This is a genomic window from Streptomyces sp. NBC_00316 (assembly GCF_036158715.1).
Classification (GTDB): Bacteria; Actinomycetota; Actinomycetes; order Streptomycetales; family Streptomycetaceae; genus Streptomyces.
On sequence record NZ_CP108023.1, the window covers coordinates 1,491,822 to 1,607,164 of the forward strand.

At 69.7% G+C, this 115,343-nt stretch carries 79 protein-coding genes, 1 tRNA gene and 12 pseudogenes (2 of these 92 cut by a window edge); 50 read left to right on the forward strand and 42 right to left on the reverse strand.

Going from position 1 to position 115,343, the window contains the following annotated elements; translation table 11 throughout:
• The 5 genes in view from OG878_RS06685 to OG878_RS06705 are tightly spaced (at most 2 nt apart) and all read left to right on the forward strand, a layout consistent with a single transcriptional unit that may run on beyond the window.
• Positions 1-501, forward strand: the final stretch of a protein-coding gene (locus OG878_RS06685; RefSeq protein WP_328885917.1) for a DUF4132 domain-containing protein. The gene continues 3,153 nt to the left of window position 1, outside the view; only the last 501 of its 3,654 coding nucleotides appear in the window; its start codon lies beyond the left edge, outside the window; the stop codon is at positions 499-501.
• 2 nt (positions 502-503) lie between these two features.
• Positions 504-1,694: an ATP-binding protein gene (locus tag OG878_RS06690; protein WP_443049240.1), complete on the forward strand. Its 1,191-nt coding sequence runs from the start codon at positions 504-506 to the stop codon at positions 1,692-1,694.
• Complete coding sequence (locus OG878_RS06695) at positions 1,694-4,111, forward strand: DUF5682 family protein (protein ID WP_328885919.1); 2,418 nt, start codon at positions 1,694-1,696, stop codon at positions 4,109-4,111. The genes OG878_RS06690 and OG878_RS06695 overlap by 1 nt, the downstream gene beginning before the upstream one ends.
• On the forward strand, positions 4,108-5,268 hold the full coding sequence (locus OG878_RS06700; RefSeq protein WP_328885920.1) for a VWA domain-containing protein: 1,161 nt from the start codon (positions 4,108-4,110) through the stop codon (positions 5,266-5,268). Before OG878_RS06695 ends, OG878_RS06700 begins: the two co-directional genes overlap by 4 nt.
• Entirely contained in the window at positions 5,265-7,250 is a 1,986-nt protein-coding gene (locus OG878_RS06705) for a hypothetical protein (protein WP_328885921.1), read from the forward strand. Before OG878_RS06700 ends, OG878_RS06705 begins: the two co-directional genes overlap by 4 nt.
• A 35-nt stretch (positions 7,251-7,285) precedes the next feature.
• Here OG878_RS06705 and OG878_RS06710 read toward each other — a convergent pair.
• From OG878_RS06710 to OG878_RS06735, 6 genes and pseudogenes are all read right to left on the reverse strand, one after another.
• Positions 7,286-8,633 (reverse strand): annotated as a pseudogene (locus OG878_RS06710) (6-phospho-beta-glucosidase).
• 148 nt (positions 8,634-8,781) lie between these two features.
• The gene (locus OG878_RS06715; protein WP_328885922.1) at positions 8,782-10,356 is read right to left on the reverse strand and encodes a cytochrome P450; all 1,575 of its coding nucleotides are present in this window, start codon (positions 10,354-10,356) and stop codon (positions 8,782-8,784) included.
• Positions 10,357-10,495: 139 nt separating this feature from the next.
• Positions 10,496-11,110, reverse strand: a complete 615-nt coding sequence (locus tag OG878_RS06720) for a GTP-binding protein (RefSeq protein WP_277330059.1) — start codon at positions 11,108-11,110, stop codon at positions 10,496-10,498.
• A complete protein-coding gene (locus OG878_RS06725; protein ID WP_277330060.1) occupies positions 11,091-11,462 on the reverse strand; it encodes a DUF742 domain-containing protein in 372 nt (123 codons plus the stop codon). The genes OG878_RS06720 and OG878_RS06725 overlap by 20 nt, the downstream gene beginning before the upstream one ends.
• Entirely contained in the window at positions 11,459-11,866 is a 408-nt protein-coding gene (locus OG878_RS06730) for a roadblock/LC7 domain-containing protein (RefSeq protein WP_037698641.1), read from the reverse strand. The genes OG878_RS06725 and OG878_RS06730 overlap by 4 nt, the downstream gene beginning before the upstream one ends.
• A complete protein-coding gene (locus OG878_RS06735; protein ID WP_328885923.1) occupies positions 11,863-13,467 on the reverse strand; it encodes a sensor histidine kinase in 1,605 nt (534 codons plus the stop codon). The genes OG878_RS06730 and OG878_RS06735 overlap by 4 nt, the downstream gene beginning before the upstream one ends.
• Before the next feature lie 573 nt (positions 13,468-14,040).
• On the opposite strand from OG878_RS06735, the gene OG878_RS06740 reads away from it, so the two are divergent.
• Positions 14,041-14,823 carry an IclR family transcriptional regulator gene (locus OG878_RS06740; RefSeq protein WP_328885924.1) on the forward strand — a complete coding sequence of 261 codons (783 nt, stop codon included), beginning with the start codon at positions 14,041-14,043 and terminating at the stop codon, positions 14,821-14,823.
• A 25-nt stretch (positions 14,824-14,848) separates the two neighbouring features.
• Here OG878_RS06740 and OG878_RS06745 read toward each other — a convergent pair whose 3' ends face one another.
• Positions 14,849-15,355 (reverse strand): MarR family winged helix-turn-helix transcriptional regulator, encoded by a 507-nt coding sequence (locus tag OG878_RS06745; RefSeq protein WP_328885925.1) that lies wholly within the window; start codon positions 15,353-15,355, stop codon positions 14,849-14,851.
• The gene (locus tag OG878_RS06750; protein WP_328885926.1) at positions 15,352-17,154 is read right to left on the reverse strand and encodes an FUSC family protein; all 1,803 of its coding nucleotides are present in this window, start codon (positions 17,152-17,154) and stop codon (positions 15,352-15,354) included. Before OG878_RS06750 ends, OG878_RS06745 begins: the two co-directional genes overlap by 4 nt.
• Positions 17,155-17,300: 146 nt before the next feature.
• Here OG878_RS06750 and OG878_RS06755 point away from each other — a divergent pair, with 146 nt between their 5' ends.
• Together OG878_RS06755 and pcaB are read left to right on the forward strand one after the other, a co-directional pair.
• Complete coding sequence (locus OG878_RS06755) at positions 17,301-18,065, forward strand: VOC family protein (protein WP_328885927.1); 765 nt, start codon at positions 17,301-17,303, stop codon at positions 18,063-18,065.
• A 204-nt stretch (positions 18,066-18,269) separates the two neighbouring features.
• Complete coding sequence (gene pcaB, locus OG878_RS06760; protein WP_328885928.1) at positions 18,270-19,619, forward strand: 3-carboxy-cis,cis-muconate cycloisomerase; 1,350 nt, start codon at positions 18,270-18,272, stop codon at positions 19,617-19,619.
• Between the two features lie 127 nt (positions 19,620-19,746).
• Here pcaB and OG878_RS06765 read toward each other — a convergent pair whose 3' ends face one another.
• Entirely contained in the window at positions 19,747-20,391 is a 645-nt protein-coding gene (locus OG878_RS06765) for a GNAT family N-acetyltransferase (protein WP_328891150.1), read from the reverse strand.
• A gap of 117 nt (positions 20,392-20,508) precedes the next feature.
• Positions 20,509-21,348, reverse strand: coding sequence for a phospholipid scramblase-related protein (locus OG878_RS06770; RefSeq protein ID WP_328885929.1), 840 nt, complete (start codon positions 21,346-21,348; stop codon positions 20,509-20,511).
• A gap of 172 nt (positions 21,349-21,520) precedes the next feature.
• On the opposite strand from OG878_RS06770, the gene OG878_RS06775 reads away from it, so the two are divergent.
• A complete protein-coding gene (locus OG878_RS06775; protein ID WP_328885930.1) occupies positions 21,521-22,765 on the forward strand; it encodes an ROK family protein in 1,245 nt (414 codons plus the stop codon).
• 106 nt (positions 22,766-22,871) lie between these two features.
• Here the strand turns inward: OG878_RS06775 and xylA are convergent, their stop codons facing one another.
• Complete coding sequence (gene xylA / locus OG878_RS06780) at positions 22,872-24,041, reverse strand: xylose isomerase (protein WP_328885931.1); 1,170 nt, start codon at positions 24,039-24,041, stop codon at positions 22,872-22,874.
• A gap of 273 nt (positions 24,042-24,314) precedes the next feature.
• On the opposite strand from xylA, the gene xylB reads away from it, so the two are divergent.
• The 3 genes from xylB to OG878_RS06795 all read left to right on the forward strand — a co-directional run bounded on the left by xylB (position 24,315) and on the right by OG878_RS06795 (position 28,042).
• Complete coding sequence (gene xylB / locus OG878_RS06785; protein WP_328885932.1) at positions 24,315-25,799, forward strand: xylulokinase; 1,485 nt, start codon at positions 24,315-24,317, stop codon at positions 25,797-25,799.
• Positions 25,800-25,919: 120 nt separating this feature from the next.
• Positions 25,920-27,197 (forward strand): VWA domain-containing protein, encoded by a 1,278-nt coding sequence (locus tag OG878_RS06790; protein WP_328885933.1) that lies wholly within the window; start codon positions 25,920-25,922, stop codon positions 27,195-27,197.
• A complete protein-coding gene (locus OG878_RS06795) occupies positions 27,197-28,042 on the forward strand; it encodes a hypothetical protein (RefSeq protein WP_328885934.1) in 846 nt (281 codons plus the stop codon). The genes OG878_RS06790 and OG878_RS06795 overlap by 1 nt, the downstream gene beginning before the upstream one ends.
• A gap of 74 nt (positions 28,043-28,116) precedes the next feature.
• Here the strand turns inward: OG878_RS06795 and OG878_RS06800 are convergent.
• Together OG878_RS06800 and OG878_RS06805 are read right to left on the reverse strand one after the other, a co-directional pair.
• Positions 28,117-28,506: pseudogene (locus OG878_RS06800) on the reverse strand (ThuA domain-containing protein); the annotation flags it as partial.
• Between the two features lie 5 nt (positions 28,507-28,511).
• On the reverse strand, positions 28,512-30,140 hold the full coding sequence (locus tag OG878_RS06805; protein WP_328885935.1) for a transposase: 1,629 nt from the start codon (positions 30,138-30,140) through the stop codon (positions 28,512-28,514).
• Between the two features lie 164 nt (positions 30,141-30,304).
• On the opposite strand from OG878_RS06805, the pseudogene OG878_RS06810 reads away from it, so the two are divergent.
• The 4 genes and pseudogenes from OG878_RS06810 to OG878_RS06825 all read left to right on the forward strand — a co-directional run.
• A pseudogene (locus OG878_RS06810) lies at positions 30,305-30,562 on the forward strand (ABC transporter ATP-binding protein); the annotation flags it as partial.
• A 169-nt stretch (positions 30,563-30,731) separates the two neighbouring features.
• Positions 30,732-32,099 carry a cytochrome P450 gene (locus OG878_RS06815; RefSeq protein ID WP_328885936.1) on the forward strand — a complete coding sequence of 456 codons (1,368 nt, stop codon included), beginning with the start codon at positions 30,732-30,734 and terminating at the stop codon, positions 32,097-32,099.
• Positions 32,100-32,217: 118 nt separating this feature from the next.
• Positions 32,218-32,616, forward strand: a complete 399-nt coding sequence (locus OG878_RS06820) for a DUF6221 family protein (RefSeq protein ID WP_277330075.1) — start codon at positions 32,218-32,220, stop codon at positions 32,614-32,616.
• A 259-nt stretch (positions 32,617-32,875) separates the two neighbouring features.
• A complete protein-coding gene (locus OG878_RS06825; RefSeq protein WP_328885937.1) occupies positions 32,876-33,424 on the forward strand; it encodes a DUF4232 domain-containing protein in 549 nt (182 codons plus the stop codon).
• A gap of 71 nt (positions 33,425-33,495) precedes the next feature.
• Here OG878_RS06825 and yicI read toward each other — a convergent pair whose 3' ends face one another.
• Together yicI and OG878_RS06835 are read right to left on the reverse strand one after the other, a co-directional pair.
• On the reverse strand, positions 33,496-35,781 hold the full coding sequence (yicI, locus tag OG878_RS06830; protein ID WP_328885938.1) for an alpha-xylosidase: 2,286 nt from the start codon (positions 35,779-35,781) through the stop codon (positions 33,496-33,498).
• Positions 35,782-35,842: 61 nt separating this feature from the next.
• Positions 35,843-38,719: a glycoside hydrolase family 3 C-terminal domain-containing protein gene (locus OG878_RS06835; RefSeq protein WP_328885939.1), complete on the reverse strand. Its 2,877-nt coding sequence runs from the start codon at positions 38,717-38,719 to the stop codon at positions 35,843-35,845.
• Between the two features lie 593 nt (positions 38,720-39,312).
• Between OG878_RS06835 and OG878_RS06840 the strand changes: the two genes are divergently transcribed.
• From OG878_RS06840 to OG878_RS06870, 7 genes are all read left to right on the forward strand, one after another.
• Complete coding sequence (locus OG878_RS06840; protein WP_328891151.1) at positions 39,313-40,890, forward strand: extracellular solute-binding protein; 1,578 nt, start codon at positions 39,313-39,315, stop codon at positions 40,888-40,890.
• Positions 40,891-40,991: 101 nt separating this feature from the next.
• Entirely contained in the window at positions 40,992-42,071 is a 1,080-nt protein-coding gene (locus OG878_RS06845; protein ID WP_328885940.1) for an ABC transporter permease, read from the forward strand.
• A complete protein-coding gene (locus OG878_RS06850; RefSeq protein ID WP_328885941.1) occupies positions 42,068-43,051 on the forward strand; it encodes a carbohydrate ABC transporter permease in 984 nt (327 codons plus the stop codon). The genes OG878_RS06845 and OG878_RS06850 overlap by 4 nt, the downstream gene beginning before the upstream one ends.
• Positions 43,052-43,118: 67 nt before the next feature.
• The gene (locus OG878_RS06855; RefSeq protein ID WP_328885942.1) at positions 43,119-45,374 is read left to right on the forward strand and encodes a 1,4-beta-glucanase; all 2,256 of its coding nucleotides are present in this window, start codon (positions 43,119-43,121) and stop codon (positions 45,372-45,374) included.
• Between the two features lie 14 nt (positions 45,375-45,388).
• On the forward strand, positions 45,389-47,365 hold the full coding sequence (locus OG878_RS06860) for a beta-galactosidase (protein ID WP_328891152.1): 1,977 nt from the start codon (positions 45,389-45,391) through the stop codon (positions 47,363-47,365).
• Positions 47,362-49,656 carry a glycosyl hydrolase family 95 catalytic domain-containing protein gene (locus tag OG878_RS06865; RefSeq protein WP_328885943.1) on the forward strand — a complete coding sequence of 765 codons (2,295 nt, stop codon included), beginning with the start codon at positions 47,362-47,364 and terminating at the stop codon, positions 49,654-49,656. The genes OG878_RS06860 and OG878_RS06865 overlap by 4 nt, the downstream gene beginning before the upstream one ends.
• Positions 49,657-49,699: 43 nt before the next feature.
• Positions 49,700-50,407, forward strand: coding sequence for a GH12 family glycosyl hydrolase domain-containing protein (locus OG878_RS06870; RefSeq protein WP_328885944.1), 708 nt, complete (start codon positions 49,700-49,702; stop codon positions 50,405-50,407).
• A gap of 123 nt (positions 50,408-50,530) precedes the next feature.
• Here OG878_RS06870 and OG878_RS06875 read toward each other — a convergent pair whose 3' ends face one another.
• Together OG878_RS06875 and OG878_RS06880 are read right to left on the reverse strand one after the other, a co-directional pair.
• The gene (locus OG878_RS06875) at positions 50,531-51,541 is read right to left on the reverse strand and encodes a LacI family DNA-binding transcriptional regulator (protein WP_328891153.1); all 1,011 of its coding nucleotides are present in this window, start codon (positions 51,539-51,541) and stop codon (positions 50,531-50,533) included.
• Between the two features lie 425 nt (positions 51,542-51,966).
• Positions 51,967-54,291, reverse strand: a complete 2,325-nt coding sequence (locus OG878_RS06880) for a M4 family metallopeptidase (RefSeq protein WP_443049241.1) — start codon at positions 54,289-54,291, stop codon at positions 51,967-51,969.
• A gap of 871 nt (positions 54,292-55,162) precedes the next feature.
• Here OG878_RS06880 and OG878_RS06885 point away from each other — a divergent pair.
• Positions 55,163-56,260, forward strand: coding sequence for a helix-turn-helix transcriptional regulator (locus tag OG878_RS06885; protein ID WP_328885946.1), 1,098 nt, complete (start codon positions 55,163-55,165; stop codon positions 56,258-56,260).
• A 393-nt stretch (positions 56,261-56,653) separates the two neighbouring features.
• Here OG878_RS06885 and OG878_RS06890 read toward each other — a convergent pair whose 3' ends face one another.
• Complete coding sequence (locus OG878_RS06890) at positions 56,654-57,907, reverse strand: cytochrome P450 family protein (RefSeq protein ID WP_443049067.1); 1,254 nt, start codon at positions 57,905-57,907, stop codon at positions 56,654-56,656.
• On the reverse strand, positions 57,904-59,196 hold the full coding sequence (locus OG878_RS06895; RefSeq protein WP_328885947.1) for a cytochrome P450: 1,293 nt from the start codon (positions 59,194-59,196) through the stop codon (positions 57,904-57,906). Before OG878_RS06895 ends, OG878_RS06890 begins: the two co-directional genes overlap by 4 nt.
• Before the next feature lie 361 nt (positions 59,197-59,557).
• Here OG878_RS06895 and OG878_RS06900 point away from each other — a divergent pair, with 361 nt between their 5' ends.
• The gene (locus OG878_RS06900; protein WP_328885948.1) at positions 59,558-62,230 is read left to right on the forward strand and encodes a glycoside hydrolase family 31 protein; all 2,673 of its coding nucleotides are present in this window, start codon (positions 59,558-59,560) and stop codon (positions 62,228-62,230) included.
• Positions 62,231-62,437: 207 nt separating this feature from the next.
• Here OG878_RS06900 and OG878_RS06905 read toward each other — a convergent pair whose 3' ends face one another.
• The 3 genes from OG878_RS06905 to OG878_RS06915 all read right to left on the reverse strand — a co-directional run bounded on the left by OG878_RS06905 (position 62,438) and on the right by OG878_RS06915 (position 63,847).
• Positions 62,438-62,563, reverse strand: coding sequence for a hypothetical protein (locus OG878_RS06905; protein WP_328885949.1), 126 nt, complete (start codon positions 62,561-62,563; stop codon positions 62,438-62,440).
• A 211-nt stretch (positions 62,564-62,774) separates the two neighbouring features.
• Positions 62,775-62,987, reverse strand: coding sequence for a DUF397 domain-containing protein (locus OG878_RS06910; RefSeq protein ID WP_328885950.1), 213 nt, complete (start codon positions 62,985-62,987; stop codon positions 62,775-62,777).
• Positions 62,984-63,847, reverse strand: a complete 864-nt coding sequence (locus OG878_RS06915; RefSeq protein ID WP_328891155.1) for a helix-turn-helix domain-containing protein — start codon at positions 63,845-63,847, stop codon at positions 62,984-62,986. The genes OG878_RS06910 and OG878_RS06915 overlap by 4 nt, the downstream gene beginning before the upstream one ends.
• A gap of 166 nt (positions 63,848-64,013) precedes the next feature.
• Between OG878_RS06915 and OG878_RS06920 the strand changes: the two genes are divergently transcribed.
• The 5 genes and pseudogenes from OG878_RS06920 (at position 64,014) to OG878_RS06940 (ending at position 70,098) form a co-directional block, all read left to right on the forward strand.
• On the forward strand, positions 64,014-64,478 hold the full coding sequence (locus OG878_RS06920; protein ID WP_328885951.1) for an ATP-binding protein: 465 nt from the start codon (positions 64,014-64,016) through the stop codon (positions 64,476-64,478).
• A 564-nt stretch (positions 64,479-65,042) separates the two neighbouring features.
• Complete coding sequence (locus OG878_RS06925; RefSeq protein ID WP_328885952.1) at positions 65,043-68,348, forward strand: phosphodiester glycosidase family protein; 3,306 nt, start codon at positions 65,043-65,045, stop codon at positions 68,346-68,348.
• A 182-nt stretch (positions 68,349-68,530) separates the two neighbouring features.
• A pseudogene (locus tag OG878_RS06930) lies at positions 68,531-68,671 on the forward strand (DUF1203 domain-containing protein); the annotation flags it as partial.
• A gap of 516 nt (positions 68,672-69,187) precedes the next feature.
• Positions 69,188-69,646, forward strand: coding sequence for an RNA polymerase sigma factor (locus OG878_RS06935; RefSeq protein WP_328891156.1), 459 nt, complete (start codon positions 69,188-69,190; stop codon positions 69,644-69,646).
• Positions 69,643-70,098 (forward strand): hypothetical protein, encoded by a 456-nt coding sequence (locus OG878_RS06940; RefSeq protein ID WP_328885953.1) that lies wholly within the window; start codon positions 69,643-69,645, stop codon positions 70,096-70,098. Before OG878_RS06935 ends, OG878_RS06940 begins: the two co-directional genes overlap by 4 nt.
• Before the next feature lie 96 nt (positions 70,099-70,194).
• On the opposite strand, the gene OG878_RS06945 is transcribed toward OG878_RS06940, so the two are convergent.
• Positions 70,195-71,100 (reverse strand): alpha/beta fold hydrolase, encoded by a 906-nt coding sequence (locus OG878_RS06945; protein ID WP_328885954.1) that lies wholly within the window; start codon positions 71,098-71,100, stop codon positions 70,195-70,197.
• A 312-nt stretch (positions 71,101-71,412) separates the two neighbouring features.
• Complete coding sequence (locus tag OG878_RS06950; protein ID WP_328885955.1) at positions 71,413-72,405, reverse strand: alpha/beta fold hydrolase; 993 nt, start codon at positions 72,403-72,405, stop codon at positions 71,413-71,415.
• A 220-nt stretch (positions 72,406-72,625) separates the two neighbouring features.
• On the opposite strand from OG878_RS06950, the pseudogene OG878_RS06955 reads away from it, so the two are divergent.
• The 5 genes and pseudogenes from OG878_RS06955 to sph all read left to right on the forward strand — a co-directional run.
• Positions 72,626-73,337 (forward strand): annotated as a pseudogene (locus OG878_RS06955) (ATP-grasp domain-containing protein); the annotation flags it as partial.
• 146 nt (positions 73,338-73,483) lie between these two features.
• On the forward strand, positions 73,484-74,083 hold the full coding sequence (locus tag OG878_RS06960; protein ID WP_328885956.1) for an AAA family ATPase: 600 nt from the start codon (positions 73,484-73,486) through the stop codon (positions 74,081-74,083).
• 540 nt (positions 74,084-74,623) lie between these two features.
• On the forward strand, positions 74,624-75,097 hold the full coding sequence (locus OG878_RS06965) for a hypothetical protein (protein WP_328885957.1): 474 nt from the start codon (positions 74,624-74,626) through the stop codon (positions 75,095-75,097).
• 854 nt (positions 75,098-75,951) lie between these two features.
• Entirely contained in the window at positions 75,952-76,728 is a 777-nt protein-coding gene (locus OG878_RS06970; RefSeq protein ID WP_328885958.1) for a hypothetical protein, read from the forward strand.
• A 406-nt stretch (positions 76,729-77,134) separates the two neighbouring features.
• Positions 77,135-78,118, forward strand: coding sequence for a sphingomyelin phosphodiesterase (gene sph, locus OG878_RS06975; protein WP_328885959.1), 984 nt, complete (start codon positions 77,135-77,137; stop codon positions 78,116-78,118).
• A 131-nt stretch (positions 78,119-78,249) separates the two neighbouring features.
• On the opposite strand, the gene OG878_RS06980 is transcribed toward sph, so the two are convergent.
• Positions 78,250-80,331 carry a hypothetical protein gene (locus OG878_RS06980; protein ID WP_328885960.1) on the reverse strand — a complete coding sequence of 694 codons (2,082 nt, stop codon included), beginning with the start codon at positions 80,329-80,331 and terminating at the stop codon, positions 78,250-78,252.
• Between the two features lie 245 nt (positions 80,332-80,576).
• On the opposite strand from OG878_RS06980, the pseudogene OG878_RS06985 reads away from it, so the two are divergent.
• Positions 80,577-80,762, forward strand: a pseudogene (locus OG878_RS06985) (sphingomyelin phosphodiesterase); the annotation flags it as partial.
• Between the two features lie 286 nt (positions 80,763-81,048).
• On the opposite strand, the gene OG878_RS06990 reads toward OG878_RS06985, so the two are convergent.
• The 3 genes and pseudogenes from OG878_RS06990 to OG878_RS07000 form a co-directional block, all read right to left on the reverse strand.
• Complete coding sequence (locus OG878_RS06990; protein ID WP_443049242.1) at positions 81,049-81,501, reverse strand: transglycosylase SLT domain-containing protein; 453 nt, start codon at positions 81,499-81,501, stop codon at positions 81,049-81,051.
• A gap of 687 nt (positions 81,502-82,188) precedes the next feature.
• Positions 82,189-82,839, reverse strand: a complete 651-nt coding sequence (locus tag OG878_RS06995; protein WP_328885961.1) for an MOSC domain-containing protein — start codon at positions 82,837-82,839, stop codon at positions 82,189-82,191.
• Between the two features lie 67 nt (positions 82,840-82,906).
• Positions 82,907-83,817 (reverse strand): annotated as a pseudogene (locus OG878_RS07000) (LysR family transcriptional regulator).
• Positions 83,818-83,889: 72 nt separating this feature from the next.
• Here OG878_RS07000 and OG878_RS07005 point away from each other — a divergent pair.
• Entirely contained in the window at positions 83,890-84,279 is a 390-nt protein-coding gene (locus OG878_RS07005; RefSeq protein WP_328885962.1) for a RidA family protein, read from the forward strand.
• 160 nt (positions 84,280-84,439) lie between these two features.
• Here OG878_RS07005 and OG878_RS07010 read toward each other — a convergent pair whose 3' ends face one another.
• Positions 84,440-85,006, reverse strand: coding sequence for a histidine phosphatase family protein (locus OG878_RS07010; RefSeq protein ID WP_328885963.1), 567 nt, complete (start codon positions 85,004-85,006; stop codon positions 84,440-84,442).
• A 230-nt stretch (positions 85,007-85,236) separates the two neighbouring features.
• Between OG878_RS07010 and OG878_RS07015 the strand changes: the two genes are divergently transcribed.
• Entirely contained in the window at positions 85,237-86,136 is a 900-nt protein-coding gene (locus OG878_RS07015; protein ID WP_328885964.1) for an N-formylglutamate amidohydrolase, read from the forward strand.
• Between the two features lie 76 nt (positions 86,137-86,212).
• On the forward strand, positions 86,213-86,854 hold the full coding sequence (locus tag OG878_RS07020) for a YceI family protein (RefSeq protein WP_328885965.1): 642 nt from the start codon (positions 86,213-86,215) through the stop codon (positions 86,852-86,854).
• A gap of 37 nt (positions 86,855-86,891) precedes the next feature.
• On the opposite strand, the gene OG878_RS07025 is transcribed toward OG878_RS07020, so the two are convergent.
• From OG878_RS07025 to OG878_RS07035, 3 genes are all read right to left on the reverse strand, one after another.
• Positions 86,892-87,245 carry an ArsR/SmtB family transcription factor gene (locus OG878_RS07025; protein ID WP_328885966.1) on the reverse strand — a complete coding sequence of 118 codons (354 nt, stop codon included), beginning with the start codon at positions 87,243-87,245 and terminating at the stop codon, positions 86,892-86,894.
• Positions 87,242-87,688: an SRPBCC domain-containing protein gene (locus OG878_RS07030; RefSeq protein ID WP_328885967.1), complete on the reverse strand. Its 447-nt coding sequence runs from the start codon at positions 87,686-87,688 to the stop codon at positions 87,242-87,244. The genes OG878_RS07025 and OG878_RS07030 overlap by 4 nt, the downstream gene beginning before the upstream one ends.
• Positions 87,689-87,918: 230 nt before the next feature.
• Positions 87,919-88,617, reverse strand: a complete 699-nt coding sequence (locus tag OG878_RS07035) for a VOC family protein (RefSeq protein ID WP_328885968.1) — start codon at positions 88,615-88,617, stop codon at positions 87,919-87,921.
• A 422-nt stretch (positions 88,618-89,039) separates the two neighbouring features.
• Between OG878_RS07035 and OG878_RS07040 the strand changes: the two genes are divergently transcribed.
• Together OG878_RS07040 and OG878_RS07045 are read left to right on the forward strand one after the other, a co-directional pair.
• Positions 89,040-90,500, forward strand: a complete 1,461-nt coding sequence (locus tag OG878_RS07040) for an amino acid permease (protein WP_328885969.1) — start codon at positions 89,040-89,042, stop codon at positions 90,498-90,500.
• A gap of 495 nt (positions 90,501-90,995) precedes the next feature.
• Entirely contained in the window at positions 90,996-91,382 is a 387-nt protein-coding gene (locus OG878_RS07045) for a hypothetical protein (RefSeq protein WP_328885970.1), read from the forward strand.
• Positions 91,383-91,471: 89 nt separating this feature from the next.
• On the opposite strand, the gene OG878_RS07050 is transcribed toward OG878_RS07045, so the two are convergent.
• The 5 genes and pseudogenes from OG878_RS07050 to OG878_RS07070 form a co-directional block, all read right to left on the reverse strand.
• The gene (locus OG878_RS07050; protein ID WP_328891158.1) at positions 91,472-92,323 is read right to left on the reverse strand and encodes a 3-keto-disaccharide hydrolase; all 852 of its coding nucleotides are present in this window, start codon (positions 92,321-92,323) and stop codon (positions 91,472-91,474) included.
• A 78-nt stretch (positions 92,324-92,401) separates the two neighbouring features.
• Positions 92,402-92,605, reverse strand: a pseudogene (locus tag OG878_RS07055) (PKD domain-containing protein); the annotation flags it as partial.
• Positions 92,606-92,614: 9 nt separating this feature from the next.
• A pseudogene (locus OG878_RS07060) lies at positions 92,615-94,564 on the reverse strand (ThuA domain-containing protein); the annotation flags it as partial.
• Between the two features lie 6 nt (positions 94,565-94,570).
• Positions 94,571-95,596: pseudogene (locus OG878_RS07065) on the reverse strand (ThuA domain-containing protein); the annotation flags it as partial.
• A gap of 202 nt (positions 95,597-95,798) precedes the next feature.
• Complete coding sequence (locus OG878_RS07070; protein WP_328885971.1) at positions 95,799-96,776, reverse strand: multicopper oxidase domain-containing protein; 978 nt, start codon at positions 96,774-96,776, stop codon at positions 95,799-95,801.
• Between the two features lie 756 nt (positions 96,777-97,532).
• Here OG878_RS07070 and OG878_RS07075 point away from each other — a divergent pair.
• On the forward strand, positions 97,533-99,365 hold the full coding sequence (locus OG878_RS07075) for an OmpL47-type beta-barrel domain-containing protein (protein ID WP_443049243.1): 1,833 nt from the start codon (positions 97,533-97,535) through the stop codon (positions 99,363-99,365).
• 348 nt (positions 99,366-99,713) lie between these two features.
• Positions 99,714-100,874: an ROK family protein gene (locus OG878_RS07080; protein WP_328891159.1), complete on the forward strand. Its 1,161-nt coding sequence runs from the start codon at positions 99,714-99,716 to the stop codon at positions 100,872-100,874.
• A 217-nt stretch (positions 100,875-101,091) separates the two neighbouring features.
• Here the strand turns inward: OG878_RS07080 and OG878_RS07085 are convergent.
• Positions 101,092-101,552: pseudogene (locus tag OG878_RS07085) on the reverse strand (IS200/IS605 family accessory protein TnpB-related protein); the annotation flags it as partial.
• A 5-nt stretch (positions 101,553-101,557) separates the two neighbouring features.
• Here OG878_RS07085 and OG878_RS07090 point away from each other — a divergent pair.
• From OG878_RS07090 to OG878_RS07105, 4 genes and pseudogenes are all read left to right on the forward strand, one after another.
• Positions 101,558-101,950: pseudogene (locus OG878_RS07090) on the forward strand (DEAD/DEAH box helicase); the annotation flags it as partial.
• Between the two features lie 258 nt (positions 101,951-102,208).
• On the forward strand, positions 102,209-103,417 hold the full coding sequence (locus OG878_RS07095; RefSeq protein ID WP_328885973.1) for a L,D-transpeptidase: 1,209 nt from the start codon (positions 102,209-102,211) through the stop codon (positions 103,415-103,417).
• Positions 103,418-104,128: 711 nt separating this feature from the next.
• Complete coding sequence (locus tag OG878_RS07100; RefSeq protein WP_328885974.1) at positions 104,129-106,006, forward strand: CocE/NonD family hydrolase; 1,878 nt, start codon at positions 104,129-104,131, stop codon at positions 106,004-106,006.
• A gap of 371 nt (positions 106,007-106,377) precedes the next feature.
• Positions 106,378-106,755, forward strand: a complete 378-nt coding sequence (locus tag OG878_RS07105) for a hypothetical protein (protein WP_328885975.1) — start codon at positions 106,378-106,380, stop codon at positions 106,753-106,755.
• Here OG878_RS07105 and OG878_RS07110 read toward each other — a convergent pair.
• The 4 genes from OG878_RS07110 to sucC all read right to left on the reverse strand — a co-directional run bounded on the left by OG878_RS07110 (position 106,737) and on the right by sucC (position 110,938).
• Positions 106,737-106,821: transfer RNA gene (locus tag OG878_RS07110), tRNA-Leu, on the reverse strand. The genes OG878_RS07105 and OG878_RS07110 overlap by 19 nt on opposite strands.
• Before the next feature lie 235 nt (positions 106,822-107,056).
• On the reverse strand, positions 107,057-108,619 hold the full coding sequence (locus OG878_RS07115; protein ID WP_328885976.1) for an aldehyde dehydrogenase family protein: 1,563 nt from the start codon (positions 108,617-108,619) through the stop codon (positions 107,057-107,059).
• A 256-nt stretch (positions 108,620-108,875) separates the two neighbouring features.
• On the reverse strand, positions 108,876-109,793 hold the full coding sequence (gene sucD, locus OG878_RS07120; protein WP_328885977.1) for a succinate--CoA ligase subunit alpha: 918 nt from the start codon (positions 109,791-109,793) through the stop codon (positions 108,876-108,878).
• Between the two features lie 11 nt (positions 109,794-109,804).
• Complete coding sequence (gene sucC, locus OG878_RS07125; protein ID WP_328885978.1) at positions 109,805-110,938, reverse strand: ADP-forming succinate--CoA ligase subunit beta; 1,134 nt, start codon at positions 110,936-110,938, stop codon at positions 109,805-109,807.
• A gap of 164 nt (positions 110,939-111,102) precedes the next feature.
• On the opposite strand from sucC, the gene OG878_RS07130 reads away from it, so the two are divergent.
• The 3 genes in view from OG878_RS07130 to OG878_RS07140 are tightly spaced (at most 16 nt apart) and all read left to right on the forward strand, a layout consistent with a single transcriptional unit that may run on beyond the window.
• Positions 111,103-112,785, forward strand: a complete 1,683-nt coding sequence (locus OG878_RS07130; RefSeq protein WP_328885979.1) for a thiamine pyrophosphate-binding protein — start codon at positions 111,103-111,105, stop codon at positions 112,783-112,785.
• A gap of 16 nt (positions 112,786-112,801) precedes the next feature.
• A complete protein-coding gene (gene frc, locus OG878_RS07135; protein ID WP_328885980.1) occupies positions 112,802-114,031 on the forward strand; it encodes a formyl-CoA transferase in 1,230 nt (409 codons plus the stop codon).
• 2 nt (positions 114,032-114,033) lie between these two features.
• Positions 114,034-115,343, forward strand: the 5' portion of a protein-coding gene (locus OG878_RS07140; protein WP_328885981.1) for an acetate--CoA ligase family protein. Its footprint extends 838 nt past the window's final position; only the first 1,310 of its 2,148 coding nucleotides appear in the window; its start codon is at positions 114,034-114,036; its stop codon lies off the right edge, out of view.

Sequence of the window (115,343 nt, forward strand, 5' to 3'; positions counted from 1 at the left end):
GCCGACGCCGCAACCGTGCGGATCGCGCACCCGATGGCTCTGGGCGCGGAGCTGGACGACTGGTCGGAAGTGTTCGCCGACTACGAGATCCTGCAACCGTTCCCGCAGCTGGGCCGCGCCGTGTTCCGGCTTGTGGACGGGGAGGCCGGAGGACACCGGCTGCCGCGGTTCGAGGGGCTCAAGGTGCCGACGGGCAAGGTGCTCGGGCTGGAGCGGCGCGGCTGGGAGCGGGGGGTGCCGCAGGATGCCGGGGTCGAACGGTGGATCTCCAAGGAACTCGCCGACAACGTGTATCTGGTGATCGCCCTGGACACCGGCATCGCGGTCGGTGTGGTCGACATGTTCCCGGACCAGACTCTCGAAACGGTGTGGCTCGACGATCACCCCACCGACCACCACCCGCTGCGGACCTATCCGCTGCGGTTCGCCGATCTCGACCCGGTGACCGTGTCCGAAGCACTCGCCGACCTGGCGGAGCTGACCGAGGGCGTCGCGTCATGACCGTGCGGAAGCCGACTGTGGTGACTAAGGCTCCGACGGATGCGGGGTCGGTGCCGAAGGGCCGGTCGGGCGGGGCTTCCGGCGGGGCGGAGAGCGGGCCGTCCGTGCAACGGCCGCCGGCCGAGGTCAGGTACGCCGAGGAGCTGGCCGCGCTGCGCGCCGGCGACCGCGGTCCGCGGCCGCCGGGCTGGGAGTTGAGTCTGCGGGCGGCCCGCAGGTTCGTCATCGGCGACACGGACGCGGGCATCAGCCGGAAGTTCGTCGGCAATCCGTCGCTCGTCGACCGGGCGCTGGTGACCCTGGCGACGAGTCGCGGACTGATGCTGGTGGGCGAGCCGGGCACCGCCAAGTCGCTGCTGTCCGAGCTGATCGCGGCGGCGGTCAGCGGGGACTCGACGCTGACGGTGCAGGGTGGCGCGGCCACCACGGAGGACCAGATCAAGTACGGCTGGAACTACGCGCTGCTGGTCGCCGAGGGCCCGTCGACACGGTCGCTCGTCCCGGCGCCGATGCTGCGCGGGATGGCGGAGGGCCGGCTCGTACGGTTCGAGGAGATCACCCGCTGCCCGCTGGAGGTGCAGGACTCGCTGCTCTCGCTGCTGTCCGAGCGGGTGGTGGCGATCCCCGAGCTGACCGGTCCCGACGGCATGGTCTTCGCCCGGCAGGGCTTCAATGTGATCGCTACGGCCAACACCCGGGACCGCGGCGTCAATGAGATGAGCGCGGCGCTCAAGCGGCGGTTCAACTTCGAGACGGTGTTCCCGATCCCGGACCTGGACACGGAGCTGGCGCTCGTCGAGGCCGAGGTGAGCACCCTGTTGCGGCGCTCGGGCGTGGAGCCGCCACCGGACCGGGACGTCCTGGAGGTCCTGGTCGGTACGTTCCGCGAGCTGCGTGCGGGCGCCGGGTCGGGCGGGCCGGACGGCTCGGGCGCGGGCCCGGACCGGCCCTCGGCCGTGATGAGTACCGCGGAGGCGGTCTCGGTCGCCCATGCCGTGGGCGTACGCGGCTGGTTCCTGCGCGGCGAGCCGGGCAGCGCGGCCGATGTGGTGGCGTGTCTGGCCGGTACGGCTGCCAAGGACAGCCCGGAGGACCTGGCCCGGCTGCGCCGCTACCTGGAGCAGCAGGTGCCGCGCCGCCGCGGCCCGCAGTGGCAGGCCCTGTACGACGCACGCCATCTGCTGGCCGACTGATGCCCGCCGTCTTCCTGGGGGTGCGCCACCACTCCCCCGCCTGCGCCCGGCTCGTCGAGCGGACCATCGAGGAACTGCGCCCCGCCCACGTGCTGGTGGAGGGTCCGGCCGAGATGAACGCCCGGCTGGACGAGCTGCTGCTCGGGCACGAGTTGCCGGTCGCGGTGTTCAGCCACTACCGCGACGGGCAGCGGGCCGCGACGTCGTGGGCACCGCTGTGCGACTACTCGCCGGAGTGGGTCGCGCTGCGGGCGGGCCGGGCAGCCGGTGCGGAGGTCCGCTTCATCGACCTGCCGGCCTGGCATCCGGCGTTCGCCGAGCGCGCCAACCGGTACGCCGACGCGGAGGTCCGGTACGCGGAGGCCACCGAGCGGCTCTGCCGGCACTTCGCGGTGGACTCCTCGGACGCGCTGTGGGACCGGTTGTTCGAGGTGGAGCCGGACGACGGTCTCGCCGCGCGTCTCGACGCGTACTTCGCGCTGGTGCGCGGGGACGCGGAGGCCGATGCGGGTGACCGGGCACGCGAGGCCTATATGGCGGCGTGGGTGCGGGCGGCGTTGGTTGCGGCCGGGGAGCGGCCGGTGCTGGTGGTGACCGGTGGCTTCCACCAGCCGGCGCTGCGCGCGCTCGCCGGGATCCGTGGCTCCGACGGAATCGTCGGCCCCGCTGTCGGTGCTGTCGAGGCTTCCGGTGCTGTCAGCGAACTTCTTTTCGGTGGCGGTGGGGACGGTTGGGCCCTCGGGGCGGACGGGTGGCCGCAGGTGCCCGCTCCGCCGGAGGAGGCACGGGCGGGTAGTTTCCTCGTGCCGTACTCGTTCCGCCAGTTGGACGCGTTCGCCGGGTATCAGTCGGGCATGCCGTCGCCCGGCTACTACCAGCAGGTGTGGGACGCGGGCCCCGAGGCCGCGGCGGACGGGCTGCTGCGAACGGTCGTGGAGCGGCTGCGGGCCCGGAGGTTCCCGGTGTCCACCGCCGATCTGATCGCGGCACGCAGTCTGGCCCAGGGGCTCACCGCGCTGCGCGGCCATCCGCGTCCTGCCAGGATCGACGTGCTGGACGGTCTCGCGGGTGCCCTGATCACGGACGACCTGGACCGGCCGCTGCCGTGGACGAGCCGGGGCACGTTGTCGGCGGGCAGCCATCCTGCGGTCGTCGAGATGGTGGCGGCCTGCAGCGGCGACCGCACCGGGCGGCTGCATCCCGCCACCCCGGCGCCGCCACTTGTACACGATGTGGCGGCGCAGCTCGCCCGGCTGGGACTCGACGGCGGTCACGACCGCGCGTACCGCCTCGACCTCACCGACGCCACCGATCTGGAGCGCAGCCGGGTGCTGCACCGGCTGCGGGTGCTGGGGATCCCGGGTCACGGGCGGACAGCCGGTCCCGAGCACGGCATCGACCCGGTGTTCACCGAGCGCTGGGAGCCGCGGCCGTCGCCGGGGCGCGAGGCCGCGCTGGTCGAGGCGGGGGCGTACGGGGCGGGACTGGCGGAGGCGGCGGCAGCCGTGCTCACCGAGCGGACACATGACGCGGAGGCCGGGGCCGACGCGCTGGCCGGGGTTCTGTTCGACACCGTGCTGTGCGGTGTGGGCGATCTCTCGGAGCAGCTGCTCGCCGAACTGGCCGCACGCGTCGGCCGGCTGAAGGCGCCGGGGCCGCTCGGCGACGTGCTCGCCACGGCTCTGGGCCTGTGGCGGCACGACCGCGTGTACGGGGTGGCGCGCGGCCCCTTGCTCGGCGCCGTGATCGACGGGTCGACGGGTCGGCTGCTGTGGCTGCTGGAGGGCGCGCGCGGCGCGTCGGGGGTGGACTTCCCCCGGTTGCGGGCCGTGGTCGCCGTGCGGGATGCGGTGCTGTACGCGCCGGAGTTGCTTGCCGTGTCGCGGCGGACGGTCGCCGGGATCGCCCAGAGGATCAGCCGTGACCCGGACACCCCCATCGATCTTCGGGGAGCCGCATTCGGCCTGCACCGGGCGCTGGGATCGGCTTCGGGGACATCGACGGATCCGGCCGAGGCAGTGCGTACGGTGGCTGTGGCCGGCCCGGATGCGCTCGGCGACTGGCTGGCCGGGCTGTTCGCGCTCGCCCGTGACGAGGTGACGGGTGCGGCGGAGAGCGGTGAGGGAGTCGGCGGCGCCACGGAGTCGCTGGTCGATGTGCTGGACAGCGCGGTCTGTGCACTGCCCGACGGCGATTTCCTGTCGGGTCTGCCCGCGCTGCGTCAGGCCTTCGCCTTCTTCCCACCACGTGAACGCGAGCGGATCGCCGGACAGTTGCTGGAGCGGCGAGGGGTGCGCGGCTCGGCGCGCGGTCTGCTGCGGACGACCGCGGACCCGCTGCTGATCGCCCGTGCCGGCGCCCTGGAGGAGAACGTGTCCCGGCTGCTGTCCCGTTACGGTCTCGGAGCTGCATCATGACCACGACACCCGAACCGATGACGCCCGACGCCGGGCTGGAGCGTTGGCGGCTGATCCTCGGCGCCGCCGCCGAACGGCACACCGGACCACTGGGGCCGGGCCACGCCGCGCAGGATGCGGCGCTCGACTGGCTCTACGGCCGTGACCCCGACCTCGCCAGACGCGGGGTGCGCCGCTCGGGGACGAACACCCGTCGCACCGGTGGGGACGGGCCTTCGCCGGTGACCGCGATCGACTGGCTCGACGACATCCACCGGCTCTTCCCGACGGAGACCATCGAGCGACTGGAGCGGGACGCCGTCGAGCGGTACGGGATCCAGGAGATCGTCACCGACCCCGCCGTTCTGGAGCGGGTCGAGCCGAGCCCCACACTGCTGCGGGCCGTGCTGCGCACCAAGCACCTGATGAACCCGCAAGTGCTGCGGCTCGCCAGGCGCATCGTCGCGTCGGTGGTCAAGGAGCTCCTGGCCAAGCTGCAACCGGAGGTCCGGCGGGCGTTCCACGGCACCCGGTCCCGCAAGCCGAGCCGGGTGCCGCTGGCAAGGGACTTCGACTTCCGGCAGACCGTGCGGGCCAACCTCGCCCACTACCAGCCGGCTGAGCGGCGCCTCCTGATCGAGCGGGCGCACTTCCACTCCCGTACCCAACGCCATCTCACTCAGTGGCAGCTGATCCTGCTGGTCGACCAGTCGGGTTCGATGGCCGGTTCGGTGATCCACTCCGCGGTGACGGCCGCCTGCCTGTGGGGGCTCCCGGGCCTCAAGACGCACCTCGTCGCCTTCGACAGCAATGTGGTGGACCTGACCTCCGAGGTGTCGGACCCGGTGGAGCTGCTGATGCGGGTCCAGCTCGGCGGCGGAACGGACATCGCGCGGGCCGTACAGTACGGCGCGGATCTGGTGGAGAACCCGCGCCGCACGATCGTCGCGCTGATCACCGACTTCTACGAGGGCGGCGACTCCTACCGACTGCTGCGCACGGTGCGCGGGCTGGTGCAGCAGGGCAGCACGGTGCTCGGCCTGGCCGCGCTGGACGAGGACGCGAACCCCGACTACGACCGCGAACTGGCCGGCCGGCTCGCCGAGGCAGGGGCACACATCGGGGCGATGACACCGGGCCGGCTCGCCGAATTCGTCGCCGAGAGGCTGGGCCGATGACCGAAACGACCACCGGGCCCGCGCCCCGCGCCGATCTGCTGGCCCTGTCCCCCGACACGCTCGCCGCGCTCGCCAACCGCGGCCTGGTCAAACGGGCCACGAAGGAGCTGGACGCGGGCACCGCGCCCAGCCTCACGACCGAGCCCGACACCACGGTCCGTGCTCACTTCGACGACGGCATCACCGTGATCCTTCCGCCCGGCGCCGGTCTGGACAACGGCAGGTGCAGCTGCGCCGCACCGGGAGTGTGCCGCCACCTCGTCGCACTCGTCCTTGCCTATCAGCGTGACGCCGGGGCCGGTGCGGACGGCTCCCGGGCCCCCGCCCCCGTCACCGACTGGTCCCCAGGCTCCACCGACGACCGTGCGCTGACCGATGCTCTCGGCGCCCGCACACTCGCCGCGGCCCGTCGCACCTTCGAACGTGGCTACGGCGCCCTGGTGCACCGACCCACGGCCGAACATCCGGAGCCCTGGGTCGAACTGCCCACCTGTACGGTGCGGTTCCCGGTACCCGGCGAGATCGCGTACGCGCTGACGGACGCGGCCGCCGCGGTACGGGACGAGATGGTGGCGCTGGCGGTCTGGGCGTTCCGGGCCGCCGACGGAGCGGGGACCGAGGACCGGTCCAGCACCGTCCAGGTCGGCGGGCACCCCACCGCCCGGCCCACGGCCCGCCCCGAACTGGACGCGGCGGCGGCGCTCGCCGACGAGCTGCTGCGGGAGGGGGTGGCCCATGCCGGCCCGGTGCTCCGAGGTGCCCTGGCCCGTGCCGGTGCCGCGCTGACCGCCGGTGCGCTGCACTGGCCGGCCGGCGCACTCGCCGAACTGACCGGCCAGCTCGAGGCCTACGCCGAACGCACCGCCCACTACCGCCCCGAGCTGGTCGCCGCCCTGCTCACCGAGGTCCACGCCCGGCGGCAGGCCGCCGCGGTACCCGGTGCGCTCGGCACCCGGGAGGCCGGGGACACCCCGCTGCGCCGGGTCCGGCTCACCTCGCTGGGCTGCCGGGTCCGCGGCACGGCCGAAGCCCTGGTCGCCGAGGTGTATTTCGCGCACCCCGGCGCGGGCACCGTCCTGGTCCTGCGCAGGGAGTGGACGGCCACCGACGGACAGGAGCTCACCGGGCACCGGCTGGCCACCCGCCGTGTCCTGTCCACTTCGCTCTCCGCGCTGGCCACCGGCAGCCTGGTCAGCGAGAGCGTCCGGCGCACCGCGAGCCGCGCCCTGACGATCGCCCGGGGCCGGCTCGGAACCACGAGCATCACGCCGGTCGGCGCCGCGTGGACGGAGCTGCCCGAGCCCCTCCTCGTACGCGATCTGTCGGCTCTCACGGCCAGTTGGCGGGGGCGGCCGCCGCGGCTGATCCGCCCGAGGGTCGAGGCGGAATCGGTGCGGGTCGTCGCCCTGTCCGAGGTGGGGAGCATCGGGTACGACCCCGCCGGACAGTGCCTCGAAGCGCATGTCCTGGACGCTGCGGGAACCCCCGCCGTGCTGACGTCCGCCTATCGCCCGGAGTGCCCGGGGGCGCTGGACGCTCTGGCCGACGCGTTGGAGAGTGGCGCCACGCATATCAGCGGTTCGGTGCACCGCTCCGGCGGCGGCATTGTCATCGACCCGATCGCGGTGCTCACCCCGGCCGGGGTGACCGTGCCCGATCTGGCCGCCGGTGACGGCTCCACGCCCTTGGCGGCGGCCGGAGGCCGCTCACCGGATCCGCTGGCCGCGGCACTGGACGAGGCGATATCCGCGCTCGCCGCCACGGCCCACAGCGGGCTGTCCCGTCCGACCGCCCCGGCCCGGTCCCGTATCGACGAAGCGGCGACCGACCTGTCCCGGACCGGGCTGGCCCGTGCGGCGGCATTGCTGCGGGCATTCCTGAACACGCTGGACGGGCAGTCGGAGAACGGGCGGACCGCCGCCTGGCTGGAGGCCCAGCTCCACCTCCTGGTCAGCAGCGAGCTGCGGGCCGCCGAAAGCTGATGACGCTCGCTCCTGGGTGAGCAACCGTGCCCCGGTCAGGCCCGGTTCAGATAGGCGAGTCCGGGGTGGGCCTTCGTATACCCGTCGACGAGCCGACGGGCGACCGCGACCGAGTCGACCAGCGGGTGCAGGGCGAAGGCCTGTACGGCGGTGGCGCGTGAGCCGGTTGCCGCCGCGTCCAGGACGGCGCGTTCGACGGCCTTCACGGCGGTGACCAGGCCGACGGCGTGATACGGCAGGGGGTCGACGGCTACGGGATGGGCGCCGTTCGCGTCGACGAGGCACGGGACTTCGACGACGGCGTCCGCGTCGAGCACGGACAGCGTGGTGCGGTTGCGGACGTTGAGGATGAGGGAGGTCCGTTCGTTGCGGGCGACGGCCCGCATGAGGGCAAGGGCGACCTGTTCGTACCCGCCGGACTCCAGATCGCTCTCCTCACGTTCTCCGGCTCCGGCGACGTCCCTGTTCCTCGGACATGTAGGTGGCCTCGCGTTCGGCGCGGGTGCGGTCCCAGGCCGGCAGGGCGGGGGTGGCAGGGTCCTGCATCCGGGCGTAGAAGCCCTCCTGCTGGTCGCGGAGGAAGGCGCCGCGGGTCTGGTCGGCGTCCTGGTAGGCGCGGACGGCTTCCCGGTTGAAGTAGTAGTAGTGGAGGTACTCGTTGGGGATCGCGCCGAGTGAACGCAACAACTCTGTGCCGAAGAGCTTCCCCTCCTCGAACGAGCCCAGCAGCTCCGGGTCGGCGAGCAGGCGCGGCAGTTCGTCGCGGCCGTCGATGTACAGACCGCGCACCCAGCCCAGGTGGTTGAGACCGGCGTAGTCGATCCAGGCCCGGCCGGGGTCGGCGCCCAGGACCCGGGCGATACGGCGGCCGAGACCCACCGGTGAGTCGCAGATGCCGATGACCCGGTCGCCGAGGTGGCGTGACATGGCCTCGGTGACCAGACCTGCCGGGTTGGTGAAGTTGATGACCCAGGCGTCAGGGGCGACGGCGGCGATGCGCCGGGCGAGGACGACGGCGACGGGGACGGTGCGCAGCCCGTACGCGATGCCGCCCGCGCCGACCGTCTCCTGGCCGAGCACGCCTTCGTCGAGGGCCACCCGTTCGTCGGCGGCACGGCCTTCGAGGCCGCCGACGCGGATGGCGGAGAAGATGAAGTCGGCGCCGCGCAGTGCCTCGTCGAGCTCGGTGGTGGCGAGGACGGTGGGTGCGTCCGGCACCCCCTCGGCCTGATCGGCGAGGACGCGGGCGACGGCGGTGAGCCGGTCGGCGTCCGTGTCGTAGAGGGTGACGGCGGTGACGCGGCCCTCGGCGCGGTCGGCGAGCAGTGCCCCGTACACGAGAGGAACCCGGAATCCGCCGCCGCCCAGAATTGTCAGCTTCACGCTTCCGCATGGTACGGGGCTCCGCTGCTTCGTCCCGTGCCCGCCACCGGCACGGCGGCAACGCGCGGGCCGGTGGCGACGGACTCCGAGGTCCGGCGCCACCGGCCCGTGGCGACGGCTGTGCCGGGGTGTGGTGCGAACAGCCGGGTCAGTAGCCGTTCCACCAGCGCGTCACCGCACGCCACAGCCTCGCCGGGGCGGCAGGCCTGCGCTGCTGCGGGATCCGTCCGGCGGCCGGCTCCCCGGTGTACGTGCCGTCGGGCGCAGTCCCGGTCCGCGCCCCTGTCCCATGCACCGCACCCGCCGCGCCGGTTGCGGCCTGCGCACCGGCCGGAGCCTGCGAGGGCGCCGGCGGCGTGTGCCGGACCGGCGACTGCACCTCCCAGTCGTCGCGCGCCGCGTTGCGCCGCGCCGGCGTCGGGGGCTCGTCGTCGTCCTGCGGCTCGCGGACGGCGAACTCCGCGGGCAGCCGGACCAGATGCCGGGACATGATGTTCCCGACCCACTCCAGCTCGCTCTCCTCGACGGCCAGTTCGAGGTCGGGCAGGCGCATCAACAGGGCGTCGACACCGACATCCGCGATCGCTCGCCCGATGTCCTGGCCGGGGCATTCGTGCGGGCCGCCACTGAACGCCAGGTGGGCACGGTTGCCTTCCATGTTGGCGGTGAGGTCCGGCCGTACCACCGGGTCCGTGTTGGCGGGTGCGATACCGACGATCAGCGCGTCGCCCGCCTTGATCCGCTGGCCGCCGAGCTCCGTGTCGCCGACCGCCCAGCGGCCGAACACCGCGGTGAACGGCGGCTCGTCCCACAGCGTCTGCTCGACCGCCTCCGGCACCGTCATATGGCCGCCGCTGAGCCGGGCCCGGAACCGCGGGTCGGTGAGCACCATCCGCAGCACGTTGGCGATCAGGTTGGCGGTCGCCTCGTACGCCGCGATGAGGATCAGCCGCAGATGTTCGGCGACCTCCGTGTCGGTCAGGCCCGCGGGATGCTCGACGAGCCAGGTGGCGAAGTCGGTGTCGGGCTCCTTGCGGCGCCGGGCGACCAGCCGGTTCAGCGCGGCGAGCACATAGGCGTTGCTCGCGACGGCGGTCGCCGTGCCCCGGGTCATGTCACGGGCGGCCTGCACCATCCGGTCGTTGTACTCCTCGGGCATGCCGAGGATCGCGCACATCACCATCATCGGCAGCCGCTCGGCGAACCGGCTGACCAGGTCGACGCGGCCCTCCTGGCAGAACTCGTTGACCAGCCGGTTGCTGTAGCGGTTGATGTGGCGGCGGACGCCGCGGTGGTCGATGCGCGCCATGCTGTCGGTGACCGCACCGCGCAGCCGCTCGTGGTCGGCGCCGTCGGCGAACACGCACACCGGCTGCCAGGTGAAGATCGGCGCCAGCGGGTGGTCCGGGGCGACACTGCCGTCCTGAAGGGCCCGCCAGCGCCGGGAGTCGCGGGAGAACTGCGAGGGGGTGCGGGTCATGTGCAGGTTCTCGCTGTGCCCGAGCACCAGCCAGGCGGGTACGTCTCCGTGCAACAGGACCGGTGCCACAGTGCCGTGTTCGGCGCGCAGCTTGTCGTACAGCCCTGCGGGGTCCCGTTCGGCCTCGGGGCCGTAGTACCGGCGCAGCCCGCCGGGTCCGATACCGAGTCCATGGGCCGGGCACTCGGGGGGTGGAACCGGCCCCGTGGCCGCTCCGGGCTCGTAGTCGAAAGGGGATGTCACGATCGCTCCAGGGATAAGGCTGCCAAGGTCGGATGAGGACGGGCGAAGGACCGGGCGGGTTTTCAGCGGATCTTCAGCAGGTGCCGTGCGGGTGTCCGGTGAGGTGGAGCAGATGCGCCGGGCGGGGGCGCGGTTGCGGTCAGCCGAGCGGGACGGCCAGGCTGTGCAGGTAGCGCATCAGGGTCATCAGCACATCGCGGCTGGACGCGCGCAGTCTCGCGTCGCAGTCGATCATCGGGACCTCGTCCGGCAGGTCCAGTGCACTGCGCAGGGCCTCGACGGGGTGCTTCGGTGCGTCCGGGAAAGTGTTGACGGCGACGACGAACGGCACTCCGCGCTCCTCGAGCCGTCCGATCACGTCGAAGCTGACCTCGAGGCGCCGGGTGTCGATGAGGACGACGGCGCCGAGGGCGCCCTCGAAGAGGCCGTTCCACAGGAACCAGAAGCGTTCCTGCCCCGGGGTGCCGAACAGGTAGAGAATCAGCTCCTCGCTGATGCTGATCCGGCCGAAGTCCATGGCGACGGTGGTGGCGGTCTTGCTCTCCACTCCGACGTTGTCGTCCACGCCGACGCCGGCCTGGGTCATGGTCTCTTCGGTGGTGAGGGGCCGGATCTCGCTGACGGAACCGACCATGGTCGTCTTACCGACCCCGAATCCACCGACGATCACCACCTTCACGGCCGCCGTGGCCGTGGTCGGAAGGATGTCCTCGGTCCTGGGACCGGTGATCGTGTCAGAGTTTCTGAAGTCCATGCATCACCGCTTCGAGAAGAGACCTGTCCGGGAGAGTGGCGCGGACAATGGGTGCGCGCGATTCGATCAGTTCGGTCGTGAGGAGATCGGTGAGGAGCGAGGTCACCACGCTGAACGGCAGGCTGAGGTAGGCCGAGATCTCGGCGACGGATAAGGGCGCCTGACAGAGCCGCAGGATCACGGCCTGTTCGGGCTGGACCGTCGGGGTCGGCTGTTCCTTCGCTACGACCATCGTGACCAGGTCGAGCGGCGCCCGCTCACTTCCGTCGGGATCGCCGGTGATCACGTACAGCCGTTCCGGATCGCTCAGTGCCGGATCGGCCGATCGGCGTTCTCGTCGGGGAGAACTCATCCGGCCTGCCCGTCGTGGCGGGGCGGGCTCGTGAGATGGGCGCCGATCCGGACGACCATGTCGCGCATCCGTGCTCCGACGAGTCCCGCGTCCACCGTCTCTCCGGCGAGTACGGCGAGATAGGCACCGGTCCCGGCGGCCATCAGGTAGAAGAAGCCGCCGGTCACTTCGATGACGACGAGCCGCATCAGTCCGTCGCTGTAAGGGATTTCGGAGGCCACGGCGGCGGCCAGGCTCTGCAGTCCTGCGCAGGCGGCCGCCAGCCGGTCGGCGACGTCGGGATCGCCGCCGTGCCGGGCGATGCGCAGGCCGTCCGCGGAGAGGACCACGATCTGATGGATGTCCGGAACGTCATCGGCCAGTTCCTTGAGCATCCAGTCCATGTTGCCCCGCTGCTGGATCACTTCAGATCTCCCTTGTCCCGCGCGTCGTCAGAGTCTTCGCCGGTCTTCGGCTCCTGCGGCACGCCGTTGACGGCGTTGGTGAATGCCTCCAGCCAGAGCCCGGGCGGCGGTTCCTTGCTGTCGGCGCTGCCGTTGCTGTGACCGTTGCGCTGTGCTGCGGTGGGGGCGGAGGGCTGCGCGGGGAGGTTGTGCGATCCCAACGGGGCGCGGCCACGGCTGCGCCGCTGCGGGAGGCCGCCCGCCGTCCACTCGGTCACCACGGGGACGTCGTCCTCCGCGGCGGACTGGGGGCCGGCCGGCCGGGAGTCGGAGGCGACCGGGCCGGTGGCGGGGCGGGCGTCCACCGGGAGCGGCGCGCGGCGCTTGCTGCGCGGCGGCACGACGTGCTTCAGATTGGCGAGGTCGATGTCGCTGGTGGGCCTGGACGTGGCGCCGATGCCGTGGGCGATACCGGGGGCGGGACCGGTGGTGATCATGGCGCGGGGCACGATGAGCACGGCGCGGACCCCGCCGTACGCGGACTGCCGCAGTGAGACCTGGAGGTCGTACATCCGGGAGAGCCGGCCGACGACGGCCATGCCGAGGCGCGGGGACTCGCCGAGGTCGTTCATGCTGGATCCGGCCTGGGCCCGGGCGAGCATGTTCTCGGCCCGCGCACGGGCCTCCTCGCTGAGGCTGACTCCGCCGTCCTCGATCTCGATCGCGATGCCGGTCTGCACCTCGACCGCGGTGACGTGCACGCGGGTCTGCGGCGGCGAATAGCGGGTGGCGTTGTCGAGGAGCTCGGCGCAGGCGTGGATGAGCGGCTCGACCGCGGTACCGATGATGGCGACCTTGGCGATCGAGTGCAGATCGACGCGCGGGTACTCGAGAATTCGGGACATGGCGCCACGCAGCACGCTGAACAGCGGTACGGGCTTGGGCCATTGGCGGCTGGGCCGGGCGCCGCCGAGTACGGCGATGGAGTCGGCGAGGCGGCCGATCAGTGCGGTGCCGTGGTCGATGCGGAGCAGGTCGTCGAAGACGTCGGGGTTGCGCCCGTGGTGCTCCTCCATCTCCCGCAGTTCGCTGGCCTGGCGGTGGACGATCGCCTGGACACGCCGGGCCACGTTGACGAAGGCGCGCTGTGCGGAGTCGCGCGCGGCCTCCTCGTTGTCGATGATGTCCAGCACGGAGCGGACGAGGGCACGTTGGGCGTCGGGGAGGTCGCGGTACTGCTCGTCGCCGTCGACGACGTCGCGCAGCACCTCGTCGGGCGAGTTGCCCACCCGGAGCCGGTGGATCGCGGCCGGCAGCAGCTCCTTGTTGATCCGGACGGCCTCTTCGTCATGGGTGGCGAGGCGGTGTTCCAGAACGGCGACGCGGCGTTCGTATTCGGCGCGCTGCCGACGCAACGCGCGGGAGCGGCGGGCGAGCGCGACCATCAGCAGGGCGACCACGACGGTGGAGACCGCACCGCACCAGACGACTGGTATCCGCGCGGGCTCGGAGACCAGTGCCGCGGCGGCGGCGGTCGCTCCGGCCATCACCAGCACAGGGAGCAACGCGGCGCGAGCAAGGGGGACTTCTCGGTCGATCGGCGGTGATTCAACTCGAACCATCTAAGACCTCTGGCGGTTGATTCGGAGGTGTACGCGCATCCAAGGCGCGCGAGAACAAGCGCTCGAATTCGTATCAACTCGACTTCACTGCGCGTGAGCTTAGCCAGATCGAAACACTGGTTCGGCATATTCACCCAACCCTCTGCGCAAGCGCTCGGGCGGTAATACACTCACGAGTTTTTGCACGCACCGCCTCCGGCCGTGCGCGAGGAGTGACGAGCGGAAGGAAGACGGCTGGCCCGGCTTCTCACGTACCTCACCGCGGGACACCTGCTGAGTTTTCGAGAGGAATGGATCAGATGCACGTCACACCGTCCCGCCCTACGGGACGAGGGCACGTATGACCGAAGTGGATCGAAAGGAGCAGATTCATGACCGCGGGAAGGGCGGGCGAAAAAGTCACCACAGTGACGCGCGTGGCGGGCGGGATCGGCGCGGCGATCTGCAGCGTCCTGAGCCTCACAGGGCGCAACCGTCGTCACAGGCCGACAGAGCCGTCGCAGCCGATCGGGCGAGCCGTCAACGGGACGCACCGGCAGAAGAACCGTCGATCGAGGGAGAGACGAGCACACCATGGGATCGACGAGTGGCTACACCATCGAATCACTGGACACCGGACTACGGCTGATGCAGCTGTTCCGCACCCATGACTCGCTCACCGTCTCGGAGGCCGCCGCGCTGCTCTCCGTCGGACGGTCCACCGCCCACCGTGTGCTCAGCACCCTGGAGGGGCGGGGCTTCGTGGTCCGGGACTCCTCCGGGCACGGCTACGCGGCCGGCCCGGAACTGGTTCGGCTCGGCCACCCAGCCGGATTCGGCACGGCCTTCCGCGAACGGCTCGGGCCCGTACTGGACGACGCGGCCCGACGCACCGGCGAGACGGTGCAGAGCGTGACCCTGATCGGCGATCAGATCATCGTCACCGACGGGCGGGAGTCGTCGCATCCGGTGCGGGTGATGCTGGCGACCGGTCGTACGCACCCCGCACACGCCACCGCGGGCGGCAAGATGCTGCTCTCCGGGATGACGACGGAACAGCTCTGCTCCCTCTACCCGCAGGAACAGCTGCCCGAGGTCACCCCGCGCACCCACACATCGCGTGCCGCCCTGCTCGCGGAGCTGGAGGGCATCCGTGAGCGCGGCCATGCGGTGAGCCTGGGCGAGTCGGTGCGGGGCGTGAACACCGTCGCCGTACCGCTGGCCGGCTCCTGCCGGCGCGACCGTCTCGCCCTCACGGCGTCGGCACCTGCCGACCGCGGCGACGAAACGGCGCTCGCCCGGCGCGCCGACGAGCTGCACCGGTCCGCGGCACAGCTGGTGTCCGCCCGGCAGCCGCCCGACGGGCCCCGTGCGTGACCCGGTCGGTGCGCGTCGGCGCGGGTCAGCGCCGGCCCCCGCCGATGCGCCCCTCCAGCTGCACCAGCAACTCGCTGAGCTGTGAGCTCAGTTCGCCGCGGGTCCGGTCGTCGAGACCGGACAGCACGGAGCGTTCGTACGCCAGTTGCCGGGGCAGGAGCTGATCGACCAGGCTGCGGCCCTCGTCGGTGAGACGGACGTGGGCGACGCGGCGGTCCCGGGCGTCGCTGCGGCGGTCGACCAGGCCGCGCTCCTGCAGGACCCGGAGGCGTTTGGTGACGGCGGCTCCGGACGAGAACGTCTCACGGGCCAGTTCGCCGGGGGTGAGTTCGCGGTCGGTCCGCCGTACGGCGCCCAGCAGGTCGAACTCGGCGCGGGTCAGTCCGGCGGCACGCAGCGGGGCGTCCTCCGCCTGCTGGAGCAGAGCGGCGCAGCGGTTGATGCGGCCGATGAGTTCCATCGGTCCGGTGTCCAGTTCCGGGTTGACTGCCTGCCACTGGCGTACCACCGTGGCGACGATGTCGTCGGTCACACCGCTCCGTTCTCCGGGGCGGGGGCGATCAGCCCCTGCCGTGTTGCTGTCGCGGCGAGCGTACGGTGTCCGGCCTGCTCGGCCGCGAGAAGCTGCTCCTCGGGCAGGGCGCGCTGCCACCATTCACCCGCTGCCGTGTCGCCCGCCTCGTGCAGTTCGACGAGCGATCCCGTCAGCCTGCGACGGGCTGCATCAAGGGCGGCGGGCGCGGGCGCCGCGGCGGCGAGGGTCTGTACGGCGTGGGCGCGGGCCCGATCGGTGGCGGCGAGGGCCCGTTCCAGGCGTCCGGTGGCCCGGCGGTTGGTGACGGCCATGGCGGCCAGCAGTCCGACGGCGGCGCCGATGACGGTGTCCAGGACCCGGTCGCCGATCAGTTCGCCGGCCGGGTGGGTGCCGCCGAACTCGATCACGAGCAGGGCCATCGGGGTCACGGCGATGGAGCCGAGCCAGTAGTTGCGGGTGATCAGGGCCTCGGCGGCGAAGTTGAAGAAGAGGCAGCAGCCGATGAGTGCCAGCGGGCTCGTCCGGGAGACGGGCAGGACGGCGGCGAAGACGAGCACACCGAGGAGATTGCCGAGGGTGCGCTGCAGGGTCCGGTTCCAGGAGAGCGTGACATTGGGCTGGTAGAGGGAGGCGGCGGTGACGATCGCCCAGTAGGGGCGGCCGACGCCGAAGGCCATGGAGACGTAGCCGGCGAGCGCGCAGCCGATGAGGGCGCGGGCGGCGATGGGGAGCAGCGGGGAGCCGGGGGCGAGGGCGCGCAGCAGCGCCCGGCGGGCGTCGCGGCGGCTTCCGGTCCGGCGGGCGGCCGGCCTGGCGTCGGCCCCGAAGATCTCCTCGACGGCGCCGGGGGCGGGCGGCGGGGTGGGGACGGGACCGCGGGCCCGGGTCTGCCGGGCCCAGGCGCGGAGCCGGTCGGGGTGGGCCACGCGGGCTTCGGGGTGGGTCCGGTCGCCGGTGCGGCCGGCCGCGCCGTCGTGGTCACCTGCTGCGGCGAGCGCACCGTCGCGGTCCGTGGTAAGCGCGTGGCCGCCGGAGTGAGCGCCCAGGGCGCCCCGGGCGAGCGTGGCCTCGGCGTGGACGAGAAGGCGTTCCAGCTCCCGGCGTACCGGCGTGGGGCGCCCGGCGGCGAGCAGTGCCTGCCAGGCCGCGTGAATGGCGGCGACCGCGGCGCGCCGGGTGCGGTGTCCGGGATCGTCCGCGTACGCGGCGGCGGCGCTGAGGGCGCGGGCGGTCGCGCGCCGCTCCGGACCTTCCCGCCGGATCAGCGCGGGGCCGGCGGTGACCAGCCAGGAGACCGCGCCCGCGGCCAGGGTCAGCGCCAGGTGCGCGGGAACCTGCCCGAGGTGCTGGGGGGCGAAGAGGGCGGCCGAGGTGACGAAGGTGAAGATCACCGGTCCGGGCGGTCCGATGCGGGTGGCGTCGCAGAGCGCCTTCTGCCCGGCGGCGAGGAGGGCGCCGACGGCGATCAGCACGGCGGTCGAGTCGGTGAGCGAGGCCGTGACCAGGGATATCGCCATGCCGACGAGCATGCCGACGACGACTGCGGCGACGGCACGGGCACGGCGGGCGTACGGGAGGCTGTGGCCGTACAGCGCACAGAGCGATCCGGCCATGGTGTACATGACGAGGTCGAGCCGGTCGAGGCCGTACAGCAGCAGGTTCGGTACGGCGGAGGCGACGACCACGCTCAGCGCCGGCTTGAACCACGTGTCCGAGGGACGGGTCAGGCGCAAGGGGCCGACCAGCGGGAGTCTGCGGACGGAGGGCTGCCGGGTTCGGATGGTTGTATCGCTCACTCCAACATCTTAACAGGTATTACACCCGTAAAACACTTTCCCCGGACCGCGCCGCGCTTGGTCCGGCCCCGCGGCCGGTCATAACGTGCGAGTACAGATCGACCCGCGCACAGCCGTCGACCGACACAAGGAACAGAGGAAGCGCGATGAAGCTCACCGAACCGGTCTCCGGGGGTCCCTGCTGGGTCGAGCTCAGCACGCCCGACATCCCTGCGGCCAAGACCTTCTACGCGGCGCTCTTCGGCTGGCGGTCCGAGACCGATCCGCGCGAGGAGGCCGGCGGCTACACGATGGCGCACGTCGGCGATGCGCGGGTCGCCGCGCTCAGCCCCGTCTACCAGCCGGGACAGCATCCCGCCTGGACCGTCTCGTTCGCCACCGAGGACGCGGACGCCGCCGTCGAGAAGGTGACGGCGGCGGGCGGCTCTCAGCTGGTCGGTCCGATGGACGTCTTCGACGCGGGGAGGTTCGCCGTGGTCGCCGACCCGTCCGGCGCGGTGTTCTCGCTGTGGCAGGGCCGGGCCTTCGCAGGTACCGACCTGCTGAACGAGCCGGGCTCGCTCGGCTGGGTCGAGCTCGTCGCCCGGGAGGCCGATCCGGCGCTCGCCTTCTACCCGGCGGTCTTCGGCTGGACCGTCACCGCGTCGAAGACGTACCCCCAGTGGGGTGTCGACGGCGCCGACTTCGGCGGCCTGCTGGCGAGCGACGAGATGCTCCCGCCCGAGGCGCCGCCGAACTGGCTGCCCTATTTCGCGGTGGCGGACGCCGACGCGACCGCGGCCACCGCGCAGAGCGCGGGCGGTGAAATGATCATGCCTCCGACGACCCTCCCGGGCGGCCGGCAGATCGCGGTGGTCCGTGATCCGCAGGGAGCTGTGTTCGGTATCTACCGGGCGGGCGAGGAGGGCTGACCGTTCCCGGCGCGAACAGGGGCGAGGGGGTCCAGGCATGTCCCGGCGCCGACGGGGACCAGAGGTGACACGCGGGAGGACCGCGGTGGAGTCGCTGGACGCGGAGCGCCGGGCAGACTGATCGCGACGCCCGGGGACCGGGGCACCCACCGGTTCGGCATCCGCTGCAGGGCGCCGGCGACACGGCCTTCTGGAGTTCAGCTGATGTACGAGAGCGATGCCGGCCTTCTCGCCCCCGGGCGGGCCGGCACCCCTGCCGAGGCGAGCACCGGAGACAGCGCCTTTCTCCGGGCGATGCTCGACGCCGAGGCCGCACTGACCCGCGCCCAGTCCGCCTGCGGACTCGCCCCCGCCGGGGCCGGGCCGGCGGTGACGGAGGCGGCCGACGCCGCCCGCTTCGACGTACGGGATCTGGCGCTGCGGGCCCGCGCCGACGGCAACCCGGTCACCCCTCTGATCGCGGACCTCGCGGCGGCGGTGCCGGAGGACGCCCGGCCGTATGTGCACCGGGGCGCGACGAGCCAGGACATCCTCGACACGGCCATGATGCTGGTCGCCTCGCGGACGCTGGCGGAGGTGCTCGACGATCTGGAACGGACGGCGGGCGAGGTGGCACGGCACGCGGCCGCACACCGCGACACCCCGATGGCGGGCCGCATGCTCACTCAGCACGCCGTGCCGACCACCTTCGGGCTGAAGGCCGCGGGGTGGCGTGCACTGATCCTCGACGCGCGGGACCGGCTGACTACAGTACGGGGCTCGCTGCCCGCCCAACTGGGCGGCGCTGCGGGCACCTTGGCGGCCTTCTCCGCCTTCGCCCCCGCCACCGCCGACGCCCCCGTCGACGGGCCTGCTCTGATGGCCGCGTACGCCCGCGAACTCGGCCTCGCGGAACCCCTGTTGCCCTGGCACACCCTGCGTACCCCGGTCGCCGATCTCGCCGGTGCGCTCGCCTTCACCGCGGGCGCCCTCGGCAAGATGGCCGCCGACGTGCTCACGCTGTCCCGCACCGAGATCGGCGAGGTCGAGGAGGAGGGTGGCTCGTCCTCCATGCCGCACAAGGCGATTCCGGTACGCGCCACGCTGATCGCGGCGGCCGCCCGGCGTGCGCCCGGTCTGGCGGCCCCGCTGTACGGCTCGCTGGCCGCCGAGGACGAGCGGCCCGCCGGGGCGTGGCACGCCGAGTGGGAACCGCTGCGCGATCTGCTGCGGCTCGTCGGCGGCGCCGCTCGCGACGGCGCCGCCCTGGCGGCGGGGCTCCGGGTCGTCCCGTACGCCATGCTGGAGAACCTGCACCTCACCGATGCCCTGATCGTCTCGGAGCGGCTGGTCGCCGTGTTCGCCGACCGGATCGGCCGGGCGCGCGCCAGGGAGGTCCTGGTGGGCGCGGCGGCCCGGGCCCGCTCCGAGACGACGGACCTGTCCGATGTGCTCGTCGACGTCCTCCACGAGGAGCCCGAGCTGGCCGGGCTGGATCTGGCCGAACTGACCGATCCGGCACGTTACACCGGGTCCGCGAGCCTCCTCACCGGCCGCGCGCTGGACCGCCGATGACGGTCGGGCCCGACCGCCTGCTGCACCACCGCGCACCGGGCCCGGCCGTCGCGGTCGCCCACGGCCCGCGGCGGTGAACCGGCCGCGAGCCGTACGAGGACACGTCCGCGACGCCCCGAACCGCCGGTCAGGGCGCGGCAGGACCGGCACCCTCCCCAGGAACCCGGCTCGCCTCGTCGTCCCTGACCCGGGCGTGGATGTGCATGTCGTGCCAGCCGTCGGCGTGCAGATGGCCCCGCCGCCGGGTGCCCTCCAGCGAAAACCCCGACTTGGCCGCGACGCGGCAGGACGCCTCGTTCATGACCGAGTGGACGAGTTCGAGGCGCTCGAAACCGATCTCGTCGAAGGCCCAGCGCGCCACGGCGGTCATGGACCGGGGTGCGACGCCCTGCCCGCGGGCGCCGCGCAGCGTCCAGTACGCACATTCCGCCTGGCCGGTGCCGAGCATCAGCGAGCGGAGCGAGATCCGGCCGAGCAGTTCCTCGGCGCCGTCGGACGCGCCGCCCTTCGGGCGGACGACCGCCCAGTGGATACCGGTCTCGGCGTGCCAGGCTTCCTGCCACTGCTCGATCCAGTCGAGGGCCTCGTCCTCGGAGTCGGCCCGTCGCAGGTGCCAGCGCTGGATCACCGGGTCCGAGAAGGCGGCGAACACGGCAGGTGCGTCCGTGTACTCCCACGGTCTCAGGCGCAGACCGCCATCGGCCGTCAGAGCGGGTTGTGCGCCGTCCGCGAGGCGGCCGGACGGGATGTGGGGCGGCACCAGGTAGGGCATGCCGGTCATCGTCCCACCGGTGGCACCGCCCGGCCGTGCAGCCGTGGCCCCGCCACCGGAACGGGCCGCGCCCCCGTACACATGGGTACGGGGGCGCGGCCGGAAGGGTTTCCCGGGTCAGCCGAGGCCGCGGGCGTCCTGCTTGAGAGCCGTGTCCACGGTCAGTGCCGTCGCCACGACGAGGCTGAGCAGCGGCTCGGGCAACTGGTAGTGGATCTGCAGCACATAGTTGTCCGCCGTCGTGAACAGTGTCTTCGCGAGGCCTTCCCAGGTCTTGGTGATCCGGGCGATCTCGGCGTCGTTGTGGTCGACGATCGCGAAGTTCCAGGCGCGCCAGTTCTCCGCCTTGATGGCCCCCGCCTTCTGGCCGTCGACCATGATGGCGAAATTGATCTTGCCAATGGCGTTCTGCTGCACGATCTCGCCGACCGGGCTGCCGTCCGGACGCTGCACGATGACCCGGGACTTGATGAACTTCGCCGGGCGGGTCAGGAGCAGCTGCGGCTGGCCGTACGCGTCACGGATCTCGAGCTTGTGGGTGAGGTACTGGTCGATGCTGGAGACGAACCGCAGCACCTTGCGCAGCGCGCTCTGGCCGACCTGGATGACCGAGCCGATGGTGTTCCCGTGCTGATCGAAGACGCTGTACTCGTTCGTCACCTCGATCAGCTTGGCCTTCTGGTTCACCACCAGCACCTGCTGGTTGAAGAGCGAGGCGCCCCCGGGAACGCCACCCTGCTGAGGCTGCGCCATCTGCTGCTGAGGAGCGGCCTGCTGCTGATACTGAGGGGCCACCCGCTGCTGGGGCACCTGCCCCTGGGCGGGCGCCTGGGGCTGCCCGCCGCCGGCCGGGTTGGTGTGCTCGGTCCACTGGGAGCCGTCCCAGTAGCGCAGCAACTGGGGCGCGCCGTGCGGATCCGGATACCAGCCCGCAGATACGTTCGAGTGCGTTGTCACCGGGGCACAGTATCCCGCCGGTCCGACCACGGAACCCCCGTCCGGCACATCCACAGCCTCCGCATACGCGTCGAAAGCACGACGATGCGGTACGGGCGGGGCTGCAGCCACCCGGGCCGGCGTCGGCCGCGGACCGTACTGGCGTACGGCATCGCATAGGCTCAGCAACGATATGAAGAGCAATCTCCCGACGCTGGGGCCCAAGGCCGACAAGGACACCGTGCGACGGAGCAACCTCAGCCTGGTGCTGCGGGCCGTCCGTGACGAGGGCGACCGCGAGGCGACCAGGGCCGGGGTGGCCGCGCGCGTGGGGCTGACCCGGGCCGCCGTGTCCTCGCTGGTCGAGCAGTTGCTCGAGAGCGGGTTCCTGACCGAGTCCGGCAAGACGTTCAGCGGCCAGGCCGGGCGTCCCGGCACGGCGCTCAAGGTGGCGCGCACCGGCCCAGCCGGGCTCGGCGTGGAGGTCAACATCGACTATGTGTCGGTGTGCGTCGTCGATCTGGCGGGCACCGGACGGGTCCGGCTCACCGAACATCTCGACAACCGGGGCGCACCGCCTGCCGAGGTGCTGGCGCGGGCCGCCGGGATCGCCGCGCGGACCCTGGACTCGGCGGCCGAGCAGGAGTTGTTCCCGGTGGGGGTGGCGCTCGCACTGCCCGGTCTGGTGTCCGGCGGCGCCGTGCGCCAGGCGCCCAACCTGGGCTGGAACCAGGTGCCGGCCGAGGAGCTCTTTGCAGCCTCGCTCGCCGCGCTGCGCCCCGGCCGTGCGCAACTGCCCGTGAGTTCGGAGAACGAGGCCAATCTGGCGGCACTGGCCGAACTCTGGTTCGGCGGACTCGACGAGGTCCGCAGCTTTCTGTACCTCACCGGCGAGATCGGCGTCGGCGGCGCCCTGGTCATCAACGGCGAACTGCTGCGCGGCGCGCACGGGTTCGCCGGCGAGATCGGGCATGTGGTCGTGGACCCGGACGGGCCGGAGTGCCGGTGCGGTTCACACGGCTGTCTGGAGCAGTACGCGGGCCAGGCGGCGCTCCTGCGGGCGGCCGGGATCGAGGAGACCGGCCGCGGCCTCGGGGTGGCCGAGCTGGACCGGCGCACACGGGCCGGCGACGAGCGGGCGGTGGCCGCGGTGGCCGAGGCCGGCCGGATGCTGGGGCGGGTGCTGTCCGGGGCGGTGAATCTGCTCGACCCGGACGCGGTGGTGCTCGGCGGGATCTACCGGGGTCTGATGCCGTGGCTGTCGGTACCCGCCGACGAGGAGCTTACGGACAGGGTGGTGTCCGGGCTCTGGTCGCCGGGCAGCGGGCGGCTGCGCGCCTCGTCGGTCGCGGGCGATGCGGCGCGGGGCGCGGCGGCGCTGGTGATGCAGGACGTGCTGGCCGACCCGGTGGCGTACGCGCCACGGGCGGCCGGCTGAACCCCGAGGGTCGGGCCGGACCGAGGGTGCAGGGGGCTGGACCTGGGAGCGGGGCCGCGGGCGGGTCACCGTCGCCCGTCCGCCGGCCCCGTCCCGCCCCCCGGCGTCAGCGGACCCCGAGCAGATGGTCCAGGGCCAGCTGGTCCAGCGCCTCGAACGCCATGCTGCGCTCCGCCGCCGCTGTCACATCGAACTCCTCGTACGCCGACCGGTCGGCCAGCAGCCCCGCCACGCCGTCCTCGGCGGTGGGCCGGGCGAGCTCGTCGAGGCGGGACGCACGCAGCGCCTCCTGCACGGCCGGGTCGGCGCGGAACGCGGCGGCGCGCTCCTTGAGGATCAGGTAGTTGCGCATGCATCCCGCGGCCGAGGCCCACACACCGTCGTAGCCCTCGGTCCGCGGCGGCTTGAAGTCGAAGTGGCGCGGGCCTTCGTACCCTGCACTCTCCAGCAGGTCGACGAGCCAGAACGCCTGGCGCAGGTCGCCGGCGCCGAACCGGAGGTCCTGGTCGTACTTGATGCCGGACTGGCCGTTGAGGTCGATGTGGAAGAGCTTGCCCGCCCACAGCGCCTGCGCGATGCCGTGCGGGAAGTTCAGCCCGGCCATCTGCTCGTGGCCGACCTCGGGGTTCACGCCGTACAGCTCCGGGCGCTCCAGGCGCTCGATGAACGCGAGGGCGTGACCGACGGTCGGCAGAAGGATGTCGCCGCGGGGCTCGTTCGGCTTCGGCTCGATCGCGAAGCGGAGGTCGTAACCCTGCTCGACGACGTACTCACCGAGGAGGTCGAAAGCCTCCTTCATCCGGTCCAGCGCCACCCGCACGTCCTTCGCGGCGCCCGACTCGGCCCCTTCCCGGCCGCCCCACGCCACATAGGTGGTGGCGCCGAGCTCGACGGCGAGGTCGATGTTGCGGATGACCTTGCGCAGCGCGTACCGACGCACGTCGCGGTCGTTGGCGGTGAACGCGCCGTCCTTGAACACGGGGTGCGTGAACAGGTTCGTCGTCGCCATGGGCACGACCAGGCCGGTCGCATCCAGCGCCTGCCGGAACCGCTTCACGAGGCCTTCACGCTCGGTGTCCGAGGAGCCGAACGGGATCAGGTCGTCGTCGTGGAAGGTCACGCCGTACGCACCCAGCTCCGCGAGACGCTGCACGCTCTCGACCGGGTCGAGCGGCGCACGGGTCGCGTCACCGAACGGGTCGCGGCCCTGCCAGCCCACCGTCCACAGACCGAAAGTGAACCGGTCTCCCGGGGTGGGCGTGAAGCGTTCCGTCATCGTCTGACCACCTTCGGTGCAGCGGGGCCCGCGACGGTCGAGGTGTCATGAACCCCTATTTGTTCAGTGTCATGATTAATGATGCACGGACTCCCCGGGCGGCGTAACCCTTCGTCACGCCCCACATCCGGTAATCGGGGGGCGCCCCTGGCCCGAACCGATGCGATCGCGTAATTTGTTTTCAGCACGATCAAATCGATCACACCCGTGCCCACCAGCACACCAGTGCATCCGCACACCCCGCACACCCGCACCGCGAGAATGAGGTGACCCATGGCGCCGCGCACCGTCGTCATCGGCGTGGACAGCTCCACCCAGTCCACCAAGGCGGCCTTCGTCGACGCCGCCACCGGCCGGCTGCTCGCCGTCGGACGTGCCCCGCACGTCGTCACGGGTGAGGGCGGAGCCCGCGAGAGCGACCCCGAGGTGTGGTGGCAGGCGCTCGGCACCGCCGTCGCCGCCGGCCTGAAGGAGGCCGGCGTGCCGGCCTCGGCCGTCACCGGCATCGCGGTGGCCGGTCAGCAGCACGGCCTGGTCGTGCTCGACCGGGCCGGCCGCCCGCTGCGCCCCGCCCTGCTGTGGAACGACACCCGCTCCGCTCCGCAGGCCGCCGCGCTGACCGAGGCGCTGGGAGGGCCCGACGCGTGGACCGCACGCACCGGATCGGTTCCGGTGGCCGCCATGACCGCATCGAAGTGGCAGTGGCTGCGGGAGAACGAGCCGGAGACGGCCGCCGCGACCGCGGCGATCCGCCTCCCCCACGACTTCCTCACCGAGCGGCTGACCGGCACGGCCGTCACCGACCCCGGCGACGCCTCGGGCACCTGCTGGTACTCCACCGCCACCGGTACGTACGACTCCGAGCTCCTCGAACTGCTGGGCCTGGACGCCGCGTTGCTGCCCGAGGTGGCCACGACCGGTGCGGCCCCGGCCGGTTCACTGACCGAGGAAGCGGCGCAGGCGCTGGGCCTGCCGGCCGGCATCGCCGTGGCGGCGGGCACCGGGGACAACATGAGCGCGGCGGTCGGCCTCGGTCTCGGCGGCGCCGGACTGCTGGACCACCCCGTGCTCAGCCTGGGCACCTCGGGCACCGTCTTCGCCTCCTCGCAGGCCCGGCCCGCGTCGGCGGCGCTCTCCGGTTTCGCCGCGGCGGACGGTACGTACCTCCCGCTGGCCTGCACGCTCAACTGCACGCTCGCCGTGGACAAGGTCGCCGCCCTGCTCGGCCTGGACCGCAACGACGCGGCGCCCGGCGGCCAGACCGTACTGCTCCCCTACCTCGACGGCGAGCGCACCCCCGATCTGCCCACGGCCTCGGGCCTGCTCACCGGGCTCCGCCACGACACCACCCCGCAGCAGATCCTCGGCGCCGCCTACGAAGGCGCGGTCGTCACCGTGCTGCGCGCCCTCGACGAACTGCTGCGGGCCTGCGGACTCGACCCGGCCGACCCCGAGGTCTCCGCCCGGCCGCTGCGTCTGATCGGCGGCGGTGCACAGGGGCACGTCTGGGTGGAGACGGTTCGCCGGCTCTCCGGGCGGCCCGTGATCGTGCCCGGCAGCGGCGAACTGGTGGCGCTGGGCGCGGCCGCGCTCGCCATGGCGGCGGCCACCGGCGAGGACCCGGTCGCGATCGCGACCGCCTGGAACACCGGCGACGACACCCGGCTGCCCGCCGTCGACAGGGACATGGAGACCTGGGAGCGGGTCGTCTCGGTGCTGGAGCGGGCCGCGGAGCCGCTGCTCGGCGGGGGCAAGTAGCCCGGGGAGGGCGCGCGTTCGCCGGATCGGTCCTCCTCCGCCCGCGTTGCGGTCCTGGATCACCGGGCAGGCCCGGCTGCCGGTTTGGGGATGCCATGTGATCTTCACTAGTATCCGGCGATGATCATAAGAAGAAGGCTGACGGTCGGGGTGGGCATCCTGCTTGCCACCCTGGCCGCCGGGCTCGGCACGGCCCTCCCCGCCGCCGCCGATGAATCCCCCACCAAGGCCTCCCCCAAGGTCGAGCTGGTGCTCGACGTCAGCGGCTCCATGCGGACCCGCGACATCGACGGCCAGTCCCGGATGAGCGCGGCGAAGCAGGCGTTCAACGAGGTCCTGGACGCAGTGCCCGAGCAGGTGCAGCTCGGCATCCGCACCCTCGGCGCCGACTACCCGGGCGACGACCGGAAGGTCGGCTGCAAGGACACCAAGCAGCTCTACCCGGTCGGCCCGCTCGACCGCACCGAGGCGAAGACCGCGGTCGCGACCCTGGCCCCGACCGGCTGGACGCCGATCGGCCCCGCCCTGCTGGGCGCGGCCGACGACCTCGAAGGTGGCGACTCCACCCGCCGCATCGTGCTGATCAGTGACGGCGAGGACACCTGCGGGCCGCTCGACCCCTGCGAGGTGGCACGCGACATCGCGGCCCGTGGCATCCACCTCGTCATCGACACGCTGGGCCTGGTGCCGAACGCGAAGATTCGCGAGCAGCTGACCTGTATCGCCGAGGCGACCGGCGGCACGTACACGGCCGTCCAGCACACCGATGAACTCTCCGGCCGCGTGACCCAGTTGGTGGACCGGGCGGCCGAGCCCGTCGTCACCCCGGTGGCGACCGAGGGCGCGGACAGCTGCTCCGCCGCACCGCAGCTCAAGGCGGGTCTCTACACGGACCGCCAGAAGTTCGGCGAACACCGCTGGTACCGGGTGGACGTACTGCCGGGCCAGGAGCTGCGCGCCTCGGTGAGCGTGTCGGCGGACCGCGCCGTCAACAACGACTACGGCGTACTGCTGCGCGCGGTGACCGTGCACGGCCGCGAAATCGTCCGAGGCTCGGAGTCCGGCACCGGTCGCACCGACGCCATCTCGTCCGGCCTGCGCTACCCCAAACCCGAGCAGGACGCCACGGACGGCGAGGACCAGCCGGCCGCCGAGACCGTCTGCCTCCAGCTGAGCAACTCCTTCTCGGCCCCCGCCTCCGTCAAGACCTCGCCGGGCATGCCGGTCGAGCTGACCGTCGACGTGGTGGACGCGCCGGACGACGCCGCCGATGCCGCCGCGTTCGGTCTCGGCCGTGGCTGGTGGCTGCTCGGCGTACTGGTCCTCACCGGACTGGTCGCGGGTCTGCTCTTCGGCTGGATCTCGCGCTGGCGCATCGCTGTATGGAGGACCAACTGATGGTGCGTACAAGACGAGTGCTCGCGGGTGCGCTGCTGACCGGGCTCGCGCTGCTGACGTCGGCGGGGGCGGCCACGGCCGACGATCCGTCGGCGAGCCCGAGCCCGAGCGCGTCCGACGGCAGTTCGGGTCCCACCGAGGCGGGCACCACGTTCCGCACCGCGACGGCGATCCAGCAGAACCAGCGTGCCACCGCCGGGGCGTCCACAGGTGACTACCTGTACTGGGTGTTCCCGGCCGACGCCGGCCAGCGGGCCACCGTGAAGGCGACGGTCACCCTGCCCGAGGACGCCGCCCGGCACGGTGCGTCGACCTGGCAGGTCGATGTGTACGACGGGCTGCGGCGCCGGCAGGCCTGCATGTACGGCCGCCAGACCGTGAAGGCCGCCGCGGACTCGTCCACGGTCGAGCTCTCCTGCGTCCTGCGGACCGTCCGTGCCTGGTCCGAGCCGTGGGCCGACGACCCGCTCCCCGGCAGCTACTACGTACGCCTCACCGTCGTCGATCTCCCGGCGGCCGATCTCGGTCAGCCGGTGCGGACCGAGCTGGAGGTGACGGCCGCCGACAAGGGCGGCGCCCACGACGTCGACGGCACGCTGGGCGAGCCGCTGGTGCCCGGGGCGTCCTCGGTGCAGCAGACGTCGGACGACGCCTCCCCGGGCGACGATGCCACGACCCGGGTGTCGCTCGGCAGCGAGCCGGACGACGGCTGGGCCTCCGGCTGGTGGACGGACCGCTGGATCTGGACCGTCGGCGGTGGCGTCCTCGGCGCGCTCGCTGCCGTGTTCGGCTACTCCCTGACCCGCGGCAACGGCCGTCCGTCCAGGGTCCCGCCGGGCGCCTGACGGCCCTCCCACCCACCGGGCCCGTCCACTGCGCCCTCGTCCCCCGTCGCCGGGGCGGGGGCGCAGTGGCGCATCCGGGCGACGTGGCGCAGCCCGCCGAGCAGATGGGCACGGAATCCGGGATCCCGGTAGGCCTCGCTGCTGTGCCCGAGAGCGGTGTAGAAGACCCGCGCGCCGGCGTGCTCACGCGTCCAGACGAGGGGGTGGTCGGCCCCCATCCCACCGCCTTCGTACGAGGTCTCGTCGGCGCAGGCGAGCACCCGCACGGTGCCCCGCGGATTCTCGCGGAAGTCGTACCACTCATCGGTGAAGTCCCAGGTGGCGCCCAGATGCGCGGTCGCCGGGTGGTCGTGGTCCTCGACGGTCACCGTGCCCGGCTGGAGGGCGGGATGGCGGTCGAACCTGGTGCCGACGAGTTCGCCGTAGAACGGCCAGCCGTACTCCGTGCACGCCGCGGCATGCACCGTTCCTAGCCAGTGCGCATGAGTGAGTCGTGGACCCACTGTTGCGTACTGGGCGCATCCCGAACGGTTTTGGATGCGCTGGGTTCCCGCTTTCGCGTCCCGCTCGGCGACGGCCCTCCAGGGGGCCGGTCCGTGGTGGGTGGGCGGGTTCCCTCACGCCCCCGGGTGCCCGGTTCGGCCTGGGCGGTCCGATGCCCCGCACGATCACTCCGGTCGTGTGGGGGCGGTGCCGTCCGACGCCGGACCGGGTGGCCGAGGGCGCGTCTCCCGATCGCGATACCCGCGGCATCGTGACGGGACATGATGCGGTGTGGGGTGGTCAGTGGTTTCTGCCAGTGCTGGGCACCCCACAGGCTGGTGTAGGCGGGGTCGACCGCGACCACGCTCAGGCCGTGCTCGGCGGCCATCGACACCAGCCGGGCCTTCAGCTTCCCGGTCGGGATACCGGAGATGAGCTGCCGGAATCGCTTGCGGCGGCCGTGCTTCTCACGGGTCTTCTCAGCCGTGAAATCGAGGTCTTCGATCCCGATCGCCGCGACACCGACCCGCACCGCCCAGTTGATCAACCGGGTCAGGGCGTGGCGGATCTGTGCGTCGCGGTGATCGGCGGTCCCGGACAGGTCGTAGCCGAAGCGGTGCGGGTCACCGATCGGGTTGCCGTGCCGATCGAGGCGGTAGGCGGCGAAGTGGTCGGCGTTGGTGTCGACGCCGATCATGCCCCGGGCCCGGGCGGTCTCCAACGGGATGGTCTGCACGACGGGGCGCTGCCAGGAGGCGGTCAGGTACCAGCGTCCGCGCTCCACATCGAGGTGGATGCGGTAGGCCACGGCCCGGTTCGCGGTGATGCGGTCGGCCCACTCCGCACCCCGATGCGCGAACGCGATACGGGCGGTGAGGGTATACCGGCCGTGCCGGGTATTGGCCAGGTGCGCAAGCGGCGCAGGCAGTTTCACCGACACCTCGCCGTTCGGGGTGACGCGGATCGTCTCGTTCCCGAACCGCTTCCCCGACTCACCATCGGCAGCGATGAACCAGCGCTCCGCCTCCCACCGCTCCCGCCACTGCTCCTCGGTGAGACGGGCTTCGGTGAGATGGTGGCGGGTGTTCAGGAGACCTCTACCGCCCCGCACCACCCGCACCCGTCCCGCCTGCCAGTCGGCAACAGCCGCCGTGTGCCGCGCCTCCAGCGCCGCGAGGCGGCGGGACTTGCGGAACCACTCGCCCTTCGACCGGTAACCACCCGCCGTACGCTTGGTGCCCTTCTCCCCGAGCGGGAGGGACAGGCGATGCCGCAACATCTTGATCCCGGCCGCCAGCTTCTGGATGTGCACCGCCTGGCAACGGCGGGCCAACGCCCACTGATCATGCGTAGCCTTCGTGATCGCACCCGCGATCCGCGACGACGACACCCCGGTCAGCTCCCGCTTACGCGCCGCCCACCTGTCCGCACCGTGCCCCAGACCATCCGCACACCGGACCTTGAGATCACCGGACGCCAACGCACCCTGATGCGCACCGACCGCACGCAACACCCCCTCGTCCCGGGCGGTCAGGTGCTTGAGACGATCCCGGACCGCCACCCCGCACGGCCCAGGCACCACGAAGGACACGGCCAACTCCCGCACACCACCCACCACATCCCCCCACCCAGGCCACACCCTTGCCACCCAGCCCAACGAGCCACAGCCACCAAGGTCACCCATTCGGCCCCAGAACCCCCGTTCCCACCCCCGCAAACCCACCCACAGGACTCACTCCCGCTCACCACCACTCACTTCAGCTCAGCAAACCAGCAGCTCGCAACCCCCGGGTACTGATCCTGGACGAGGCGACCTCGGCCCTGGACACCCGCTCGGAGACACTGGTCCAGGAGGCACTCGCCCGGCTGATCCACGGCCGTACGGTCTTCGTCGTCGCCCACAGGCTCTCCACGATCCGGGCGGCGGACCGGATCGTGGCCATGGACGGGGGCCGGATAGCCGAGGTGGGGACCCACGAGGAACTGGTGGGGCGGGGCGGGGTGTACGCGGGGTTGCAGCCGGCGAAGTCCGCGTAGGACATCCGGCACACGCCCGACCGCACACCTGTGACGCAGCACGGTTACCCTCGACAACTCACGTACTCCACAAGGCCGATGGGTTCTGCGATCGATCGGCAGCCGGTGGAGTCCGGCCACGTCGCCGCGTACCGGATCCGGGTACGCCACCAGGGAGCGGAGACCTTTCATGTCCACGGAGACCGGTCCGGCCGTCGATGCCGAGCCGAGCGGCCACGTGCCCGTACCGGGCCCCAGGGGACTGCCGTTCCTCGGGAATCTGCCGCAGTTCGGGAAGAACCCGCTGGCGTTCTTCGAGAAGCTGCGCGGGTACGGGGACATGGTCCGCTGGCGCTTCGGACCCAACTCCTGTGTGTTCATAGCCGATCCGGAGTGCATAGGCGAGCTGCTCACCGAGACGGAACGCACCTTCGACCAGCCGGCGCTGGGCATCGCGTTCCGCACCGTGATGGGCAACGGTGTGGTGGTGGCGCGCGGTCCGGACTGGCGGCGCAAGCGGTCGCTGGTGCAGCCGTCGGTGCGGCCGAAGCAGGTCCGGTCGTACGCGGCGACGATGGCCGGCAGCACGGTGGAGCTGGCGGACACCTGGTCGGACGGTCAGCGCATCGACGTCAAGCGAGAGATGGCCGCGCTGACGCAGAAGATCGCCGTCCGCACCATCTTCGGGGTGGACACCCCGGCGGACGCCGAGGCGATGGGCCGGGCGATGGATGTCGCCCAGCAGGAGATCGGCAAGGAGTTCAGCGGTATCGGCGCGCTGCTCCCCGACTGGGTGCCGACGCCGGGCCGGGCCAGGATCAAGAAGGCCGCAGCGGTCATCGACGCCGAGGTGGGCCGGGTCGTCGCCCGGCACCGCGACGGGGACGACGAGCGTCCCGACCTGCTGAGCCGGCTGCTGACCGCAGTGGACGAGAACGGCGCGCAGCTCACGGACAAGGAGATCCGCGACGAGACCGTCACCCTCTACATCGGCGGTCACGAGACCACCAGCTCCACGCTGGTCTGGGCGTGGTATCTGCTGGCGCGCAATCCGCAGGCACGCGCGGCACTCACCGAGGAGCTGGACCGTGTCCTCGGCGACCGGGAGCCCGAGTTCGACGACTACGCGCGGCTCACCTACGTGCAGTCCGTGGTCAAGGAGACGCTGCGGCTCTACCCCACGATCTGGCTCGTGACCGGGGTCGCCAAGAAGGGGGCCCGGATCGGCGGCGTGGACATGCCGGAGGGCACCCGGGTGTGGAGCAGCCAGTGGGCGACGCACCGCGACGAGCGGTGGTTCCCGGAACCGGAGGCGTTCCGCCCGGAACGCTGGGACGCCGAGAACGGCGACGACATCGCGGAGTACGCCTGGTTCCCGTTCGGTGGCGGCCCGAGGGTCTGCCTCGGCACGCGGTTCGCGATGGTCGAGGCGGTGCTGATCCTGGCGGTGCTGGCACGCCGGTTCGTACTGGAGGTGGACCCGGGCGACGTCAACCCCGTGCCCACGCTGACACTTCAGCCGGACAGGGATGTGCTGGCCACGGTGCGGGCCCGATAGCCCACCGGCGTATGTCCGTATGGCGGAACGGGTGCAGCCGCGATGTGCTGTCGCCCTCCGCCGTACGGCATCCTCGTGCCGAACGATCAGGACCTGACGGCGGAGGATGCGGAACCCGATGACTGAAAACTCCGAGATGGTGGCCTTCGTCCGGGCGCGCCTGGCCGAGGAGGAACAGGTCGCGCGAGCAGCCGGCGGCGAGAGGTGGCGATGCCCGGCCGAGTCGCCGGGCGAGATCCACGACCGGACCGGCGCGATCGCGTTCAGCCTGCGGACGCATGGCTACGACCGTCACATCGCGCTGCAGGATCCCGCGCGCACGCTCCGGCGCATCGAGACGAGCAGGGTCCTCCTGGACGAGTACGAGGAGGTCGCCGCTCTGGACACCGACCGCCCCCACCACGACTTCGCCTCCGGCCGCGCGGTGGGACTCGGCTTCGTCGTACGGCAACTGGCCGCGGAGGATGCCGGGCACCCCGACTACCAGGCGAAATGGCTGCCACGGTTCAGCCGGTGATCGATCACCGATCACCAGGAGTGATCACCGGTCGCCGAAGCGCCCGGTGATCCGGGCGTCGGCCGGTACGCGTCCCGCAGACACCGGCCGACGCGCCCATCCGGGTGCCGGCCGGCGCTCCCAAGGTTCATGGCCCGCACAACGGGCAGGTCGCAACCGGGCGGCAGATACTGATCTGGTCCGTGCCGCACCAGCTCCGGCACGGGACGACCGGCCGCCCAGCCACGACCACAGGCCGTCGAGCACCCGGGAGAAATCCATGCGCCTGCGCCTCGCACCCACCTCCGCGTTCACCGTCCCGGCCGCCGCCGCGACCGCCGTGATGCTGACGGCCACCGGCGCTTCCGCCACGGTCGGTACGGCACACGCCTCGTCGGCCGTCCGGCCCGGTACGTGTCAGGAGAAGGCCCTCGGCGTGACGGCGTCGCCCGGCGAACTGCAGAACGAGGTACGCATCCGCGTCACGAATCAGGGCGATCGCAGCTGTGTCCTGGACAGGACCCCCACGATCACCTTTGCCGGGCTCGACGGCTCCGCCCAGACCGTGCCGCCGGCCCGGAGCGACCGCTACACCCTTGCCCGCGGCGAGCGGGCGTACGCCGCCTTCCGCACCGCGGACCCGGCGAGCAGGGAGGGGCATTTCGTCGGCAGCGTGAGCGTGTCCGCCGATCCGTCGCACTACGGGGTCACCTTCACGGCGGCCTCCGTGGGCATGCCGCAGGGGATCCACGTCTGGGAGCCGGTCACCACGCTCTGGCTGGGGTCGGCGGCCGCCGCCGACTCGGCCCTGGTGGCCTCGCTGGGCTGAGTGCGCCGGCCTCACCGCGCACCCGTCGGACGGGGTGAGGCCGGGTCCGCACAGGCCGCGGACCGCACTTCTCAGACCGCCGCCACCTCGACGGTCCCCGTGCCCTCCCCCGTCGCCCCGGTCTCCTCCGCGATCACACGGTACGGACGGCCGGTACCGTCGGCCGTCACCCGCACCGAGCCCGTGGCACCGTCCCGTACGACCCGGAAGGTCGCCGCAGTGCCGCCGGTCCGGTCGACCACCACGACCGGCGTTCCGGCCGTCGCGGGCGCGGGGCCGAACACCCGCAGCGTCAGCCCGTCCAGCCAGTCGCCGTCCGGGCGCTGGTCGTCCGCACCCCACGGGAGGACCGCGCCTGGGCGGACCAGCAGTGGCAGGCTCTCGAAGCCGTGCGTCTCATGGCGCCAGGCCGGGCCGGTGACCGTCTCGCCGGTCAGGAGGTGGGTCCAGGTGCCCTCGGGGACGTAGTACTCGACCCGGCCGTCCGCCGTGAAGACGGGGGCCACCAGCAGGTCCGGGCCGAGCATGTACTGGCGGTCCAGCATCCGGGTGGTCGGGTCGGCGGGGAACTCCAGCAGCATCGGCCGCATCATCGGGATGCCCGTGCGGTGGGCCTCGGCGGCCACCCCGTACAGGTACGGCATGAGGCGGTGCTTCAGGAGGGTGAACTTCCGGGCCACGTCCACGGCCTCGTCGCCGAATGCCCACGGCACGCGGTACGACACGTTGCCGTGCAGCCGGCTGTGCGAGGAGAGCAGGCCGAAGGCGAGCCACCGCTTGAAGACGGCAGGGTCGGGGGTGCCTTCGAAGCCTCCGATGTCGTGGCTCCAGAATCCGAAGCCGGACAGCGACAGGGACAGGCCACCGCGCAGCGACTCGGCCATCGCGGTGAACGAGGCGAAGCAGTCACCGCCCCAGTGGACGGGGAACTGCTGGCCGCCTGCCGTCGCGGAGCGGGCGAAGAGCACCGCCTCGCCGTGCCCGCGCTCCTTCTCCAGGAGTTCGAAGACGGTCCGGTTGTAGACCTGTGCGTAGTAGTTGTGCATCCGCTCCGGGTCGGAGCCGTCGTGCCAGACGACGTCCGTCGGCACCCGCTCGCCGAAGTCCGTCTTGAAACAGTCGACACCCTGGTCGAGCAGGACGCGCAGTTTGGCTTTGTACCACTCGCGCGCCGCCGGGTTGGTGAAGTCCACGATCGCCATGCCCGGCTGCCACAGGTCCCACTGCCAGATGTCGCCGTTGGGGCGTCGCACCAGATAGCCGTGCTCGGCGCCCTCGGCGAAGAGCGGTGACTTCTGGGCGATGTACGGGTTGATCCACATGCTGATGCGCAGACCGCGTTCCTTGAGCCTGGCCAGCATGCCGACCGGGTCGGGGAAGACGTCCGGGTCCCACTGGAAGTCGGACCACTGGTACTCGCGCATCCAGAAGCAGTCGAAGTGGAAGACCGACAGCGGGATGTCCCGCTCGGCCATGCCGTCGACGAACGACGCGACCGTCTCCTCGTCGTACGACGTACAGAACGACGTGGTCAGCCAGAGCCCGAACGACCAGGCCGGCGGCAGCGCGGGCCGGCCGGTGAGGGCGGTGTAGCGGGCGAGGATGTCCTTCGGTGTCGGGCCGGCGACGATGTAGTACTCCAGCGACTGGTCCTCGACGCTGAACTGCACCTGGCCGACCGACTCCGTGCCGATCTCGAAGGACACCTTGCCGGGGTGGTTGACGAAGACGCCGTAGCCGCGCGAGGAGAGGTAGAACGGGATGTTCTTGTAGGCCTGTTCGCTGCTCGTGCCGCCGTCCGCCTGCCAGATGTCGACGGTCTGGCCGTTCTTGACGAACGGCGTGAACCGCTCGCCCAGCCCGTAGACGTTCTCGCCGACGTCAAGGGCGAGTTGGGCGATCATGTGGTGGGCGCCGTCGGGGGTGGTGGCGAAGGCGGTTCCCTTGCTGTCCACGCCCGTCAGGCGGCGGCCCTCGGTATCGAGGAACGTCATGCCCCACGGCCCGTCACCGTCCATGCGCAACGTCAAGGGGCCGCTGGTCAGTTCGGTGACCGGGCCGTCCCTGCGGGTGCGGGCGGCGGCGGTCGCGGTGTCGAGTCCGGGGAACTCGAAGTCCGGTCCACGGCCGGCCCTGCCGGCGTGATGGGTGGTGCGTACGCCGATGATCCCTTCCGCCGGGGAGAAGCAGTCGACGGTGATGAGAGGGGTGTTGAGGGTGTCGCCGCGCTGCTGGACCTGCTTGACCGCGGCGTAGGCGGTGAACCGGTCGGAGCCGACCCGGAGATCACGGATCTCGGTCGCGTAGCAGGCGCGGACGCCCTCGCGCATCAGCCAGAAGCCGTCGGTGAACTTCATGAGGACTCCTTGCCGGGGACAACTGTTCGGGGACAACGGTCGGGACGGGGGCGGGGCGGAGTCACTCGGTCACTCCTGTGAAGTCGATCCGGGCGAGCCGTACCGTGCCCCGCAGTGTGACGCGCACGTCCTGCACACCGGAGGCGGTCAGCGGGGCCTCGTGGCTGCGGTAGTCGTAGGGCCCGTCGGTCGCGGGGACGGCGACGGCCGCCGTGCGGCCGTCGACCGTGATCTCCACGGAGCCCTCACCCGCGACGGACACCGTGACCGCACGTGTCCCGGCCGCGAAGTCGCAGTGCAGGAAGAGCAGTTCGTTCTCGGGGCCGGTGGCGGTGACGGCGTCGCCGTCCGTCTTCGTACGGTCGACGATCCCGGTGGCCGACTGCTCGTCGTAGTCGGCCGCTTCGAGGCCGCGGTCCAGGACGGGGCGGGGCCCTGACGGCTCGCCGTCGACCGTGACGTCGGCGATGAGTCTGATGTCCGCGGCGGAGGCGCCGGCCTGGACTTCGTACACCCCGGGCTCGACCTTCCACCGGCCGTGCGCCACGTCCCAGTGGCCGAGTTCGCTCACCGGGACCGCGAAGTCGACGCGCTGCCCGGTGCCGGGTGCCAGGTGCAGGCGCCGGTGGCCGACGAGCTGGCGCAGCGGCCGGACGACGGACGGTGCCACGGCGCGTACGTACAGCTGGGCGACCTCGTCGGAGGCGACGGCGCCCGCATTGGTGACGGTCACCGACACCCGCAGCAGGTCGCCGTCGCGCTCGGCCGACAGTCCGGAGTAGGTGAACGCGGTGTACGAGAGTCCGTGGCCGAACGGGTAGAGCGGCGTGCCGTCGTAGTAGAGGTACGTCTGCCGCGAGCCGATGATGTCGTAGTCGAGCAGCCCGGGCAGCTCGGCGTCGGAGGTGTACCAGGTCTGCGGGAGCCGGCCTGCCGGAGAGACGTCACCGGACAGGATCCGGGCGAGCGCGGTCCCGGCAGCCTGTCCGCCGTGCGCGGTCCAGAGCAGGGCGGGGAGTGCGGCCGCCGCGTCGGTGAGTGCGTACGGGTAGGCGGAGGTGACCGCCAGCACGGTGCGCGGGTTGGCCGCGTGCGCGGCGCGCCACAGGCGTTCCTGGTGGGCGGGCAGGTCGAGGGTGGTGCGGTCCTCGGTCTCGCGTCCGTTGATGTGCGGGTCGTTGCCGACGACGACGATCACGGTGTCGGCCGCGGCGGCCGCGCGGGCAACGGCGTCCTCGCCGCGTTCGACGACCTCCCGCTCGAAGACGGTGGCGGCGCCCGCTGATCCGTGGCCGGAAACTTTTTCGTCCGCCGCGGCAACCTTTACGCCGTCGGCGGCAACACACACGTACCCACCCGTTCCGATGTGCACAAGGCGGTGCCCCCCGGCGTGACCTGCCACCTCCTCCCAGCGGAAGGTCTCCTGGACGATCCAGCCGCCGGGCTCGTCCGCGGAGGCGCGTACATAGCCGTCCTCGGCGACCGACAAATAGCGGCCGTCGGGGGCCCGCAGGGTGAGTACGCCGTCGCCCCAGTCGACGAGCGCAAGATCGGACGGGGTGTCGCCGCAGGTCAGCGGCGGAAGGTCGGTGCGGCCGGCCAGCAGCGCCGGGTCGAGGGCGCCACCCGCACCACGGTCGGCGCCGGCGCTCTCGCCGGCCTCGGGAATCCGCAGCCAGCCCGCGGCGCACTTCAGGCGGACCAGGTCGGCGCCCTCCGCGAAGGTGACGCGGTCCGCGCCGAACCGTGCCCGCAGCCCGTCGAGCGGGGTGGACCGGTGGATCAGCGTGCCGCTGTACCAGTCGAGTTTGCAGGAGTCGGCGAGAAGCCCGACGACCGCGATCGTCCCGGGTGCCCCGGGGTCGAGCGGCAGCAGGCCGTCGTTCTTCAGCAGGACGACGGCCTGTTCGGCGGCCTCCTGGGCGAGCGCCCGGTGCTCGGCGGTGTCGAAGGCGACGGCGTCCGCGTACGGGTCGAGCCCGGGGTCGAACTCACCGAGCGAGTAGCGCAGTTCGAGCAGACGGCGAACGGCGGTGTCGATGTCCGCCTCGTCGAGCAGACCCTGTTCCAGCGCGCGCCGGATGCGGCCGGTCATGACGGTGGAGTCCTGGCCGTGGTCGGTGAAACTGTCGACTCCGGCCTTCAGGGCGGCGGCCGTGGCCTGTTCGTGGGTGTCGAAGTAGTGCTCGGAGTCGACCAGGTTGGACGGTGCTCCGGCGTCGGAGCAGACCACGAGCGACCGCTCGGTCCAGCTCCGCAACTGCTGGGACAGGAGCGGGGAGACGTGGTTGGGACGCCCGTTGACCAGGTTGTACGCAGGCATGACTCCGGCCACGGCGCCCGCCTGCACGGCGTCGCGGAACGCCCGCAGGTCGTACTCGTGCAGCACCCGGGGGCGCACCGACGAGGAGGAGATGTCCCGGTCGGTCTCGTTGTTGTGGGCGAGCCAGTGCTTGAGCACGGGGGCGGTACGCCAGTAGTGCGGGTGGTCGCCGCGCAGTCCCCGGGTGTACGCGACCGCAACGGCGGAGGTGAGGGTGGCGTCCTCGGCATACCCTTCCTCGCCGCGCCCCCACAGCGGGTGGCGCAGCAGATTCACGGTCGGGGCCCAGACGTTGAGGCCGACCCGGTCGTCCTTGGCCCGCTTGGCCCGGACCTCGTTGCCGACGGCCTCGCCGACCCGGCGGACCAGTTCGTCGTTCCAGGTCGATCCCAGGCCCACGGCCTGGGGGAAGACGGTCGCGGGGCCCATCCAGGCGACGCCGTGCAGTGCCTCCTGACCGGTGCGGAAGGCGCCGATCCCGAGCCGGTCCACCGCGGGCGCGAACTGGTGCAGCATCGCGATCCGCTCGTCGAGGGTGAGCCGCCGGAGCAGGTCGTCGATACGTCGGGAAAAGGGCAGTTGCGGGTCGCGGAAGGGCTGCGGTTGTTCCGTCACGTGCGGATCCCCTTGGAGAGGTGGGAGGTTTTGCGCTGTTCGGGGCCTGCCGAGGATCCGTCCAGCCCTCGGAAGATCTTTCGAAGCGCTTCGATGCTCCGCGTCGAACCCCGAGGGTGTCAAGGCCGCGCTCGCGCCATTCGCCGCCAACTGGGCTTGATCGACCTGGGAAACGGTTCGGAAACAGGTCGGAGGAATCTGGAAACGGACTCTTGTGCCTCCGGAACCCTTCACTTAATCTCGCTGCAACATCGAAGCGCTTCGACAGAGTTTCGATGGGGCGCCGGTCGCCCTTGATCACCGGGACGGCGACACCCCTTGTCACCGTGTCACCTCCTTGTTGAACCGCTTCACCTCGGCCGGTCCAGGCCGGTGGGGCCGGTCCGTCCGGCTCCGCCGGTCACGCCGGTCCCAGCCAGTAACGCCCCACCTCAGACACAGGAGCCGAACGGCGGTCGCCCGCCGCGTGTCGTCCTGGTGCGCCTCGAAGGGTTGACGCAATGACGCCGAATTCCTCCCCCTCCTCCACCGCCCCGAGCCGGCGAAGCTTCCTGGCTTCCGGCGCAGTTGCCGCGGTCGCCGTGGCCGGCGGGATGCCGCTGCTCGCCGCCTGCGGCGGCGGCTCCGGTTCCGGGAGCAAGGAAGGCACGACGACGGGCAAGGCGCTCAAGAAGGTCCTTCCGGACTACGCCCCGTCGAACCTGGTCCAGCCCGACGTGACGAGCGTCAACGGTTCGAGCCCCGGCTTCACCAAGCTGCCCGACCCGCTGGCCACCTCGGTCAAGTCCGCACCGGGCAAGGGCTCCACGTTCCGGATCATGACCCCGCTGTGGGGGACCGTCCCGAAGAAGAACAACCCGTACTACACGGCCGTGAACAAGGCCGTCGGCGCGACACTGGACTTCGACCCCCAGGACGGCAACACGTACCAGGACAAGATCGGCGCAGTGCTCGCCGGCTCCGACATCCCGGATGTCGTGACCATCCCCGGCTGGAACATGCAGGGCCAGATCCGCAACGCGATCACGGCCAAGTTCGCCGACCTGAGCCCGTATCTGGCGGGTGACGCGATCAAGAAGTACCCGAACCTGGCGAACATCCCGACCGGCGCCTGGCAGTACTCCGTCTTCGGCGGCAAGCTCCGCGGCCTGCCCATGCCGTCGCCCGTCATCGGCAACGCGATCTTCTACCGCAAGGACCTGATCGGCTCCGGAGCCGTCCCTGCGAGCGCCGATGATCTGCTCGCCTTCGGCAAGGAGTACACGGACACGAAGAAGAAGGTCTGGGCCTTCGACGACCTGTGGACCTGCATCCAGAAGATCTTCGGTCTGCTGCCCGACGCCCCGCACTACTGGCAGCTGGAGAACGGCAAACTCGTCCACAAGATCGAGACGCAGGCGTACCGGGAGGCGCTCACCTTCGCCCGCAAGCTCCACGACGGCGGTTATGTCCACCCGGACGCCGAAGCCGGCAAGGACGCCGACTCCAAGATCCGCTTCACCGGCGGACGCGTCCTGATGTACAACGACGGCACCGGCGGCTGGAAGGGCATGGTGACCGAACAGGCGGCCGCCAACCCGAAGTTCGACATGCAGGCGCTCGACTTCTTCAACTTCGACGGCGGAAAGCCGGTCCTGTGGCAGGACGACCCGGCCGGCATCTTCACCTTCCTCAGCAAGGACCTGCCGAAGGCGAAGATCGAGGAGTTCCTCGGCATCGCCGACTTCGCGGCCGCGCCGTACGGCACGAAGGAGTTCATGCTCACCAACTACGGCGTCGAAGACACGCACTACACCATCAAGGACGGGGTGCCCACCTTCACGCCGCAGGGCATCCAGGAGGCCCAGCCCTCCACCTTCCTGTTCCTCGCCTCGCCTCCGCACACCATCGCGTTCCCGGACGAGCCGCAGCTGGTGAAGGACTACGCCGGCTGGATGGCGCGGCAGGCCCCCCACATCAAGAAGCCGCTCTTCTTCGGCATGCAGATCGTCGAACCGCAGCGGTACGCCTCCCTGTACACGCCCTTCGACGACCTGCAGAAGGACATCCGGCGCGGCCGCAAGAAGGTCGGCGACATCGACGCCGCGGTGACGACGTGGAAGAAGAGCGGCGGCGACCAGCTGCGCGACTGGTACCAGGACATTCTCGACAAGAACGGCTCCGGCAACTGAGCGTACGGCGGACACGAACCCGTACGTACGACAGCAAGGCGGCCGCCGGGTACAGGGATCCCCGGCGGCCAGGGCGGAGAGCACGACATGGGGAGCACACGGTGAAGCCACGGGCCACGGTCGCGGCCGAAACGGACCGCGCGGCCGACCGGGCGACGGGTCCGATCGGCGACAGCGGGAGCGGCGACAGCAGGAGCGGGAGCAGCAGCACCCCGGGTGACAGGGGCAGCAGGTCCCCTGCAGCGGGGAGGACTCCGCCTGCGGGCGGCATCACCTGGCGGCAGCGGCTGCGCCGGGACCGCACGCTGATCCTGATGACACTGCCCGCCATCGCCCTGCTGCTGATCTTCAACTACATCCCGCTGCTCGGGAACATCGTGGCCTTCCAGGACTACGACGTGTACGACCTGGGCATCACCGGCAGCCCCTTCGTCGGCATCGACAACTTCACCCGGATCTTCCAGGACTACCGCTTCTGGGAAGTCCTGATCAACACGCTGGTCATCTTCCTGACGCAGCTGCTGCTCTTCTTCCCCATCCCGATCGCCATCGCCCTGCTGCTCAACACGGTCATGAGCGCGCGGGTGCGGGCCTGGGTGCAGGCCGTCGTCTATCTGCCGCACTTCTTCTCCTGGGTGCTCGTCGTCACCGTCTTCCAGCAGATGTTCGGCGGGGCCGGCCTGGTCGCGCAGTGGCTGCGCGAACACGGTCATGAAGGCTTCGACCTCATGACCAATGCGAGCTTCTTCAAGTTCCTGGTCACCGCCCAGGCCGTGTGGAAGGACGCGGGCTGGGGCGTGATCGTCTTCCTCGCCGCGCTCGCGGCCGTCAACACCGACCTGTACGAGGCGGCGGCCGTCGACGGTGCGGGACGCTGGCGCCGCATGTGGCATGTCACGCTGCCCGCGCTGCGCCCGGTCATCGCGCTGCTGCTCGTCCTGAGGGTTGGCAGTGCGCTCAATCTCGACTTCGAACAGATCCTGCTCCAGCGCGACCAGGTCGGTCCGGGTGCCTCCGAAATCCTCGACACCTACATCTGGTGGACGGGCATCAAGACGGGCGACTTCGGCTACGCGGCCGCCGCCGGAATCTTCAAGGGACTCTTCAGCGTCGCCATGGTGCTGGGTGCGAACAAGGTCGCCCACATGCTGGGCGAACAGGGGGTGTACTCCAAGAAATGACGACTCTCCTGGAAACGGACAAGGACAGCGGCCGTACGGAAGAACCCGTCACGGCCCCCGAGGAGTCACCGCTGCAGCGCGCGCTGCGGATCGAACCCCGCCCCGTGTGGGAGGAGGAACCCACCAAGGCGGGCCTCGCGTTCAAGGGCTTCGGTCTCGTCACGATCTGCGCGGTCGTGCTCATCCCCCTGTGGGTGGTGATCGTCACCAGCCTCTCCGACACGAAGACGATCAACGACGCGGGCGGTCTGGTCATCTGGCCGAAGACCGTCACCTTCGTCGCGTACAAGGAACTGCTCGGCGGCGGCACCGTCACCCGGGCCGCTCTGGTGAGCATCGGCCTCACCGTCGTCGGTACGGCGTTCAGCATGGTGATCTCGGTGCTCTGCGCCTACGGGCTGAGCCGGCGGGACTCCTTCGCACACAGCAAGCTGCTGATGACGCTGATGGCGACGATGTTCTTCGGCGCCGGGCTCATCCCCACCTATCTGCTGGTCACGGGCATCGGACTGAGCAACAGCTACTGGTCGATGATCCTGCCCAGCGCGATCAGCGTCTTCAACATCCTGGTGCTGCGCGGCTTCTTCATGGACACCGCGCCCGAACTGATCGACGCGGCCCGGATCGACGGCGCGGGCGAGTGGCGCATCCTGCTGCAGATCGTCATGCCGCTGTCCCGTGCGGTGATCGCGGTGATCTCGCTCTTCTACGCGGTCGGCTACTGGAGCCAGTGGTTCAACGCGATGCTCTACATCCAGGACAGTGAGAAATACCCGCTCCAGATGATCCTGCGCCAGCTCGTGCTCCGGCACCAGGTGCCGCCGGGTGCGATGGGTGCGGCGGTCAGCAGTGGGCAGATCAACAGCCTCGCCGTGCAGATGGCGGTGATGGTGCTGGCGCTGATCCCGGTCGCGGTGCTGTCGCCGTTCGTCCAGAAGCACTTCCAGAAGGGCATGCTCACGGGCGCCGTGAAGGGCTGACCCGCAGCACGCACCCCGCTTCGCACCGCTCTTCCTCTTCCCCTCTCCCCACCGGAAGGTGTCCGCCATGCGCGCTTCGTCCGCGCCCACGCCCAGCCGTCGCACCGTGCTCGCCGGAGCCGCTGTCGCCGCCGCGGCCGTGGCTCTGCCGGTCGCGGCGCCCGCTGCTGCCGCGAACCGGCACAACGCCGAGGGCGCTCAGGCCCACCGGTGGCGCACGGCTGCGATCGGCGGCACCGGCTTCGTCACCGGTCTGCTGTTCCACCCGGCGGTCCGGGGCCTTGCGTACGCCCGTACCGACATCGGCGGCGCCTACCGCTGGGACGACCGGCAGGCCCGATGGATCCCGCTCACCGACCAGGTGGGCTGGGACGACTGGAATCTGCTCGGTGTCGAGGCCCTGGCCGTGGACCCGGCCCACCCCGATCGCCTGTATCTCGCGCTCGGTACGTATGCCCAGTCGTGGGCCGGACCGGGTGCGGTGCTGCGGTCCGAGGACCGGGGGACCACCTGGGCGCGTACGGACCTGACGGTACGGCTCGGGGCGAACGAGGACGGCCGGGGCGCCGGTGAGCGGCTGCTCGTCGACCCGCGCGACAGCGAGCAGCTCTGGCTCGGCACCCGGCACGACGGTCTGCTGCGCTCCACGGACCGGGGTGCCACCTGGGCGGCGGCGGACTTCCCCGCCGCACCGTCGGCGAGCGGGCAGGGCATCACGTTTCTGGTCGCCGCGGGCCGCACGGTGTACGCGGGCTGGGGCGACGGCGGCACCCCCCTCTACCGCACGCATGCCTCCGGCAGCTGGGAGGCGGTGCCCGGTCAGCCGTCCGGCGGCGTCGCGGCGTCGCGAGTGCCGATCCGGGCGGCGTACGACACCAAGGCCCATGCCTTGTATGTCACTTATGCTGACGCGCCAGGACCCAACGGGCAGTCCGACGGCTCGGTGCACCGCCTCGACACGATGACGGACAGCTGGACGGATGTCACTCCGGTGACGCCGGACTCCGGCTCCGGGGACGGCTTCGGGTACGGCGGGGTCGCCGTCGACGCCGGGCGGGCCGGCACGGTGGTCGTCACCACCAACAACCGGTGGTCGCAGATCGACACCGTGTTCCGTTCCACCGACGGCGGCGCCACCTGGACGTCCCTCAAGGACACGGCGGTCCTGGATGTGTCGGAGACGCCGTATCTGCGCTGGGGCGGGGACTCCGCCAAGTTCGGCTGGTGGATCCAGGCCGTCGCCGTCGACCCGTACGACTCGCGGCACATCGTGTTCGGCACCGGCGCCACAATCTTCGGGACCCGCGATCTCGTCCACTGGGCGCCGCAGATCCGCGGCCTGGAGGAGTCCGCGGTGAAGTTCCTGATCGCCCCGCCGACGGGCGGCGTCCGGCTGCTCAGCGGGCTGGGCGACATCGGCGTGATGTACCACGAGTCGCTGACCACGTCCCCGTCCCGCGGCATGGCGTCGAACCCGGTCTTCGGTACGGCCACCGGTCTCGCCCTGGCCGCCCTCAAGCCCTCCTATGTCGTACGGACGGGCTGGCCGTCCGGCTCGGCCGCGGCGGGAGCTTACTCGAACGACGGCGGCAGCAGCTGGCAGCCGTTCGCCACCCAGCCGGACATCGCGGCCTCGGCGCCCGGACCGGTCGCGGTCGCGGCGGACGGAGCCACTCTGCTCTGGTCGCTCATCCACTGGGACGGCACGAAGTATCCGGCGCACCGCTCCACGGACAACGGCGCGACGTGGACCGAGGTGACCACCTTCCCCAAGGGAGGCACACCGGTCGCCGATCCGCTCGACCCGACGCGCTTCTATGTGTACGACACGGACACCGGCGCGGTCTTCCGCTCCACGGACTCCGGCGCGACCTTCACCCGGGGTGCGACTCGACTTCCCTCCGGTGACGTCCAGTTCAAAATCGCCGCCGCGCCCGGACGCAGCGGTGACCTGTGGCTGTCGGCGAAGGACAACGGACTGTTCCGCTCCACGGACGGCGGACTGACCTTCACCGCCGTGCCTGGCTGCCAGGCCTCGCACGCGCTCGGCTTCGGCGCGCCCGCGCCCAGCGCCGGCAAGCACTCCGGCCGCGGGGCACGCGCCTGCTACCCGGCGGTCTTCCAGACCGGACGGGTCTCCGCGACCTTCGACGGGGTGGCGGTGCTGCGCTCGGACGATGCGGGCGTCACCTGGGTCCGGATCAACGACGAAAGCCACCAGTGGGGCTGGACCGGTGAAGTGATCACCGGCGACCCCCGTGTCCACGGCCGGGTCTACCTGGGCACCAACGGCCGCGGCATCCAGTACGCAGACCCGGAATGAGGATCGAGAAGTCCATGCCGTCCCTGCGCGACGCAGCCCGTGGCCGCATTCTCTTCGGCGGCGACTACAACCCCGAGCAGTGGCCCGAGGAAGTATGGGAGGACGACATCCGGCTGATGAAGGACGCCGGGGTCAACTCCGTCACCCTCGGGGTGTTCTCCTGGGCGAAGATCGAACCACGCCCCGGAGCACGGGAGTTCGGCTGGCTGGACCGCCTGATGGATCTGCTCCACACCCATGGCATCGGCGTCGTGCTCGCCACACCGACCGCATCCCCACCGCCGTGGATGGGGGCACAGCACCCGGAGACGCTGCCGCGCGCCGAGGACGGGTCGATCGTCTGGTACGGGTCGCGGCAGCAGTTCTGCGCGAGTTCGCCGGTCTACCGGCGTTACGCGGCGTCCCTCACCGAGGACCTGGCGGCACGGTACGCCGGCCACCCTGCGCTGACCGTGTGGCACATCAACAACGAGTACTGCACGCACTGCTGGTGCGACGCGACCGCCGCGCACTTCCGTGACTGGCTGCGCGACCGCTACGACTCCGTCGACGGGCTCAACGAGGCCTGGGGAACGGCCTTCTGGAGTCAGCGTTACGACACCTGGGCGGAGATCCTGCCGCCGCGCAAGGCGCAGTACATGCACAACCCGGCACAGGTGCTGGACTTCAAGCGGTTCACGTCCGACGCCCTGATGGAGTGCTACGTGGCGGAACGCGACATCGTGGCCCGGCACACCCCCCACATTCCGGTGACGACCAACTTCATGCCGTTGTGGTCGGGTCAGGACGCCTGGGCCTGGTCCGCGCAGGAGGACATCGTCTCGGTCGACGTCTATCCCGACCCGAAGGACCCGCTGGGCGGCCAGTACAACGCGATGCTCGCCGACATGACGCGCTCGCAGGCCGCCGGGCCGTGGATGCTGATGGAACAGGCCGCGGGTGCGGTGAACTGGCGGGGCGTCAACCATCCCAAGCCGGCGGGTCTCAACCGGCTCTGGTCGCTCCAGTCCGTGGCGCGCGGCGCCGATGCCGTCTGCTACTTCCAGTGGCGGCAGTCCCGTCAGGGCGCCGAGAAGTTCCACTCGGGGATGGTCACGCACGCGGGCGAGCACGGCCGCACGTTCCGGGAGATCAAGCAGCTCGGCGCCGAACTCGAAACGATCGGCGCGGCGGTGAGCGGCACGGACGTGCCGGCCGACGTGGCGGTCCTGCACGACTGGGACTCCTGGTGGGCCGGCGCCCAGGAGGGGCGGCCCTCCTCACTCCTCGACTACCCGGAGACGATGCAGAGCTGGCACCGGGCCCTGTGGGAGGCCGGCATCACCACCGGATTCGCCCGCCCCGACGACGACTTGAGCCGTTTCCGGATGGTGGTCGTACCCCAGCTGTATCTGCTGACGGACTCCGCGATCGACAACCTCGTCTCGTATGCACGCGGCGGCGGGACACTGGTCTGCGGCTTCTTCACCGGGGTCGCCGACGCGGACGACCGGATCCGGCCGGGCGGCATGGACGCGCGGCTGCGCACCTTGTTCGGCATCCGCACGCTCCACGAGTGGTGGCCGCTCGACGCGGACATGACCGTGGAGTGCGACGGCTTCCGGGCCACGGTCTGGTCCGAGGAACTGGAGACGGAACCGGGCGCGGAGGTCGTCTCCGCCTACCGGGGCGGCGAGCTGGACGGACTGCCCGCCGTGCTGCGCAAGGACCGCGCGTACTACGTGTCCACGCTCCCCGAGCCGCAGGCCCTGCGTGCCCTGCTCGCCCGTGCGGCGGCCGAGGCCGGGGCGGCGCCGGTGCTGGCCGGACTGCCCGAGGGCGTTGAGGCGGTGCGCCGGGGCGAGCTGCTGTTCCTGCTGCACCACGGCCGTGGCAGCGTCACCGTGCCGGTTCCCGGTGCGTACGTGGACCTGCTGACCGGGAAGAGCGTCGACGGCAGCGTGGAGCTGGGACGCTACGGCGTGGCCGTACTGCGTGGCGCGACACCGTGAGGCGCCGTGCGGCGGCCGATGCCCCGGGCCGTGACGGTACGTGGGAACCACGCCCCGCCGTGCGCTGGGAGGACGCCTTCCTCGGCGGCAACGGCCGGCACGGCGCCATGGTGTACGGGGATCCCGTCGACGACCGGGTCATCGTCAACCACCACACCCTGGTCCGTCCCAACGGCAGCGAGCACGCCCGCCCGCCCGAGCTCGCCGACGGGCTGAAGCAGCTGCAGGATGCCCTGCTGGCCGGGGACACGGCGGCGGCCGAGCGGTTCGGGGCGGATCACCCACTGCTGTGGGTCCAGCCGTTCCACCCGGCGTTCCAGACCCGGGTCCGCCGCACTCCCTACCCCGCCGCTCATCACGCGGGGGCGACCCGCTACCGCCGCACCGTCGACTTCGCCACCGGGGAGGTCCGCGCGTCGTACGAGGACTGGCGCAGCCAGGTCTTCGTCTCGCGGGCCGATGACGTGGTCGTCCAGCGCATCACCGGCTTCGGACCGGCCGCGGAGGTGTCCCTGGACCACGCGCTGGCCGGCGCGCCGCCGAATCTCGCCATCGGCCGCAGCACGGTGCTGACTGCCGACGGTGCCCGGTTGGCACTCCGCGTGGGCTACCCGGACAGCGAGCTCGCCTACACCGGCGTCACGACGGCCCGAGTGGACAGCGGCACGGTGACGGTGTCCGGCGAGGGCATCCGTATCGAGGGGGCACGGAGCCTGCTCCTGCTGACCCGGGTGCGACGCCATGCGGGCGACCTGGACCTCAACGAGGAATGGGCGGCGCTGCCGAACGACGACTTCGCCACGCTGTTCGCCCGGCATCAGCCCCTGCACCGCGCCGCCTACGAGCGCACCACGCTCACCCTGCATGCCGACGCATGCCAACGGGATCTGCCCGGAAGCGAGCTGATCCGGCTCTCCGGAAGCCCCGCATTTCTGGAGCGGCTGTTCGCGGCCGGCCGCTACCATCTGCTCTCCGCCTCCGGGGAGCTCCCACCGCGTCTGACCGGTCTCTGGACCGGCGACTGGGACACCGCCTGGTCCGGCGCGTTCACCACCAACGCCAATCTCAACCTGCAGATCGCATCGGCCGCAGCGGCCGCACTTCCCGAGGTCTCCGAAGCCCATGCCCGTCTGGTCTACGGCCAGTTGGACGACTGGCGGGACAACGCGCGCGCGATCTTCGGCGCCAAGGGGATCGTCGCCCCGTCCCACACCGACGGCGCGTCCGGCCACACCCGCCACTTCCAGCGCGCCTATCCGCTGCATCTGTGGACAGCGGGTGCCGACTGGCTGCTGCAGCCGCTCCTCGAACACGAGGAGACCACCGGCGTCACGGACCCGCGTCTGACCGACGCACTGGTCGAAGCCGCCGAGTTCTACGAGGACTTCCTCATCCGGCACACGCCGGACGGCGCCCTTGCGGTCGTTCCTTCGTACTCACCGGAGAACCGCCCGGCCAACGCGAGCTGGGGCACGGTCAACGCCACCATGGACATCGCGGCAGCCCGTCACGCCCTGACGACAGCCGCCGACCGCTCCCCCGGACACCCCGCCGCCACCGGATGGCGCACCCTCGCCGACCGACTTCCCCGTTTTCTCGTCGGCGAGGACGGGGCCCTCGCCGAATGGTCGTGGCCCGGCCTGCGCGAGACATACGACCACCGCCACCTCAGCCACCTCTATCCGGTGTGGCCACTGACCACGATCAACCCCTACGACACCCCGGAGCTGGCAGACGCCGCACACCGCGCACTCGAACTGCGCGGATCGGAGAACGACTCCGCCCACGGCCATCTGCACCAGGCGCTGATCGCGGCCCGGCTCCGGGACGGCCGGCGGGTCCAGGACGCGCTGGGCGCCGTACTGGCGGGCGACTACTTCCACACCTCACTGATGAGCGCCCACTATCCGTCCCGCAATGTCTACAACGCGGATGCCGCCCATGCGCTGCCCGCGGTCGTCGTCGAGATGCTCGTCCAGTCCGCACCGGACCGACTGGTCCTGCTGCCCGCTCTTCCCGCCGGATATCCGGCGGGCGAACTGTGCGGCGTACGGACCAGGTTCGGGGCCCGTCTGGATCTTTCCTGGTCCGCCGACGGCCACGCCACGGCCGTCCTGCACCCCACCCGCGACGCCCGCGTCGACGTACGCACGGGCGACGGGCTCACGCTCTTCGAATCCGTGACGCGGCGCTCCACCGAACCCCCCACCGAGACCTCCGCCGGAACCCCCGTGGCTCTGCTGGACCTGACGGCCGGCGTGGACCGCACCCTCGCACTGAGACCGCGGTAGCACTTCCCCCCACCCAACCCCCCGCACCATGGAAGGGAAAACCATGGCACGACGCACCCTCAGCAGGTTCGTACTGGCACCCGCGGCCGCGGTGGCCGCCCTGATCGGCTTCGCCGCCGCTCCGGCTCAGGCCGCGATCTGGTCATCCTCGGACCAGTGGGGCAACTACACCACCAGCGACGGCTACACCTTGTACAACAACATCTGGGGTTCCGGCGCGGGCGCCCAGACCATCTGGGTCAACTCCTCCAGCAACTGGGGCGTATGGGCCGACCACCCGCACACGGGTGGCATCAAGTCGTACCCCAACGCCAAGAAGGTCGTCGGCAAGTCCATCACCTCTCTGGCGTCGCTCACCAGCAACTACAACGTCACCGTCCCGTCGGGCGGCGACTACAACACCTCGTACGACATCTGGGACACCGACTACGACTACGAGGTGATGCTCTGGGTCAACTACAACGGTGCAGTCGGCGCGCTCGGTACCTCGCAGGGCACGGTGACGCTGGGCGGTCACACGTGGACCGTCTACAAGGGTGACAACGGGGCCAACCAGGTCTTCTCGTTCCTGCGGACCTCGGACTCCACCTCGGGCACGGTGAACATCCTGCCGATCCTGAAGTGGATCAAGGACACCAAGGGCTGGTGGGGCAACGAGACCATCGGCGACGTCCAGTTCGGCTACGAGATCACCTCGTCGGCCGGCGGCCTGGACTTCATGACGAACGGGTTCAGCGTCTCTTCGAGCTGACCCGCCGAAGGAGTGAGCCGGCCCCGCTCGGGGCCGGCTCGTTCGCGGGGACGGCTCGCCCCAGGGGCGACTCGCTCGCGGGGGACGGCTCGCGCCTGGGACCGGCTCGCTCGCGGTGCGTGCTCAGCCCGCGGCCACCGGCCCGCTGCTCTCCCGTACCGTCAACTCCGGTGCCAGCAGATCGACTTCATCCGCACCGCGACCGTCGAGCTTCGCGACGACCTGCTCGACGGCGCGTCGCCCCATCTCCTGCGCCGGGATGGCCACCGAGGTCAGGCGCACCGAGGCCTGGGAGGCCACCTGTTCGGGACAGACGGCGACGACCGACACGTCCTCGGGCACGGCCCGCCCCTGCTGACGCAGCAGATTGAGCAGCGGCTCGACCGCCGACTCGTTCTGCACGATGAACCCGGTGGTCCCCGGCCGCTCGTCGAAGATCCGGGCCAGCGTCCGCTCCATCGCCGCGTACCCGCCCTCGCAGGGCCGGTGCAGCACCCGCACTCCGGCCTGCTGCGCCTTCGCCCGGACGCCGTCCATCGTTCGCTCGGCAAACCCGGTGTGCCGCTCGTACACCGCGGCCGCCTCACCGATGACCGCGATCTCGCGGTGGCCGAGCCCGGCGAGGTGCTCCACACACAGCGCCCCGGTCGCCTCGAAGTCGAGGTCCACGCAGGTCAGCCCGGCGGTCTCGGCAGGCAGACCGATCAGCACGGCGGCCCGGTCGGTCTCCAGGAGCAGCGGCAGTCGCTCGTCGTGCAACTCCACATCCATCAGGATCATGGCATCGGCGAGCGAACTGCCCGCGATCCGCCGAACGGCCGCCGGGCCTTCCTCACCGGTCAGGAGAAGGACGTCGTAGCCGTGCGTGCGTGCGGTGGTGGCCACCGCGATGGCGATCTCCATCATCACGGGCACATACATGTCGGTGCGCAGCGGCACCATGAGCGCAATGATGTTCGTCCGGCTGCTCGCGAGCGCGCGGGCCCCTGCGTTGGGGTGGTACCCGAGCTGCTGAATACTTCGCTCCACCCGTTCCCGGGTGGACAGGGAGATGGACCGCTTCCCGCTGAGGACGTAGCTCACCGTGCTCGCGGAGACTCCGGCGTGCTGGGCGACCTCGGCAAGGGTGACCATTCGGCTCTCCATCACAGGACGACAGGGGATCGGCGGCGGATCAACAGCGATAAGCGAAGCGCTTCGATTCCGACAGTTCTTGGCTGTGAGGTGTACAGACAGTGCGAGACTAGCCTTCGCTCACAGGGCGTGTCCAGGGTGGTATCGAAGCGCTTCGACAGCCACCCAGGCAGCATCTGACCGGCGGGTCGGGGCCGCCCGCTCCCACGATAGGCCGCCCGCGCCCGCGAGTCGGCGCAGCCGGTGACTTCAGCCCGCTGCGCGGCGACGGTCCCCGGGCCCGACGCCCCGGAACGCGCTCGGGAAGCCCATCACCCCAGCCCCAGGGCTGTTCCGCCGACCGGCCGCCGGCAGGGAGAGATACGTACCGCCGCGCCCGGTCGACCGGGCGCGGCGGGTGTGGGCCGTGCGGTGGAGAAGAACGGTCAGAAGGTGAGGCTCCAGCTGTCGAGGTAGCCGGGGTCGACGGTGAAGATGCCGGGGGTGTTGTCTACGACGCGAAGCTTCCAGGTGCCGTTGGCGGGGACCGCCGACGCGTCGACCGTGTAGGTGGTGTGCAGCTCGCCCTCGCCGGTGTCCCAGTACCAGTTCTTGACCGGGATCTCCGTGCCGTCCTCGCTGACGAGGCTGACCACCTGACCGCCGATCCACGGGTGGTAGAGGTCGACCGTGACCTTGAGGTCGCTGGAGGCATTGCCCTTGCGGCCGCTGACAATGAGAGGTGACTCGATGGTCTTCCAGTTGGGGATGTCGAACCGGGCGGGGTTGACGAAGAAGTCACCGCCGGAGGCCAGGACGGTCCACCCGAATCGCACCGTGCGCTTGACCATCGGGGAGTTCTTGATGGTGACGGCCGCCGTGAAGTCGCCGGCCTTCCTCGGAGTGCCGGTGATCAGGCCCGTTTCGGCGTTGATGGAAAGGCCCTTGGGCAGCCCTTCCGCGGAGTACGTCAGGGGGCCCGGCCGCGAGCTCGTCGCCTCGATCTGGCGGCTGGTCGGCTGGCCGACGGCCGATTTCCGCGTGGAGGGGGCGATCACGGCGATGTGGTTCACGTAGCGGGCGCCGACATTGACGGCCGCCCAGGCGTTGCCGACGGCCTCGTAGGCGTCGCTGGTCTGGCCGAACAGGTCTGCGGCGGCCTGGAGGGTGGCGGTGCGGGCACCCGCGTAGTCGGTGCTGCTGGTCATGTAGAGCGTCAGCGCCCGATACCAGACAGCGGTCGCGTCGCGCTGGCCGAGACCGACGACCGGCAGGCCGTCGTAGGTGGGGCTGTCGTAGGCGATGCCGTTGATGGTCTTCTTCCCGCTGCCCTCGGAGAGGAGGTAGAAGAAGTGGTTGGCCACGCCCGAGCTGAAGTGCGGGTCCAGCTTCCTGGTCTCGGGGGTCCAGTAGTCCTGAGAGGTGCCCTTGACGGAGGCGTCCTTGGAGGGCTGGTCCATGTAGCGCAGCGGCTTGCCGGTGCCGCGCACGTCGGCGAGCTCGCCGATCATGTAGTCGGGGACATCTGCGGAGTTGTTCGCGAAGAATTCAACGGACGTGCCCATGATGTCGCTGGTGGCCTCGTTCAGGCCCCCGGACTCACCGGAGTAGGTGAGGTTCGCGGTGGCGTAGGTGACGCCGTGGCTCATCTCGTGGGCGGCGATGTCGAGTTCGGTGAGCGGCCTGGCGTTGTTCAGGCCGTCGCCGTAGGTCATGCAGAAGCAGCCGTCGTTCCAGAAGGCGTTGGCGTATCCGTCGCCGTAGTGGACGCGGGAGACGGCACCGACGCCGTCGTCGGCTATGCCGTTGCGGCCGAACCGGTCGTGGTAGAAGTCCCAGGTCTGCCGCTGGCCGTAGGCGGCGTCCACGGCCGCGGTCTGCCGATCGGCCGACGTCCCGTCACCCCAGACATCGTCGTCGTCGGTGACCAGGACGCCGTTGCCGCCGACACCGGTCAGGTCGTACGTCTTGTGGCCGCCGCGCTCGGGGTCGGTCAGCTCGTAGAGGCTGCCGTTCTGCACGGTGCCGATCTCCACCTGGCCGCTGTACTGGCCCCGGCCGGTGCCGGTGCGGACCTGCTCGACGCTCTGGAGCTGCTTGCCGGTCGTGGCGTCGGTCACCACGCTCAGGCTGCTCGGGGTTCCGTCCTCCTGCACACCGCTGACGACGGTCTGCCAGGCGAGCGTGGGCTTGCCGCCCCCGAGCCAGACGACCAGCTTCGGCGATCCGTCCGTGGCCGCGTCGTCGGTCTCCTTGGTCTTCGCGGCGGCCAGGGCGGACTTCTTCGCCGTCGCGGCCGTGACGGCGGCCTTGGTCGTCGGCACCGACACCTTGGCGTCCGAGGCCTTGGTGACCGTACGGGCCGCGCCCTGCTCATGGACCACCAGGTCGCCGCCGATGACAGGCAGGCCGGCGTAGGTGCGCTCGTAGCGGGTGTGCACGGTGCCGTCGGCGTCCTTGACGACGTCCTTGGGTACCAGCTCCTCCCGATCGCCCAGTTTCAGCGAACGGGCGGTGGTGGCGCGAGCGTCGGTCGCGGCCTCGAGCAGCTTCCCGCGCTGTGCAGGGGAGAGCGCGACGGACCCGGCACCGGGTCGGGGATCCGCCGCAATCTGCCGTGGCGCTTGATCCGTGCCGACCGGGGCAGAGACGGTGCCCGAGGCGGGGAGGGCCGAAACGATGAGCGCGGCCACGGCGACGGCCGCAGTTGCCGCAACACGCCCATATGTGGAGATTCCACGAGGAGAGGCAAGAGGTTCATAAGGCGACATGGCCTTGTTGTTACGGAAGTTGTTCGGCACTGCTGCAACTCCTTCTGTCCGGACGCGGAGTGACGTCCGGTGAGGATGGGGAACCGGAGACTGGATGTACCCCCGGCGTGAAGGTGTGCGATGCGACGCGGGTGTGGGTCGTCGCACTCGCACCGACGGTGGTCGGGACGGACTGTGCCACCGCCCTCTGCGAGGGCTGCGAATGAGAGGGCCGCGGCCGGCTATCGGCTGAAGCGGCTCGGGCCGCCCCAGGACATCACCGCGCTGTAGGCCTTCCTGCTGTCGGACAAGGCGGTGTCCGACCGCTTGGCTGTGCGGCGAAGACACGGACCCTTGTGACGCTGCGGCGCCGACTCACTTGTTCCGACGAAGGGTCGAACGGGGGTGGCCGTAGGCGGGGAATCCGGCGCCCACCGTAGGTGGTGTCGTTCAGCAGCCGTTCCCGGCGGGGCAGAACCGTGTCACCGGATCGGTGTCGGCGGTCGTGCCGTCGATCCGAACGCCCCGTCGACCGGTGTCCGAGGAGTCGTACAGACGACCCAACCGGTCCGCCTTCCGCGCAACGGTGCGGGGCTGGGCTGTGGCATAAATGTCTCCAACATACCGATATGTCTCGACTAGATCCTGAATATCCGAACAGGTTTCGAAGCACCGTCGCGTCGGCGACTTGTGATCACCCTGTCCGCCGCACAATCCGCCGGGCAAGGAGGTCCGGGGTGCGACTCCGCGCAACTGCGCAGATGTGAACAGGAGCAGACAGGAACGGAACGGTTCGGCACCGGCCTTACAGTGATGTAACGGGCGCGTGATCCCTCCGGCCGACTCCGCCGCGTACGATCGGCCTCGCCGGCACACCGAAAGGGGGACAGCTGTGGTGGTGTCATCGGATTTGCCGTGGGCCGGACCCGATCTGGGCCCCCTTGCCGGCCAGGTACTCGAATGCCTGGTCACGCAGCCGGAGCTGAGCAGCGAGGCGGTTGCCGAAGCGCTCGGGACCACCCCGTCAGCCGTCGAACGCGCCCTACGGGCACTGGAGAACGAGCACGTGGTCATCCGCGTCGGCGACCGGCCCACGCGCTGGAGCACGGGCCCGCCCCGCTCCACCCTCGGTTCGCTGCTGGCTCAGAGGCGACAGGAACTGGCACGGGCGGAGCTGTACATGGAGCGGTTGCACGAGGCATACCGTTCGGCGTCGCACCGTCGGGTCACCTCCGACCTTTTCGAGGTGGTGGAGAGCGCCGAGCAGGTTGGGGTGCGTTACGCGCAGCTGCTCGCGTCCAGTCGGCACGAGGTGCTCCACCTCGCCAAACCTCCGTACGTCACCCGGTCCGCGGGGCTCGAGGGCGCCTCGGTGCCGACCGCCCCCGCAGCTGTTTCGTACGCGCGGACTCCGGAGGTGCCCGTACCCGAGGGAGTGCGGTTGCGGTCGGTGTACGACACCGACGGGATGACCGACACGGTCTCACTGCGTACCGCCCTGAGCGGCACAGCGCGGGGCGGGGAACTGCGGCTGCTGGCCGGGCTCCCGATGAAACTGGTGGTGTTCGACGTGACGACCGGCATCATGCCGCTGCGGCAGGAGGACCCGTCCGCGGGTTCGCTCATCGTGCACTCGGCCACGCTTCTCGAAGCGCTCACCGTGCTCTTCGAGGGCGTCTGGGAACGGGCGACCCCGGTATCGCTGGACAGCGGCCCCGGTCGGCCGCCGATCACTGCGGCGGACCCGGACGGCCGGCCCCCAGGACGGATGCGCGACATCCTCTCCCTGATGTGCGCGGGTCTGACGGACGACGCGATCGCCCGGGTCCTGGGGCTGAGCCGACGGACGATCCAGAAGCACATCAGTGAGACCGCCGAACTCCTCGGTGCGCGAACCCGCTTCCAGATCGCTCTACTGGCACGCGAACGAGGCTGGCTCGGGGACGCCTCGGGCTTGGCGGCGGCCTCCACCGAACGAACGGCAGGGTGACCGGCCTGAGGTCCCTGCGTGTGCAGCGCGACACGCCGTGGCATCCGGACTGCCGGGTACGGCGCCGGAGCATGAGAGTTCGCCGGCGAGGACGAGGCCGCGTAGCGACACCAGTGGGATGCCCTGTCCGCCGACTCGGCAAAGCCCAGTGAGCACCTTCGGCTCTGACGCACCGACCCGCCGGCAGTGAACGGCAGATCGGCCCACCGGTCAGCTCCACGATCCTTGTGTCAGCGTCCCGATCTGCGCACTCGAGGTTCAGCGAGACCAACTCTCCGGCCATCGGCCTTCAGCGAGATTTGCTCAGGCTTCGGTGCGACGGGACACATGTGGGCCGCCCGCCGTCGCCCCGGACGCGGGACGACGGCGGGCGGCCCACACTCTCTCCCCTGTTCAGCCGTTCAGGAGCACAGGGAAGGACTCCAGGTCGTTCTGTGTCATCACCGGCAGCTTGCGGATCTCCTCGTCCGGCACCGCGAGCTGCAGCCCGGGGAAGCGGCCGAACAACGCCGGCAGCGCGACGCCCGCTTCCACGCGCGAGAGCGCGGCACCCGGGCAGATGTGCGGGCCGTGACCGAAGGTCATGTGCCGGATCGGGGCCGGCCGGGTGACGTCGAAGGCGTCGGCGTCCGGCCCGTGCTGCTCGATGTCACGGCCGATGACCCGGTAGGAGATGACCACGCCCTCCCCCTTGGCGATCACGTCGTCGCCGACCTGGATGTCCTCCGTGGCGAACCGCATCAGCAGATGCGTGGTGGGGGTGTCCCAGCGCAGCGTCTCCTCGATCACCGTCTCCCACGGGATCTCGCCGTCGAGCACCTTGCGCAGCTGGTCCGGGTGGGCGAGCAGGGCCCGTACCGCATTGAGGATCAGCCCGATGGTGGTCTCGTGCCCGGCCGCCACCATGGCCTTGAGATTGCCGACCACCTCTTCCTCGGTGAGCGGGTCCCCGCCTTCCTCCGCGAGGATGAGCGCAGTCGTGAGATCGTCCGTCGGCCGCGCCGTCTTCTCCCGGACGAGCTCGGCGTAGAAGACGTCCAACTCGGCGAGCAGCGCCATCCGTTCGTCGTGCGGAGTGAGCATCGAGAAGAAGGCCTTGTACTTCTTCGTCAGCATCGGGTACTCGGCTTCGTCGACGCCCATCAGCATGCCGACCACCCGCATCGGCAGAGGCTGCGCGAACACGGACTTGAGGTCGACCACGCCCTCCTTGCCCTGTTCGGCGAGAGCGTCGAGCAGCTCCTCGGTGAACTTCTCGATGTGCGGACGTATCGCCTCGAGCCGGCGCGGTGTGAGCGCCTGGGAGGTCTTGGTGCGCAGACGCCGGTGTTCCTCACCGTCCACGGTGAACATGGAACGCCCGGCGTCGATCATGCCGATCAGCGGCCAGGCATGGGTCACCACTCCGCTCTGCCAGAGCCCCCACGCGTTGATGTCCTTCACCAGGCGGGGGTCGACGAGGAGTTGGCGCGCCTCGGCATGCCGGGTGACGGTCAGGGCCGGAACGCCGAGCAGCTCGATCCTGGCGAGCGGTCCGGCGTCGCGCAGCCGCGCCGTCTCACCGTCCAGGTCCTGGACCATGGGGTCGATGACGACGGTTTCACCGGCCGTGGCGGCCTGGTGGGCAGCGGCGTGAGGGCACTTCACGAGACGTCTCCTGTCGTACGTACGGGGGTGAAGAGGACGGGGAGTGATTCCATCCCCCGCAGGAAGGCGGACTGCCGCCGCACGAGCGTCTCCACGGGCACGGCCAGGTCGAGATCGGGCAACCGGTCGAGGAGCACCTCGATTCCGGTACGGGCGATGATCTCGGCGATCTCCTGGGCGGGGAACGGGCAGCGGTACTCGCCGTGGCTGAACGCCAGGTGCGCACTGTTGCCGCCCTGGCCGGACGGGTGACCGGTGGAGAGATGCTGCCGCACGTGCGGGTCGGAGTTGGCCGCACCCAGGCCGAGCAGCAGCATGTCCCCGGCCTTGATGTCACGGCCGGCAAGCCGGGTGTCCCGGGCCGCCCAGCGGCCGGCGAGGATCGAGGTCGGACTCTCCTCCCAGAGGACCTCGTTCATCGCTTCGCCTACGCTGTGCCGGCCGCCGGAGAGCGAGTCGGCGAACTGGTCGTCGGTAAGCATCAGCCGCAGGGAGTTGGTGATCCAGTCGGCTGTGGTCAGATGACCGGCAGCCGTGATCGCCATCAGGTCGAGGGCGTACTCCTCGTCGGTGAAAGGCTCGTGGTACGCCATCATCCGCGAGGTCACGTCGTTCCCGGGCGCCGCCCGCTTGGCCGCCACCAGCTGCTGCATGTGCTCCCCGAACCGTGCGTACGCGGTCTGCGCCTCGGGACCGCCGTCGGCCAGGTCCTTCAGCACCCGAGCGATGTCGGCGCCCTCCGCATCGGGGAATCCGACGAGCCGGGAGAGGACCAGCACGGGCAGCGGCTCGGCGAACTCGGCGACCAGGTCGGCCGTTCCGCGCGTGCAGATGTCGTCGATGATCCGGTCGGCCAACTCCTCGCAATGGCGCCGGATCTCGAAGGGGTCCGAGGCCTCGAGGGCGGCCCCCACCATCGCGGCGTGGCGCAGGTGCTCGGCGCCCGCGGTGAAGTAGATCGACGGCATGGGCTGCCCGACCATCGGGAGCAGTGGCCAGTCCGCCGGAATGTGTTCCCACTGGTTCCACAGGCCGACGTCCCGGGGGAACAATTCGCCGTCGCTGGTGACCTGGTGCACTTCCCGGTAGCCGATGATCAGCCAGGCGGGGAACCCGCCCGGCAGTTCGACGGGCACGACGGGTCCGTGATCGCGCCGCATGGTGCGGTAGAGCGCTTGGGGCTCGGTGTGGAACTCGGGGCCGCTGAGGGGCACGGCGGTCGCGCCGTGCCCGACGGGACAGCCACCACCGAGGGGTTCCGCGGGCGCGGCGGGTGAGGGGCGCGTCATCGAGCTGACTCCTTTGGCGGCGGCTACTCGCGTTGTGTTCCCACGGTCAACGCGGCACCACTATAGGGATGTCGGGTGAATCTTCCGGTGCTGATCACGATCATTCTCGTTACTTCTGTGGCCACTGAGACCTGACAACCGATCACGATTGATCACAAGCACGGGCGAACCCCCCAGCGCCGAGCCCACCCGCACGAGACCCGCCCTCACGAGGTGCACCTCGGTACGCACCCCATCGGCCCCGCAACCACCGTTGACATGCACCTGCGTAATGGTGAATCCTCGCGCGAGAAGTTGCTCGATCTGACCCATGTTCAAGCATTTGCAAACATGCGGTGCTTGATACGAAGGGATGCATCCCGTGCGAAGACTTCACCACCGCTCCCGTTGGCCCGCCCTCGCCACAGTGGGCCTCACCACCGCCCTGGCCGCCGCTCTGCTCGGCGCCCCCGCCGAACCCGCCCACGCCGCGACCCCTGCGAGCGCCGTGCTCGACGAGGCCCACAAGAGCGTCACATGGCAGAGCCCCGTCTACCCGAAGGGCACGGTCGGCGGCCCCACCGACTGTCCGCCCGCCGCCGAGGACCCGGACAACAAGGTCTGCGACCGCTTCGACCTCACCGTGTCGACTCCCGACGGCTACTGGGACGACAACCCGGAGGGCGGTGTGCCGATCTCCATCGAGTGGCAGAAGCCCGCCGAGGACTTCGACATGTACATCTACGACTCCGCGGGCAAGCAGGTCGCCTCCAGCGCGGGCACGGCCGACCCCGAGGCCACGGTGATTCCCCGGGCCGACGGGACGTACCACGTGATCGTCGTGCCGTACGACGTCACCGACAACTCCTTCACCGGCAAGGCATATCTCCCGGAGACCACCGACTCGGGGAACCTCACCTCCTTCGGCGGGGGCCACGGCAGCTACTCCATCGAAGCCGGCGGACTCAAGGCGAAGGCCGACTTCCTGACCGGCGGCCAACTGCGCCTTCAGGCCACCCCCTCCGGCGACTTCACCGACCCGGCCGGCTCGGCGATCATCCGCACACAGCCCGCCCTGCAGAAGCACACCAGCACCTTCGACACGGGCGACTACTACGGCATCCGCTCCCCCGACGCAGTACTCCGCGTCTACAAGAAGCCGCTGCGCTTCGGCCTCTACAAGACCGACAACCGCACCCGCATCTGGCAGGAGGACAAGCCCCTGCGCTGGTCCACCGGCGGTATGCGGCAGAGCCTGGAGCGCGGCGCCGACGAGCAGTTCTTCGGCGGCGGCGAACAGAACGGCAGCTTCTCGCACCGCGACAAGACGGTGTACGTCGCCAACAACACCAACTGGAACGAGGGCGGTTACAACAACTCCCAGCCCTTCTACCTCTCCAGCGCCGGCTACGGCGTCTACCGCAACACCTTCGCGCCCGGCGTCTACCACTTCGGTTCCCCGGTCCAGACCGGCCAGCAGGAGCGGCGCCTCGACGCGTACTACTTCATCGGTGACGCGAAAAAGGTGATCGGCAAGTACACCGCCCTCGTCGGCAAGCCGTTCATGCCACCGGTGTACGGCCTCGAACCGGGCGACGCCGACTGCTATCTGCACAACGCCAACCAGGGCGAACGCCACACCCTGGACGCCCTGAAGGTCGCCGACGGCTACACGCAGAACCAGATGCCGCTGGGCTGGATGCTCGTCAACGACGGTTACGGCTGTGGCTACGAGAACCTGTCGGAGACCGCCAAGGGCCTCCAGGACCACAACGCCCAGCTGGGCCTGTGGACCCAGAACGGCCTCGACAAGCTCGCCGACCAGGTGAAGGCGGGCCAACGGGTCGCGAAGCTCGACGTCGCCTGGGTCGGCCAGGGATACGGCATGGCGCTGAACGCCTGCGACTCTGCCAAGGCAGGCATCGAGGACAACAGCGACGCCCGCGGCTTCGTCTGGCTGCCCGTCTCCTGGGCGGGCGCGCAGCGCTGCGGCGTCCTGTGGAGCGGCGACCAGTCGCTGTCCTGGGACTTCGTACGCTGGCAGATCCCGACCTACGCCGGGGCCACCATGTCCGGTATCGCGTACAACACCGGCGACGTCGGCAGCATCTATCGCCACGACGCCAAGATGTACGCCCGCGACCTGCAGGCCAAGTCGTTCCTCCCGGCCCTGATGACGATGGACGGCTGGGCGACGGACCTGACGACCAAGAAGAAGATCAACCAGCAGCCGTGGGTGGACGGCGAGCCGTACACCTCCATCAACCGCAAGTACCTCCAGCTGCGGGAGCGGCTGCTGCCGTATCTCTACACCCTGTCCGCCGAGGCCGCGAAGACCGGCGTGGGCTCGGTACGCCCGCTGTGGCTGGAGTACCCGGACGACCCCGCGACGCTCGGCGCGAACGCCACGTACGAGTACCTGGCGGGTTCCGACTTCCTGGTGGCCCCGGTCTACGAGGACTCCGACACCCGTAACGGCATCTACCTGCCCAAGGGTACCTGGACCGACTACTGGACGGGGAAGACGTACCAGGGCCCGACCACGGTCAACGGCTACCACGCGCCCCTCGACACCCTGCCCCTGTTCGTGAAGGGCGGCTCCATCGTGCCGATGTGGCCGAAGGGCACGACGTCCTGGCAGACCCGGGACCGGAGCGAGCTGGGCTACGACCTGTACCCGCAGGGCACCAGCACGTACACCCTGTACGAGGACGACGGCGTGACCCGGAAGTTCACCGAGGGCGCCTCAGCGACGCAACAGGTACGCGTGCAGGCACCCATCCACGGAAGGGCGAACACCACCATCAAGGTCGGTGCAAGCGTGGGAAGTTACGAAGGGAAGCCGGCAACCCGGGCGTACCGCTTCACCGTGCACGGCAAGGACGCACCGTCACAAGTGGTCATGAACGGAGCCCGGCTCCAGCGCCTTGACTCGGCGGCGGCGTTCGCCTCGGCCGATTCCGGCTGGTACACGGACCCCGCGACCGGGATCACGGAGATCAGGACACCGTCCGTCTCCACGGGGCGCGGCTTCACGGTCGAGCTGCGGAAGTAGCAAGCACGAGGTCAGGGGCTGTCTTCGGACAGCCCCTGACGCGTGTCGGGGAAGTCGAGCCCCCTGGCTCACAAAGAACCAGGGGCAGGAGTTGTTTCGTTGCGGAGCCGTTCAGCAGCGGGAGGCGCGCGCCGGGGCACCGCCCTGGTCCTGCCGAGCGTCGAGACCGGTGGAAACGCTGGACGCCATCTTCCCCCAGCGGTCGCGTCAGTCCCCCGTCGGCGCCGTGGGCCACTTCCGGTCGTGGGCCTCCAGTGCTGCGCGGGCCCCGTGGACCACCTCGCCCTGACGACCCTGGGCCTGCGCCAGCGCCAGGCCGATCGCCAGCCGCACCCGGGGTGCCTCCCCGTGGGCATAAGCAATACCAGAGGCGCCTGGCCAAGGGCTTGCAGTCCTCCCTCAACCGCAGCGGCCGCCGCGCCGTGTGGCGGATGCTCCGCCGTGACAAGTGAGGGGACGACGCGGCCTGACGTCCTGGGGCCAGACATAGGCGTGGGACCTGCCACGGCGGTGTGCGGCAGGTCCCACGGGGTTGCGGCAGGACTCAGGCCGACCAGTCGACGGCCAATCCGACGAATCCGGCCCACGCGTGGGGGGAGACGGTCAGGACCGGTCCGGCGGTGACCTTTGAGTCCCGGATGTGTACGGCTCCGGTGGCGTTGGCCACCTCTAGGCAGTCGCCCCCTTCTGCGCCGCTGTAGCTGCTCTTGAACCAGGCAAATTCCGGAGCTGCGGTCGAAGTCTCTGCGATGTTCATAGCTCTCCCAGCAACTTCTCGACGAATCCCAGGGTCTCGCGCGGAGTGAGAGCCTGGGACCGGATGATCCCATAGCGCGCGGCGGCGAGACGGACCTCTTCGCGATCCGTCAGCAGGCTACTTCGCCCTTGGACCTCCATGTACGTGAGCTGCTCGCCACCCTTGCGCGTGATGACGGTGAATGGGCCGTCCACGCCCGCATTGTCCTCGCGATCCAGTGGCATGACCTGAATCTCGACATTGCGCTTCCGACCGATGAGCAACAGCTGTTCCAACTGCCCTCGCAACACAGCTTTCCCCCCAAGTGGCCTGCGCAGCACAGTCTCTTCGAGCACGAAGCTGAGCAGTGGCGCAGGCCAGCGGTTGAAGATTTCCTGCCGAGCGAGACGGGCTGACACTCGCAGCTCGATCGTCTCCTCGTCCAGCAACGGGCGCCGCATGGCGAGCAATGCCCGCGTGTATTCCTCCGTCTGCAACAGCCCCTTGACGACGTGCGTGTCATAGGCGCACAGCTCGACCGCCTCCGCCTCCAAGCGCGCCATGTCCCGGAAGAAGGCCGGGTACTGCGCCCGCCCCACCTCCTCCTTCAACGCCTTCAGTACGCCCCTGGCATCCAGTACCTCGTCCGCCCGGTCGATGAACCTCGGCGGCGGAATGCGCCTCCCCTGTTCGAAGGACGCGACCGACTGCCCCGCGTAGCCCACGCGCTTCCCGAACTCGGGCCGCTCCAGCCCCGCTCGAATCCGCAGCAGCTTCAACTGCCTCCCGAACGCGGTCACCACGCCCGATCCCGGTTCGTCCTCCGGCCGGGGCCCGGCGCCATCCCGTACGCCCTGCTCGCCCGGCTCGTCCTGTTCCATCGGTTCCGAACGGTCCATCGGCCCCACCACCTCACCGGCCCAACGCCGCGCCCCGAACTTCGCCACGCGGCGCGCCTCGTACACACCGCACGCCGTCGCGTACAACCAACATCCGACGACACGTCACCCCTGGTCACGCTACGCCACCGAGCGTCACCGTGAAGGCATGACGAGCAAGCAACCCCTCCCCGTACGCCTCACCCTCACCGCCCAACCCCTGCTCCCCTGGCACCACTTCACGATGCGCTTCAGTTCCACCCCACGCGGCGCCCGTCTCGCCCGACGCCTGGCCGGGGAACGCCTCGATGCCTGGGGCATCCCTTACGGAAGCGACCCCCACGACGTGCTGACGCTGATCGTGGCGGAGCTCAGCGCGAACGCCGTACGCCACAGACGCGTACCCGGCCGGGACTTCCGCCTACGACTCTCGGCCGAGGGGGCGACCCTGCGCGTGGAGGTCACCGACTCGCGCGGCGAGAGCATCCCGGCCCTGGCCGAACCGTCCAACGGCCGGGATGGACGCCGCGGTCTCCTGCTGGTGGCCGCACTCACCGACCGCTGGGGCTGGTATCCGTGCGTCGATGGACCCGGCAAAGCGGTGTGGGCCGTTCTGGACGTGGGTCAGTCATAGGCGCTGAACAACTCACGCGACCGCCCCGCCCTGCAGGCACGGGCCCCCGCCTCCGTCCGGTTCTGCGTCTCGCTGGTCGGTCACAGCTTGGCCGCCCGCCCGGGCCGGTCCCCGACACTCGCGGACCTCGCAGCCGCTATCGGCGCCCGCTCCTACCTTTGCAGGACCGGCGGCATGACCTACCTCGACATACCGCCATACACCGCGCAGGGCGGTGCCGCGAAGGCCTCCAGGTCTCCTGGGCGCACGAAAGTTGAAGGTTAATGCAACTTGGCTGAATGCCGTGGGGGAGCATTTCTGATGGCCATCTGCATCACCCGGAACGGAAACCTGTGATCCGCCGGGATGGTGTGCGGTGGTCGTGCACCGCCGGTGACCTACCGGCGGTGCACGTCCGTAAGGGAACACGCAATGACACTTCGCGCAAAGAGGGCAAAGAGACCAGTGGGGGCCGGCGCACGCCGTACCGCAGTGGCAGCCGCGGTGGCGCTGGCGCTCGCCAGTGCCGTGACGGGGGCCGGCACCGCTGTTAGTTCCGCTGATGACACGTCCGCGAACAGCCCTATGGTGGACCGGAACTGGCTCCCGGACGCACCGGAAGGCTGGCCGTCGGTGGTGGACTACACCCGTACGCCGGCCGAGACCGTCACTCGCGGCCTGCAGCACTACAGCGAGACCTACGACACTGTGGGCGGCCGCCAGCACATTCAGGTGCTCAAGGCCGACCTCGGCGACCCGAACCTCCGGGTCGGCATGGTCGAGGCCGGCGACACCCTCACCAACCCGGCAGACGAGACCCCGTCATCGATGGCCCACCGCACCCACGCGGTGGCCGGCGTCAACGGCGACTACTTCGAGATCCACGCCAGCGGGCGCCCGCTCGGCGGCATCATCTCCAACGGTCATCTGCTGAAGAGCCCCAAGCCGGGCTTCGCCTCCCAGTTGGGCGTCAAGCCCGACGGCACCATGGTCATGGGCCCGGAAACCTTCTCCGGGACGATCACCGCCGGCTCTGCGATCCGCGCGCTCACCTCGGTGAACACCGTGAACGACATGGCGTCCGGCGGCATCACCGAGGTCACCCCCTATCTCGGCGAGACCCCGGGCCTGTCCAAGCCCTCCACCCTGGTGCTCGGTCACACCACCGACGGCGGATTCGTCGCCGACAGCATGCAGACCGGCATCAGCACCGTGCCGCGGCTCTCGGACGACCAACTCGGTCTGCTCGGCGCCGGCGCCGGCGGGCAGTGGCTGGCCGACAACCTGCACACGGGCGACACGGTGGGCATCACCACCCAACTGGCGCCCGACAACGATGTCACCCAGCTGGTCAGCGGTGTCGACACCCTGGTGAAGGACGGCAAGGTCTACAAGGACCCGACCGGCACCCCGCCGAGCGGCGCCAACCCGGAGACCGCCGTCGGCATCACCCAGGACGGCAAGCACGCCATCGTCGTCGCCGTCGACGGCCACGGCGGCGCCTCCACGGCCTTCGGTGTGACCCGTGACCAGGCCGCGGGCTACATGGTCGCCCACGGCGCCTACACCGCCATGCTCTTCGACGGCGGCGGGTCCACCGGCATGGTCAGCCGCGCCCCCGGCGCCGACCAGGCCGAGGTCGTCAACACACCGTCCGACCTGCCCGGCAACACCGAGCGCCCGGTCGCCAACGGCATCTTCTTCTACTCCACCGCCAAGGAGGCCGGAGCGGCCGACAAGGTCGTGGTAAACGGCGGCAAGACGGTCACCACCGTCGCCAACGGCTCCATCCCGCTCCCGGTGCACTCCGTCGACCGGTTCGCCAACCCGGCAGCCGGCCAGGTCCACGTCCGGATCGTGCCCTCGTCCCTCGCCACGTACGAGGACGGCAAGCTCACCCCGCACCGCACCGGCACGGGCCGGATCATCGCCTTCAACGGCAAGGCGTCCACCTCGGAGAAGCTCGAGGTCGTCAGCAAGCTCGAGTCCCTCACGGTCTCGCCCGACAAGGCCGACCTCGACGGCGGCGCCACCCAGCAGCTCACCCTGTCCGGCACCGTCAAGGACGGCGGCACGGTGCAGATCCCCGCTGAGGCGGCCACCTGGAAGGTCACCCCGGACAGCCTGGGCTCCGTCGACGCGCACGGCCTGTTCACCGCGAACGCCGACAACGGCGGTCTCGCCGAGGTGAGCGCACAGGTCGCGGGCACCACCGGCACCACGTCGATCGCGGTCGGCAGCGTCAGCAAGGTCATCGACCCGATGACCAACCTCGACGTCTGGCGGCTCAGCAACAACACCACCGGCAAGCCCGCCACCCTGACCACCGACCCCGGCGTCGTTCCGCCGGGCTCCGCCGAGTCCGGGTCACTGCGGCTCGACTACTCGATGCCGGCCGGCTCCGGCGTCAAGCAGCTGGTGCTCTCGCCGCGTGTCACCCTGAAGACCGAAACCAACAACGGCCAGGTCCCCACCGCCATCGGCGTGTGGATCAAGGGTGACGGCAACGGCCTCGAGCTCGCCGAGAAGTACATCGGCGTCAACGGCTCGTCGACCACGCTCTACCCGACGTACGTCACCTGGAAGGACTGGCACCTGGCGGTCGCGCAACTGCCGGCGGGCATGCAGTTCCCGCTGACCATCAGCTTCATCGACTTCCTGGCGATCAGCCCGAGCACCGCCTACAGCGGCTCGCTCAACGTCGCGGGCCTGCAGGCGCTGTACTCGCCGCGTCCGGTCACGGCGCCCGAGTACGACGCGATCCCGCAGAACCCGAAGTGGCTGTCCTTCGAGGAGGACTCCGCCGACTTCGCCAAGCGCGGCACCACGATCCTCACCGGTGACGACGCGCACATGCTCGCAAGCGACCCCGGTTCGGTCAGCAGCAACGTGATGGACTCCATCGCCAAGCGGCTGCCCACCCTCACCCCGCAGGCCCGGCCGGACGCCGCCCAGTTCCTCGGCGACATGTCCGACGACGGCAAGCTCGCGGACCTGCAGTACGCCAAGTCCAAAATGGACGCCCTCGGCATCCCCAAGCGCGACATCGTCGGCAACCACGAGATCACCCAGGGCGCCGACTCCGAGAACGGCAACTACAGCGACACCTTCGGTGACACCCACTACGCCTACAACCAGGGCGCGGCACGGCTGATCGTCACCGACAACTCGCACGGCAGCCTGCAGTCCTCGGACCCGTTCCAAAACCCGGAGGGCATCCAGTACCCCTGGCTGATCCAGCAGTTGACGGACACCACCGCCAAGGACGTGCTGGTCATCACCCACATGCCCGCGTACGACCCGCACCCGGCCGCGAACAGCCAGTTCACGGACCGCTGGGAGGCACGGATGTACCTGCGGCTGGTGCAGCGCTACCAGGAGACGCACCCGAAGCAGCACGTGATCATGATGTACGGTCACGCCCGCGGCTTCGCCGAGCAGGTCCTCGACCCCGAGGGCCGGAGCACGACCGTCGGCGAGGGCGGCATCCCGCAGTTCACCTTCGCGGACCTCGGCATGCCGGCCTACGCCCCGGCCGACCAGGGTGGCATCTACCACTTCGGTCTGATCCGGATCGGCGACGACGGTGACCTGCAGTACACCGTCGAGCCGGCTCTGGCGTCGATCTCCGTCAAGGGTCCCAAGGACCCGATCGCCAAGGGCGACCACGTCACCCTGACCGCAACCGGCGAGCAGATCGCCGGCGACAACATCGCACCGCTCACCATCCCGATCGCGGACCCGGCCTCCCACGTCTGGACGTCCAGCAACCCCAAGGTCGCCTCGGTGGACCCCCCCACCGGCACCCTGACCGCCCACCGCCCCGGCACCGTCACCGTCTCGGTGACCTCCGGCGGCATCACGGGCAGCGCCCAGGTCATCGTCCAGTGACCTGACCCATGACGGGGTGCCACGCCGTGGCAGAGCGCTACCTGGCGCTCTGCCACGGCACAGCCCAACAAGGCCGGCCGGCGGGGCGCCTCAGACGGCCGGTCCGAGCACGACAGTTGGCCCGGAACACTCCGTCGGATTTCCGCCAGCACCTCGTGCCCGGCCGCGCCACGATGAATGGCATGACCAGCACCTATCAACCGCGGCCCATCAGCCCCACCGCCCTGAAGGAGCTCCGCGTCCGCGACGACGCCGGGCATCCGATGTACCCGTACGTGGACGAGGAAGGCGGCGCCCCGCTCCGCTGCTGCCTGCGGCTCAGCGTCGTAGATGACCCGGATACCGCCCAGGTCCACGTGCGAGCCGTCGAATACGGCTGCTACCACTTCCGCGTGCACCGTCCCTGACGGGCTCAGGGGCCGGACCCTCGGCCAGGTCGGGGCCCGCCCCTCACGCCTGCGAATGACCGGGGTCTACGACACCACCTTCTCGGTCACGATCCCGCCCTCCCCGACCGTCGGCAGTCTTTCACCAGGCCTCTCCCTCGCCTCCTCCAGGACGCGCTGCGTCACTACGAAGACAAGCTCACCGAGCAGCTCGACGCCGAGCGCCAGAGCGGCCAACTGAGAGCAATGCTCAAGTCCTGTGGATCGGGCTCGGGTTGGTGCGCGAAGGGCCTACCTTCCCGAGTGATCGATTGAAGGTCACCGAGCAGGCCGACGGGTGAAACCAGGACGGTAGTCTCCAGGGTGATGGACGGTTCGGGGGGAGAAGACCAGCGGCCGTGGGACGCCGCGGCCGCGCTGGTGCGGGCCGCACGGACCGGGGACGTGCTGGCGATGGACGAATTGCTGTCCTTGGTGACGCCGTACGTGACCCGGCTGTGCCGGCCGATTGCCGTGTCGGACAGCGAGGACGCCGTCCAGGAGGCGCTGGTGGCGATCTTCCTGGGAGTTCGGGGGCTGCGTGATCCGCAGGCATTCTACGGTTGGGCGCGCACGATCACCGTGCGCGAGGCGGTAAGGGTGGCGCGGCGCACCGCTGTCGAGTGTGCCGTCGACCCGGATGACCTGACCCGCCTGTGCGGCCTCGTCCCTCGTGGTGACGGCGAGCTGTCCGTACAGGTGCGGGACGTGCTGGCGCGGATGCCGGTGCATCACCGCGCGGTGCTCGTACTGCGCGAGCTGGAGGGGCTGGATGAACGAAGTGCCGCCAAGGTGCTGGGCATCGCGCCGGGTACGGTCAAGTCCCGTCTGCATCGTGCCCGTTCGGCGTTCCGGAAGGCGTGGCAGCGATGAGCGTTGACTGCGTGGCGCGGCTGCGGGTGATGGCCGCGGGACTGCATGCCGCGATGTACGCGGAGGAGCGATTGGACCTGCCGTACGACGAGGTGTGGGCGGTCGCCGAGGATCTGGCGGGTGAGCTTCCTCACCTCGTGCCCTTCCTGCGCGAGTTCCGCGTCCCGCCGGGTGACGCCGATCGCAAGCCGGCCCGGGCGGTGGGACCGCTGGGTGTCCACGGCGCTTTCGAGGTGCGGCTGGCTCCTGGCTGGTGCCTGATGCAGTCGCGCCTCGTGGTGGGTGGCATGGCCGCCGCCCCGGAGGGCGACGGCACGCGCTTCGCGATGCTGGGTGCGGCGCGTCCTGCCGTCCTGCGGCCGGTCCAGTCGGTGTACGGCCGGCTGCTCGGGGCCCGCCGCGGGCAGGCATTCGTCCGCAGAGTCGCGCTCCGGGCGGCCGCACGTCACTGAGCTTCGCCCCGTTATGTCACGTGCTGGCGGCGTGCGCTGAACCGCGGGGATGGGCATTCGCTGCGCGACATCACGCGGCGAAGCTCGGTAGCGGCTTCAGCGGCCCGTCCCGAACAGCTCCTTCATAGCCTCGGCCACCGCTTGTGGTGCCTCCCGGGGCAGGAAGTGGCCGGCGCCGGGCACGATGCGCACGGTGAGGTCGTCCGCATGGCCCTCGCCGCCGGCCAGCATGGACGGGGAGATCACGTTGTCCCGCTCACCGCCCAGCAGCACGGTCGGCACAGTGAGCCGGTGCCCGCGCCACGCGCCGCGCAGCAGCGCTGGGATGTCCCGGACGACGTACTGCCAGAACATGGCCTGCCCGGCGTGCGCGCCGACGCGGGTGGCGGCGGTGAACTCGGCCACTTCGCTGACCTGCCAGACCGACCGGTCGGCGACTTGATGGCGCAGCAGGAAGCGGGTGAACGCCGGCCACCGGCGCAGCACGGCTTTGCCGATCACCGGATACTCGATGAAGGCGGTGTACCACTGCCGCCACAGATTCGGCAGGATCGCCCGGTGCCGGGCCCACGGGTGGGCCATGTTGAGCGCCAGGTAGCCGCTGAACCGCTCCGGTGCCCGCATGCACAACCGGAAGCCCACATGGGCACCCCAGTCGTGCCCGACCAGGCCCACCCGGTCAAGGCCAAGAGCGTCCATCAGCGCGAGCATGTCGTCGGACAAGCCCTCGATGTCGTAGCCGCGCCTGGTCTGCTCCGACCAGCCGAAGCCCCGCAGGTCCGGGCAGATCAGCCGGTGTCCGGCAGCCGCCAGGACGGCGACCCGGTGCCAGGCGAACCAGTGCTGCGGGAAACCGTGCAACAGCAGGACCGGCCTGCCGGTTCCGTACTCGGCCACGTGCAATCTGGCGCCGCGCACCTCCACCCATCGGTGCTCCGCCCCTTCGGCAGCCGGGAGCGGTCTGGGGGCAGAAGGTCTGCCCGAGGTCGTGCTCGATGCCATGGAATCGCCTCTCGCCTTCGGCGGGTCTCTTGTGGAACCGCTTCGGCGGGTCAGGAGGAGAGGCCGGGCCGAAACGTTCCCCCGCCTCCTCCGATTTCGCCGCGGCTGCATCGCGTCCGTTCGGTGAGAGATCCCCTTACGAACAATCCTGACTGGACATCAAGAGGCCCTGATGTCCCTTCCGGCCGCATCTCGGCCGAACCTCAGCCTGAACACCCTCAACCGACCCACACACCTGCCCGATGACCTCTGAGGGCGGCCCAAGAGCGGCAGGGCCTGCGCCGAAAGCCCCGGCACGCGGAGCCCGCCCCCTCACGTAGCGCTGCGCTCGCTCGCCTCGCGCAGATCGCGCTCCACGGCCCGGTGGTACGCGGAGTCCGCCTCCCCCGCCCCGGTGCCGGGCCGCCCCACCCGTAGCAGCTCACGCCATCGTTCCTGGCTCCAGTCCGCCGGGGCTGTGGTGCGGATGAATTCCTCCACCAAGGCACGGAAGCGTGCGGGATCGCTGTGGAAGGGGAAGTGGCCGGCGCCCTCGAAGATCTCCAGGCGGCTGCCGGGCATCGCCGCGTGCGCGCCGTACGCGTGCCGGACCGGCACAACGCTGTCGCGCGATCCCCACAGCAGCAGTGTGGGCATGCCCTCCGCCAGATAGCAGCGGTCGAGCATGGTCACCACCTGGCCCCGCCAGTCGACCACCGCCCGCAGGGTGCTGATGAACGCGCTGCGCGACGTGTGGTCGGGGAGGGCGTCCACGAGGTTGAGCAGCTCTGCGGCATCCTGCCCCAGGTCGGTGTCGAGCAGCTTTATCAGCCGGCTGAAGAGGCCGACCTGGCTGCGCATGCCGGGCAGGCGCAGCGAGGACAGCATCAGGTCTGCACCCGGCAGCGACACCGCTCGCAGGACAGGGTTCACCTCGCGCCCCACGCCGCCCGCGCTTACCAGGATCAGGCGGTCGGTGCGCTCGGGGAACTGGTACGCAAACTGCATGGCCACGCCGCCGCCGAATGAGTGACCGACCAGGGTGGCACGCTCGATGCCCAGCACCCCCAGCAAATCACGCATGCCGTTCGCGTATGCCGCCACCGAGTAGTCGGCCCGCGGCTTGTCGGAAGCGCCGTGGCCCAGGAGGTCGGGGGCGATTACCGTGTGGTTGCGGGCCAGATCGGGGATCAGATCCGCCCAGGTCGCGGAGGAGTCGCCGATGCCGTGGATGAGCAGGATCGCCGGTCCGTCCCCGGCAATCCGGTACGCGCGGCGGTAACCGTGCACCACGTGGTGCCGCAGCGGTACTTCCTGTCTGGACACCGAGCGCAGGCGGCTCGCTCGGGGCGGCCTCGCTTCAGGTTCTGGGGCGCCGACCACAGGCTCTTCTCCCGTCTGCTTCTCCCCGCTTCCTCCTCGATCGTAGGAGCTCCGGCGCACAGGGGATTTCCGGGACGTTTCAGGCAGGGCTCCACTGCTCGGAGAATCCGACCGGAAAGCGGAAGGACTCCCGCCGAATCGGCATGGAACCACCTGTCCGCGAATTCCGTTGCCGACGCGCTGGAGAGCGCGGGCCGGCCACAAGGCATGCTTCGAGCCTGTCGCCGGTGCGGGCGGTATCGGCTTCCGTATCATCACGCGGACCCCGTTCTCACTGCTCCACCTGGGCGGCGTCCCGAGCCCGTACGTCCCTCTCCAGCTGGTCGTCGACGCCCTGTGCCGCACCGAACGCCGCGTCGACTGGCTCGTCATGCCACGCCCGGACGAGCCTGAGGTGTCCGTCGACTGCCTCACCGGCCCCGACGGCCGGGTCAGGACGGCCGGGGGACGGACAAAGAACGGACGCCGGCGCGGCTTCACACTCGACCCGTCATCGATCGGTCCGGCCCGCCGCATTGCGGAGGCCTTCGGACTGGATCACCTGACGAACATTCAATTTCCATCTGCATGAGGGGGAACCTGTCCTGCTGTACGTCAACACCCGCCCCGTAGGCGGCCTCCACCAGCTCTCCCGGTGCGGCTTGAACGCCCCCTGGGCGGCCGTGCGAATCGCCCTCGGCGCGGAGCCCGGAAATCTCGAACCACGATTCCTCAGCACGGAGTACGCGGTGGTGGCAGGACCCCGCCCGCTCCAGCCGGTACTGCCGGTGCCACACCAGCGGACCGACTCCCCCGTCCCGGCCCCGGCTCCTCCGCCCATACACACCGCACCGACCGAACCCCAGAACGCCGACGCTGTTCTGCCGATCAGCTGAGAGACGGCCGACGCCGAGCGAGGACTGCGCGTTGACGCCGTGGCCGGTCACGCGCGGTGCCGCCGCCGTATGCGAGGCGGAAGACCATCGAGCAGCGCCGTCCGTTAGGCTCCCCGTGCCTTGATCACTGCTGCACAGAGACCCGCATGACCTTGAATCCGGTACCCGTCGACCGTGAGTCTGCTGCCGGCGTCGTCCTGCTGGCCGGCATTCCCGGGAGCGGGAAGACCACGGTGGCTGCTGCACTCGCCGCGCGACTTCCGGCGTCCGCCCATGTCGAGGTGGACGCCCTCCGGCAGATGATCATCAGCGGTGGCCAGTGGCCCTCGTCGACGCCGAACGCAGAGGCCGACCGGCAGATCTTTCTGCGGGCTCGCCGTGCCTGTCTTCTGGCGGACAGTTTCGTGCGGGCGCGGTTCGTCCCCGTGCTCGATGATGTCGTGGTCCGCCGTGCCCACTTCGACTTCTACCGCACCATGTTGACGGCCGAGCCGCTCCATGTCGTCTTTCTGGCTCCCGGCCCGGCGACTGCATGGCAGCGCAACCAGGCGAGGGACAAGGCGTTGACCACGGACTGGTCGCCCCTGGACAAGGCGATGCGCGCGGAGCTCGGACGGGTGGGGACGTGGATCGACAACTCGGCGCAGACGGTCGAGGAAACGGGTGAGGCAATCCTCGCAGTGACCGGTCTGTCTCCCCGACAACCTCCCGCTGAACCGCTCGCCCCTGTTCTGCGCCCGGTGTGACTCCTCCCGCGAGAAGCCGATCGGCCGCGTCAGCCATGCCGATGCGGTCGGGCACCGGAATTAAGACCCAGGGTGTCGACCTCGTCGGCAGCTCCTCGGGTCCACGGCCATCAAGACCAGCGAGGTCCCTCTCCAACAGTGGTTACAGCGGCGACGAGGCGCTGCAAGTGCTGGACGGGGTCCTGCGGAATGGGGTCGGTCAGGGCGGCTGTTGCCGCAACGGGCTCGTCGGCTTGGAACAGCGCGGCAGCCCGAGTGGACCACGCGGTCGTCGCGGGTCCGCGCACGCTGCGCCCGGGGGCAGTGCCGCAGGAACGGACGGACTCCCCCGCTCCGTCGCCACGGCAGCGACCGCCGCTGTGTCCCCTGAAGTTCCCCCGCGGCATTTCGGCGGGGATACCACAGGGGCTTCCCCCAGGGGATCACTGGGGGAAGCCCCCCAGTGAAGTCGGGGATTAACCCGGTCGCTCGGAGGACGTCCGGTCCATAGGTTCTGGGGTGGAATCGAAACACCGTTCCAGCAGCCTACGGAGGCCCCTCGTGACCGCCCCTTCGCACCCGCAGACGCGCACTCTGCATCCGCTCGTCGCAGCCTTCGTGCGGTTCGTCGTGTGCGGTGGCGGTGTCGGACTGGCGTCCAGCGGGGTACTCGTCCTGCTCAACGACCGGATACCGATGGCCGTTGCCAACGCGCTGGTCACCGTCGCCTCGACGGTCATCGCCACCGAATTGCACGCTCGGGTCTCCTTCCGGAGCGGGCGGAAGGGGTGGGGGGTCCATCTTCAGTCCGGGGTGACCGTCGCCGTGAGCTATGCGTTCACGACGGGGGCGCTGTTCTGCCTGTACGCCGTCCGGCCAGAGCCCTCCTCCCTGGTCGAACAGACGGTCTATCTGTCGGCTTCCGCTCTGGCGGGGATCGGACGGTTCGCGCTACTGCGAGTCGTCGTCTTCGCCGACCGGACCCCCACGCCCGATGCCTCACTCAGCAAGGACGCAGTGGCGATCGCTGCGTGAGGTCGCCGCCTCGGGAATTCGTAAAGTGAGTCGCTGCGCAATGGACTCCCGACCCACGACCTTCGCTGCCCACTCGGCCTCCGCATGCCGTCCGGTGCGGCGGACACCTCCGTATGCGCCTCTTCTGTACGTCGTGATGGCGTGGGCCGTTCCACAGCGGCCGTTTCGGACTGCCGGGGCGGCTTCTTGACGCGCCTACGGCATGTCGTCTGCGCGCCACCCTCCTGGCTTTCCAGCGCAGTTCGGGATCGAGTGCGTACGCAGCCCGCCCTCCAGTGCGCAGCACTGGCAGTTTCCTTGTGCCGCCCGAACCCCGGCACGCGGACGCTGCTCTGCCGATCAGCCGAGAGACGGCCGGCGCCGACGGAGTCTGCGCGTCGACGTCGTGGCCGGTCCGCCTCCCCGACAACCTCGTTCTGAACCTGTTCGGCGTTCCGCGTGAGTCCTTCCGCGGAAGCCGATCGGCCGCGTCAGCCGTGCCGATGCGGTAGCACACCGGATGTTCGGAGCCATGCGATGCCGAAGCAGATGAAGCCGACGCGGACGAGTACGGAGCGAACCACCGCGCCTCACTCTCATCAGCCCGGCAAGATCACCATCCGCCACCGCACCCCTCCGCGATCCAGCCCCTCTGGCTGCCACGACGATCGCAAACCAGTCACGGAAAGTGACATTGCCTCGTCAATCGACTGCACTAGGGGTGTGAATAGTCAGATATAAGGAGTATGTCGTAGTCACTTTCAGTGCTGACGGACAGCTACGGTGGCGGGCGTCGCGCCGACCGGGCATCGGCGCATACCTGGCCCTCCCGCCAGGTACATGTCTGGCCCTTCGACTACCCGAAAGGAAAGAGCGTGAACGCTCGCTTTGGCGTGAGCCGGGGAAAGGCGCTTACCGTCGCAGCACTGGCCGCGATCGTCGCCTCGACCATCTCAGGATCGGCGTCTGCTCTCGTGGACGGAACCCCAGCACGCTCGGAACACTGGGGCGTGATCGCCCGTAACACGATCGGCTCACCCGTCGCCGACCTGCGGGACGGCCCGTACGGCTCGTTCGGCGTGACGGGGTCCGATGCCAGACCCCCGTATGGACAGGGCAGCCTTGGGATCGAGGTGGCGGGTCCGTCCACCCCAACCGCCACTGACGCCGAGAAAGTCGATTTCGGCAACGAGGTCGACTTCTACGGCGATCCGGTACTGGGTCTGACGAAGCTCGGCTTCCGCGTCTTCCAAACCGGTGAGAACCAAAGCCCCGGGGCGGACAACCTGCCGGCCATCAGGTTCGAGATCGATCCGAATGTGACCTCGAACCCGAGCAACTACGCGTCGCTTGTGTGGGTGCCGGCTGCGCTCACGGCGACAAACAAATGGAGCCCGTACATCGATGCCACCTCAACCGGCCGCTGGTTCCTTACGGGCGCCTGGGGCGCCTGCGACCAGAGCCACCCCGCGTGCACCTTCGCGGATGTGAAGAACTTCCTCAACGACGGCGGCCAGGCACCGACCATCTATACCGTCGCGGTGGGCAAGGGTCGCGACCACGCGTGGGTCGGCGCGGTCGACGGTCTCCGGATCAACAATTACGTCTACGACTTCGAGGCCGACGGAGTCAAGCCTCGTCGCGTCCTCTGACGCGAGCCGGCCAAGCCTTGATCCACTGACCAGCGCCTGGTGGACAGGGTCTCGAGAAACGAGGAAGTGCCTTGCCACCTGCGCGGACGGGAGTTCTTCGGGCTTCCGGCAACGCGCAATCGGCAAGGCACTTCCGAGAGGCACGTTTTGCCTGCGCGGGCGGGGATATCCGCCGCGGTCGATGACGCGCATTCGATCGCGTATGCCGGACCGGTCCAGTGATGCGGCCGGCCGAGCTACGCGGGCTTTCGCACCCGGTGGCCGGGAGAGGGTGCGCGCCAAGGGTTGGTTCGTTGGTACGCCTACGGCAAGAGTTCCGGCATCCAGTGTCTACCCATGAGTAACTGCCGCTGATTTGATGTGTGTTGCCTGTTCCACCCCCACATCAGCAGAAGCAGGAGACCCCGTGCCGCCCACCGCGCTCCGTCGCACCCCCGGCGTGACTCTCACCGCCGCGCTCGTCGCCGTCACACTGTCCGCATACGCTCCTCAGGCATCGGCGGCCGACACCCCGTCGCTGCGGGTTCTGACGTACAACACATTCTTGATGAGCAAGACGCTCTACCCGAATTGGGGGCAGGGCCACCGGGCGGCGGAGATACCGAAGGCATCCTTCTTCCAGGACAATGACGTCGTGGTGCTCCAGGAGGCGTTCGACAACTCGGCCTCCGATGCGCTGGCACAGAACGCGTCCGCTCAATACCCGTACCGAACACCGGTGGTGGGCAGGAGCAGGAGCGGCTGGGACGCCACGGGGGGTGCCTACTCGGCTGTCACTCCGGAAGACGGTGGTGTCACCGTACTGAGCAAGTGGCCGATCGTCCGTAAGGAACAGTTCATCTACAAGGACGCCTGCGGCAGCGACTGGTGGTCCAACAAGGGCTTCGTCTATGCCGAACTGAACGTCAACGGCACCATGGTGCACGTGGTGGGCACCCACGCACAGTCGACCGACTCCGGATGCGGTTCGGGTGAGGCGGCGCAGATACGAAGTCGGCAGTTCAAGCAGATCGACGCCTTCCTCGACGCCAAGAACATTCCCGCGTCCGAACAGGTCATCGTGGCAGGCGACATGAACGTCGGCTCCCGCTCCCCCGAGTACGCCTCGATGCTCGCCGATGCGGGACTGACCGGAGCCGATGTCCGCACCGGGCACCCGTACTCCTTCGACACCCGGGACAACTCGATCGCGTCCTACCGCTACCCCGACGATCCCCGTGAGGACCTCGACTACGTCCTTCACCGCGTCGGGCACGCACAGCCTGCCGGATGGACGAACGAGGTGGTCAAGGAGCAGAGCGCGCCCTGGACCGTCTCCAGCTGGGGCACGGACTACACGTACACGAACCTCTCCGACCACTACCCGCTGATCGGTTCCGCCGGACCCTGACCAGCGAGAAGTCGACCCTTCGAAGCCGAACAGCCTGCCGCGCAGGTCACAGGGGAGCCGGACGTGGACCGTCTCGGTGCGCGGGTGACGGGGCCGCCGGCCCGGACCGGCGGCCCGCAGCGGCGCCACCGTCACCGCCGCCGCCTACCGCCCTTGCCCCCTCCGCCTCGCCGACGCCGCTCATGGCCGCGGCCGAGACGCACAGCCGGCTGCCGGCGGGCCTGCTCGGCGACCGCCTTCAGGTCCGCCAGGCCCGACCGGTCGGGGTGACCGGATGCGAGAGCGGCCTCAAGTGCCTCACGGGCAGAGAGTCCCTGGCCTCCCAGAATGTCGAGAAAGCCCTCGGGGCCCGCTGACTCCAGGAGCTGGAGCAGACTCTCGGCGACCATGACGAGGCTCTCGGGCTCATTGAGGTCCTCGGCACCGAGGACCTCCCGACGCACCAGGATGCTCAGGGCAGTGGGGCCGAGGAGCGGGTCGCCGCGCAGGCCGCGCAGCAGGGCCTCGCCGCCCGGGTACGCGTCGACCAGTGTGTCCAGCAGGGCTTCGGCGCGGGTACGGAACGGGGTCGCACGCACCGCGTCGGTCAGCTTCTCCAGCGCCTCGGCCGGGCTCGCCTGGGCGGCGATCCAGGCAGCGAGTTCGGTGCGGGCGGCGTCCGGGTCGTAGTGCTCGGCGATGACGCCGAGGAGTCCGGCGGCGGGGGCGTGGGCGAGTTCACCGACGCGCGGGGCATCACGCCCCTCGGCGAGCAGCCGACGGCGTACGGAGTCGTGGCCGAGGGCGGTGAGACGGATCAACTCGACGGGTCCGTCGGTCAGTTCCGCCCGCCGCTCCTTGCTCCGCTCTTCGGCATCCTCGCTCTCCCCGTGTCCACCGGCGACTACGCCGAAGAGCTCGGCGAGCTCCGGCGGCATCCCGGCGGGCGGCAGCACGGCCTCCTCGAGCGGTATGTCGAGGAAGACCGGGTCGGCCATACCCTCGTGCCGCTTGATCGCGCCCAGGTCCTCCAGCACGTCCAGTGCGGTGCGCAGATCACGGTCCGCATGTCCGAGTTCCCTCTGCCAGGCGTAGCGCCCGGTCAGGTCGTTCTCGGCGCGGTAGCACAGGTGCATCGAGTCGCGCAGCCGGGGCCAGGGCATGGCGTGCGACAGGCTGTAGAGGGTGTTGAGGACATCCGGGACGGCGTCCTCGAAGCTGTCGAAGAGCATCGACTCGACATGTCGGCCGCTGCGGGTGCCCAGGAGTGGCACCCGCAGTTCGGGGAAGGTCTCGAAGGCGCGCCGCCACAGCGCGAGCGGGTCCTTCAACAGGGGCTGCGCCTTGGCGACCGCGTACAGCCGCCCCTTGACCACCCGTACCAGCCGGGCCTTCTTCGCCCATTCGACCGCAAGCCCCAGCCGCGGCAACTGCGTCGACGAGCGCACCGTATCCACCGCGTCGCCTGTCCCCAGCTCGGCGACGAGGGCTCGCGCGTCCGCCATTCGCAGGTTGCCTGTCGCGGTGAGCGCGCGCCCCTCAGGGCCCGCCCAGTCGGCGATCCCTCGCAGCCACCGCAGCGCGCGGGACGTCTCGGCACGTGCCCGCAGCTCCTTCTCCGCGGGCAGCAGGACCGGCAGCTGCGGTTCGGCGCGTGCTACTTCTGCCGGGCCGCGCGTGAGGTGGTTGCGCAGCACCTCGTCCAGTACGTCCTGGTCGTACGGCACCTCGCCTTGCTGAGCCTGCTCCACGAAGCTTTCAAGCGCTGCCGGATCCTGGACATCGACCCCCTGCTCGGCTGCGGTGACCGCCCAGAACTTCGCCATTCCCCAGCGGCCGCGGTCAGCCATGGCGGGGGCGTACTTCGGTGTGAGGGTCTCGATCGCAGCAAGGTTGTCGGCCGACGAGGCCCCGCGCGGGTCGCTGAGGCCCATCGCGTCGAGGTAGCGCAGCAGGGCTGCGAGCGTGCCGGGCGCATCCGCCGGGTCCTCGCCGGGCAGCACCGTGACCGTGCGCGGCAGCCAGTCCAGCAGATACTCCTCGACATGCCGGGGCTCCCACAGCCCCAGCCGCCCGTCGCAGGTACCTCGGTGGCGATAATCGAGCGCCGTCTCGACGAAGAACGGGTCCACGCTCTCGCCCCGCTCGCGGGCCCACTGACCCATCCGGCGGATCAGCAGCGAACGCGCTGCCTCGTATTCCTCGGTCTCTTCGGGCGCGAAGAACATCCTCATCAAACCGGCCCTGCCTGTCCTGTCGTACGGCCGCCGTCCCCAGCATGCCGGCGGCCCTCGGGCCCGGTGGAGATCGCGGTTCCGCGGGACCAGGCGGTCACTATTGAACCGTAACCGTTCCGCCGACGGCAGCAGAGGCTGAAGTTGTGGGACGAGATGATTCTGTCGCTGGTGGCAACGGTCCTCGTCGGGTTCAGGGGTGCTGTGAAAAGTGCCGGAAAGCGGGAGCGAGGGCTTGGCCCCGGGTGATGTCGTACCGCTACCCCGACGACCCCCGCGAGGACCTCGACTACGTCCTCCACCGCGCCGGGCACGCGAAGCCGGCCGGTTGGACGAACAAGGTGGTCTAGCAGCAGAGCGTGCCCTGGACCGTCGCCGGCTGGACGGACTACACGTACACGAATCGCTCCGACCATTACCCGCTGGTCGGTTTCGCGTGCCGGTCATGGCCGCTCGTTGATGACGGCGGACGTGACAGTGGCTCGCCGTGGATGGCGAGCCTGTCGTCCCTCGTGGCCACCGCCCGGTGGCCCTCAGGTGTGCCGTCTCGACCGCAGCCATGGTGCGGGGGTGCGCCCGGGGGTCGGGGCGTGCCGTTGGTGACTGCGGGATCGGCTGTCGTGGGCAGGCCGGTCGCGTGGGACGCGGCCTGCGGTGGTTCTCGTCCGGTCGGCCCGATTCGGGGGCTTGCTGACCGGGGTGGTGCGTCGGGCCGGATCAGTAGGCCGAGTTGACGTTGTCGATCGAGCCGTAGCGGTGCGCGGCGTAGTTCGCGGAGGCGGTGATGTTGGCGACCGGGTCGTAGATGTTCTGCGAGGTGCCGGGGACGTGGTACGCCTTGAAGGTGGGGTCGATGACCTGCATCAGGCCCTTGGAGGGGATGCCCTTCATGGCGTTGGAGTCCCAGTTGTTGATGGCCTGGGGGTTGCCGGAGGACTCGCGCATCAGGTTCTTGTGGATGCCCTCGTAGGTGGCCGGGATGCCCTGCTTGTGCAGGATCTCCAGCGACTGCTTGATCCAGGTGTCGACGTTGCCGCCGGACGGGGCGGGGGTGGCGGCCGAGGCGGCCGGGGCGCTGACGACGGTGCCGGCCATCACGGCGGCGCCGGCGGCGAGCATGCCCAGCGAGATCTTCTTCGTCTTGGTCATGCGGGCGAACTTCTTCGGCATCGCGGCGAACTGCACGTGGTAATTCCTGTTCTGTCGGGGGGTGATGCCAAGAATTGTTAATCACGAAGGAATGCCGGGTCAATGACCCCCTCTTACTATGGGAATTAGTATCGGGTGTCTGAAATGATCCGGGGACGCTGAAGAGGGCGGGGAACGGGGCCCTCGTGTCTACTATTCGGCTTCATAGTGACGCGGGCCATATGGCTCACCCCACACACCAAATACCCCAAAACGGCACAAGAGTGACGCAGGTCATGTGACCTGTGTCATATGGAAGGCACCTAATTCACTCACCGTAATACGGGGAAAGCATTGCGTATTGATGCAGGGTGGCAGATTATGAGCGCGCGTCCACAAGGAATCCCGCACGGTGTGCGCCCGGTCCACCAATAACACGCAACCCCAAAATGGGCGCGCGCCGCCGTCGGCACAGCAGGGCTGATTCTGCACCGCATGACCGCTTGAATGGGCAGGCCGCGGGCAAGCCCACAACGTGCGCGGCTGGGCAGGCCCCGACCCGGGTGGCCAAGTGGCGCTGGAGGAAGTTCAGCGATCGCCGGGAAGCCGGATCCCGGCAGAGCAGGGAGACCGGACCGGCTGGGCAAGGCTGCGACCGACGACCGTCCTACGGCACGCAGGCCGCGGCAAGGCCACGGCGCACGAAGATGATCTTGGTGAATCGACCGACTATGCCGTCGTACGCCTGCGAATCGCTTCCTTGTCCTCTTCGGGCAGCGCGTCGGCGACCAGCAGCCCCGGCAGGAGTTCCGGTTCGCGTGTCATCGCGCGGAAGGCGAGGGCGACGGTCACATCATGGTCGGGCCGGTGCATGATCTCGACCGGGTCGCCGGCGCGAATGGTGCCCGGCTCGATGACCCGCAGATACGCGCCCGGCAACGCGGCCTGCGTGAACCTCTTGATCCAGCCGTCGCGCTCCAGCCACCCCTGGAACGTCGCGCAGGGGATCCGGGCACACGACACCTCGAGGACGACCTCCGGTCCGATGCGCCACCGCTCACCGATGAGCGCACCGTTGACGTCGAGGCCGGCGGTCGTGAGGTTCTCCCCGAAGACACCGTTGGCCAGCGGCCTGCCCAGCTCGGTCTCCCAGCCGTCGAGGTCCTCACGGGCGTAGGCGTAGACGGCCTGGTCGGAACCACCGTGGTGCTTCACGTCATAGACACGGTCACCCGCGAGGCCGACCGCACCGGTGCCCTTGGGGCCCGGGGCAGTGACGGCGACCGGACCGCGAACAGGCCGCTTGTCGATCCCTGTCGCGCTGAGCCCCTTCCACGGATTGGATCGGGGCTTGCCCACATTGACGGAGAGCAGCTTCATGCGGGCGATAGTACGGTCCACAACGCGCGGCGGCAGACCCATTTTCTCGTCAACCCTTTGGGGTCGATCAGCTACTTTCTGTATGCACACCGTGACCAACTGTTGCCAAGAGGCGCGCGACCAGAGGGTTTTGGTCGTTCTTGCGCCATGCGACGGCGACGCGCGTGCGGGCGTCGCCGGGCTCGATTCCGCGGAAGGCGACGCCTTTGAGGCGGATGCGCCGGATACTCGCCGGGGCCAGTGACACACCCAGGCCGGTCTCGACCACGGCGCAGACGGTCTGCCATTCCACCGCTCGCTGGGTCACATGGGGCGTGAAGCCTGCCTCGGCGCACAGGCCGGTGATCCGGTCGTGCAACTGCGGGCCGACCTCCCGGGGCAGCAGCACAAAGGGTGAGTCCGCCAACTGGCCAAGTGGGACGGTCCGTTGGGCGGCAAGGGGGTGTTCGGCCGGCAGGACCGCCACGAAGGGCTCGGACAGCACGGTCTTGAAGGCGAGCTCCGTTTCATCGGCGGAGGGCTCGCGCAGCAGGCCGATGTCGATGGTGCCGTCGTGCAGGGCAGCGACCTGCGGCGCACTGGTCATCTCGTGGATGTCCAGATGCACATCGGGGTACCGGTCCCGGAAGGTGCGCAGCATGCCGGGCAGCACGGTCAGGGCGAGGGAGGCGGCGAAGCCGATCCGCAGACGGCCGGCCCGGCCGCTGCCGACAGCCCGGGCCGCGCTCAGGCCGTCGGCGAGGTCGGTGAGGGCCCGCCGGGCGGCGGGCAGGAGTTCGCGGCCGGCCCCGGTGAGGGTGACACGTCCTGGTTCACGGAGGAACAAGGAGTGGCCGACCTTGTCTTCGAGGCGGCGGATCTGCTGGCTCAGCGGCGGCTGGGCGATGCCCAGGCGGGCGGCCGCGTGGCCGAAGTGGAGTTCCTCGGCGAGCACGTGAACGCGTGCAGTTGCGGGAGGGGAAGTTCGGGGCGCTCCATACGCCTAGAGATATCAGGTGATGCCTGTGGCTGTATTAGACGTATCCGTGCCGGCCGCTTAGCGTTCGGCGCATGAGAGAGCGACGTGCGATCCTCAGCGGCTCGACGTTCGAGGAGCAGATCGGTTACGCCCGTGCCGTGGTCGACGGCGACTGGGTCCATGTGTCCGGGACGACCGGGTTCGACTACGCCACCATGACGATCTCGGACGATGTGGTGGAACAGGCCGAGCAGTGTCTGCGCAACATCGAGGCCGCTCTGGCCGAGGCCAAGTGCACGTTCGGCGACGTGGTGCGGGTGCGCTACATGCTGCCCGACCGTGAGGACTTCGAGCGCTGCTGGCCGGTCCTGCGCCGCTGTTTCGGCGAAGTCCGGCCGGCCGCGACGATGCTCATGTGTGGCCTCTCGGACCCCCGGATGAAGATCGAGATCGAGGTGTACGCGCGGCAGGCCATGGCGTGAACGGCCCGCACGATCGGACCGGGGGAACCCGGGCGGCTTACCCGATGGCGGGTGGCGCGATCTGCCGCGTACCGATCGGCGTCCGCCTACGCCCCGGCGTCCCCCGGCCTGACCAGCCCCCACGGCACGGAACGACACCCGGTGCTCCGGTCTGGAGCATTCACCGGGATGGGCCGGCTCCGCGCCAGGGCGTGGGGAGTGTGTACTCCCATCCGGGCTGCCACGGGGAGGATGCCTCGACGAGGGCCGGCCAGCGGGCGCCGGTGAGCAGGCAGTCCAGCGCCCAGCGGTTCGCCGAGTGTGCGATCACGAGGACGCGACTTCCGTCCCGGTCAGCGGCAAGGTCGCGCAGGAAGTCCTCTGTGGCGGCCTGGACGTCACGGTAGCTCTGCCCGCCGGGGAAGGGCTCATCGATGCGCCGGGCCCGCTGGGCCTGGATGAGGGCCATCGGCCGGCCGTTGAGTGCCCCGTAGTTGCATTCACGCAGGCGGACGTCCTGGTGGACGGGCAGCGAGGTGTCGGCGAAGGCGATCCGAGCGGTTTCCACGGCACGGTCCAGGTCGGAGGTGAAGACTGCGGCGATGCCGTCGTCCCGGCGGCGACGGCCGAGTTCGCGTGCCTGTGCGCGGCCCGTCGCCGAGAGCGTGCCCGGCAGCCACCCGGTCGCGATCCTCGCCTCGTTGTCGGCCGTGGTGGCGTGTGTCTCATAGACGATCTGGATGGACATGTACGGACTCCGTCGAGGTCAGGCGGATGCGCCGCCGTGACGGCGAACTCCGTGAAGGACCCGTCGGCTGGTACGGGACACCGACGAGGCGTTGGACCCATTCTTCGCGCCCCCCAGAGGCCGAGGCCTACTTCGCAGACAATCAGGTACGGCGCGCCGGGGCCTCGCAGACGGCACTGCGCGCCGCGCACGCCCGCACCCCTGAACTGAGCCACCCGAAGGAGCCCTCCATGGGCCATGCCCTTCCGCCGTTCCGCCTCCTGCCCGGCACGCACACGTCACCGGTCCTGCTGCACGTACCGCACTCGGCACGTACCGTCCCCGATCACATACGCGCCGGAATCGAGCTGGACGACGATGCGCTGAATCTCGAACTCGACCACATCACGGATTCCCATACCGCCGAACTGGCCTCCGCAGCCGCCGCAGCCGCCCCGGTCACCCCCTGGCGATTCGTCAACGGCCTGTCGCGACTCGTCGTCGACCCCGAACGGTTCCCCGACGAACGCGAGGAGATGCTGGCCGTCGGCATGGGCGCGGTCTACACACAGACCTCGCACCGCGAGCTGCTGCGCTCATCGGACCTGGATCCGCAGCCGTTGATCGACCGCTACTTCCACCCGTATGCGGCAGCGATGACGGCCGCCGTCGACGAACGCCTGGCAGCCACCGGACGCGCCGTCATCATCGACATCCACTCCTATCCCACGGCGCCACTCCCGTACGAACTCCACGGCTCCGGCCCGCGCCCACCGATCTGCCTCGGCACCGACACCTTCCACACCCCGCCGGACCTGCTCGCCCAGGCCGAGGAGGCCTTCGCCGGATTCGGGGGCACGGGCATCAACAGCCCCTTCGCCGGTACATACGTGCCGCTGAAGCACTACGGCGCGGACCCGCGAGTCAGCGCGCTGATGATCGAGATCCGCCGAGACGTGTACATGTCCGAGCCAGGCGGCCCTGCGGGGCGCGGACTGACCGAGGTGGCTGCGGCACTGGCCGGGCTCGTCGACATGGTCTCGAACCCGGACGGGGGAAGGGTCACCCGTGACGACGCGGTTCGAAGCTGCAGCCTTCCCTCGACGTCCGAGGAGTGCCTGGACAGCCAGGGCCCGAGCTGCACCTTGTGAAAGTTTGCCCATGAATCGTCGGATTTCTTGATCTCAACTTGCGCCGATTACCTACCCCCAAGTAACTACATGGTCCATGAAGCTTTTCAGCCGCAGCTCCACGCCCCCACACCCAGTGGCACCCGCCGCTCCGCCGGCCCCCACTGCTGTCGTGGTGCCGGATCCTGCCCTGGCAGCTCTCACCGGAGAGTGGACGATCGACCCCGCGCACAGCAGGATCGGGTTCTCCGTGCGGCACGCCATGGTGACAACGGTGCGCGGCTCCTTCGCGGAGTACGAGAGCCGCCTCTATTTCGACGGCCGGAACCCGGCTCGCTCCCGGGCGGAAATCTCGCTGTTCACCGCCAGCGTGGACACCGGAGTGGAGCAACGCGACGCCCACCTGGTGGGCCGTGACTTCCTGGACGCCGCGCGGCATCCGCGGATGACCTTCACGAGTACCGCCGTTCACCTCACGGCCAAGGACGTGTACCGCATGACCGGCGACCTCACCATCAGGGGAACGACCCGCCCCATGGCTCTGGACCTCACCTACATAGGTCACGTCACCGACCCGTTCGGCTACGAACGGGTCGGCTTCGACGGCACCACCACGATCAACCGTTCCGACTGGGGCCTGACCTACAACGCCAGGCTGGCCGAGGGCGGGGCCATGGTGAGCGAGAGGCTCCGCCTTCAGTTCGACATCGCGGCCATCCGCTCCGACCCTTCCGACTGACCTGCTCCCACGTGGCGGGAAGGCGTTGCTCAGTGTTCTAACCCGACTCCCGCTCCGCTTCCTCGGCTACCCGCTTGATGTTCGCCAAACGACGGTCCCAGTCGGCCGCCAGCGCGGCCATCCACCGCGCCGTCGCGTTCAGCGCCGCAGGCCGCACCTCGTACCGCACCTCGCGTCCGACCCGACCGCCGGAAACCAGTCCGGCGGCGTCCAGGACGGCGAGGTGTTTGACCACCGCCTGCCGCGAGACGGGAAGCTGTTCGGCGAGGGTCGTCGCGGTGGACTCGCCCTGCACGCCGAGCAGATCGAGCAGCCGGCGCCGCGTCGGGTCGGCCAGCGCTCCGAAGACGCTGTCGACCGCTTCGTCGGTGCGGCGACCGTCGTCCGTCACGCGGACGACTCTTCGGCGCGCGCCTTGAGCGCGTCGAGCTCCTGGGGCCAGCCGCCGGTGTTGTCCTTCACCGCCCTGCCGCGCAGTTCCTCGGACCCGGCCAGCGTTGCGAACCCGCTCTCGACGACGCGGAGCCGCGTCTTGTCGCCTTCCGGGGTCAGCGTGAACTCCACCAGGGTGCTGTTGTCCTCCCGCAGTTCTTCTCCGGGGAACGCACTGGCCCAGCGGTACGCGAGGTAGGTCGGCGGCTCGACCTTCTCGACACGTACCGGGAAGTCGCCGTACTCGGCGTTCTTCGCCACCATCGAGGCGCCTTCTTCGGCCACGGTGCCGGGCAGGCTCGCCTTGTCGGCCACCCAGAAGCCGGGTTCGGCGACCAGCGTCCAGACCCGCGCCAGAGGTGCCTCGATCAGGGTTTCGCGTTCGATCCTGTCCTCGCTCATGGGGACTCCTTCGTCGGTGTCATTGGGTGCAACTACAGAGTTGCACATCACTCCCTCAGGAGCAACCAAATGGTTGCACTTCGGCGTGTCGCTCTCGGCGGAGTTCCTCGCTCGGAGGGCGACCGGGCTCGGCGGACGGGCGGTCCCTGCGTGCGGTCGCGCCAGGTCACACCCCCGCCGGGACCCGGACCGTCACGTGATCGACGACGAAGCCCGCCCGGCAGCGGCTCTCATGGACGGCCGGGTTCCGGCCCGGTCCAGCCCGCCACGCCGACACAGGCCTCATTCCCCTCGGCGTCGGCCAGCACCCAGTGCGACGGCGCATGCGCGTCCGTCACCAGTCGTCCGCCGGCGGCGATCGCGGCTGCGATGCGCGCCTCGGCCTGGTCATGGGGAACCCAGACGTCGATGTGGACCCGGTTGCGCTGCGGTCGCTGCGTGTCCATCTGCTGGAAGTAGAACGGCGCTCCACGGCGCTGCGGGTCGATCAGGTCCTCGGGGCTGTTGGCACGGTCCTCGTAGCCGAGCAGGGCGCGCCAGAACGGGATCACCGCACGGCCGACGAGGGCGTCGACGGTGACCTGGACGGTCTGCACGACGGACGGGGCGGCGACGGCACCCAGCTCGCGCGCCACCGCAGAGATCTGCCGGGCCATTTCCGCGTCCTGCTCGGTCAGGCCGTAGTAGTCCTGCGTGACCGTGATCAGTCGTACCGTCAGGCCCTCATGCCGCAGGTCGATGTCGGGGGGACATTCCCCGGCCCCCGTCAGCTCGCTGATCGCCTGCACGAACCCGGCACTGGCGGCGAGTGAACCGGTACGGAAGTACGCACACGCCCCCTCGCCCAGCACGCGCCAGTCCTCCAGACCGGCGGTTTCGTGAAACTGCTGCGGTCGCATCCGCCCGGTCACGTCCTCAACGTGGGTCATGCGCTCAACCTAGTACGCCGGAACGACAGTTGACCTGGGTCGCTGATCGCTTCGGCACGGTTGAGCAGCTCCCGGCGGGTGCACGACGACAGCGCCCGACGGGAGGCCGTAAAGGCATTCCCATGTTCACAAGAGCGAAATCGCAACTACATCCGGGCAGGCCTGCGGCGGAAAAGTCGATCGGATCCCCCACGGAAGGACACCGCGGAATCAATGAGTCGAGGCGGCACATCCCGCGCGTCCCTTCGTTTAACGCTCCGCAACCTCTGAAAAACCTCAGATTCGTTCCTGAGTGACGTTGAACACTGCCAAGATCTCATGATTCCCGGATGATGGAGCGTCGAGCCGTGCTCACGGTGACGACCGCCCGGCCGTCTGCGGCCGGGATGCCCACCTTCCCCTCACGAAGGCGAATCCTCTCTATGAGTGACCGCACCACAGCGGCCGAAACGCTCGCTGTCGCCCCACCGGCGGCGGGCTCGCACCATGTGGACGCCGGCGATGCCGGTTACAGCAAGGACCTCAAGTCCCGCCACATCAACATGATCGCCATCGGCGGCGCGATCGGCACAGGGCTGTTCCTGGGCGCGGGCGGCCGACTGGCCGGAGCGGGGCCTTCGCTCGCCATTGCCTATGCGGTCTGTGGTGTCTTCGCCTTCTTCGTCGTGCGCGCGCTCGGCGAACTGGTCCTCTACCGGCCGTCCTCCGGCGCCTTCGTCTCGTATGCCCGTGAGTTCATGGGCGAGAAGGGCGCCTTCGCGGCCGGCTGGCTGTACTTCCTCAACTGGGCGACCACCGCCGTCGCCGACATCACGGCGGCTGCCACGTACGCGCACTTCTGGGGCATGTTCAGCGACATCCCGCAGTGGATCCTCGCGCTGATCGCCCTCGCCGTCGTTCTCACGGCCAACCTGATCTCGGTCAAGTACTTCGGCGAGATGGAGTTCTGGTTCGCCATCATCAAGGTCGGCGCCCTGGTCGCGTTCATGCTGATCGGTATCTACCTGGTCGTCACCCAGCATCCCGTCGACGGTCACACCCCCGGCTTCTCCACGATCACCGACAGCGGTGGCATCTTCCCCGTCGGCATGCTCCCGATGCTGCTGGTGATCCAGGGTGTCGTCTTCGCGTACGCCTCCGTCGAGCTGTGCGGCGTGGCCGCCGGTGAGACGAAGAACCCCGAGAAGATCATGCCCAAGGCCATCAACTCGATCATGTGGCGCGTCGGTCTCTTCTACGTCGGCTCCGTGGTGCTGCTCGCCCTGCTGCTGCCGTACACCTCGTACTCGGGGGACGAGAGTCCGTTCGTGACCGTCATGGACAAGCTCGGAATCCCGGGCGCGGCCGGCGTGATGAACCTCGTCGTGCTGACCGCGGCGCTCTCCAGCCTGAACTCCGGGCTGTACTCCACGGGCCGCATCCTGCGCTCGATGGCACTGTCGGGTTCCGCGCCCAAGTTCACCGGCCTGATGAACAAGGGCCAGGTGCCGTACGGCGGCATCCTGCTCACCGCCGGGTTCGGCGTCCTCGGCGTCGGGCTCAACTACATCATGCCGGGCGAGGCGTTCGAGATCGTCCTCAACTTCGCGTCGATCGGCATCCTCGGCACCTGGGGCATGATCATGCTCTGCTCGCTGATGTTCTGGCACCGATCACGCGACGGCCGGGTCACCCGCCCCTCGTACCAACTGCCCTGGGCTCCGTACACGCAGATCGTCACGCTGGCGTTCCTCGCCACGGTCGTGTTCCTGATGTGGTGGGGCGGCGGAGTGGGCCGTACGACCGTGATGTGCCTGCCGCTGATCGCGGCGGCACTGGTCGGTGGCTGGTTCGTGGTCCGGCGACGGGTGAACGACCTGGCGCAGGAACGCGAGGACGCCTGAGGTCCTCGGTACCGGCGACGGCCCTCGCGGAAGGCTCCCTTCCGCGGGGGCCGTTCCCGTGCCACCCGGCCACCGGGCCGGGCGGGGCCGCCGCCCGGATCGTGTCGTCCGGACCGACTGTGACGTCCCGGGATCTCTGTCGACCTGGGGCACCGGGCAGGCTCTGACTGTCACCGCCCCGCCCGCAGGTTCGGACCGGCCCCTGGGCGGAGGGCTGGGTGGCCATACTGTGTGCATGAATTCCGGGGTACTTGCAGCGATCCTTTACTGCCTGCAGTTCAGCCGCGAACTGGGCAATGAGGAGGTCGAGCGCATCAGTCGCATGATCCTGGAGCAGCCGTTCTACGACCTCACCACGGAAGAGCAGTACGCAGCGATCGAGGCGGCACTCGCCGTGGACGCCTGGGAGAAGGACCTGTCCTGGCAGCCGCATGACGCGCCGTCGGTCCGGAACTTCCTGCGGCGTCTGCTGGAACGTCTGGACGCCCTGCGGCCATGGCAGGAGCCGCCGTTCCGCAGCCTTGGGCTCGGGGCCGCTGGGAGGAGTTCAAGCACGGGGCACTGCTGGCCCACGTACGGCTGTACTCCCCAGCGCAGGACCAGATGCGCGCGCGTCTGCGCACCGTGCCCGGGGACGAGCACCGGCTGCGGGGACTGGTGCTGCGTCTGCGGTCCGGGGACGAAGTCGCCCTGGTGGCACCGCCGCTGCCGAACGGAGACGACGCGGTGCTGATGGCGGTGCGACCGCACCGGCCCGCGCTGAAGGTGATCGAGGCGTTCCTGACCCATACGGGGTATCCGCGTGGGCGGGTGTCCCCGGCGGGCCGGCGGCGGTGGGGAAGGCGGAGCGGTGGAACGCTGCCTCCGGGGCTGCGGGGCTGAACGAGCGAGCCGGCCCGGCGACGGCCCGCATGCTGGGAAGAGCCGGGCTCGGGGCTGTTGCCCCGAGCCCGGCACCCGCCGCTGTGCGACTACAGGTTCCGCACCCGGATGTTGCGGAACTCGATCAGGTCGTTGTTGCTGTGGTTCTGCAACCCCACGTACCCGCTGAGGAACTGACGCAGGTCCGTGGGCGGGTCACCCGCCCGAGACGACGACTTGCCGGGCGTGTTGTCGAACTCGTTGATCACCACGCCGTTGCGGATGATCGTGTAGTGCTGCCCGACCGCGCGGATCTCGTAGTCGTTCCACTGGCCCTTCGGGGTCACCCCCGCCTTGTCCAGGCCCACCGGCTTGAAGTTGTACACCGAACCGGTCTTCTGGACCTCGCCCGTGGTCCCGTCGTAGATCTGGATCTCCTGACCGCAGTAGATCGCGAGCCACTCGGGGGCGGTGCGAGCCGAACCGACCGTCCCGCAACTGCCGGCCGGACGGTCGGCCAGCGGCGTCCGCGGGTCCGGGAACCGGATGAGGACACCGCTGTTGGCGTTGCCGGTACCCGGAGCCATGTCCCGGAACTGGAGCCTGACCGAGAAGTCCCCGAGCTCCTGCTTGGCGTACCACAGCATGCCCAGGCCGCCTGAGCTGCGGATGGTGCCGTCGGGCTGGAGGGAGAATTTCCCGGGGCCGGCCTGCCGCCAGTCGGCGAGGCTCGCCGCGGTCCCGTCGAAGACGGGCCGGTACCCGGCGACCTTGCCGATCTCGCTCTGCGCCGCCGCCTTGCTGATCGCCGCCGACTCGCGGTTGTCGAGGACGTCCTCCTTGCGGAGGTCGTTGACCACGGCGTTGACGTGGCTGACGAACTCGCCGTGGTTCGGCCAGGACGCCTCGTCGTCGATCAGGTCGTTGACGGTGCAGCCGCCGCCCGCGCGGTGGTTGGCCACGCCGGTGTCGGTGTCGAGCAGCTTGACGGTCGGACGGGCGTCGGGCGCGGGGCAGCCGGCCTTGGCGTCGAACGTCGCGGTGGCTTTCTCGCCGTCGGCGTAGGTGACCGTCAACTTCGCGTGGTACGTGCCGTAGTCGGCGTAGGTGTGCGTGGGGTCGGCCTCGTGCGACGGCGCGCTGCCGTCACCGAAGTCCCACTCCCAGGCCACGCCGCCGACCTTGGCACCGGAGAACGCCACCGTCTTGGGCTTGCTCTGGGTGATGACGCGCGCCCCGGCATCCTGCGGGTTCGGGGTGGCCGGGCCACCGTGGTAGCTGATGCGGATGAGCTTCTGATTGGAGTGCAGGCTGAAGAAGCCGCCCGCGTAGTCCAGCATGTACAGCGCACCGTCGGGACCGAACTTGGCGTCCATCCAGCTCTGCAGCTGGGTGGAGCCGTTGCCGGGCGCGATGATGCTGCGCAGGTCCTCGCCGAAGGCCGGCGCGCCCGCGTCCTTGACCTGGTCGGGGTCGACGGTCACCGCGACCCGGTTGTTGGCGTTGGACTCGTCACCGATGAACCACTTGTCCTCCCAGTACGCCGGCCAGGCGGCACCGCTCTTGGTGTCCACCTGGGATCGGTGGTAGGTCGGACCGGACATGATGGCCTGGCCTCCGCCCTTGAGGTACGGCTCGGTGTAGGTGGCGTCGCTCTCGACGTAGGTCGGCAGGCCGCTGCCGTCGGAGCGCTTGGGGTAGACCGGGCCGCCGCCCTGGGGCGAGAACCAGATCATGTTGTCCCGGGCCGCCGGGATGTCCACCAGGCCCGTGTTGCGCGGCGACTCGTTCTTGAGGTGATCGCAGTCGTACCAGCCGGTGAGAACATTGGCGTCCGTGTTGCTACGGTCACGGTACGGCTGCTTGTTGCCCATGCAGTACGGCCAGCCCTGGTTGCCCGCGGACGTGATGACCGTGGCCGTCTCGTACTTGGCCGGGCCCAGCTCAGGGTCCGGCGCTCCCGCGTCCGGTCCGACCCAGCCGGCGTTCAGCCAGTTGTGCACCGGGTCGATGGAGAGCCGGGCGATGTTGCGGACACCCATCACATAGATCTCGGGACGGGTCTTGTCCGTACCCGGCGGGAAGAGGTTGCCCTTGGGGATGGTGTAGGTGCCGTCGGGCTCGGGGTGGATGCGGATGATCTTGCCGTTGAGGTTGTTGGTGTTGCCGGAGGTGCGGCGGGCGTCCTGGAAGGAGACACCCTTGTAGTCCTGGGTCCAGTTGTTCCCGGAGTAACCGCTCGAGCCGCCGGAGGAGTTGTTGTCACCGGAGCCGATGTAGAGGTTGCCGTCCTTGTCGAAGGCCATGCCGCCACCGGCGTGACAGCAGCTGTGGATCTGGGTGTCCCAGTGCAGCAGGTCCTTGCGGGTGCCCTGGTCGATGGACTCGGTCGCGAAGTCGTAGGTGAGCCGGGATACCGTCCGCTGGCCGATCCGCTTGTCGCGGTCGATCGACTCGTGCGGCATCCAGTAGATGTAGATCCACCCGTTCTTCTCGAACTTCGGGTCGAGGGTGACGCCGACGAGGCCTTCCTCGTTCTTGACCAGCTCGTCACCGCTGCCGCGGTTGCCCATCACATCGAGTGTGGTGAGCAGCTTGACCTTCTTGGTCTTGGGGTCCCATTGGTGGATGGTGCCGCAGCCCAGGCCGACCTTGGGGTTGTTCCAGTCGACGATCGGGCCGGACGGGCAGGCGGCCTTGCCGATGTAGAAGGCCTTGCCGTCGGGGGCCATGGTCAGACCGTGCGGCTCACCGATCTGGTCGAGCTGCCCCGCCTGGTTCTGGGCGGTCAGCCGCTCGGTCGTGTAGTTGGACGCGATGGTCGCCTGACAGTCACCGCGGACCATGCCGGTGGTCCACTCGATGGCGCCGAGGAGGTGGCTCTGGAACTTCGTGTCGGTGGTGTAGCTCTCCTCGGTGCGACCCATACCGGTGTAGAAGGACCGGCCGCCGTCGTAGTCCCGGCACCACGAGATCGGGTGGAACGGGCCGTTGGCGCTGAGCCCCGGCTTGTACTTCCCCTCCTCGACCTGGGCAATGGTGTGGACCTTGCCGATCGGGTTGGGGTCCCAGTTGATCCACTGGTCGGAGCGGGTCCAGTTGAGCGGAAGTCCCTTGTTGGCGGGGTGCTGACGGTCTGTCACGTCGACGACGGCCTGCTGGACCTTGGTGTCCTGCGGGGGCGTCGGGTTGGCTGTGAAGAGCCGCAGCTCGGCCAGCTGGGTCAGCGGCTCACCGCTGTTCGCGGTGATCTCCAGCCGGTAGTGCTGGTAGGCCGTGCTGTTGGTGAACTGGAACTGCCTGGTCTGGAAACGCGACGAGAAGGCCTCGCCGGTCCGGGTGTCCAGGGTCTTCCAGGTCTCGCCGTCCTCCGAGCCCTGCAGCTTCCAGTCCTTCGGGTCCCGTCCCGAGGAGTCGTTGGCGGAGGTCAACGCGTAGTTGACCACTGCGGCGGGCTTGTCCAGCTTCATGGTGACCCAGCCGGTCGGCGAAAAGGCCAGCCACTTGGTGTCGTTCTTGCCGTCGAACAGCTTGTCCTTGGTTTCGTTCGGCGGGTTGTCCTCGTTGACCGCGCTCTCGACCACCTTTTCGGGGTCGGGGAGGCCCAGGGCCGGGCGGGTGCCGATCAGCCCGGTGAACCAGGCGGAGTCGGACTGGGCCCGGGCGGCGTCGTGGACGCCGACGAAGCCGCCGCCGTTGTTGATGTACGACTGGAACGCGGCTTCCTGCTCGGCGTTGAGCGTCACGCCGTCGGCCGACAGGAACACCAACCCTCGGTACTTGGCGAGGTCGGCAGTGTTGAACACGCTCGCGTTCTCGGACTCGACGACCTTGAACCCGTTCTTCTCGCCGAGGTTCTCGATCGCCGCCGTGGCCTTGTTGACCGGGTCGTCCTGCTTGGCGGCCGGTCCGTGGAAGACCAGAACGTTCACCTGGGTTTCGGTGGCGGCGCCCTGGTCCTGGCTGACGCTGTCGCCGGGCTGCTGCGCCTGTGCCTCCACGGAAGGCAGCCCGGACAGCCCCACCGTCAGTGCGGCGCTGGACAGCAGAACGACCGCGCGGCGCCAGGGCCACGCGTGACGAGAGGTCCGCGCAGGACGCGACGGCGGTGATCCGCTTCGTCTCGACAGGGCGAACCAGTCTCTCTTGCCCATGCTTGCTCCTTGACTCGATCCGGAAACGGAAGAGTGATCAGGGGATGGAGCGAGGGCTGCCGCAGGTGCCCCGCCCGGCATGCGCCGGGCGCGACGGCTTTCGACGGGCGGTCACGCTGCCCGGGAAGGACGGGGTGCCGGAGAAGGGAGGTCAGGTTCACCCCGGTCCTGGCGGGCGAGGACCGTCCGGCGGCAGGTTGGTACACGCCCATCAGGCCGTCAGGCAGACCTGACGCGCGTGGCTTCGGGGGCGGAACCCGCATCAGGACCCCGCCGCTGCCTCCTAGTGGTGGGTCATGCCGCCGGGGACCGTGCCGTCGGCCTCGGTGACGAGGAAGACCCCGACCATGCCCATGTCCGCATGGCTCTGGACGTGGCAGTGGTACATCCAGGCACCTGCGCCGACCCGGGCACCCGCGATCACCTGGAACCCGAAGGAGTCCCCGGGGCCGACGGTCCTGGTGTCGATGACCGCACTCACGTCCTGCGGACCCTGCAGGATCCCGGTGCGGTTGTCCACCCAGCGGTGCCCGTGCACATGGAAGGTGTGGAAGAAGTCCCCGTGAGTGATGACGATGAACTCCACTCGCTCGCCGAGGACAGCTGTGAAGGTGGGGGCGTCGTGGTGGGCCTTGTTGTTGATCATCATGTCGTTGAACACGACCGTGAACTGCTTGTCGGGCAGCACGTCGCCCTTGCGGCGCACGATCACGGGTCCGTACAGGCCCTTCTTGAGGCCGCCCGTGCCGTGTTCGGTCCCCACGTTGTGATCGTGATAGTGCCAATAACCGGCGCTGCCGGCCTCCCACGTTCCGTCGTGGTTCGGTCCCGGGGCGTGGGTGCGCCAGACGTAGGTCCGGCGGCCGCCCGGTTCGACCAGGCTGTCATTCATCGCGGTCCCGTCGCTGGCGACGTCGTAGTCCACGCCGTGCACATGCAGACTCGCGGCGACGTCCAGGTTGTTGACGACCTCGATGTGCATCGTGTCGCCCTCAGTCAGCTCGATGAGCGGGCCGGGAATCGACGCCTTACCGGGCTCCAGGCCGTAGCCCATTTCCCCGTTCGGCAGGTTCTCCATGTACAGCGTCAGCTCACGGACGGTGCCCTTGTCGTTACCTTGACCGCTTCCTTCACCGGGCTTGTCCTTCGGGGCGGCGGCGGAGGCGCCGAGCACCGTGGGCACGGCCGCCGCGGCGGCCGCGCCGGTGGCGAACGCTCGCCGGGAGAAGAGGCGTCTCGTGCCTGCGCCTGAGTCGGTCATCGCTCTCCAATCCTCGAAACGCGAAGGTGCCCGAAGGCGTTTCGTGGTCGTGGTGTGAGCCGCCGACGACGGCAGCTGTCCCGTCACGGCGGTACGCGGTGGTGCGCCGGGCGTTCGGCCCCGCGAGGCGGACGGGGCGGTCGCCGGACCGAACTCCGGTGGACACGGTCCGACTTGGCCGGACCCCGGTGGAGGCGGTCCGGCTTGGCTCGATGTGCCGGCTAAGGCCGGGATCGGATCGGCTGGGCAAAGGGGGTTCGCCTCGGGACCTGGACACCGTAGCGAGCACACATCCAGTTTTTCCAGACTGAGGTCAAAGTTCGTTGGATTCTCGTCATAGGTCTTGGCGGATAGTCAAAAGACCCGCTAACTTCCCATCGTTGCCGCATGAAAGAGGTTGCGTGAACCCCGCCCTCGGGTTCGCGGTGCCAGCGGCCTCCCAGCGACAGGGGCGGATGCCGCCTGTGCGTGAGTGACGGCGGCCCCCGCCGTCGTCGCGCGCGGGCGATCAACCGCAGCGCGGCACTCGCCCCGTTCCGTTCAGGGCGCCGGTCCGGTGAGCGGAGTACTCGCGTCTCGAGCGCGCTCATCCCGGCGGCTGATCGTCCACCCGGCGGGACCGCGAGTCCTGCGCGGTGCCGCACAAGCGAATTCCCGAAAGGTGCAGCGGTGTTCAGAAGACTGCTCCATGCCCAGACGGATCCGCCCCCCTCAAGAACCGCGCTACTTGACCGATTCAGCGCGCATCCGGTGCTGATGGCGCTGATGGCCGTTGTGTTCACGGCTTTCGCATTGGTCGTTCCGGTCGCCTACGCGGCGGTGAATCATACGGAGGAGCCCGCAGCGACCCAGGTGCTCACCTGGACGGCCGGCGACGATTACATGAAGTACGCGTCAGCCCCCACCACCGCGGTGGCGGGCAAGGCGACCATCGTGTTCGAGAGCAGCGCGGCGACCGGCAACACGACGGGGTTGACGCACACCCTGACGTTCGACGTCTCGAACCCCGACTACAACAACGACGTCAGCCTCAACATCCTGGCGAGCCCCTTCGACTCCGAGGGAGGCAGGCACACGACCGAAGTCACCCTCACACCTGGCATATACCACTACTTCTGCGCGATGCCGGGCCACCAGATGATGTCGGGTGAGCTCATCGTCACCGCGGCGCCCGGCGACGACACCACTGCGCCGGATACGTCAGCGACGGTGTCGGGGACGAAGGATGCCTCCGGGAACTACGTCGGCAGCGCGAGCGTGACGCTGACCGCTTCGGACGCGGAGTCCGGTGTGGCCGGAATCGAGTACGCCCTCGACGGTGCCTCATACACCAACTACACAGCACCAGTTGCGATCAACAGCGTAGGCCGGCACACACTCACCTACCGAGCGACCGACAAAGCAGGCAACACCTCGCCGGCGAAATCGGTCGACTTCACCGTGGTGGCACCCGAACCACCCAAGGACACCACACCACCCGACACCTCCGCGACAGTATCCGGAACCAAGGACTCCGCCGGAAACTACGTATCTAGCGCGACCGTCACAGTGACCGCTTCGGACACAGAGTCCGGCGTGGCCGGAATCGAATACGCCCTCGACGGTGCCTCATACAGCGCCTACACAGCACCAGTTGCGATCAACAGCGTAGGCCGGCACACACTCACCTACCGAGCGACCGACAAAGCAGGCAACACCTCGCCGGCGAAATCCGTCGACTTCACCGTGGTGGCGGCTCCACCCGAGGACACCACACCACCCGACACCTCCGCGACAGTATCCGGAACCAAGGACTCCGCCGGAAACTACGTATCTAGCGCGACCGTCACAGTGACCGCTTCGGACACAGAGTCCGGCGTGGCCGGAATCGAATACGCCCTCGACGGTGCCTCATACAGCGCCTACACAGCACCAGTTGCGATCAACAGCGTAGGCCGGCACACACTCACCTACCGAGCGACCGACAAAGCAGGCAACACCTCGCCGGCGAAATCCGTCGACTTCACCGTGGTGGCGGCTCCGCCCGAGGACAGGACGCCGCCGCAGGTGTCGGCCTCCGTCTCCGGCACGAAGAACGACTCCGGTGACTACGTCGGCAGTGCGACGGTGACGGTGACGGCTTCGGACACGGGGTCGGGTGTGGCCGGGATCGAGTACTCCCTCGACGGCGGCCCCTACCTGCAGTACTCCGCACCGGTGGTGATCGACAGGGCCGGAAACCACACCTTGCTCTACCGAGCCACCGACAAGGCCGGCAACACGGCCACGCCGCAGTCGCTGTCCCTCACCATCGTCGACAGCAAGCCGCCGACCGACTGTCCTGAAAGGGACGACCGCTCCACCGTGTTCCTCGGCTCGATCAACACTGGTGTCCCGAACCGCGTCACGACCAACGGCTGCACGGTCAACGAGCTGATCGAGGATCACCGGGCCTGGAACAACCATGGCGCGTTCGTCTCACACGTCGGGGAGATCGTCACGACGCTGCGGAAGGAAGGGGTCCTCGACCAGCGGGAGGCCGCCCTGATCAAGAAGGCGGCCGGCCAGTCCGACGTCGGCATGCCGCACCACGGTACCGCCGGTCGCTGAGTCACGGCCGGGCGGTGACGCCGCCTGAGCCGTGGGCCTCGGCCGGCAGCGGCCCGCCGAGCAAACCGGACAGCGCACCAAAACCGATGGGGTGGAGAGCTGGACGGCTCCACCCCATCGGGCTTGGCCGCCTCTGCAAGAGCCTGGGCGGCAACGAGACTGTGCTGCTTCGAATCGGCTTCGTCCATCTGCTGATGAAATTCCTGTTACTCGGTGCACAAGTTTCCTTTGCCGTCGACGGCACGGTGCTACGGTCCGGTAGGAGTCGCGCCCCCAAGCACCGGGCATGCGAACGGCTCTGACCACGACGGGGGCGGCGTGAGGAGTACGACGGCTCGACCGGCCAATATGCATCAGGCCCGGCTGCTCCGCCTCCTGCGCGACCTCGGCCCGCAGTCCCGGGTCGCCCTGGGGGACCTGGTCGAGCTGTCGCGCTCCAAGCTCGCGTTCGAGATCGACCGGCTGCTGGAAACCGGTCTGGTCGTCCCGGACGGCCTTGCCGCATCCCGCGGCGGCCGCCGCTCGCACAACGTCCGGATCGCCCCGTCGCTGCGGTTCCTCGGCGTGGACATCGGCGCCACCTCCGTGGATGTCGCGGTCACCAACGCCGAGTTGGAGGTCCTCGGCCACGTGGCCGAGCCGCTGGACGTGCGCAACGGCCCGGTCGCGGTCTTCGAGCGGGTGCTGGCGTTGGTCGGCAAGCTGCGCGAGGCGACGTCGGCGGAACACTTCGACGGTGCCGGGATCGGTGTGCCGGGACCTGTCCGGTTCCCGGAGGGTGTCCCCGTCGCGCCGCCGATCATGCCCGGTTGGAACGGCTTCCCCGTCCGCGAGGCGATGAGCCAGGAGCTCGGTTGCCCCGTCCTCGTCGACAACGACGTGAACCTGATGGCCCTGGGCGAGCAGCAGGCCGGCGTCGCCCGGTCCGTACGTGACTTCTTGTGCGTGAAGCTCGGGACCGGCATCGGCTGCGGCATCGTCGTCGGCGGCGAGGTCCACCGCGGTATCACCGGCAGCGCCGGCGACATCGGCCACATCCAGGTGGACCCGGACGGGCTGCGGTGCGCCTGCGGCAACACCGGTTGCATGGAAGCCTACTTCGGCGGGAACGCCCTCGTACGCGACGCGACCGCGTTCGCCCAGTCCGGCCGCTCGACGGAGCTGGCCGGACGGCTCGCATCGGCCGGGAGGCTGACCCCCGAGGACGTGTCGGCCGCCGCGGACGCCGGGGACGCCGCGGCCCTGGATCTGATCCGCTGGGGAGGCAACCGTACCGGTCAGGTCATCGCCGGCCTGGTCAGCTTCTTCAACCCCGGCCTGGTGGTCATCGGAGGAGGGCTCACCGGACTGGGCCACAACCTCCTGGCGAGCATCCGCACCCAGGTCTACCGTCAGTCGCTGCCGTTGGCGACCGCCAACCTGCCGATCGTGCTCGGCGAACTCGGCCAGGTCGCCGGCGTCGTCGGCGCCGCCCGGTTGATCAGCGACCACGTCTTCTCACCGGCCTGACGCTTCGAAAGGTCATCGTCGCTGGTGGCTCAGAGCAGCCCAACACCCCCCACCAGGAGGCCGGCTTCAAGCGCGTGATCAAAAAACGGCGATTCGGCCAGTACGGCTCCGACCGGGGCGACGTCTGTACCGCCCTGCCGGTCAGAGCCCTCCCGGCGAGGACGCGGTCTTGCTGCGCGACGGACCCATTCCGTGCGAGGCCGTGAGCGCCGGCGAACATCTTTCGGCGTGGGGTGGCCAGCGGCTTCTGCCGGTGCTGGCCACCCCACAGGCTGGTATAGGCGGCATCGACCGCGACAATGCTCAGGCCGTGTTCCACGGCCATGGACACCAGCCGGGCCTTCAGCTTCCCGGTAGGCATGCCGGAGATGAGCTGCCTGAACCGCTTGCGGCGGCCTTGCTTCTCGCGGGCCCTCTCGGCGCTGAAGTCCAGGTCTTCGATGCCGATCGCGGCGACACCGTCCCGCGCCGCCCAGTTGATCAACCGGGTCAGGGCATGGCGGATCTGCGCGTCGCGGTGACCGACCGAACCGGACAGGTCGTAGCCGAAGCGGTACGGGTTGCCGTGCCGGTCGATCCGGTAGGCGGCGAAGTGGTCGGTGTTGGTGTCGACGCCGATCATGCCCGGGTGCGGGCGACCTCCCACGGGATGGTCTGCACAACGGGGCGTTGCCAGGCGCGCCGATGCCGCCACCTTCGCGGAGAAGCTGCAGGAGACGGCCGCGGAGCTGTACGTCACCGACGCCGCCCACGACCTGGCCAAGGCGGACCGGCTGCCAAGGTCCTCGATCGACGCGGAGTTCTACGAGCTGGAGGCCGACCGCCACGTCGTCCGGACCGGGTGTGGTCGGCATAGCTGTGGGACGACCACCTCGTGGCCGAACGGCGCGAAGTGCATCGACAGTTCGCCCGCGGCATCGATGCCGCGGGCCAGCGCGTACACAGGGCCTTCCTCGACTCCGGGCCGGTCCTTGGGGAGGGCGTCGACATCAGCGCGCGGAGTGGAAGCCGTCTGCTTCGCCGACACCCGTGGCTCCCAGGTCGAGATCGTGCAGAACATCGGCCGGACGCTCCGCCGAACCTGGCGTCCCGTCATGATCGGATCCGGGCGGCGAGAGCGGATCGACTACGCGCCATCCGTCAGTCGGGCAGGGCCTCGGCGACGCGCTCGACGGCGCGTGGCCTTCACCACAATTTACCCATTAAGGACAGATGGCCCCATATAAATGGCTTTATAGCTAGCTGCACTCCCTCGGCATCCAGCTCCAGGGATTCAACGACCAGTGACACGGGAGAAGCGTTTGATCACGATACGTAAAGGACGCACCCGGCTCATGGTTGCAGTCGGTGTACTCGGCGGCGTGGTCTCACTCGCAGCCCTCGGCGGTACCAGCAACGCTGCTGCCAGCGGTAACGACGTCGGGAATCACCCGAAAGCGCAGGCGCGGGCGGCTCAGGCGGCCACCCAGGAGGCTTCCGACGCCCGAATAAAGATCACACCCAAGCAAGGTTCCTACGACGTCGGGATCAACGACTCCGTCAAGGTCACCGTCAGCAACGGCAAGCTCACCAAGGTGACCATGACCGCCGTCGCGACCGGTGCCGAGGTTCCGGGCACCCTGTCCGCGGACGGCACGTCCTGGAAGCCGAACGGCCGGCTGGAGCGGGCCACCAAGTATCAGGTCACCGCGGAGGCCAAGGACGCCGAGGGCCGCTCCGTCACCGGGAACGCCACGATCACCACGCTCTCCCCGGCCAACAACTTCATCGGGCACCTCTCCCCCGAGGACGGCTCGACCGTCGGCGTGGGCATGCCGGTGACGGTCGACTTCGACAAGGCGATCAGCAACAAGGCCGCCATGGAGTCGAAGATCCAGGTGAGCTCCAGCAGCGGCCAGCAGGTCGTCGGCCACTGGTTCAACGACGACCGCCTGGACTTCCGCCCCAAGAACCACTGGAAGCCCGGCTCCACCGTCACCGTCACGCTCGACCTCCACGGCACCCAGAAGACGGTCACGTTCAAGATCGGCCGGAGCCAGATCAGCACGGTCGACGCCAAGACGAAGCAGATGACCGTCGTACGGGACGGCAAGACGATCAAGACCATCCCGATCTCGTCCGGCAGCACCGAGCACCCGACATACAACGGTCGGATGGTCATCTCCGAGAAGTTCAGGCAGATCCACATGAACGGTGCGACCGTCGGCCTCACGGAGAAGGACGGCAAGCCCTCCTACGACATCGAGGCCGTACCGCACGCCATGCGCCTGACCGCCTCGGGCACCTTCATCCACGGCAACTACTGGGGTGCCGACGCGCTCTTCGGCAAGGTCAACACCAGCCACGGCTGTGTGGGCCTGAAGGACGTCAAGGGCGGCGGCGACGGCAAGCAGCCCGCCGCGTGGTTCTTCGACAACTCGATGATCGGTGACGTCGTGATCGTCAAGAACTCCGAAGACAAGACCAAGCTGGCCCCCGACAATGGCCTCAGCGACTGGAACATGCCGTGGAGCGAGTGGGTCGCGGGCAGCGCGACCGGCTGACGCCACGTCACTCCCCGAGCAGCTGAACCTGAATCCCTTACGCCGCAGGCGGCGGGCGACACGGTGTCGCCCGCCGCCTGCGGCGTAAGGGCGCTCGAGCAGCCCTCGCCGCGTGTGGGACCGCGGTTGCGTCACGTCGCCCAACAGACGATCGATGTCGGCGGACCGGTGGGCTGTTCGACACCAGTACTGTGCGCCCATGGCCCGCCAGTCCCGCGTGGTACCGGGATGGAAGAACCTGATCGCGAACAGCGCGGTTTTCAAGACCACCCGAGGACACAGGTCATACGCGGGGGCGTCCGTCATGCCCTCTCTCCACGGCGCATCCTGCAGTCCGTCGGACAGGCGGCCAGGGCATTCCCGGCTGCCCCCTTCAGGATCGCGACGGGGGCGGCGAAGACCCGGCCGACATGGCGAACCAGCCCCGTCCGCTGGGATGCAGCCGACGCTTTCACCGTCATCTCGCACAACATCCCCTACCAGAAGCGGACTTGTTGCCGTCACATCAGTAACACGACGGATACACAGCACCGTTGACGCTTTTCAGTGCTGACCCTAGGCTCGCTCGCCAAAGGTTCCGGCCAGGGTTCGCACACGTGGTCCCGTTCCTGACATGTGTGCGACCGTCCATCGTCCCTGCGATGGCGGGCAGGGCGCCGCCGCTCGACCGGAAACGCCGTTCCGCTACGTACCGACGACTCGGGAGAGCATGTGAACAGACGTCGCGCGCCCGGCTGGGCCACCTCGGCACTCGTCACCACTCTGGCGCTGACCGGCGCACTCGCCGGCCCCGCCGTCGCGTCACAGGCCGCCGCTTCCGCTCGGACCCCGACCACGGCGGTCACCACCGCGACCGACGGCATCACGCACGAGCAGAACGACCGTGTTCCAAAGGGCTCGGTCTGGACCCAGCACTACTTCCCGTCCTCGGACGGCTCCGGTACCGAACTGCACGGCGACCTGCTGATGCCCGAAGGCGTGCCCGCCGGGCAGAAGGTGCCGGTCATCCTCTCCATCGGCCCGTACTTCGGGCACATGGGCCAGACGAACCCCGAGGGCTGGACCCACACCGGTCCCTCGAATCGCTTCCAGGACTTCATCGAGGGCAGCGACCTCTTCGCCCACGGCTACGCGTTCCTCATGGTCGACCTGCGCGGCTTCGGCGGCTCGACCGGGTGCCTCGACTGGGGCGGTCCCGGTGAGCAGGCCGACGTGAAGGCCGCGATCAACTGGGCCGCCAGCCGGCCGTGGTCGACCGGCGCGGTAGGCATGTACGGCAAGTCCTACGACGCCGTCACCGGCCTCATCGGCAACGACCTGAAGCAGTCCGCGCTGAAGGCCGTTGTCGCCGGGGAGCCCCTCTGGGACATGTACCAGTACATCTACTCCAACGGCGTCCCCCGCCCGAATGTGACCGGAACCGCGAATGCCTACAACGGCATTGCCACGATGGCCCCGCTGTCGGACGACGACGTGCGCTATCAGGCCAACGCCCGGTACGAGGACGACCACCCCGGATGCCTGACCGAGAACTCGGCCGGATACCGGATATCCGACCGGAACGACCCGTTCTGGACCTCCCGTGACCTGGCCAAGATGGCTCAGGGCACCAACACGCCGCTCTTCGTCACCCAGGGCTTTGTCGAGAACAACACCAAGCCCGAGGAGATGCAGGAGTACCTCACCAACCACACCGGCCCGGAGCGCGGTTGGGTCGGCCAGTGGGACCACGTGCGTGGCGGCGACCGGGTGAGCGACGGTCGCCTGGCCATGGGCCGCGAGGGCTGGTACGACGAGACGCTGTCCTTCTACGACCAGTACCTCAAGGGAGTTCAGCCCTCGGTCGACTACCCGACGTACTCCGTCGAGGACTCCACCGGTCACTGGCGGGCCCAGGACACCTGGCCGGTGGTGGAGCGCAACGCCACCCTCCCGCTGGGGAGGGGCAGTTACCTCGACGACGGCGGTGCCTCCGCCCGCGCCAACCTTGCCGCAGCCGGCACACCGGCGCCCAAGGCGGTGCAGCCGTCGGGCAACTGGGACACGGAGAACGCGCCGACGACCGAGCAGCCTGCGCCCAAGGGTCTGGCCAAGGGGATCGCGAAGAGGCAGCAGGCCGGTGAGGTCGGCTCCAGCTTCTTCGTCTGGTCACAGCCACTCGCCCAGGACGTACGGGTGACCGCCACACCGAACATCTCGCTGACCGCGAAGGGCGAGGGCAATGTCATGCTCAAGCTCTACGACGTCGGCCCGGACGGCAGGGCCGTGATGTTCGACGAGCAGGTCTCCCTGCTGAAGGCCGGCCGGATGAGCGTCGACCTCAAGGCGACCGACTGGACGCTGGCGGCCGGGCATGTCCTGGCCGTGGAGATCGGCTCGATCCAGACCGGATCGTGGCGTGACACCCCATCGGGTCAGACCATCCATGTCTCGGGCGCCGTGCTGAGACTGTCCTTGGACGATCCATCCGACGACGTAGCCACCCAGGGAGACCGCTCACCGTACCTGGACACCTACCTGCGCCAGTACACGGTGGACCTGCCGGCCGGTCCGGCATCCTTCACCGTGACGCCCGGCGGCCACATCTGATCCCACGCCCACAGGTCGGCGCCGGCCGGCACGGCTCCGGGGGAGCACCGTCCGGCACCGACCCAGGCACCGGGCGACGTCTCCCCCGATCAGTGCCTCGTCGTCCTGATCATGTGTGGCAGGGGAGGTTGACCGACGACGAGTGGGCGGTGCCAGAGCCCTTGCTGAATTCTCCGGATGCGTCGTAGCCCGTCAGCACCATGGGGAATGGCGCGTGCGCACGCCATTCGGCAGGCAGAACGGGCTCAGGGCCCACATCGAGATGCTGCGCGCCACGGGCGCCGGCGCTCGCGGTGGAAGCGTTTCCGCTGTCGGCGAGACAGAGTTGGACTCGCCGGGGAGTCCGGCGGTCTGGTGAAGCCGCCCCGATAGTGATCGCCGACTGCGACGCCGAGCTCGCCACCCACCGCACAGCGCTCGAAGCCGGAGCCGGCCCTGCCCTCGTCACCCAATGGATCGCCGAGACACAGGCCCGCAAAGCCCGCGCCGTAGCCGAACTGCGCACCACGACCGAAGGTCGTGGCTCACAGATGACCCGTGACGAGATCGCCCGGCTCGTACGCTCCATCAGCGACCTGGCCGCCGCCGTCCGCCAAGTGGAAGCCGCGGACAAGGCGGAGATCTACCGCCATCTCGGGCTCGCCCTCGTCTACGACTCCGGAAAACACAAAGTGGTGGTTGAGACGAGTCTCAACCACCACTTGGCGACAACCCGCAGATTGCCGTTCGGTGTCCGAGGGGGGACTTGAACCCCCACGCCCGATAAAGGGCACTAGCACCTCAAGCTAGCGCGTCTGCCATTCCGCCACCCGGACCAGGTGGTCGGCCCCGGTTTCCCGCGGCGACAAAGAAAACAATACCAGGGGTTCGAGGTGCCTCTCACCTGCATATTCGGTGGTCAGTGCAGGGTGGCGGACGCGTCCGGGAGTCGTGCGTACGGTCCGTCGTCACGCAGGTACGCGTAGTGCTCCCGCACAGTCACCGTACGCTCCTGGGTGAACGTCCGGAAGCGTACGGTGACCGGGATGGCCGGGCAGCAGGTCCCGGTGGCTACGGCATCAGGTGGTAGTCCGGGAAGTTGCCGGGGAGGCGCTCCCCTGCCGGGCCGTCCGTCACCGCCCTGACCAGGAGCTCGCCGCCCACGAAGGCGCCTCGCCAGGAGGCGCCGAAACCGCCGAAGAGTTCCTCGCGGTCGCCTCGGGAGCGGGGTGTGCCGTGGCCGGTCTTGAAGGCACGGATCTGTGGGGCCAGGCGGTCGTACGTCGCCGGGTCGTCGGTCGAGAGCGTGGCGACCAGAGCGCCGTTCGAGGCGTTCATGGCGGCCAGGAGCTCCGCCTCCGTGTCGACGAGGACGATCGTGTCGACCGGGCCGAAGGGTTCCGCGTGGTGGAGCGGTGAGGACGGAGGCGGGTTGAGGAGCGTGACCGGGTGGAGGTACGCGCCGGTGTCCTGGCCCGGGAGGAACCGGGCGTCGGCCGTCGAACCCCGGTGGAGGGGGATCGCGCCCCGGTCGATGGCCTCGGCCACCTGATCGGCCAGCTCCTTGGCCTTCGCCGCGTTGATCAGCGGGCCGAAGTCCAGGGTGGGGAGCGGGTCCGTGGGGTCCGCGACGGCAAGGGGGTGACCGGTGCGGAGGGAGCGGACGGCCGGGAGATAGGCCGCGAGGAAGTCGTCGAACGCGCTGCGCTGGACCACGAAGCGGGGGTACGCCGTGCAGCGCTGCTTGCCGTAGTCGAAGAGCTTGGGGATGACGGCGGTCAGCGACGGCCAGTCCGTGAAGTTCCAGATGCCCCAGGTGTTGAGACCCTCCTGTTCGAGGATGTGCCGTTTGCCGAGGTCGGCCACTTCGGTGGCGATGCGTGCTCCGGTGTCCCGGCCGCCGACGAAGGAGACGCAGCCGATCTCGGGCGAGCGGACGAGGGGTGCGGAGAGTTCGCTTCCGCTGCCGCTGAGGAGGGTGAGGGGGATGCCCTCGCGGGCTGCGAGGGCGCAGGCCAGGGTGAGGCAGGCGACGCCGCCGTCAGTCGGGGTCTTCGCGATGACCGCATTGCCGGCCAGGGCCTGTACGAGCATCGCGTGGACCAGCACGGACATGGGGTAGTTCCAGCTGGCGATGTTCGAGACCGGGCCGGGGAGCGGGGTGCGGTCGGCGAGGAGGCGGTCGATGTGGTCGACGTACCAGCGGACACCGTCGATCGCCCGGTCCACGTCGGCCTGGGCGAGGCGCCAGGGCTTGCCGATCTCCCAGACGAGGAGGAGGGCGAGGAGTTCCCGGTGCTCGGTGAGTGCGTCCAGGGTGGCGGAGACACGGGCGCGGCGTTCGGGGAGTGGGATGTGGCGCCAGGCGCGGTGCTGGTCGAGGGAGGACCTGACCGCCTGTTGGGCGGTGGGGGCGTCCAGCCGGGGCGGACCGGCGATCGGGGTGCCGTCGACGGGGCTGGTGGCAGGGAGGGGACGGCCATCCTGTTGCCAGGACGAACCCCAGAGGTTGAGGACCCGGTCGGTCCGGAAGGCCTCGGGGGCGGTGGTGAGGCAGCGCTGCCAGGCGTCTGTCCAGGCCGTGCCTGGTTTCAGGATGAGGGTGGGGGTGTTGGTGGGTGGGTTCGGTGCCATGGATGTCTCCGCTCTCGGTGCACAGTCGGGGCGGGAGGTGAATGGCTCGCTCCTACCGGACGGTAGTGAGCGGGGGTTGGGGGCGGGGCGACGTTGGCTCCGGGGTGAGGGACGTCACGCGGCCGGGGTAGGGGGCGGGTTGGGTGTGGGCGCCCGGGTCCGGGGCGGATGTGGCGTCTGCGGGTGGGGCGTCTGCGGCGGGTTTCGCCTACCCGCCCCTTCCCGAGACCGGGGCTCCGCCCCCGGACCCAGGTCCTCAAACGCCGGACGGGCCAGCTGTGTCGGAGGGGCTGGGGATACCCAGCTTCTTCCTCACGAGCCGTGCCGTCTCCGTCGGTGTCGCGCCCACCGGTACCCCTGCCGCCTCCAGCGCCTTCTGTTTTGCCTCCGCCGTGCCGGACGAACCCGAGACGATCGCGCCCGCGTGGCCCATGGTCTTGCCCTCGGGGGCCGTGAAGCCCGCGATGTAGCCGATCACCGGTTTCGTGATGTGCTGGGCGACGTGCGCCGCTGCGCGTTCCTCGGCGTCGCCGCCGATCTCGCCGATGAGGACGATGAGTTCCGTGTCGGGGTCGTTCTCGAACGCCGTCAGGCAGTCGATGTGGGTCGTGCCGATGACGGGGTCGCCGCCGATGCCTACCGCCGAGGTGAAACCGATGTCACGCAGCTCGTGCATCAGTTGGTACGTCAGCGTGCCGGACTTCGACACCAGGCCGATCCTGCCAGGTACGGGTGCGATGTCGGCCGGGATGATGCCCGCGTTGGACTGACCGGGTGTGATCACGCCGGGGCAGTTGGGACCGATGATGCGGGTGCCACGGGTGCGGGCGTACGCGTGGAAGGCCACCGCGTCGTGAACCGGGATGCCTTCGGTGATGACCACGGCGAGGCCGATGCCGGCGTCGGCCGCTTCGATGACGGCAGCCTTGGCGAAGGGAGGCGGGACGAAGACGACGGTGACGTCCGCTCCCGTGGCGTCGATTCCTTCGCGCACCGAGCCGAACACGGGGATCTCCGTGCCATCGAGATCGACCTTGCGGCCCGCCTTGCGCGGGTTGACGCCGCCGACGATCCGGGTGCCCGAAGCCAGCATCCTGCGGGTGTGCTTCATGCCCTCGGCACCGGTCATCCCCTGGACGAGGACCTTGCTCTCCTTGGTCAGAAATATCGCCATGTCCGGTCTCCTCAGGCTGCGTCGGCGAGTTGGGCTGCTCGGCGCGCGGCGCCGTCCATCGTGGTGACCTGCTCGACCATGGGGTGCGCGTGGGCGTCGAGGATCGCGCGGCCGCGGGCGGCGTTGTTGCCGTCGAGGCGGACGACGAGGGGTTTGGTCAGGCGTACGGTCTGCAGTGCCTGGACGATGCCGTCGGCTACCGCGTCGCAGGAGGTGATGCCTCCGAATACGTTGACGAAGACCGATTTCACCTCCGGGTCGGAGAGGATGACGGAAAGGCCGTCGGCCATGACTGCTGCCGAGGCGCCGCCGCCGATGTCGAGGAAGTTGGCCGGGCGGGCGCCGCAGCCGGCGACGACGTCGAGGGTCGACATGACGAGTCCCGCGCCGTTGCCGATGATGCCGACCTGACCGTCGAGCTTGACGTAGTTGAGACCCTTGGAGGCGGCCGCCGCCTCCAGCGGGTCACCGTGCGGGTCGTCGGAATCCACTCCCCAACGGGCCTGGCGGAAGCGGGCGTTGTCGTCGAGGGTCACCTTGCCGTCGAGGGCGAGGATCCGGCCGTCCGTGGTGCGGACGAGAGGGTTGACCTCGACGAGCAGCGCGTCCTCCTTGGTGAGCACCTCCCACAGATGCCGGAGTACGGGGGCGGCCTCGGGCGGCAGGGATGCGGCTGCGGCGATCTCCGCGGCCTTCCGCTCGCTGACTCCTTCGACCGGGTCGACGGGGATGCGGGCCACCGCCTCGGGGCGGGTTGCGGCGACCTCCTCGATCTCCATGCCGCCCTCCGCGGAGGCGATGGCGAGGAAGGTGCCCGCGGCCCGGTCCAGTACGTAGCTGATGTAGAACTCGGCCTCGATGTCGACGGGTTGCGCAAGCATCACCGTCCGCACCGTGTGGCCCTTGATGTCCATGCCGAGGATCTGGCGGGCGGTCAGTTCGGCGGCCGCCGCGTCGGCTGCGATCTTCACTCCGCCCGCCTTGCCCCGGCCGCCCGTCTTCACCTGCGCCTTGACGACGACTCGGCCACCGAGCCGGCCCGCCGCTTCCCTTGCGTCGGCCGCACGGTCGATGACCTCGGCCTCCGGTACCGCTATGCCGTGTTCTGCGAAGAGTTGCCGTGCCTGGTGCTCGTACAGATCCATAGCCACTCCCGATCGTGCCGATTGTGAAAGTGCCGCTCGCCCCCTGGACACCACCCACCGGATGCGGGATAACAAGTTTCATACAGTATTCGTCGACTGTATGCAATGTACTGCGGGAGCACGGCAATGGCTCCTGCACTCCCCTACGAAGGGCCGGGATCGCCATGCCCGAGGACAGCCAGGAACTCATCTCCGGTGGGCACTTGGTCGCCAAGGCGTTGAAGGCCGAGGGGGTGGAGCGCATCTACACCCTCTGCGGCGGCCACATCATCGACATCTATGACGGCTGCGTCGACGAGGGCATCGAAGTCGTCGACGTACGCCATGAACAGGTAGCCGCTCACGCCGCCGACGGCTATGCGCGGATCACCGGCAAGCCGGGATGCGCCGTCGTCACGGCTGGGCCGGGGACCACCGACGCGGTCACGGGCGTCGCGAACGCCTTCCGGGCCGAGTCATCGATGCTGCTGATCGGTGGTCAAGGGGCGCACAGTCAGCACAAGATGGGCTCGCTCCAGGACCTCCCTCACGTCGAGATGATGTCGCCCATCTCCAAGTTCGCCGCCACCGTGCCCGACACCGCCCGCGCAGCCGACATGGTGTCCATGGCCTTCCGCGAGTGCTACCACGGGGCGCCGGGTCCTTCCTTCCTGGAGATCCCGCGCGATGTGCTGGACGCCAAGGTGCCAGTGTCGAAGGCCCGGGTTCCGGAGGCCGCGCAGTACCGGGCCTCGACCCGTACGGCCGGTGACCCCGCGGCCGTCGAGAAGCTCGCCGATCTCCTTGTGCACGCCGAGAAGCCGGCGATCCTGCTGGGCAGTCAGGTATGGACGACCCGGGCGACGGACGACGCCGTCGAGCTCGTACGGACGTTCAATGTCCCCGCCTACATGGACGGGGCCGGGCGCGGCACGCTGCCGCCCGGCGATCCGCACCACTTCCAGCTGTCGCGGCGGTACGCCTTCGCCAACGCCGATCTGATCGTGATCGTGGGTACACCGTTCGACTTCCGGATGGGGTACGGCAAGCGACTCTCCGCCGACGCCACCGTCGTGCAGATCGACCTCGACTACCGCACCGTCGGCAAGAACCGTGACATCGGCCTCGGGATCGTCGGCGATGCGGGAATGGTCCTGAAGGCGGTCACGGAAGCGGCGAGCGGTCGGATCAACGGGGGTGCGGTCAAGCGGAAGGCGTGGCTGGAGGAGCTCCGTGCCGCCGAGCAGACCGCGATCGAGAAGCGGTTGCCCAGCCTGAAGTCGGATTCATCGCCGATCCACCCGTACCGGCTGGTCAGCGAAATCAACGACTTCCTCACCGAGGACTCGATCTACATCGGGGACGGCGGCGACATCGTCACCTTCTCCGGGCAGGTCGTGCAGCCCAGGTCGCCCGGTCACTGGATGGACCCGGGCCCGCTGGGCACGCTCGGTGTCGGTGTGCCGTTCGTCCTGGCGGCGAAGCAGGCCCGGCCCGACAAGGAGGTCGTGGCGCTCTTCGGCGACGGCGCGTTCTCCCTGACCGGATGGGACTTCGAGACGCTGGTCCGCTACAACCTCCCCTTCGTCGGGATCGTCGGCAACAACTCCTCGATGAACCAGATCCGGTACGGCCAGAAGGCGAAGCACGGGGACGAGCGCGAGCGGGTCGGCAACACCCTGGGAAACGTCCACTACGACAAGTTCGCCCAGATGCTGGGCGGTTACGGCGAAGAAATCCGCGACCCCGCCGACATCACGCCGGCGCTGCAGCGGGCCCGGGAGTCCGGATTGCCGTCGCTCATCAACGTCTGGGTCGACCCCGACGCGTACGCCCCCGGAACCATGAACCAGACCATGTACAAGTAACAGAGGAGTCGTTGACATGACCAAAGCTCTAGAGGGCGTGCGCGTCCTCGACATGACGCACGTACAGTCCGGGCCCTCCGCCACTCAGCTGCTGGCCTGGCTCGGCGCGGACGTGGTGAAGCTGGAGGCGCCGTCCGGGGACATTACGCGCAAGCAGCTGCGTGACCTCCCGGACGTCGATTCGCTGTATTTCACGATGCTCAACTGCAACAAGCGGAGCATCACCCTCAACACCAAGACGGAGCGCGGCAAGGAACTGCTGACCGAGCTGATCCGCCGCTCGGACGTGATGGTGGAGAATTTCGGGCCCGGCGCCGTCGACCGGATGGGTTTCACCTGGGAGAAGATCCAGGAGATCAATCCGCGGATCGTGTATGCCTCCATCAAGGGCTTCGGCGAGGGTCCGTACACCAACTTCAAGGCGTACGAGGTCGTCGCCCAGGCCATGGGCGGTTCGATGTCCACCACCGGCTTCGAGGACGGTCCGCCTCTCGCGACCGGTGCGCAGATCGGCGACTCCGGAACCGGCATCCACGCGGTGGCTGGCATCCTGGCCGCGCTGTTCCAGCGCGAGAACACCGGGCGCGGGCAGCGCGTCAATGTCGCCATGCAGCACGCGGTGCTCAATCTGTGCCGGGTGAAACTCCGTGACCAGCAGAGGCTTGCGCACGGACCGCTGGCGGAGTATCCGAACGAGGACTTCGGCGACGAGGTGCCGCGCAGCGGCAACGCAAGCGGCGGCGGGCAGCCCGGCTGGGCGGTGAAGTGCGCGCCCGGTGGGCCCAACGACTATGTGTACGTCATTGTGCAGCCGGTCGGCTGGCAGCCGCTCGCCTCGCTGATCGGACGCCCGGAACTGGTGGACGACCCCGAGTGGGCGACGCCCGAGGCCCGCCTGCCCAAGCTCGACAAGATGTTCCAGCTCATCGAGGAGTGGTCCGCGACGCTCCCCAAGTGGGAGGTGCTGGAGCGGCTGAACGCGCACAACATCCCGTGCGGCCCGATCCTCTCCACCCGGGAGATCATCGAGGACGAGTCCCTGGTCGCCAACGAGATGGTCGTCCAGGTGGAGCACCCGGAGCGCGGCACGTTCACCACCGTGGGCTCCCCGCTGAAGCTCTCCGACTCCCCGGTGGATGTGGTGACTTCGCCGCTGCTCGGCGAGCACAACGAAGAGGTGTACGTCGGTGAGCTGGGCCTCGGCGACGAGGAGCTGCGGCTGCTGAAGACGAACGGAGTCATCTGAACATGGTCGAATCACAGGACCGCGAGACCGTACGGGCGTTGCTCGACTCCGTCCGGGCCGCCGGACGCAGTGCGCTCACCGCACCCGAGGGCAAGATCGTCGCTGATGTGTACGGGATCGCCGTGCCCGGCGAGGAGTTGGCGCAGGACGTCGACGAGGCGGTGGCCTTCGCGGACCGGCTCGGCGGACCGGTCGTACTGAAGATCGTCTCGCCCGATGTGCTGCACAAGACGGACGCCGGCGGCGTCGTCGTCGGGGTGAAGGGCGCCTCCGAGGTACGGGCCGCGTACCACCGGATCATCGAGAACGTGCGGGCGTACGCGCCGGACGCACGGATCGACGGTGTGCAGGTGCAGCAGCTGGTGCCGCCCGGGCAGGAGGTCATCGTCGGTGCGGTGACCGACCCGACATTCGGCAAGGTCGTCGCCTTCGGGCTCGGCGGCGTACTGGTGGAGGTGCTCAAGGACGTCACCTTCCGGCTCGCCCCGGTCAGCGCGGACGAGGCGCTCTCCATGCTCGACTCGATCGGCGCAGCCGAGATCCTGCGCGGGGTGCGCGGTGCGCCGCCGGTGGACCGGTGGGCGCTGGCCGAGCAGATCCGGCGGGTGTCCCAACTGGTCACGGATTTCCCGGAGATTGCGGAGGTCGACCTCAATCCGGTCATCGCCGCACCGGAGGGTGCGGTCGCGGCCGACATCCGGATCCTGCTGGCGACGGACACCGTCAAGCCCAGGCGTACGTACCGGCGCGAGGAGATCCTCACCTCGATGCGCCGGCTGATGGAGCCGCGCTCCGTCGCCGTGATCGGTGCCTCCAACGAGCAGGGCAAGATCGGCAATTCGGTGATGCGCAATCTCATCGACGGGGGCTTCTCCGGGGAGATCCATCCGGTGAACCCCCGGGCCGATGACATTCTGGGCCGCAAGGCGTACAAGAGTGTCACCGACGTTCCCGGTGAGGTGGATGTGGCGGTCTTCGCGATCCCCGCCAAGTTCGTGGCATCGGCGCTGGAAGAGGTGGGGCGCAAGGGGATCCCCAATGCGGTCCTCATCCCTTCCGGATTCGCCGAGACCGGTGAACAGGCGCTGCAGGACGAGATCGTGGCGATCGGCGAGCGGTACGGCGTACGGCTGCTCGGGCCGAACATCTACGGCTACTACTCGACGTGGCAGGACCTCTGCGCCACGTTCTGCACCCCGTACGACGTGAAGGGCGGGGTGGCGCTGACCTCTCAGTCCGGTGGTATCGGCATGGCCATCCTCGGCTTCGCCCGTTCCACCAAGACCGGTGTGTCGGCGATCGTGGGGCTCGG

Coding starts and splice junctions, on each gene's coding strand:
- OG878_RS06695 (WP_328885919.1), top strand. CDS start 1,694: ATGCCCGCCGTCTTCCTGGGGGTGCGCCACCACTCCCCCGCCTGCGCC.
- OG878_RS06700 (WP_328885920.1), top strand. CDS start 4,108: ATGACCACGACACCCGAACCGATGACGCCCGACGCCGGGCTGGAGCGT.
- OG878_RS06705 (WP_328885921.1), top strand. CDS start 5,265: ATGACCGAAACGACCACCGGGCCCGCGCCCCGCGCCGATCTGCTGGCC.
- OG878_RS06720 (WP_277330059.1), bottom strand. CDS start 11,110: ATGGACTTCAGAAACTCTGACACGATCACCGGTCCCAGGACCGAGGAC.
- OG878_RS06725 (WP_277330060.1), bottom strand. CDS start 11,462: ATGAGTTCTCCCCGACGAGAACGCCGATCGGCCGATCCGGCACTGAGC.
- OG878_RS06735 (WP_328885923.1), bottom strand. CDS start 13,467: ATGGTTCGAGTTGAATCACCGCCGATCGACCGAGAAGTCCCCCTTGCT.
- OG878_RS06740 (WP_328885924.1), top strand. CDS start 14,041: ATGGGATCGACGAGTGGCTACACCATCGAATCACTGGACACCGGACTA.
- OG878_RS06755 (WP_328885927.1), top strand. CDS start 17,301: ATGAAGCTCACCGAACCGGTCTCCGGGGGTCCCTGCTGGGTCGAGCTC.
- pcaB (WP_328885928.1), top strand. CDS start 18,270: ATGTACGAGAGCGATGCCGGCCTTCTCGCCCCCGGGCGGGCCGGCACC.
- OG878_RS06765 (WP_328891150.1), bottom strand. CDS start 20,391: ATGCCCTACCTGGTGCCGCCCCACATCCCGTCCGGCCGCCTCGCGGAC.
- OG878_RS06775 (WP_328885930.1), top strand. CDS start 21,521: ATGAAGAGCAATCTCCCGACGCTGGGGCCCAAGGCCGACAAGGACACC.
- xylA (WP_328885931.1), bottom strand. CDS start 24,041: ATGACGGAACGCTTCACGCCCACCCCGGGAGACCGGTTCACTTTCGGT.
- xylB (WP_328885932.1), top strand. CDS start 24,315: ATGGCGCCGCGCACCGTCGTCATCGGCGTGGACAGCTCCACCCAGTCC.
- OG878_RS06790 (WP_328885933.1), top strand. CDS start 25,920: ATGATCATAAGAAGAAGGCTGACGGTCGGGGTGGGCATCCTGCTTGCC.
- OG878_RS06795 (WP_328885934.1), top strand. CDS start 27,197: ATGGTGCGTACAAGACGAGTGCTCGCGGGTGCGCTGCTGACCGGGCTC.
- OG878_RS06815 (WP_328885936.1), top strand. CDS start 30,732: ATGTCCACGGAGACCGGTCCGGCCGTCGATGCCGAGCCGAGCGGCCAC.
- OG878_RS06820 (WP_277330075.1), top strand. CDS start 32,218: ATGACTGAAAACTCCGAGATGGTGGCCTTCGTCCGGGCGCGCCTGGCC.
- OG878_RS06825 (WP_328885937.1), top strand. CDS start 32,876: ATGCGCCTGCGCCTCGCACCCACCTCCGCGTTCACCGTCCCGGCCGCC.
- yicI (WP_328885938.1), bottom strand. CDS start 35,781: ATGAAGTTCACCGACGGCTTCTGGCTGATGCGCGAGGGCGTCCGCGCC.
- OG878_RS06840 (WP_328891151.1), top strand. CDS start 39,313: ATGCCGCTGCTCGCCGCCTGCGGCGGCGGCTCCGGTTCCGGGAGCAAG.
- OG878_RS06850 (WP_328885941.1), top strand. CDS start 42,068: ATGACGACTCTCCTGGAAACGGACAAGGACAGCGGCCGTACGGAAGAA.
- OG878_RS06855 (WP_328885942.1), top strand. CDS start 43,119: ATGCGCGCTTCGTCCGCGCCCACGCCCAGCCGTCGCACCGTGCTCGCC.
- OG878_RS06860 (WP_328891152.1), top strand. CDS start 45,389: ATGCCGTCCCTGCGCGACGCAGCCCGTGGCCGCATTCTCTTCGGCGGC.
- OG878_RS06870 (WP_328885944.1), top strand. CDS start 49,700: ATGGCACGACGCACCCTCAGCAGGTTCGTACTGGCACCCGCGGCCGCG.
- OG878_RS06875 (WP_328891153.1), bottom strand. CDS start 51,541: ATGGTCACCCTTGCCGAGGTCGCCCAGCACGCCGGAGTCTCCGCGAGC.
- OG878_RS06880 (WP_443049241.1), bottom strand. CDS start 54,291: ATGTCGCCTTATGAACCTCTTGCCTCTCCTCGTGGAATCTCCACATAT.
- OG878_RS06895 (WP_328885947.1), bottom strand. CDS start 59,196: ATGACGCGCCCCTCACCCGCCGCGCCCGCGGAACCCCTCGGTGGTGGC.
- OG878_RS06910 (WP_328885950.1), bottom strand. CDS start 62,987: ATGAACATCGCAGAGACTTCGACCGCAGCTCCGGAATTTGCCTGGTTC.
- OG878_RS06915 (WP_328891155.1), bottom strand. CDS start 63,847: ATGGAACAGGACGAGCCGGGCGAGCAGGGCGTACGGGATGGCGCCGGG.
- OG878_RS06920 (WP_328885951.1), top strand. CDS start 64,014: ATGACGAGCAAGCAACCCCTCCCCGTACGCCTCACCCTCACCGCCCAA.
- OG878_RS06925 (WP_328885952.1), top strand. CDS start 65,043: ATGGTGGACCGGAACTGGCTCCCGGACGCACCGGAAGGCTGGCCGTCG.
- OG878_RS06935 (WP_328891156.1), top strand. CDS start 69,188: ATGGACGAATTGCTGTCCTTGGTGACGCCGTACGTGACCCGGCTGTGC.
- OG878_RS06940 (WP_328885953.1), top strand. CDS start 69,643: ATGAGCGTTGACTGCGTGGCGCGGCTGCGGGTGATGGCCGCGGGACTG.
- OG878_RS06945 (WP_328885954.1), bottom strand. CDS start 71,100: ATGGCATCGAGCACGACCTCGGGCAGACCTTCTGCCCCCAGACCGCTC.
- OG878_RS06960 (WP_328885956.1), top strand. CDS start 73,484: ATGACCTTGAATCCGGTACCCGTCGACCGTGAGTCTGCTGCCGGCGTC.
- OG878_RS06980 (WP_328885960.1), bottom strand. CDS start 80,331: ATGAGGATGTTCTTCGCGCCCGAAGAGACCGAGGAATACGAGGCAGCG.
- OG878_RS06990 (WP_443049242.1), bottom strand. CDS start 81,501: ATGCCGAAGAAGTTCGCCCGCATGACCAAGACGAAGAAGATCTCGCTG.
- OG878_RS06995 (WP_328885961.1), bottom strand. CDS start 82,839: ATGAAGCTGCTCTCCGTCAATGTGGGCAAGCCCCGATCCAATCCGTGG.
- OG878_RS07005 (WP_328885962.1), top strand. CDS start 83,890: ATGAGAGAGCGACGTGCGATCCTCAGCGGCTCGACGTTCGAGGAGCAG.
- OG878_RS07010 (WP_328885963.1), bottom strand. CDS start 85,006: ATGTCCATCCAGATCGTCTATGAGACACACGCCACCACGGCCGACAAC.
- OG878_RS07015 (WP_328885964.1), top strand. CDS start 85,237: ATGGGCCATGCCCTTCCGCCGTTCCGCCTCCTGCCCGGCACGCACACG.
- OG878_RS07020 (WP_328885965.1), top strand. CDS start 86,213: ATGAAGCTTTTCAGCCGCAGCTCCACGCCCCCACACCCAGTGGCACCC.
- OG878_RS07030 (WP_328885967.1), bottom strand. CDS start 87,688: ATGAGCGAGGACAGGATCGAACGCGAAACCCTGATCGAGGCACCTCTG.
- OG878_RS07035 (WP_328885968.1), bottom strand. CDS start 88,617: ATGACCCACGTTGAGGACGTGACCGGGCGGATGCGACCGCAGCAGTTT.
- OG878_RS07040 (WP_328885969.1), top strand. CDS start 89,040: ATGAGTGACCGCACCACAGCGGCCGAAACGCTCGCTGTCGCCCCACCG.
- OG878_RS07045 (WP_328885970.1), top strand. CDS start 90,996: ATGGCAGGAGCCGCCGTTCCGCAGCCTTGGGCTCGGGGCCGCTGGGAG.
- OG878_RS07070 (WP_328885971.1), bottom strand. CDS start 96,776: ATGACCGACTCAGGCGCAGGCACGAGACGCCTCTTCTCCCGGCGAGCG.
- OG878_RS07075 (WP_443049243.1), top strand. CDS start 97,533: ATGGCGCTGATGGCCGTTGTGTTCACGGCTTTCGCATTGGTCGTTCCG.
- OG878_RS07080 (WP_328891159.1), top strand. CDS start 99,714: ATGCATCAGGCCCGGCTGCTCCGCCTCCTGCGCGACCTCGGCCCGCAG.
- OG878_RS07095 (WP_328885973.1), top strand. CDS start 102,209: ATGGTTGCAGTCGGTGTACTCGGCGGCGTGGTCTCACTCGCAGCCCTC.
- OG878_RS07115 (WP_328885976.1), bottom strand. CDS start 108,619: ATGGCACCGAACCCACCCACCAACACCCCCACCCTCATCCTGAAACCA.
- sucD (WP_328885977.1), bottom strand. CDS start 109,793: ATGGCGATATTTCTGACCAAGGAGAGCAAGGTCCTCGTCCAGGGGATG.
- sucC (WP_328885978.1), bottom strand. CDS start 110,938: ATGGATCTGTACGAGCACCAGGCACGGCAACTCTTCGCAGAACACGGC.
- OG878_RS07130 (WP_328885979.1), top strand. CDS start 111,103: ATGCCCGAGGACAGCCAGGAACTCATCTCCGGTGGGCACTTGGTCGCC.
- frc (WP_328885980.1), top strand. CDS start 112,802: ATGACCAAAGCTCTAGAGGGCGTGCGCGTCCTCGACATGACGCACGTA.